Below are 101272 nucleotides of genomic sequence, written 5' to 3'. Positions count from 1 at the left end.
GCGCACCCCGGCCGCCGACGCGGTGTCCCCGCGCAGCCAGTCGCAGAACCCGGCCGCGTTGTCCGGCGGCATCCCGTTGTAGGAGGCGGTCACCACCACCACCGCCCCCTCGGTCGGCAGATCCGCCCGCGACGGCGACGCCTCGCCCATCCGCACCGCGCCCACCCGGTCATCGAGCGGGGCCAGCGTCGTCGCCCACCCCCGATCCGTCCCATCCCGAGCGATCCGGGTCGCCAGATCCTCCGCCGCCCCCAGATTCGACCCGAACAACACCAGCAACGGCGTCCCGTGACGATCCGCCGGCGGAACCGGTGCGGGTCGGGTCTGTGGAGTGGTCACCGGGGTCGCCGCGGCGCGCGGGGTCTGCCCGGTCGTGCGGCCGCCGCGGGGACGAAGCGTGATCGTCAGCCCGTCGGGCTTGATGGTGATGCTCTCCTTGATCTTCAGCTGGTAGCCGGCGTGGTCCACCAGGTCGAAGCGCTGGAGCACCATCGCGAGCACGAGGATCGCTTCCTGCAGCGCGAACTGGCGCCCGATGCACGCGCGGGCTCCGGTGCCGAACGGCTTGTAGGCGTTGGGCGGGATGTCGGAGCGGCGGGCGGGATCGAAGTGGTCCGGGTCGAACTGCGCCGCGTCGGGACCCCAGATCTCCGGTCGGCGGTGCAGCGCCGTCGACAACGCCATGATCGGGGTCCCCGCGCGGAACTCGTACCCGCCGACGCTGGTGTCCTCGAGTGGTCGGCGGAAGAACGCCGGCGCCGTCGGCCACAGCCGCAGCGTCTCCTCGAGGATCTGCGGGACATAGGTCAGCTTCCCGACCTGGGCGGCCGTCGGGGCCACCGACAGGTCGGTGCCGAGCACCTCGTCGACCTCGGCCTGCGCCCGCGCCGCGACGGCGGGGTTCTTGGTCAGGTAGTGCACGGCGAAGGAGAGCAGCCCGCTCGTCGTCTCGTGGCCCGCGACCAGGAAGGTGATGCACTGGGAGACGATGTCGCGGTCGGGCAGGGAGAGTCCTGCCTTGTCGACGCCGTCGAGCATCCGGCCGAGCAGGTCCTGACCCGCCTCGCCCGAGGTCCGGCGCTCGTCGATGATCGCCTGCACGGTGTCGGTCATGAGCTCGATGGCGGCCGCAAAGCGCCGGTGGGCCCGGGTGCGGAGACGGTCGACCGGGCCGGGGATGCGCAATTGGGCCTGGCTCTCGTCGAGCATGGTCCTCATGGCCTGCACGAAGGGGTGCGCGGTGTCGCGGTAGAACGAGTTGAACCGGTACCCGAAGCCGCACAGCGCGATCGTGTCCAGCGTCAGCCGGGTCATGTCCGCGGTCACGTCGACCGCCTCGCCCGGGTTGAGCCGCTCCCACTTGAGCAGCAGCTGCTCGGCGATGTCGACCATCATCGGGTGGTAGCCCTGGATGGAGCGCTGCGAGAACGCGGGCAGCAGGATCTCGTGCGCGCTCTTCCACAACGGGTCGTCGGAGTCCGCCGTGAACAGTCCCCGCGTGGGGAGCGCTGTGCCCATCACCTTCTGTGGCCGAGCGACGAACTTCGCGAAGCGGGTCTCGTCGCACAGGTCGTCGAACATCTCCAGCCCGGAGGCGACGAACAGGTCCTGCCCGAGCATGGTCAGGTGCATCATCGGGCCGTAGCGGGCGGCGAGGTCGACGATCGTCTGGATCGTGCGTCCGCTCGGGAGGTCGAGCAGGTTCCCGACGACGGGTTTCGCCGGCGGACCGGGGATCGGACGAGCGCCCGGCGGGCGGGTGTCGGACTGGGCGGCCACGGCATCTCCTCGCTCGAATCCAGCGCACACTCGACTGCCGTGTGCTTCGGCCCAGCGTGACCGCTGGCGACGAGAACGGACCCCGTCCGTGCTTCCAGTCGACGTTCCAGCCCACCATGCGTCGCGACCCGGGCACGCCGCGCGCACGCCCGGCGTGTGGGGGAGGAGGCGACGCCAGGGGTCAGAGCGCGGTGCCCATCACGGTCAGGGCCGTCGTCAGCGGTGGCGCGGGCTCGGGATGGCACGCCTCGGTGAGGGACTCGTAGAGCGCGAGCAGGTGACCGAGGCCCACGAGGTGGGACAGGCCGACGGCCGGCCGCGCGGGGTCCACGACCAGGCGCATCGGGGCACCGCTGTGGTCCACCACGTCGTAGGCGCACGCCACGATCCCGCCGTACGCCGCCGCGGTCAGCGGTTCGCTCGCGCTCACGTCGACCACGACGCCCCCGGCCCCCCGGGTGAGGTGGCTGCGCACCCGACGCCGCAGTTCCCGGACGGTGTCGGGGTCGACCCGCCCCGACACGGCGAACACGCTCGCCCGGCGACCCACGCCGATGTGCAGGGTCGCGTACCGGGACGGGCCCGTCGGGACCTGGCGTGCGCTGCTCGAGGACTTCGTGGTGACCATGTCCCGAGCGTCGTCCGGCTCCTGGGCTGCGAGTCGTGAGGTCGTTAGCAGTTCCCTGTGCACACCCGCCTCGGGAGCAACGTCGTGCCCCTGATCGGACGGAGTCGACCACAGCAGGCCGTCGTCGCCGTCACAGGCCCGCCACATCCCGACGCGTGACGGTCGACCGCATGAGTCGAACGCCACCACCCTCCCGTGAACCGCACCCGTGGACGGCGCGACCCGCACGCCACCGGGACCGGCGGCTGCGCTGGACGCACGGACGCGAGGTGGCCCGGCCGGTGCCCACGGAGCTGCCCGACGACCTGTCCGCGGTCGGGCTGCCGGCCGGGGTCGCCGTCCCCCCGGTGCGGCGACCCCTCGACGAGGCGCTTCCCGGGACCGAGGGCGTCGAGGTCCAGGTCGTCGGGTACGGCACGTTGGCGACGCAGCTGTCGGCGTCCCTGCCGGCCGGGTGGTCGGTCCGCGCGGTCGAGTCGGCCACGTGGTCCTCGACGCCGGGCTTCACGCTGTTGTGGCGCCCGAGCCGGAGCGCGGTCGCCGGCGCCCTGCAGCGGCGGCCGCTCGGGGAGGTGGTCGTCCTCCTCGATCGGCGGGATCCCGGAGAGGCCGTGGTGGCCGCGTTCGACGCGGGCGCCGCCGCGTGCATCCACCAGCCCGCCGCGGCCCTCGTCGTGGGGTATCTCCTGCGGCTCGACGCGAACCGCACGCGCTCCTGAACCGTGTCGGGGATCCGCCGGTCGGCGAGGGTCACCGGAGGCAGGCCGGATCGTCATCCGGCCTGCCTCGCGTGCTCGTGATCATCAGGTCAGTGGCCAGTGCTCCTACAGCGAGCCGTCGGCGTGCTGCGTCGCGGCGTGCTCGGCCGCCCGGGCGGTGAGCGCCATGATCGTCAGCGTGGGCCCGACCCCGCCGTTGGAGACGTACGAGGCGGCGTCGGTGACGAACAGGTTCGGGATGTCCCAGGACTGGTTGAACTCGTTGAGCACCGAGCTGCCCGGGTCGTTGCCCATGCGCGCCCCACCGCACTCGTGGATCGCGGCCCCCATCGCGAGACTGCGCTTGACCCCGAGCCGGAAGATCGCCCGGCTGAACGGGTCCGCGTCGGGCCAGACCTTGCGCGAGTCCAGCCCGAGCGACGACGCGGCGAAGTTGACGCGGTAGCCGCTCGCCTCGGCCATCTCGCGCAGACCCCGGACCTGGGCGCGCATCAGGGCGCGCTCGTTGTCGGTGATGCGCAGGTGCACCCGGGGGATCGGCACGCCCCACGCGTCCTTGCGCCGCGGGTGCAGCGTGATCCGGTTGTCGTAGTACGGGAGCATCTCGCCGAAGCCCATGAGCCCGACGACGCCGCCCGAGCCCTCCGGCACCGGCATGCGACCGACCGTGCCCTGGACCGCCCAGCCGCGGGCGAACTCGCTGGTCGTGGGCGCGTCGACGTTCTCGAACCGCGGGATGTACACGCCGCCGATCGGCGGGTAGTAGGGGTCGGGCGGCGCCTGGTCGGTGGACTCGAACCCGGGGTGGTGGGGGTCGTCGCCGAAGAGCAGGCTCGGCGTCTGGTCCATGAAGTATCGGCCCAGCAGCCCCGACGAGTTGCCGAGACCGTCCGGGTGGCCGTCGGTGGCCGAGTTCAGCAGCAGCCGCACGGACTCGATGCCCGACGCGCAGCACATGACGATGTCGGCGTGGACCCGGTGCTCGCGCTTGGTGTGGCGGTCGACGTAGACCGCGCCGTCGGCCCGGCCGGTGGTCGGGTTGACGACGATGCGGCTGACGACGGCGTCGGTCCGGGTCGTGAGCCGGCCGGTCTCGCGGGCGGCGAGGATGCCCAGCGGCACCCGGTGCAGGTTCGGCGCCGCGTAGCGCCACGGCACGACGTGGCGCGACGGCCAGCGGCCCTCGACGGTGGCCTTGAAGTCCTTCTCGGCCGACGTGAGCAACGAGGGACCGCGGTAGACGCCGTCGGGGAGGTTGTCGAGGCCGTCGGCGGAGCCGTAGACCCCCATGAACTCCTCGACCCGGTCGTAGTACGGCGCGAGGTCGGCGTAGGAGATCGGCCAGTCCTGGCCGTGGCCGTCGTGGGACGCGGCCTGGAACTCGTGGTCGGAGGACCGCAGCAGCACCCGCCCGTAGGCGTGCAGCCGGCCGCCGAGCTGGCGGCCGCGGATCCAGAGGAACTCGCTGTCCGAGGCGTACGGGTGCTTCCGGTCGTTGACCAGGAAGTCGCTGGTCTGCTCCTTGAACATGGCGCGCCGCGACTGGATGTACTGCCCCTTGAGGCTCTGCCGGAGCCGTCCGCCGAGGCCGATCGACATCGCCGCGGGCTGGGTCTCGGGCGGGGGCACGAAGTCGGCCTCGCTGATGTCCCGGCCGGCCTCGAGCAGCAGCACGTCGAGGCCGCGCTCGGTGAGCTCCTTGACCGCGATGCTGCCGGCCGCGCCGGAGCCGATGACCAGGGCGTCGTACCGCCCCTGGGATGAAGTCATGATCGTTCCGTCTCCGTGCGAAGTGAAGGGGATCAGGCGACGAGGAGCGGGCGCAGGGTCCGGTGGGCGACCTCGAGGCCCACGTGGACCTTGTCCTCGGTCCCGCCCCAGAGCGGGTCCTCGTGCTCGACCGAGAGCACGCCGTCGAAGCCGCCCTCGTAGAGGGTGTCGACGACGCGGCGCCAGTCGACGTCGCCGAGCCCGGGCACCCGGTAGCGCCACCACCCCGTCGTGAAGGGGTCGGCCTCGCGGTCGACGGCGATGCCGGGCCAGCCGTACCGGTTCCGCCGCTCGGGGAAGAGCTGGATGTCCTTCGCCTGGGCGTGCGGGATGCGGTCGACGTAGGGCTTCAGCGCCTCGACGGGGTCGATGCCCATCCACACCAGGTGCGAGGGGTCGTAGTTGAGGTAGAGGCCGATCGAGAACATCCACTCCCACAGCTCGGGGGAGTAGGCGAGGTTGCCGGGATAGCCGTCCGGGTGCCAGCCCTCCATCACGCAGTTCTCGACGATGAGCTTGACGCCCTGCTCGCCGGCCCGGTCCACCAGCGGCTTGAACACCTCCTCGGCGTCGCGCAGGTTCTCGCTGACCGACTTGCCGGGGTGGCGGCCGACGAAGGTCCCGACGGTCTCGGTGCCGAGCAGCGCGGCGGCGTCGATGCACGCCAGCACGTGCTCGTTGACCCGCTTCCGCTCGTCGGCGTCGGGGTGGAGGTTGTTGTCGTAGTAGGCCAGCGACGACGGCGCCGGGCCGAGCCCGTGCTGCTCGAACAGCGCCCGCGTGTCGTCGGCGGTGGCCTGGTCGAAGTGCGCGACGTCGAGGTGGGAGGCGGTGAAGTCCCGGTCCCCGAGCGCGGGCCAGGCGGCGACCTCGAGGGCCTCGTAGCCGGCCTGCGCGGCCCACGCGGCGATCTGGGAGAGGGTCTGGCCGGGCAGGCAGGCGGTCAGCATGCCGAGCTTCACGGGGTGCTCCTTCCGGGTGGGGCGATCCCGACCCAGGTCGAGGTGGTCGCGGAGGTGACGACGGCGTCGGTCAGCGCGGCCGCGCGCAGGCCGTCGGCGAAGCCGGGCAGCCCGTCGGGGCGCTCGCCGGTGACGGCGGCGTAGGTGTCGACGACGAACGCGTCGAAGCAGTCCTGGTAGCCCTGCGGGTGTCCGGCCGGGATACGCGAGTACGCCCCGGCGTCCTTGCTCATCGCGGCTGACCCGCGTGGCAGGGCGAGCGTGCCCTCGAGGCTGCGCACGGTCAGCGTCTCGGGCTGCTCCTGGTCGAAGCCGTACGAGGCGCGCTCGCCGTCGATCGAGATCGCGAGCTGGTTCTTGCGCCCGATCGCGGCCTGGCTGATCGTGGCCGAGCCGGTCGCGCCCCGGTCGGTGGCGAACACGATCGTCACCGAGGCACCGTCGGAGGCCAGCGTCGCCAGGAGCCGGACGATGCGGTGCCCGGTGACGAACTCGGCGAGGTCGCACCAGTGGATGCCCACGTCGGCGAACGTGCGGCCGGCGCCGCCCTGGCCGCGCCACCCGGCGCCGCTCTCGAGCTGCCAGTCCTGCAGGTAGCCGCCGTAGAGCAGGTGCAGCGCCCCGGCGTCGCCGGCCGCGATGCGGGCACGGGCCTCGCGGACGGTGGGGTAGAAGCGGTACACGAACGGCACCGCGGTCACCGCGTGCCGCTCCGTGGCGAAGTCGGTGAGCGCCCGGGCGTCGTCGAGGTCGGTGGCCAGCGGCTTCTCGCAGATCACCGCCTTCCCGGCGGCGACGGCGGCCCGGGCCAGCGGTACGTGGGTGTCGTCGGGGCTCGCGACGTGCACGACGTCGACGTCGGCGGCGGACACGAGCTCCTCGGCGGTGGTGCCGCGGCCGGCCCCGAGCCGGCGCGCGGCGTCGGCGGAGCGGTCCGCGGTGGACGCGGCGACCGCGACCAGCTCGGCGCCCGCGGCACGGACGGCGTGGGCGTGCACGGTGCCGATGAACCCGGTGCCGACGACGCCGACGCGCAGACGCTCGCTCATCGGGGGGTGCTCCCGTCCGGCTCGGGCTCGGCGAACGCCACGAACGCCGGCTGGGGGACCTCGGTGTCAGCGAGGTGGTGCAGGGACCCGTCGGCGGCGTCGACGGCGTAGGCCCGGACGACGTCGCCGGGACGGTCGGCGACCAGCAGGACCGTGCCGGTCGGGTCGAAGGCGAAGCTGCGGGCCGCGAGCCCGGGGTGGATCGAGGGGCTCAGCCGCACCGCGCCGCGCCTCGACAACCGGCCCTCGGCGTCGAGCGCGAACCAGGCCACGGTGTCCTCGCCGCGGTTGTTGACGTAGACGACGTCGAGCCGGGGGTGCACGCGGACCTCGGCGGGCTCGTTCAGCCCGACGTGGTCGGGCCCGACGGTCGACACGTGGTCGAGCAGCGTCACCGCGCCGGTCTCCGGATCGAGGGTGAAGCACGCGAGTTCCGAGGAGAACTCCCAGGTCATCAGCAGTCGGCCGGTCGACGGGTGGAATGCGGCGTGGCGGGGCCCGGTCTGCGGGCCGGTGTGCAGGGACGCGGCCGGCCGCAACGAGGTGCCGTCGCCGAGGGCGTAGACGAGGACCCGGTCGGTGCCCTTGTCGCCGACGACGACGAACCGGCCGGTGGGGTCGAGGACCGCGCAGTGGGCGTGGGGGCCCGACTGGCCGTGACCGCCGGCCTGGGGTGAGGCGTTCGGGTCGGTGCCGTGCCCCTCGAGGACCGCGAGGTCCCGGAGGTCGCCGATCGACCCGTCGGGCTCGAGCCCGAACAGGAGCACCGTGGAGTCGTCGTAGACGTACTCGACGTTCCACCCGTCCTCGGTGCGCACCACGCGCTCGACGTGGTCGAAGGACCCGTGGTCGGCGCAGAGCAGCACCCGACGATCGGCCGCGACCGAGAGGTACGTCGGGAACGGGCCGGGGGCCGGCTGCGAGTTCACCCAGGTCAGCGCCGCCGTCGTGGGGTCGACGGCGAAGGCGTGCACGGCGGCACGCGGGCCGACCGGACCGCGACCGTCGTTCTTGCGCTCGTCGACCGCGTACAGGACCCGGGTGGTGGCGTCGTAGACCAGGTGGCCGGCCTGGGCCGGGGACCCGCTGCGCGAGCAGACCTCGAGCTTGCCGGACGGGTCGAGCTCGAGGCCGATGATCCCGCCGGACCCGGGGTGGGCCGGGTCGGCGTAGGAACCCACGTAGCAGACGGTGTTCATGCCGCGGTCAGGCGGCGAAGCATCTCCTGGTGGCGGCGGACCTGCTCGACCTCGTCGGCGAGCTCGGCGCGACCGCGGTCCTGGAAGTAGCGCTGGCCCTCGTACTCGGAGTTGACGTACCCGTCGTAGCCGCCGGCGACGAGGGCGGAGATCGCGGTGTCGTAGTCGATGGCGATGTCCTGGTACTGCCCGGGCCGGCCCGGGATCTCGGACATGTTGTTGAACTTGCCGTGCACGCTGACCACGTGGGGCACCAGCTCGCGCAGGGTGTCCCCGGAGGTGTTCGACAGCATCAGGGCCTCGAAGACCACGGTGTGGTCGATCTCGGCCGGGTCGTCCACCCGGGACTCGGTGAAGGCCTTCACCCCGCGGAAGGTGTCGGCGAACGCGGGGTCGACCTCGCCCGTCGTCAGGAACCGCTTGACGTCCACGCGCAGGTTGCCGGCGGTGGAGAAGGACATGTCGACGGCGCCGACGGGCGCCTTCCCGGCACGCAGCAGCTCGGCGAGCTCGACGGCGGCGGCGGTGGCCGCCGGGGAGGCGCCGCGGCGCTCGAACCAGGCCAGCTGCACCTCCGAGGGGCGCCACCCGAAGATGCCGAAGTCGGGGACGATGCCCAGGTGGCGGGTGCCGGTGCGCTCGACGTGCTCGACGATCTCGGTGACCTGCCGGCCCTCGAGCGGCATCGGCTGGTGGATCTCCTTGCCGAGCCGGACGTCGAGCTCCTCGGCCAGCGGCAGGGCGGAGAGCATGACCTCGAGGGGGACCACCGAGAGCACCCGCACGTTGCGGAACCCGAGGCGCTCGGCCAGCCGGATGTCGCGACGGAGTCGGTCGGCGCACTCCTCGTAGGTCATGACGTGGTCGCGGAACTGCAGGACGTCCATGCAGACGTCCATGGTCACCGGGGTGGTGCCGTAGCGGTCCATCCAGTCGAACCAGCGCGCGACGAACTCGTCACCCGGGTCGGGGTAGCGCAGCGACATCTCGTCCACGATCTCGACGCCGTCGGCGTCGGGCAGGGCCTCGCCGACCTCGCGGATCTGGGACTCGAGGTCGAGCTCGCGGAAGAACTGCGACTGCTGGTAGCTGTAGAACGACACGCCGCGCTTGATGGCCATCAGACGGTCTCCTTCTCCGCGGTGAGCTCGAGGGTGTGGACGACGATCTCGGGGGCCTTCTCCGACCCGGCGCCGGTGCCGGGCACCGGGGGGTTCGCCACCCACTCCTCGTCGGTGGGCTGGTAGCCGTAGGCGGCGAGCACCGACTGCTGGAAGCGCACGGTGTGGACCCCGGGGGCGAGGCCGCCGGGCGCGGCGACGTGCAGCACGCCCTCGTCGTCGTAGTCCCAGTGCTCCCAGACCTGCCCGCGGAGCTCGGAGAACGTCCGCGGCTCCCGGCCGTTGATCTCGAAGGTCTGCACGTCGCGCGGGTAGGAGACGCCGTCGACCTCGAGGAAGTAGCCGTTGTGCAGCGAGAGGAACACCCCGCGGTAGTTGGCGTTGCGCACCGCCAGGCGGAACCCGACGACGTCGCCGTCGACCTCGTCGTTGCGCAGGCTGTCCTCGCGGATCAGGAAGTTCTCGAACACTGCTCTCTTCCTCGCTCTGGTCGATGGGGGAGCGGGAGGGCGGGCCCCGGGGCCCGCCCTCCCGGGGTGGGTCAGGCCGCCGCGGGGGACACCGCGGCCGGGGCGTCCTCACCCTTCACGGTGAGGGGCTCGAAGGCTGCGCCGTGACGGTGGCGGAAGATCCCGAGCCACAGGATGGTGGTGACCACGGCGATGGCCACCGGGACGATCCAGAGGGTGGTCCAGGCGCCGGTGTCGGTGGCCGGGGCGGTGGCGACGGTCGCGTTGTAGATCTCGCCGGAGGCCAGCGACCCGATGAGGGCGCCGAGCCCGGAGATGACCAGGATGAGCATGTTCTGGGCCTGGGCGTGCAGCTTGGCCGGGACGACCTGGTTGAGCCACATCGCGGTGAGGACCAGGAAGAAGTCGTTGCAGATGCCGTGCAGCGCGACGCCGACGACCAGCGGCGTCAGGTGCCCGCCCGCCGCGACGGCGAAGAGGACGAACCGCACCGCCCACATCCCCATCCCGACCGCGAGGCCGGCCTTGAGGCCGATCGTGCGCAGCACCAGCGGGATCGAGACGATGAAGACGATCTCCGAGAGCTGACCGATGGCCAGCACCCCGGCGACGTTGGAGACGCCGAGGGCACCGATGTAGGCGGAGGCGAAGGTGTTGTAGAAGCCCAGCGAGACCGCGGTGAGCAGGGTGCAGAGCATGATGATCGCGAAGTTGCGGTGCCGGAAGAGCGGCATGGCCTTCGCGCCGATGACGTCGCCGAACGAGAAGCGGACGCCCTTGGCGGGCGGGGGCGTCGTCGGCAGCGTGAACGAGTAGAGGCCGAGGACGAAGCTGGCGACGGCGGTGACGATGAACAGGTTCGCGGAGCCCGAGAGGCCCATCCACCCCACGCCCAGACCGGCGATCGCCCAGCCCAGGGTGCCGAACACCCGGATGTAGGGGAACCGGCCGTCGTCGGACCCGAGCTGCCGGAAGACGATGGAGTTCGCGAGCCCGATGGTGGGCTGGAAGAAGAGCGTGTAGAGGAAGATCAGCCCCAGGACGAGGCCCCCGTTCTGGGCGCTCACCGCCCCGGGCAGGAAGACCAGCACGATGCCGCCGAGGATGTGGGCGACGCCGAGCACCTTCTGTGAGGCGAAGAACCGGTCGCCCAGGGCTCCGAGGAACATCGGCGAGGCGATCGCCGAGACCGCGGCGAGGGCGTAGACCAGGCCGATGATCGTGGACAGCCCGTTGGTCGACAGGACCAGGCCGATCGTGGCGAACCACGACCCGAACACGATGAACTCGAGGAGCATCATCGCGATCAGGCGCGTGTAGAGGGTCGCGTGGCCGGCCGGTCGGCCGGGTGCGGCCGCCGCGCCGTGCGCTGCGGAGGCCGTGCTGGGGCTCTCGCTCATCGTTGAGATCCTTCGGGTGATGGTGAGGGTGGGGCGGGGCGCCGCGCGTACCGCGGTCGCGGGCCGGTGTCCCCGCGAGGTGCGCGGGCCGGTGGCCGCCTGGTCCCGAGGGACGGACGGCGTCTGAGCGAGCTCAGAAAGCGGATGGGCCCGGGAGCGCGGATTCCTCCCGGACCGTGCCGGTGCGATCTGGGCCACACGACGTGGTAGCGACGTACGCTAGCTCACACCATAATCAACAACAAGAACGACAGCAGGATTATTGACAATCTAGGCAGTGATCTTCGGTTGTGCCCTGTGGAGCTCGTGTGAGCAGGGCGGAGCTCGTCCGGCAGACGGGTCAGTCGCCGCCGCGGAGAGCGTCGATGACGGCGCGGAAGTGCCGGCGGGCCGCCGCGTCCGCCCGGTCCGGATCGCGCGCGGTGACCGCCTCGACCACCTCGCCGAGCTCGGCGAAGGAGCGCGGCGCGCGACCCGGACGCAGGGAGAGCTGGAACTGGTGGCGCACGATCTGCGCGGCCAGCCGGTCCACGAGCTCGGTCGCGGTCGGCTGCCGGGCCGCCGCCCGGATCGTGGCGTGCAATGTGGCGATCAGCGTGGAGTAGCCGGCCAGGTCGCCCTCGGCGAGCGCCCGCGCCATCTGTCCCACCTGCGTGCGCAGAACGGTGATCTCCTCGTCGGTGATGCGCTCGGCGGCCCGCCGCGCGAGCAGGCTCTCGAGCACCATGCGGCACTCGGCGATCGCCACGGCCTCCTGCCGGGAGACGACGCGGACCCGGGCGCTGCGGTTCGGGACGCGCTCCACCAGGCCCTCGGTGATGAGGGTCTCGATGGCCAGGCGGATGCTGCTGCGGGTCGTGCCGTACGACTCCACCAGGGCCGACTCGATCAGTCGGTAGCCCGGTGGCAGGTCACCGCGGGCGATCCCGGCGCGCAGTCGGCTCTCGGCGGCGTCCCGGTGTGGTGCGGCGATGACGATCCCTCCCTCCCGGACTTCCCCGATCGGTGTGGCGCTGTGGGAGGAGCGTACGAAGCTGTTGGCAAGATTGTCAACGATCCTGCCAGCAATGCGTCGAGCGGTCGTCGCGAGGTCGGGGCGGGTGCCCGGGCGGCGCGCCTCGACGGCACGGGCCACCGCGGCGGCGGCGCGCGCCCGGCGCGATGGTCGCCGGGGACGGAGACCGGCGCCGGGTCAGACGAGCGCTTCCTCGCGCACCGCGGCGATGACCCCGCCGAGGTGCTCGCGGGCGGCGGCGTCGGCCGCGGCGGGATCGCGCGCGACGATGGCGTCCACGACACGCTCGAGCTCGGCGAGCGACTGCTCGGCCCGGCCCGGGCGCAGCGAGAGCTGGAACTGGTGGCGCACGATCTGCGCGGCGAGCCGCTGGACCAGTTCGGAGGCGATGGGGTGCCGCGCGGCCTCGCGCACCAGTGCGTGGTGGTTCTGGATGAGCTCGGAGTAGCGCAGGAGCTCGCGCTCGGCCACGGCCCGCCGCATCAGCTCCCGGTTGCCCAGCAGGCGCGCGACCTGGTCGTCGTCGGCGAGCTCGGCGGCCTTGGCGGAGAGCAGGCCGTCGAGGACCATGCGGCATTCCATGATCTCCACGGCCTCGGCCGTCGACACCGTGCGGACGCGGGCGCCGCGGTTGGGGATCCGCTCGACCAGACCCTCGGCGGCGAGCGCGTCGAGCGCCAGCCGCGCGCTGTTGCGCGTGACGCCGTACTGCTCGCTCAGCTCGGCCTCGACGAGCCGGTGCCCGGGAGCGATGGTGCCGCGGGTGATCGCCTCGCGCAGTCCCTTCTCGGCGACGTCGCGCCCGGGGCTGCCGCTGAGCAGGCCATCGCTCGTCGCTTCGGTCCTCGGCACGACGGCGACTGTACGCGAATCGTCCACAGGATCGTTAACGATCGGCCGGAGCGATGGATCGGCGGATTGTTTGTCAACAATCATGGCGCCGTGCTTGTTGTGGATATTGGTGTGAGCTAGCGTACGGCGCTGTCGGTGACGCAGGTCGCACCCGCGTCGCGGCTCCCTCCCCCCTGCCTCCGAGAGGAACGCCGATGTCCTCTGCCCTGGACCCGACGCGCTCGACGTCCCGGCTGTCGATCCGGGTCACCGCGCTGTGCTGGTTCGTCGTGCTGCTCGACGGGCTCGACCTGTTCGTGTTCGGCGCCGTGCTGCCGCGCCTGCTCTCCGAGCACGCGGTGGGCCTCACCCCCGTCGTCGCCGGCGAGGTCGCGAGCCTGACCACCTTCGGGATGCTGCTCGGGGCCCTCGCTTCCGGCTTCGTCACCGACCGCCTCGGGCGCCGCATGGGTCTGGTGCTGGGGGTGACGGTGTTCTCGCTCGCCTCGTTGGCCACCGGGCTCGCGCCGACCCTCGCGGTGTTCGGGGTGGCCCGGTTCGTGGCCGGACTCGGGCTCGGCGGGCTCCTGCCGACCGCGATCACGATGGCCATGGAGTACGCCGCGCCGCGGCGGAAGGCGCTGTCGGTGGCGGTCGTCATGACCGCCCACCAGGCGGGCGGCGCGCTCGCCGGAACCCTCGGTCTCGCGCTGGCGGCCTCCCTGGGCTGGCGCGGGGTGTTCATGCTCGGCGCGGTCCCGCTGCTGGTCGCCGTGCCCGCCCTCCTGGCCTGGTTGCCCGAGTCCCCGAGCTTCCTCCTCGCCCGCGGCCGACGGAGCGAGCTCGCGGCGCTCGCCGAGCGCCACGGCGTCGACGTCGCGTCCCTGACGCCCGCCGACGAGGACCGGCGCTCGGCCGACGTCGGCCTGCGCGCGCTGTTCGCGCACGGCTCGCGGCGGGCGACCGTGCTCTTCTGGATCGCCTCGTTCTTCGGTCTCCTGCTCGTCTACGGCATGAGCACCTGGCTGCCGACGATGATGCGGTCCAACGGCTACGAGCTGGGCTCCGCGGTCGCGTTCCTGGTCGTGGTGAACCTCGGCGGCATCGTCGGGCTGCTCATCGCCGGCCCGCTGGCCGATCGGTTCGGGGCCCGTCCGGTCGCGGTGATCTGGTTCGTGCTGACCGCGGTCGGCCTGTGCCTGCTCGCGGTGAAGATGCCGCTGATCGCCACCTACGCCGTCGTCTTCTTCACCGGGACCTGGCTCTTCAGTGCCCAGACGATGATCTATGCGTTCGTCGGTGCCTCCTTCGGGCCCTCGGCGCGCGGCACCGCGCTGGGCTGGGCCTCGGGGGTCGGTCGGGTCGGCGCCATCGTGGGGCCCTCATTGGGTGGTCTGCTGGTCGCCTCCGGCGCGTCCACGTGGGGCTTCGGGGTCTTCGCGGCGGCGGCGGTGCTCGGGGCGGTCTCGACGGCGCTGGTCCCGCGCCGGCGGCCCGTGCAGGCCGAGTCGCGCGAGGCGGTGCTCGCGTAGTGTCCGAGGGCATCGTCGGGTCCGTCGTGCGGGAGATGAGGTCACCGATGAGCGCCGGGACCGATCCCTCCGGGGAGCGTGGCGACGTCCTCGAGCGGGTCCGCCACGCCATCCTCGACGGGCAGTTCATGCCCAACCAGCGCCTCGTCGAGGCCGACCTGTCCCTGCAGTTCGGGGTCAGCCGCTCCGCGATCCGGGCGGTGCTGACCCAGCTGACCGGCGAAGGTCTCGTCGAGCGCGTCGCCAACCGCGGCGCGCGGGTCCGCGCGGTCTCGCTGGAGGAGGCCATCGAGATCTCCGAGGTCCGGATGGCCGTCGAGGCGCTCTGCGCGGCCAAGGCCGCGGAACGGGCCACCGACGAGGACCTCGCGGTCCTGCGCGAGATCGCCGACGCCATGAGGCGGGCGGTCGCCGACGGCGACGTGCTCGGGTACTCCGAGCTCAACCGCCGGCTCCACGCCACGGTGCGGACGGCGAGCGGTCAGCACGTCGCCGAATCCGTGCTCGAGCGGCTGCGCGGCCAGAACGTCCGCCACCAGTTCCGCCTGGCCCTGCTGCCCGGCCGCGCCGCGGTGTCGCTCCCGCAGCACCTGGAGATCATCGAGGCCATCCGTGCCCGCGATCCCCGGCGCGCCGAGACCGCGATGCGCGACCACCTCGCCAGCGTGATCGAGACCCTCCCGCAGGTGGGCTCCAGCTAGGTGCGCTCCGCGCTCGTGAGCACTAAGTGTCGGTATAGCGACACTTAGTGCTCACGAGGCCGCAGGCCACCTTTGGCCAAAACTGTTGACAATAATGACGACAGAATCGACGCTGGAGCCAGCGCACCCGGCGCCCCGGACCGACGAAGGAGACAGCCATGGAGACGGTCGTGGTGACCGATCCGCCGCGGGCGGACGTCGAGGACGCGGCGGCGCTGGGGGAGTACGGGGTCGCGACGGTGCACGAGGCGCTGGGCCGCGTCGGGTACCTGGGCCCGGAGTTCCGCCCCGCCTGGGCCGGCGCGCGGATCGGCGGCACCGCGGTGACCGTGCTGTGCTGGCCCGGGGACAACCTGATGATCCACGTGGCCGTCGAGCAGTGCCGGCCCGGGGACGTGCTGGTGGTCGCGACGAACTCACCCACCACCGACGGCCTCTTCGGTGAGCTGTTCGCGACCGCGCTGGCCCACCGCGGGGTCCGCGGTGTCGTCCTCGCCTCGGGGGTGCGCGACGTCGCCGAGCTGCGCGAGATGGGCTTTCCCGCCTGGTCCCGCGCGGTCTCGGCGCAGGGCACCGTCAAGGCCACCGCCGGCGCGGTCAACGTCCCGGTCACCCTCGGCGGGCAGCTGGTGCGGCCCGGCGACGTCGTGGTGGCCGACGACGACGGCGTCATGGTCGTCCCCCGCGGCGACGTCTCCCGCGCACTGTCGGCCTCCCAGGCGCGCGTCGAGAAGGAGGCCGCCTCCCGGGCGGCCTTCCAGGCCGGCGAGCTCGGCCTCGACCGCTACGGCCTGCGCGACCGGCTCAAGGAGTTCGGCCTGGAGTACCTCTCGTACGAGGACCACCAGGCCCGGGACGGACGATGAGCGGCGACGACGAGACCGGTGTCCGCACCACCATGCTGCGCGGCGGCACCTCGCGGGGCCTGTACTTCACCGCGGCCGACCTACCGACCGATCCGGCCGTCCGCGACGATCTGCTGCTGCGGCTGATGGGGACCCCCGACCCGCGCCAGATCGACGGGCTGGGCGGGGCTACGTCGCTGACGAGCAAGGTCGCGGTGGTCTCGCCCTCGCCGCGCGACGACGCCGACGTCGACTACCTGTTCCTGCAGCTCGGGGTGGCCGAGGCGACCGTCTCGCACGCCCAGAACTGCGGCAACATCCTCGCCGGCGTCGGCCCCTTCGCGATCGAACGTGGCCTGGTGCCGGCGACCGACGCCGAGACGACGGTGCGCATCCGCATGGTCAACTCCGACAGCGTCGCGGTCGCCACCGTCCCCACCCCGGGCGGCCGGGTGACCTACCGCGGTGACGTGGCGATCGCCGGGGTCCCGGGCACCGCCGCCGGGATCACGCTGGCCTTCACCGACACCGAGGGCTCGACGACGGGTGCCCTCCTGCCGACCGGCCACGTCCGGGACACCGTCGACGGCGTCGAGGTCACCTGCGTCGACAACGGCATGCCCGTGGTCCTCGCCCTGGCGTCGGCGTTCGGGCTGACCGGCCACGAGACCCACGAGGAGCTCGCCGCCGACACCGCCCTGGCGCAGCGGGTCGACGCCTTCCGCGCCAAGGCCGGCGCGCTCATGGGCCTCGGCGACGTGAGCGCCTCCTCGGTGCCCAAGACCGTGCTGCTCGCCCCGCCGACCGACGGCGGGCAGGTGGCGACCCGCTCGTTCATCCCGGTCGCCCCGCACACCGCGATCGGTGTGCTCGCCGCGGTCAGCGTGGTCACCGGGATGCTGCTGCCCGACGCCGTCGGCCACGAGCTGACCGCGGGCTGGCCCGCCGACTCCAGCCGGGTCGACGTCGAGCACCCCACCGGTCACTTCCTGGTCGACGTCGTCGTCGACACCACCGCCACCCCGCCCCGCGTCGAGCGCTCCGGCGTGGTCCGCACCGCCCGCAAGCTCTTCGACGGCACCGCCTTCCCCCGCGCCTGAGCCACCCCGCATCCCTCCGGAGAACGACATGCCTCCCATGCACGAGGTCGCCCACCTCGCCCACCTCGAGCTGCGCACGCCCGTCCTCGACGAGTCGGTCGCGTTCTTCACCGACTACCTCGGCCTGACCGTCACCGGGACGGCCGGCGACTCGGTGTTCCTGCACGCCTTCGACGACTACGAGCAGACCACCATCAAGCTCACCGCCCACGAGACCTCCGGCATCGGGCGCACCAACGTCCGCGCGGCCAGCCCCGAGGCGCTCGAGCGGCGGGTCAAGGAGATCGAGGCCGGCGGCCACGGCGTCGGCTGGGTCGACGGCGACCCCGGCGTCGGCCCCACCTACCTCTTCCGCGACCCGGACGGCCACGAGTTCGGCATCTACTACGAGTCGGAGTGGTACTCCGCGCCGGCCGGGCTCGCGCCGTCGCTGAAGAACCAGGCCCAGGCCTACCCGGGCCGCGGGGTGTGTGTGCGGCGCCTGGACCACGTGAACTTCCTCGGCGTGGAGGTCGTGCCGAACCGGGACTACCTGCGGGACACCCTCGGCGCGCTGGTCACCGAGCAGATCGTGCTCGACGACGGCACCATCGCCGGGAGCTGGACCACCTTCACCAACAAGGGCTACGACGCCGTCTACACCCGCGACTGGACCGCGACCCCGGGGCGGCTGCACCACATCGCCTTCGCGACCGACACCCGCGCGGACATCCTGCGGGCCGCCGACATCGCGCTCGACCAGGGCGTGTTCATCGAGACCGGCCCGCACAAGCACGCCATCCAGCAGACGTTCTTCCTCTACGTCTACGAGCCCGGCGGCAACCGCATCGAGCTGTGCAACGCCGGGGCGCGGCTGGTGCTCGCCCCGGACTGGCAGCCGGTGGACTGGACCGAGGCCGAGCGGGCGAAGGGCCAGGCCTGGGGGCTGAAGACCATCGCGTCCTTCCACACCCACGGCACCCCGCCGGTCGGTGAGAGCGCATGAGCGCCCCGCTGCGGGTGGCGCTGCTCGGGCTGGGCGAGGCCGGCTCGGACATCGCCGCCGACCTCGTCGCCGCCGGCGCGGACGTCCGCGGGTACGACCCGAAGGTCACGCCGGCCGGCGGCATCACCGCCCGGGCCGACGAGGCCGACGCCGTCCGCGACGCCGAGCTCGTGCTGTCGGTCAACAGCTCCCACGACGCCCTGACCGCCCTGACGAACGCCCTCCCCGGTCTGGCCCCGGGCACGATCTGGGCGGACCTCAACACCGCCTCGCCCGGGGTCAAGGCGGAGTTGGTGACGACGGCGGCCGGTGCGGCCGACGTCGTCGACGTCGCCCTGATGTCGCCCGTGCCGGGCAAGGGCCTGCGGACCCCGATGCTCGTCTCCGGCGAGGCCGCCGAGGGCTACGCGGCGATGCTGCGGCCCCTCGGCGCCGAGGTCACCGTGCAGCCCGGCCCGGCCGGAACCGCGATCTCCCGCAAGCTGCTGCGCAGCGTGTTCTACAAGGGCCTCGCCGCGGCGGTGGTCGAGGCCCTCGAGGGCGCGAAGGCGGCCGGCTGCGAGAGCTGGCTCGCCGAGGACATCGCGAGCGAGCTCGCCGGGTTCACCGAGGACTCGCTGGACCGGCTGGTCGACGGCACGCACCGCCACGCCCGTCGTCGGACCGACGAGATGGCGGCCGCCGCCGAGCAGCTGCGCGAGCTGGAGGTCGAGCCCCGCGTCGCCACCGCCGCCCACGACCTGCTCGCCGCGATCCGTGACCAGGGAGGGTCCGCGTGATCATCGACTGCCACGGCCACTACACCACCGCCCCGGCCGCGCACACCTCCTGGCGCGAGGCCCAGACCGCGGCGTTCGACGCCGGGGAGCCGGCGCCGCTCTACCCCGACATCTCCGACGAGGAGATCCGGGAGAGCATCGAGGGCAGCCAGCTGCCGCTGATGAGCGAGCGCGGGATCGACCTGACGATCTTCTCCCCGCGCGCGTCCGCGATGGGCCACCACCGCGGCGACGAGGCGGTCAGCACCGCCTGGACCCGCGCCTGCAACGACCTCGTCGCCCGCGTCGTCGACCTGTTCCCCCAGCACTACGCCGGGGTCTGCCAGCTGCCGCAGTCGCCGGGCGTGCCGATCGAGCACTCGATCACCGAGCTCCGCCGCTGTGTCGAGGAGCTGGGGTTCGTCGGGGCCAACCTCAACCCCGACCCCTCCGGCGGGCACTGGACCTCCGCGCCGCTGACCGACCGGTCCTGGTACCCGTTCTACGAGGCCCTGGTCGAGCTCGACGTCCCGGCGATGGTGCACGTCTCGGCGGTCACCAACCCGAACTTCCACGCCACCGGCTCGCACTACCTCAACGCCGACACCACCGCGTTCATGCAGCTCGTGCAGGGCGACCTGTTCCGCGACCTGCCCGAGCTGCGGCTGGTCATCCCGCACGGCGGCGGCGCCGTGCCCTACCACTGGGGCCGCTTCCGCGGGCTGGCCGACATGCTCGGCCGCCCGCCCGTGGAGGACGCGGTGATGGGCAACGTCTTCTTCGACACCTGCGTCTACCACCAGCCCGGCATCGACCTGCTCTTCGAGGTCATCGAGACCGACAACGTCCTGTTCGGCTCGGAGATGGTCGGCGCGGTCCGCGGGATCGATCCGCGGTCCGGGCACCACTTCGACGACACCCGCCGCTACGTCGACGCGCTCAAGCTCGAGCCCGAGGACCGGGAGAAGGTCTACGAGCGCAACGCCCGGCGCGTCTACCCGCGCCTCGACGCCCTCCTGCGCCGCCAGGGACGCTGACCCCCGACTTATTGTCAACAATTACGTCACGCATCTTGTGACGAGAGTTGTCAGGGACGTAGCGTGTCTCCCATCACCGGGTCGCCCTCGCGGGGCCGGTTCCCGAGCAACCACCCTCGCGCGCCACGGATGCCGCAGACGGAGTGAGCATGAACGACAGGTACCTCGACGCCGTGGTGCTGGGACGGCGGTCGCTGACCGAGCGCATCGCCGAGCTCACCCTCGGCGCGGCGGACGGCCGCCCCCTGCCGATGGCCGAGGCGGGGAGCCACCTCGAGCTGCGGTTCGGCGGCAGCCGGGGCCGGTTCCTGCGCCACTACTCCGTCGTCGGGCCGCTGTCGCTGGACGAGGCGCACGAGCCGTTCTGGCGGATCGCCGTCCAGCGGGAGGACCGCTCCCGCGGCTCGTCGTACATCCACCAGCACTTCCGCCCCGGGACCCGCGTGACGGTCTCCCGGCCGATCGGCTCGTTCCGGCTGGCCCGCAACCTGCCGCACGTCCTGCTCGTCGCCGGCGGCATCGGGATCACCCCGATCCTGGCGATGATGCGCTCGCTGCTGGTGCGCCGGCAGAGCTTCACCGTGTTCTACGGGGGGCTCGACCGGGCCGCGATGGCCTACGTCGACGAGGTCGAGGCCATGGGCGGCGACGCCGTGACGATCCACGAGGGTCGTCGCGACGGCCATCCGGACCTCGACGCACTGCTGGCGTGGCAGCCACCGGGGACCACGGTGTACGTCTGCGGCCCCGGCCCGATGATCGACGGACTGCGCGACGCCGCCGTCGCGCGCGGCTGGGACCCGGACCGGGTGCGCTACGAGGTGTTCAACGCCGCCCACCGCCCCGAGGACACCGACTTCGCCGTCCGCCTGGCGACCGGCCGGGTCGTCGAGGTCGGCGCCGGCACCACGATCCTCGACGCCCTCGAGCGCGCCGGCGTCGACACCCTGTCCGACTGTCGCCGCGGCGAGTGCGGCCTGTGCCTCACCGACGTGCTCGACCCCCACGAGGGCATCGACCACCGCGACAGCTACCTGACGATCGACGAACGCTGCGCATCCACCCAGCTCACGATCTGCTGCTCACGGGCCAAGGGCGGCCTCGTCGACCTCGACCTCAGCTGAAGGAGGCCCGGAGATGACCCTCACCACCGACGAGACCGTCCTCGGCGCGATGGAGCCCCACGAGCCGGGCAACTTCGCCACCCACGCCACCCCGTTGGTGCGCAACTGCTGGTACGTCGCGGCCCGCGCCGACGAGATCGGCCGCACCCCGCTGGCCCGCAAGCTCGTCGGCGCCGACGTGGTGCTCTACCGCACCGAGGCCGGCGAGCCCGTCGCCATGCGCAACCGCTGCCCGCACCGCTCCTTCCCGCTGGCCAGGGGCACGCTCGAGGGTGACCGCCTGATCTGCGGGTACCACGGCATGGAGTTCGAGGCCGACGGCGTGTGCGTCAACATGCCGGCGCTGTCCAGCACGCCGTCGACGGTGACGGTGCGGACCTACCCCGTCGTCGACCGCGGGCCGGTCACCTGGATCTGGGTCGGCGCCCCCGACCTCGCCGACGAGTCCCTGATCCCCGACCTCCCGTGGCTCTCCGACGACGTCGAGTGGGGCACGGTCACCGGGCACTTCCACATCGAGGCCGACTACGTCTCGATGCACGAGAACCTCATCGACCAGACCCACTTCCCGTTCCTGCACCCCGGCACCGTCGGGACCCCGGAGTACGCCCGCTCGAAGCTCACCGCCACCACCGAGCACGACCAGGTCGTCATCCGCCGCGAGCTCTCCGACTGCGCGCCGCCCGGGGTCTACGGGCGCCCGGCCGAGATCATGCACAAGCGGATCGACCGCAGCTCCGAGGCCCGCTTCGTCTCGCCCGCGGTGCACACCGCCTTCGCCCGGATCACCGACCACGACCCCGATCCCGGCAAGCCCGGTCTCTACCGCTACAACATCACCCACTGCTTCACCCCGGAGTCGAACACCGCCATCCACTACTGGTGGTTCGTCTCCCGGGACTACCGGCCCCGTGACCCGGCGATCGACCGGTTCATGGTCGAGGCGCACGAGCAGGCCTACTCCGAGGACCTCGAGGCCCTCGAATGGATCATGGACGTCGTCCGGAACGACGCCGACCCGCACATCGAGCTCAGCTTCGCCACCGACAAGCCCGGGCTCATGGCCCGCCGGATCCTGTTCCGGCTGGCCAGGAAGGAGAACTGAGGACGTGCTCGCCGCTCACCGGGTGACGTCGGGGTAGTACTGGGGAGCCTCGTACCGGTCGGCGAGGCCGTAGTCGCGCACGACGCGCACCCGCCGCCGTCGCGTCCCGCGCCGCCCCTCGACGGCGGCCTCGTGGGCCCGGGCCGACGCGTGGTCCTTCCAGGACGTCATCAGGACGACGTCGCCGGGCTCGAGCACGGCGTCGAAGACGTCCCACGCGACCAGACCCGCCGCGTCGGGGACGAGTCCCAGCCACGAGGCGACCTCGGGCGCGGTCGCCGCCGTGACCTCCTCGGCGCGGTGGCGTGCCGTCGCGACCTCGACGGTCGTGGCCGTGCCCGCCGTCTCGTCGAGCCGCTGCTCGAGCAACTCGTGGCCCGCGGGCAGGTGGGTGTCGCCGGTGAGCTGACCCACCCGCAGGCGGTAGCCGGCGAGGATCTCGTCGCGGCCCTGCTGCTGGACGTCGTGGTGGCGTGCCCGCGTCCGCCAGCGGACCAGGGACTTCTCGTCGCGCCAGGTCGACAGCGACAGGATCCACCCGTCCCGGGTCAGACTGCGGTACCGGATGTTCTCGACGAAGCCGTCGATCCGTTCGAGCTCGGGGCGCAACAACGCGGCGCGCCCCAGGTAGTCGTCCCAGCGATCGGGGTCCGGGTTCACCTCGAACAGCACCGCGAACATGACGCTCTCCCGTGGTCCGCCTCGATGCCCCTGCCGACGCCCCGAGCCGGCGGCTCCACCGGGCACGGTCACGGGAGCATCGCAGCCCCTGCCCGGCGCCGGGAGTCGTCGGACCGCCGACCGTGCGCGCTTTCCCGCCGACGGCCCGACGCCCCACGGGTCACGACGACGACCGCGCCGTCGCCGAGGCGGCGAGGTGACGGCGGAGCCAGCCGACGCGGTCGGTCCTGGCCTCCGGGATCGCGAGGCCGTGGCCGGCCGTCGGGTAGACCGCGATCTCCGCGTCGGGGAGTCGCCGGCGGTAGGCCTCGACCGTCTCGTCGGTCGGCAGCCAGTCGTCCCGGCCGCCGAGCTGCAGGAACCACCGGGTGCCCGGGGCCGCACCGGCGGTCGCCACCAGTTCCAGCGCCGCTGTGCCCTCCCGGACGACGAGGACGGTCGCGAGGCCGTGTCGTGTCCGCCGGTCCTCGGCGACCGGGTGCGGTGAGGAGGCGAAGAACTCGCCCATGTCCGGGAGCGCGGCGGCCGTGACGGCCGCGACGAGCCCGCCGTCGACGGCGGCGACCGCGCCGGCGAGCGTCCCCCCGAGGTTCTGGCCGACGTACCCGACCGGCACCCCGTCCGGGGAGCAGGCCCGCAGGGCGGCGAGGCCGAGGCAGAGCGTCTCGATCCACCCGACGCGGGAGGCGACGCCCGCCTCGGCGTCGTGCACGCGTTCCGGAGCCAGCTGGGGCAGGAGGCAGCGGACGCCGTGGGCGGCGAGGTCGAGGGCGTCGGGGAGGAGGCTGGTCCGGTCCCCGGAGGCGGGGTGCACGAGCAGCGCCGCGGCGGTGGCCTCCCCGTTCGGCTCGACGAGGAGCGCGTCGGCGCGGGAACCGCCGGGTCCGCGGAACCGCGCCTCCCGGACGAGGTCGGCGCGGTGCTGCCCGACCTCGAGGTCGACGGGACGATCCCGGAGCCGCTCGCGGACGTCGGCGACCGTGACCATGGCCGCCTAGGACCAGATCCCGTAGCCCATGCCCTGGCCGGTCCCGGCCTCCGAGCGCACGACCTGCGTGTAGTCCAGCTCGCGGAACTCGAGGGCGCTGTCGGCGAGCACCCCGGCGGTGGTGATCCACTCCTTGAGCTCGGAGTTGCCGCCCTGCAGCCACGGTTCCGGGAGCGCCGTGAGGTCGCCGTGCTTGCGGTGGGCCAGGGAGTCCAGGACGAGCCGGTCGAGCTCCTCGTCGATCACCACGTGCGACATCCCGCCGGCGGCCACCACCGCGATCCGGTCCGGCCGGTCCCACGACCGGATCGCCCGGCCCAGCGCCTGCCCGAACTCGAAGCACCGCCGCGCCGTCGGCTGGATGGGCGGGAAGTACGCGTTGACCATGACCGGCACCATCGGCAGCAGCCGGTCGGAGAGGATGCGGCGCTGCACGAAGGTGAAGGCGTAGGGGAGGTTGAGGACCGCGCCGTCCGGCCCGACCGGCTGGTTCCGGCACTCGGCGATGTCGATGTGGTCGGCGACGACCGAGCGCACGAGGTGCTCGGCCAGCTCGGGGTGCAGGGGGTAGTCGGTGTCCTCCGGGGGTCGGTTGACGAGCTGACCGGCGTGCCGGATGGGGTTGTTGTGGACGCCGACGCCGTGCTCACGCTGCGCGGGCGTGAGGGCGAAGTTGGTGACGCGTTCACCGTTGTAGATCATGAAGCTCGGCGTCACCCCGTGGCCGAACCACTCGAGGTGGTCGTCCCCGATGATCACCATGGCGTCGAGGTCCGCCCCGAGGAGGGCTTCGGCCTGGCGCTCCTGCGCGGCCAGGCACCGGTCGTAGGCGTCCTGGCGTGCGTCCGGGGTGCAGCGCTCCTCCCAGCCCTCGCCGGCGCGGGCCGCCGCGAGCCCGGCGTGGTCGAGGACCTCGCCGCGCAGGAGGAACCGCCCGTGGTGGCGGCTCGGGGGAGGGAACGTCGACGACGTGGTCCCGCCGCCCACGGCCGCCTCACCGTCGGGCAGCTCCCACTGGTCGGGCCGGACGGCGAGCAGCGGGGAGTGGGGGGCGGCGACGCCGAGGACGATCTGCGCCATGGGTGGGCTCCTGTCTCGACTCCGGTGCCGGGGGAACCGACTTTAGCCGATGGCTAAGACTTGTGTCATCGTATCCGCGTGGGTCCGATCCGGCGTCTCTGCGACGCCCACCTCCACGTCGTCCGCGGACGACCCGGGCCCGACGCCGCGGTCGACGACGCCCGGCGGCACCTCGGCGCGGTGGGTGCCGACCGGGCGGTCGTCGTGCAGGCCGCCGCCGACGGCGCCGACCCCACCGTCCTGCTCCGGGCCCTCCCGCGGCTCGGCGTCGCCGCCCGCGGGGTCGTCTCGGTCGCGGCCGTCGAGCCGGCCACGGTGCCCGCGCTGCACGAGGCCGGGGTGCGCGGCGTCCGGCTCTCCGGACTCGGCGGCACCCCGGCGACGGGCGCCCGCCTCCGGGACGCCGCGGCGCTCGCCGCCGACGCCGGCTGGCACCTCGCGTACTACCCGATGTCCGCCGACGAGTGGGCCGAGCTCGGGCCGGAGCTCGGTCGGCTGGACGTCCCGGTCGTCGTCGACCACATGGCGCTGCGCGCCTGGGACGCGGCCCGCGGTCCCGAGCAGGCGGGCTTCCGGCTCCTGCTCGACCTGGTCGACGACGGCGTGTGGGTCAAGATCTCCGGCGCGTTCCGCCGCGGTTGGGCCGACGCGCTGCCCTACGCCCGGCTGCTCGTCCAGCACTCCCCGAGCCGCGCGGTCTGGGGTTCGGACTGGCCCTACCTGGCCCTCGACGGCCCACCGCCCACCACCGAGCAGCTCCTGGACTGGCTCGGCGAGGCACTGCCCGACGAGGCCGGCCGGCGCCGGGTCCTCGTCGGGAACCCTGAGGCGCTCTACGAGTTCGACGATCCGGAGGAGGGCCGACCGTGCCCGACCTGACCCTGGCCCAGGCCGACGCCGTCATCGACGCCACCCTCGCCGAGGCCGTCGCCCGGGGGCTGCGGCCGATGGCGGTCGCCGTCGTCGACGCCGCCGGCCTGCTCAAGGCCTTCAAGAAGGCCGACGGTGCCAGCGCGCTGCGGTTCGAGATGGCGATGGGCAAGGCCTACGCGGCGGTCGCCCTGTCCTTCGGGCGCTCCGGGGCGGTGCGCACCTTCCTGGAGCCGCGCCCGCGGTTCGCCGAGTTCCTCGACGGCGCGTCGGGCGGCCGGCTCTGGGCCGAGCCCGGCGGGGTGCGGATCCTCGACGCCGACGGCGGTGTGCTCGGGGCCGTCGGCGTCACCGGCGACGTCTCCGACCTCGACGAGGAGTGCGGCGCGGCAGGCATCGTCGCCGCCGGCCTGATCGCCGCCGGCTGACCCTCACGCGATGTCGGGTCGCGTCATGACGATCCGGCCGCCGTGCCGGGTGATCCGCCAGCCGGCCTCGCGGCGCACGAGCGTCGTCGTGTTCGCCCAGATCGACTTGGGTGCGGCGAGCCGGCCGGGTCCCTCGCCGGCGTCGCGGTCGAGGAACACCGTGACGTAGGACGTGACCGTCACGTGGTCGGCGTCCTCGACGTCGGCGACCAGGTTCGAGACGACGTGGCGGATCGCCAGCTGCGGGTCGCGGGCCGCCAGCGCGGCGTCGATGGCCGCGCGGCCGTGGTGCGGCGTGCCCATCCGCTCCCAGGTGCCGTGCTCGTCGAAGTACGCGGCCGACGATCCCGGGGTCCGCTCGTCCAGCGCCCGATAGAAGCGCAGGACGTGCCGGGTGGCGTCCCACTCGATGCCGCGCCGGGCGTCGTCGTCCACCGTCAGACGATCCGGTGCTCGTCGATCGACCGCTGGGCCCGGTCGAGCAGCGCCATGACGGGGACGCAGGCCCGCACGCCGGTGAGCGGCTCGCGGCCCTCGTCGACGGCATCGCGCAGCTCGGTGAGCTGGTTCGCGAACGCCGAGCGGTCGTCGCGCAGGATCTCGGTGCCCTCGCTGTCGCGCAGCACGCCCGAGGACTGGGAGAGCACGAGGGTCTCCTCCTCGCCGATGAAGCGGACCTCGACGTCGATCGGGCCGTGGTTGTTGAACGACAGCCCGCCGGTGACCAGCGCCCCGTCGCCGGCCTGCAGGACCATCGCGATGTCCATGGTCGTGGCCAGCTCGGAGTGGTCGGGTCCCGCGGCGGCCCACACCGTGCGCAGGTCGGGGTGGAGCCAGTGGAAGAAGTCCAGCGTGTGGCAGCCCTGGTGCCAGAGCAGGTCGTCGACCCAGGTGCGGGGCACGCCGAACCGGTTCACGTTGCGCCGGCGGAAGAAAAGCGTGTGGAAGATCGCCTGGTGGAGGTGGAGCTCCCCGGCGGTGACCCGGCGGTGGACCTCGCGGAAGAGCGGCGAGTAGCGGCGGGTGTGGGCCACCATGCCGACGACGCCGGCCGCGTCGACGGCGTCGGCGAGCTCCTCGGCCCCGGCCAGGTCGAGCGCCATGGGGATCTCCACCAGCACGTGCTTGCCGCGCTTGACGGCGGCGAGCGCGTGCTCGACGTGCAGCGCGGAGGGGGACCCGACGATCACGGTGTCGACACCCGGGTGCTCGATCGCGGCCTCGACGGAGAGCCCGTGGTCGGCGATCCCGTAGCGCTCCGCGAACTCGGTGACGTCGGTCGCGGAGCCGCCGGCGACGCTGACGATCTCCAGGTCCCCCACGGCGGCGGCCGCCTCCGCGTAGGTGTGGCCCTGGGCGCCCTCGCCGATCAGCGCGATCTTCACAGCGGCTCCTGGGGGTCGGTGTGCTGGCCGGGGGACCGGGACGTCGCTACTCTAGCCGTTGGCTAAGACGGGCACCACGGGCAGGAGACGGGGCCGATGGGCGAGCGGGCGCACTGGAGCGTGTGGTCGGAGCTGCTGGGCGTGCCGTTCGAGCAGGACTACGTCCAGGCGGGCCCGATCCGGACCCGCTACCTGCGGACCGGCCCCCGCGACGGCCCCGCCGTGATCTTCCTGCACGGCTTCATGAGCCACGCCGACGTCTTCGTGCGCAACCTCGCCGCGCACGGTGAGCGCTACCGGACCTACGCGATCGACCTGGTCGGCATGGGCTTCTCCGACAAGCCCGACGTGCCCTACCACGCTCCGATGGTGGCCCGGCAGGTCGCGGACTTCATGGACGCCGTCGGGCTGACGAGCGCCGCGGTGCTCGGCACCAGCTTCGGCTCCCGGGTGGCGGCGCGCTTCGCCGTGGACCACCCCGACCGGCTCGACGCCCTCACCCTGGTCTCGCCCGCCGGCCTGCGCTTCGACCCGGTCCGGTCGGCCCGCATCCTCAAGAACCACATCGCCGACCACGACGAGAGCACCTGGGAGGGGGCGCGGGCGGCCGTCGGGCTGATCGTGGCCCCGGACGCCGTCGAGGACGACCTCGTCGCCGTCCGGCGCGCCGTGTACTCCCAGCCCGGGATCGCCGCCGCGGCGCCGAACCTCGCCGTGCAGCACGAGGAGGCGACCGCCCACCTCAGCCTGTGCACCGCCGACGAGTACCGCTCGATCGACGCCCCGACGCTGCTGGTGAAGGGCGTGCAGGACGACCGGACCGACCTGGGCCTCGCCCGGGAACTGACGTCGCTGATCCCGGGCGCCCGTCTCGAGCTGATCGAGCACAGCATCCACGCGCCCTACTTCGAGCGCCCGGAGATCTTCAACCGGATCCACCTGGCGTTCCTGGACGAGCACCTGGGGAAGTCATGACGGACGCGATCACGACGGCACCGGCCCGCTCCTTCGCCACGCTCGCCGACGGCGCCGTGGCCCGGGGCGCGCACTTCGCGGTCGCGCTGCACGAGGGCGGCCGCGGACCGGTGACCGTCGCGTCCGACGGCGAGACGATGGTCCTGCTCCCGGACGTCGGAGCCACCGTCAGCGGGTCGGCGTCGACCTGCGAGGCCCCGCGGCGGTCGATCTGCATCCTGCCGCCGGGCCGGCACGTCGTGCAGCGGGCCGCGGCCGGGACCTGCGTCGTGCTCCGCGGCGACCCCGACGCCGTCGCCGGGCCTCCGGGGGAGGGCCGGGACCCGCGGCTGGTGGTGCCCGTGCCCCACCGGCGTCGTCGTCCCGAGAACCGCATCGTCGTGCACGCGGTGGACGAGCTCCCGAGGACCGGTGCGGGCGGTCGCCTGCGGATGGTGCAGAGCAGCACCCTGAGCATCAACTGGGTGGAGTACGACGGGCCGCGCGACCGGTCGACGCTCAGCCCGCACGCCCACCGGGACTTCGAGCAGGGAACCCTCGCGCTGCAGGGCGACTACCTCCACCACCTGCGCGTCCCCTGGGGTCCCGACGCCGACCGGTGGCGGCCGGACGAGCACCTCGAGGCCGGTTCGCCGAGCCTGCTCGTCATCCCGGCGGGCACCGAGCACACCACCGAGGGCGTCGGCGCCGGGCCGCACCTGATGATCGACCTGTTCAGCCCGCCGCGGGCGGACTTCATCGCCCGGGGCATGGTCGCCAACGCCGACGACTACGTGGCCGACTGACCTCCGCCCCGGACGGCGGCGGCCGCGCCGACGATCGCCTCGGCGCCGGAGCGCAGCAGTTGCTGGTCGGACCCCACCAGGGCCAGTCCGACGCCGCGGGCCCGGGCGGCCTCCAGTCCCTCGACGGGCACCACCTCGGCCAGCGCCACGGGGGAGGCGCCGACCGCCCGGCGGACCCGCTCGGCGGCCTCGACGACCTCCGGGGCCCGCCGGTCGTCGGCCCCCAGGCTCACCGTGAGGTCGGCCAGCCCGAGCAGGACGGCGTCGACGCCCTCGACCCGCACGATGGCGTTTACCTGCGCCACGCCGTCGGGATCCTCGACCTGGACCACCACGACGGTGCGGCGCCGGGCGGCGTCGAGGTGCTCGGCCATGGTCCCGGTGCCGTAGCCGGTGGCGCGCGTCGAGCCCGAGTAGCCACGGCCCCCGGGGCCGTAGTGCGCCCGGCGGACGACGTCGGCCGCCCCGTCGGCCGACGAGACCTGGGGGACGACGACCCCGGTGGCCCCCGCGTCCAGGGCCGCCCCGATCTCGCCGGCCGACGACACCCGCACCAGGCACGCGACGTCCCGACCGTGGGCGGCGGCCGCGAGGAGAGCGACCTCGGCGCGCCCGAGCGGGGCGTGCTCGGCGTCGAGGCACAGGACGTCGAGACCCGCCCGGTCGAGCAGCTCGACCGTCTCGACCGCCGCGGTCTTCACGAACGTCCCGACGAGCAGGTCGCCGGCGGCGAGCCGCTCCCTGCACCCGGTGCGACGGTCCATGCGGCGCCTCGCTTCCCGCCGTGGTTCTTAGCCATCGGCTAGAGTAAGCCGGTCGGGACCGGCGGGCGAGAGGAACGAGCCATGGCAACCGAGGTCGGGCGGTCGGCGGCACCTCCCGGGATTCCGCTCGACCGCTTCCCGGCGGCTCCGACCGGTCCCAGCGTGGAGCAGATCGAGGGGCCCTACTACATCGGCGGCGAAGGGGACCGGCTGACGCGCTCCGACGTGCGCGAGGGGAAGGACGGCGTGCCCCTGGACCTCGGCGTCCGGGTCGTCTCCGGCGCCGACGGCCGGCCCGTGCCCGACGTGGCGGTCGACCTCTGGCACTGCGACGCGCTCGGTGTCTACTCCGGCTACGACAACGACCCCGACGAGCTGCTGCCCAACGGTGCCCGCCAGGACCCGCGCACCGACGACCGCTTCCTGCGCGGCACCCAGCTGACCGACGCCGACGGCGTCGTCCGGTTCCGCAGCATCTTCCCCGGGTGGTACAGCCCGCGGACCCCGCACCTGCACCTGCGGCTGCGGGCCGGCGACCGGCCCGTGCACACCACCCAGCTGTACTTCCCGGAGCGGGTGATCGCCTGGGTGGCGACACAGGAGCCCTACCGGCAGCGGGCCGACCGGCGGGCGGCCACCAACGACGACGACTTCGTCATCGGCGTCGCGGGTGGCCCGTCCGACGCCTGGGCGCGGACCGAGCGGGTGCGCGACGGCCTCGTCGCGACCGCGACGCTCGCCGTCGACGTCACGACGGACGCCGTCGAGTTCGCCCTCGACGACCCGCCGCCGGAGGTCGTCGGGCCGCCCCCCGGTTTCGGGGTGCGGCACGGCTTCGCGCACCCGGCAGACCGGGCGTGAATCACGGACGCAGGGTGAGGAGCCGGGACAGCTCGCGGGCGCGGCGACGGACCGCCGCCACCTGCGAGTCCGGGATCCCCAGCCCGCCGACGACGAAGCGCTCGAAGACGCCCCAGCCGTACTGCAGGCCCGCGTAGGCGGCGGCCGCCTCGACGACGGCGGGCTCCTCCGGGTCCGCCCGCCACTGCTCGGCCACCAGGTGGCGACGGCGGACCAGGGTGGCGACCGGGGCATCGTCGTGCCAGGCCGGATCCAGCGCCCGGTGGGCGGCGGTCTCCCAGACGCCCGGGACCGGGTCGGTGACGATGGCCGCCGGCCGGTCGGGATCGACGTCGGTCATGTGGTCGTGGACGTACTGCTCCCAGCTGTCCGCCAGAGCGGCGCGGAAGACACCGTCGACGCTGCCGAAGTAGTGGTGGATCTGCCCGTAGTTCACGCCGGCCCGAGCGGCGAGCTCGCGGCCCGCGATCGCCCGGGGCGACTTCTCGGTGAGCAGGCGCCGGGCCGCGTCCACGAGCCGGGCCCGCACCGCGTCGGGGCCCCGGCCCGCGGGCGGAGCGGGGCACGGATGGGGTTCGGGGCGGGGCCCGGGGCGTCGGCGCGGCTCGCGGATCAGCTCGGCGTTCCGGTCCGCGAGGTCGGTGTTCACGAGCCGGGTCGAGCGCTCGGCCACGCCCTTGCCCAGCGCGTCCGCGTCGACCGCCACGCCCAGCCCCGACGTGATCGACCGGTCGAAGAGTCCCCAGCCGAACTGGAGCGCCACGACGGTGGCCACCTGGCTGCGGACCTCGAGGTGCGTCCGGCGCAGGCCGAGGGCCTCGGCCCGCAACCGCAGGAACCGCTGCATGACGGCGTCCTCCGGCGACCGCTCGTTGGCGTGGTCCAGCGCGAGGTGCGCCAGCGTGCGCCAGAGCCCGTCGGCGCGGTCGACCACGATGGGCACCGGCTCCCGGGTGCCGCCGGCCATCTCCTCGGCCAGGAACTCCTCGGCGTTGCGGCGCAGGGCCTCGGCGAACAGCTGGTCCTTGGTGCCGAAGTGGTGGTGGATCTGGCCGTAGTTGACCCCGGCCCGGTCCGCGAGCTCGCGACCGGAGATCGCGCGGGGAGACCGCTCGGCCAGCAGGGAGCGGGCGGCGTCCACCAGGGCTTCGGACACCGCCTCGCTGCCACGGGGCCGGGACCCTGTCATCGGACAAGGTTAGCCATCCCGGACGGGCCGCACAGCGTCGTGGGCTGGTGGCCCGGGCCACGACGAACGGAGGTCACACGGGCACGAACCGCATCGGGAGCCGGGCGAGGCCGTGGTTGGCCAGGTTGTCGCACCAGCTCGGCGCGTCGAGCAGTTCCAGCCCGGCGACGCGGGGCACGAGCACCTCGAGCAGGGTCTGCAGCTCGCGCAAGGCCAGGCTCGCTCCGGCGCATCGGTGCAGGCCGTGACCGAACGCGAGGTGGGCGTTCGGCCGTCGGGTGATGTCGAAGCGCTCCGGGTCCGGGAACTGCCGCTCGTCGTGGTTCGCGCTGCCGTACATGATCAGCACCCGGGTGCCGCGGGAGAGCGGGACATCGCCGATGGAGGTCGCCGTCGTCGTGAACCGCGTGAAGTAGCGGACCGGTCCGCGGATCCGCAGTACCTCGGCCGCCGCGGACGCGACGAGCGCCGGGTCCTCGCGCAGCAGCGCCCACTGGTCCGGGTGGTCGGCGAAGAGGTGCAGGGCGGCGCTGACGGCGTTGACGGTGGTGTCGATGCCGGGCCAGACGTAGCTGACGAGGCTCTCGGGCTCGCCGTGCGCGACCAGCTCGGCCCCGCGGCCGCCGGGCTGCAGGCGGCCCGCGAGATCCATCGTGGCCTCGAAGACCTCCTGGACGGCGGCGAGCCCGGCCCGCTGGCGCGGGCAGCCGGGGCCGAACACCTGGAAGGCCAGTTCGGACCGCTCGGCGAGGTGTTCGCGGTCGGGTTCGGCGATGCCGACGAAGTCGCCGACCACGGCGCTGCTGAAGGGCCGGGCGAGCTCGGTCACCACCTCGGCCTGCCCGCGGTCCAGGAGTGGATCGACCACGGCCCGCGCGGCCCGTTCCACCTCGTCGCGCTCGGTCTCGACACGACGGGGCGCGAGCTGTCGCGCCGTCCGGCGTCGGAAATCGTCGTGCTCCGGCGGGTCGCTCCAGAGCAGGCCCGGTGGCAGCGCAGCGTTGGTCCCGGCGTCGGCGCACACCCCCGAGCCGGACGAGAATGTCCGCCAGTCCGAGAGAGCAGCCTTCACCTCGGCGTAGCGCGGCAGCGCCACCATGTCGTGCTGCTCGAGCCACACGGCGGGCCCGAGCCGTCGCATCAGCTCGTAGGCCGGGAACGGGTCGGCGAGGACCTCGTCGGACCAGAGGTCGAGCGTCGTGCTCGGTCCCTCGAAGGCGGTCTGCTCGGGAACGGTCACGGGTCTCCTCCGGCTCCTCCGACGGCGGCGGCTGCCCTAGCCGATGGCTAGGTTAGCGGCGGGTCGACCCTCGGGCCAGTGGTCGAGCCGCAGCGCTGCGCCCGTGGACATCGTCTTTAGCCAGTGGCTAGAGTTGCCCGCATCACAGCGGGAGGAGACCCGATGAGTGCGACCACCACCGAGCGGCTCAGCATCTTCACCGACCCGTCGGCCTACGCGGACGAGGAGAGCTGGCACCGGGAGGCCGCCCGGTTGCGGCGCGAGGAGGGCGTGGTCCGCGTCGACGACCCCGGGTTCGTGCCCTTCTGGGCGGTGCTGCGTCACCGGGACGTCTCGGCGGTGGAGCGCGACGGCGCGACCTTCCGCAACGCGCCGTACCCGATCCTCGTCGACGGCAAGGACCGGGACGGCGGCGGCCCGCCCGTGCGGAACCTCGTCGGCATGGACGGGGCCGAGCACCGCGAGTACCGCAAGCTCGTCGCCCGGTGGTTCCGGACCGGGGCGGTGCGGGCGCAGGCGCCCGCCATCGAGCAGGCGGTCGACCGCGTCCTCGCGGACGTCGCGGCCCGCAACGGCGAGACGATCGAGTTCGCGAGCGAGGTCGCGGCGGGGATCCCGCTGCGCGTGATCCTCGCGGCCATGGGCATCGGACCCGAGGACGACGCCCGCATCCACCGCCTCTCCCAGGAGCTCTTCGGGTCGAAGGACACCGACGTCGCCCGGGCCGACAACGACGCCACCATCGCCGTCGTCGTGCAGGAGTTCGGCGAGTACTTCATGGGCCTCGCCATGCGGCGGCGGGCCGAGCCGACGGACGACCTCGGCTCCGCGCTCGCCAACGCGACCGTCGACGGCCGCCTCCTCGAGCCGCCCGAGCTCGTGCCCTACTACGTCCTGCTCGCCACGGCCGGCCACGACACGGTCAGCACCGTGCTCGCGGGCGGGATCGAGGCACTCGCGTCCCACCCCGACCAGCTCGCGCGGCTGCAGGCCGACCCCGCGCTGATCCCGGCCGCGATCGAGGAGATCGCCCGGTGGGTCACGCCCACCAAGCACTTCATGCGCACCGCGGCCCGGGACGTCGAGCTGGGCGGCCGGCGGATCGCGGCGGGGGACTGGCTGCTGCTGTCCTACCCCTCGGCGAACCGGGACGAGGAGGTCTTCGCCTCCCCCTACGAGTTCGACGTGACCCGTCGCGACGCCGCGAACCACCTCGCCTACGGCGCGGGCCCGCACTTCTGTCTCGGCGCCTACCTCGCCCGGCTCGAGCTCCGCACCTTCTTCGAGCGCCTGATCCCGCGCATCCGCTCGCTGGAGATCGACGGCGAGGTCGTCCGGGCGAAGACCACCTTCGTCGCCACCTTCCGCCGGCTCCCGGTGCGCCTGGAGCTCGACGCCTGATCGAGCACGGTCCTCCGGGGCGCATCCCCAGCCCCGTCACAGCGACGGCACACGGCGTGACAGCACCCTCGAGAACGGGACCAACCCGTTGTTCGAGGAGAGAACGCCATGACCACGATGACCGACCACGAGACCGAACCGACCCCTGGCGCGACGGAGAGCTTCGAGGAGCTCGGCACCTACGGGAGCCTCCAGGAGGCCAGGGACGTCGTCGCCCGGCTGTCGAGCGCCGGGGTCCCCGCCGAGGACCTCCGCATCGTCGGCACGGACCTGACCACGGTCGAGCGCGCGGAGACGCGGCGATCGACGAAGCCGCGTGCCGCCGGCCTGGGCGCGCTGGGCGGCCTGTGGTCCGGGCTGCTGGTGGGGCTGTTGTTCGCGATGTTCACGCCGGTGTTCCCCTCCGTGGCCCTCCTGTGGTCGATGGTGCTCTTCGCCGTCGGCGGAGCGGTCTTCGGGCTGGTCGGCTCCTCGTTCCTCGACGGCCACCGGGACGGCCCAGCGCCGCGGCGGGTCCTGGCCGACCGGTTCGCGGTCCTCGTCCGCGTGTCTCGCGCCGCGCACGCCCGCGAGGCCGTCGTCGGGGCCTGACCGACGCGTCGACAGCCGCTCTCTCGAAGGGCCGACCTCATTCCGAGGACCCCAGGCAGGAGGGAACGAGTGCCTGGCCGCGGCGGGGGAACGGTGTCGGTGCCGCGGCGCATCGGGCGGCACCGCACGCTCTACCCGGCGCTGTCCGCGACCGGGCTCGACGTCGCCACGGCGCTCGAGTGGTGGCTCGTGGACTCGGTGACCGACTGATCGACGAACCCGGACCGAGCCAGTGCCGGGGCGGGCCGCGTCTTCCCGCCGCAGGCAGGCGTCCCACGCGGTCGAGGCCCGACGTCGAAGCGTGCGCGTCCCGGTGGCTGCGGCAGGGCGACGTGCGGGGGAAGGCGGACGGGCGACGACCGGGCTTGACGAACGAGCGCGCTCAGGAGGCGGGAGACCACGAGCCCGATGATCACCCGGACCACCGCGGGCAGGCCGTAGTTCAGGATGACGCGAGGGAGGGGCTCGAGGGCGCGAACAGGTCGCCGAGCCGCAGCGTGAGGTGGTCGGCGCAGCCAGGAATTCTCGGCAGGCGGGGGGCTGCGGACGACGCTAGGCCGACCGCGCCCGGCCGGTCGAGGGCCACGGACCCTCGAGCGCGCGATGTCGACGCCGGCCCTCTGGGGAGGACCGGCGTCGTCACGGAGCTAGACGTGGAAGCCGCTGAGGACGCCGCTCGTGCCCTGCGCGCCCTTGGCGTCGTCCTTGAGGGCGTGGCCGTCCTTCTGGGCGTCGGCCTTGGCCGAGTCGGCCTTCTTCTCGCCCGACTTCTTGACGTCCGAGGCCTTCGAGTCGGCCTTCGAGGTCGCCGTGGGTGCCGGGGTGGTCGTCGAGGGCGACGCCGACGACGGGGTGGCGCCGAGCATTCGGGCGATGAGGCCCTGCTCCGGGGCGGTCTGAGCCGGCTGCGCGGTGGCCGGCTGGGCGTAGGCCGGCTGCGCATAGGTGGGCTGCGCGGTGGCCGGCTGCGCGTAGGTGGGCTGCGCGGCGGCCGGCTGGGCATACGTGGGCTGGGCATATGTGGGCTGGGCGGCGGCAGGCTGGGCGGCGGCAGGCTGAGCGGCGGCAGGCTGAGCGGCAGCAGGCTGAGCGGCAGCGGGCTGAGCGGCGGCAGGCTGAGCGGCAGCGGGCTGGGCGGCGGCAGGCTGAGCGGCGGCCGGCGCGGCGGGCGCCGGTGCGGCCAACGCGGTGGCCGGAGATGCGGCAGCGGCGGCGAGGACGCCGATCGTCAGGGCACGGGAGCGTGCTGAGAGGGACACCGTCGGACCTCCACTGGGGGAGCGCGCGGACGGGGGCCCGCGCACGCGTTGGGGATGCAGCACCAGCAACGACTCAGAGTCCGAGCGGGTACGCGTGTCGGAACGATCGTTCACGCAGGCCGGCGCGCGTGAGGCGCGGTTCGGGGGTCCTCGAAGCGGTTGTGGGCGCCGCCTCGTGGTCACCGAGCCCCTCGAACAGGCCCTTCACGCCCGGTCGGTCTCGGGTCGGGGCTGAGTTCGCGCGTTGTCTCCGGTGGCGGGTGAGCGATCGTACTCCGTCCGACTGAAGCGACGAATGACCCTCGATAGTTTTGGGTACTGGAATCCCAGAAAGGGAACTCGCGGACGCCGCCACCGCTCGTCGGCGAGGCGACACGACTCTCGATCCGAACGACAGCGGGGGTGCGGGGTGCTGGCCTTCCTTCTCATCGTGGCCGGAGCCGTGGTCGCCGCGGCGGCCGCCCGCGGCATCGTCCTGACCGCGCGGTTGGTCATCGCGTCCGACCCGGACGGAGCCCCCGAGGAGCCGTCCGCGGCGCGTCTCGCAGCCACCGGCGTGGTCCTCCTCGTCGCAGGCGTCACCCTGGTGCTCGCCGCTCTCGGCCTGCTGACGGTCATCGACCTGGTGTGTCGCATCGGGGTGGTGGCTCTGGTGGGTGGGGCGTCCTTCGGTGGCGCGTCGGCGTGGGCCTGCCGGCACGGGAGATGCTTCGAGCCCCCGGCCCAGGACGAGATCGGCCGCGAACTCGGCTCCGAAAGTCGGGTCGGCCACTGAGCGTCGTGCCTCGTCCGCTGCCAGGGTCGCCCCCGGTGTGTCATCGAGCATTCGGGGGTTGCCCTCCCGGGGGTCCACTCGTTGTTCCTCCGACCGAGAGGCAGAAGGGCGAGGGAGAACACGTGCGCGACGAGGTCAGCGAATACGTGGCGGCGTCGCCCGCCACGGTGTGGGATCTGGTCGCGGATGTGCGCAACACGGGACGGCTGAGTCCTGAGACGTTCGAGGCCGAGTGGCTCGACGGTGCCACCGGACCCGCCGTGGGCAATCGGTTCCGGGGGCATGTCCGCCGGGGCGGAACCGACCGGAACGGCCCGGTCTACTGGACGGAGTGTCGGGTCACCGACTGCGTGGAGGGCCGGGAGTTCGGCTTCGACGTCGTCCTCGGGAAGCGTCGGATCAACCATTGGCACTACCGGTTCGAGCCCAGCGGGAACGGCACACGGGTGACCGAGTCCTTCGCGCTGTACCCGACGCCGTTCCTGCGGGTGTACTGGCTCCTCGCCGGTCCGTGGCGCGGGCGCTACAACCGCCGGAACATGCAGGACACCCTGCGTCGCCTCAAGGAGCTCGCCGAGGCCGGGTGACGGGGTCCCCGCGCGCGGCCGGTGGATGGTCTCCTCCGCAGCCGACGTCTATAGTCTTTAGGTTATAGACGGAGGAGGCAGTCATGACCTATGTGGTGACCGAACCGTGCGTCGACGTCCTCGACAAGTCGTGCATCGAGGAATGTCCGGTCGACTGTCTCTACGAGGGCGAGCGGATGATGTACATCCAACCCGACGAGTGCGTCGACTGCGGTGCCTGCGAGCCGGTGTGCCCGCAGGAGGCGATCTTCTACGAAGAGGACGTCCCCGAGCAGTGGTCGGCCTTCGTCAGCGCCAACGCGGACTTCTTCAGCGATCTCGGGTCGCCCGGCGGGGCCTCGAACGCCGATACGCCGCGGCCCGACGTCGAACTCGTCCGCGACCTCGCCGCGAAGACCGACGACTGAACACCGACGACCGAAAGATCGACGACCGAAAGATCGACGACCGACTGACCGATCGCGACCGGCGGGTCCCGACAGGGACCCGCCGCACCGATCTCAGGCGCTCGCGAGGCGGACGAACTCCTCGCGCTCGATAACCTTCACCCGGGGTCGGCCGTCCGTGTCCCCGCGGCCGCACTCGTGGGCGTCGATGGACTCCCAGCCGGCCTGGTCGACCAGTTCCGGGCACCGCTCGCGCAGCCACTTCTCGGTGTCCTCGAGCGAGGGCCGGTCGCTCGGCTCCTGCTCGGCGAGATCGGCGAGGACGTGGCGGACGGTCTCGTGGGCGTCCTTCTTGTTCGTGCCGATGATGCCGCTGGGTCCGCGCTTGATCCACCCGGCGACGTACTCGCGGGCACAGCCCTCCACGCACCCTTCGGCGTGCGGCACGGTGCCGGTGGCCTCGTCGAACGGGAGCCCGGACAGGGGCAGCCCCCGGTAGCCCACCGCGCGGACGACGAGTCCGGTCGGGACGGTCTCGCGCTCCCCGGTGTCGACCGCCCGGACCCGGCCGTCGTCGCCGGTCTCGAGCCGGTTGACCGCGAGGACGATCTCCTCGACCCGGTCCTCGCCACGGATCTCGACGGGTGAGCGCAGAAATCGGAAGGCGATCTCCCGGTCGGCCTGCGGATCGGGCTCCGTGGTGGCCCACCGGCGCAGCGCCTCGAGGTTGCGGCGGGTGCCCTTGGCCAGGGACTCGTCGTCGGCCATCCCCTCGGGGACCTGCTCCGGGTCCGCCCGCACGGCGAGCCCGGTGATCTTGTCGAGCTCGCGCAGCTCGGTGGTGGTGAACGCGGCCTGCGCCGCGCCGCGACGTCCGCAGACCAGGGCCTTCCGGACCGACGAGCGCGCGAGCGCCTCGAGGGCGTGGTCGGCGGTGTCGGTGGCGCGGAGATCGTCGACGGGCAGGACCAGCATCCGGGCGACGTCGAGCGCGACGTTCCCGGCCCCGACGACGACGGCCCGCTCGCTGTCCAGCGCGGGCTCGAGCCCGGCGTGGTCGGGGTGGCCGTTGTACCACCCGACGAAGTCCACCGAGGCGATGCTGCCGGGCAGGTCCTCGCCGGGGATGTCGAGCCGGCGCTCGGTCTGCGACCCCACGGCGTAGATCACCGCGTCGTAGCGCTCGAGCAGCTCCGCGCGGTCGACCCGGCCGCACCCGGGCTCGTGGGCCTCCCCGTCGCAGGCGCCGACCTCGACGTGGCCGAAGAAGCGGAAGCCGTCCCGCGCGGCCGTCTTCGCGTACTGGGCGCTCACGGACTTGATCTTCGGGTGGTCGGGGGCCACGCCACCGCGCACCAGGCCCCACGGGGTCGCGAGCCGGTCGAGCACGTCCACGCGGACGTCGAGGTCGGCATCGAGCAGGGCGGCCGCGGCATAGAAGCCGGAAGGCCCCGAGCCGACGACGGCGACGTGGTGCGGACGGGTGCTCGACATCGGGCACTCCTCGGTTCGGTTTTACCTACAATATTAAGATATTGCGCGATCAGACGGCCGTCCAGCCCCCGTCGACCGGCAGGGTGGTGCCGGTGACGTAGCTGGACGCCCCGCTGGCGAGGTAGACGAGGGCGCCGTGCAGCTCGTCGAGCTCACCGGCCCGACCCATCGGCGTCTTGCGGCGCATCCAGCGCTCGGCGGCCTCGTCCGCGAACAGCCCGGTGGTCATCTCGGTCGCGAAGAAGGCGGGGGCGATCGCGTTGACGCGCACCCCGCGGCGGGCCCACTGGGCGCCGAGCTCGCGGGTCAGGTTCACCACGGCCCCCTTGCTCGCCGCGTAGGAGGCCTGGGGGATCTGGCCGGCGCCCACGAGCCCGAAGATCGACGCGATCGTGATGATCGAGCCCTGGCCGGCCGCGAGCATCGGACGGGCTGCCGCGGTGCTGAGGGCGAACACCGAGCCCAGGTTGACGTCGAGGACCGAGGAGAAGTCCTCCGGGGTCTCGTGCTCGGCCGGGGTCACGTTCTGGGTGCCGGCGTTGTTGACCAGCACGTCGATCCGGCCGCAGGTCGCGAGGGTGTGGTCGACGAGGTTCGCGCACTCGGCCGGGTAGCCGACGTCGCACGCGACGGGAACCGAGCCGGGCAGCTCGGCGGCGAGCTCGTCGAGGCGCTCCTTGCGGCGGGCCGCGAGCACGACGCGGGCGCCGCGGTCGGCGAAGCAGCGCGCGGCGCTGGCGCCGATGCCGCTGGAGGCGCCGGTGACCACGACGACGCGGTCGGTGAGGTCGAAGAGGGGGTCGGGGCTCACGGGACAGTGCCTCCCGGGTCGTCGGCGTGTTACGTTGCCCAAAACCTAACGGTTATAGGCACGCATGACGAGGGAGGACCCGTTGACCGAGGCGGACACCGGCGAGGCAGCGGCCCTGTTCGAGCGCCGGGACCACGTCGGGATCGTGACCCTCAACCGCCCCGACGCCCTCAACGCGGTCAACGCCGAGCTCGCGGCCGCCGCGGGGGCCGCGCTCGAGGCGGCGCAGGCCGACCCCGAGGTGCGGGCGGTCGTCATCACCGGCGCGGGCCGCGCGTTCTGCGCCGGTGCCGACCTCAAGGAGCTGGCGCGCGGACGGTCCATCGAGGACCGCGACCACCGCGAGTGGGGCTTCGGCGGGATCGTCCAGCACTGGATCGACAAGCCCACGGTGGCCGCGGTCAACGGCTACGCCATGGGCGGCGGCACCGAGATCGCGCTGGCGTGCGACCTCGCCGTCATCGACGAGACCGCCTCGCTGGGGCTTCCCGAGGTCAGGCGCGGCATCTTCGCGGCCGCCGGCGGGGTGATCCGCCTGCAGCGCCAGATCCCGATGAAGGTCGCCCTCGAGACGATCCTGACCGGAGCGCCGATGGGTGCGGCGCGGGCCTACGAGCTCGGACTGGTGAACCGCGTCGCCCCCGCGGGGACGGCCCTCGAGGTCGCCCTCGAGCTCGCCGGGGTCATCGCCGAGAATGCGCCGCTGTCGGTCCAGCAGAGCAAGCGGGTCGTACACGGCACCTACGCGGCCGGCTCCGACTGGGAGTCGGAGGTCTGGCGGATCAACCGCGAGGCCGCCAAGGTGATCTTCGCCAGCAACGACTCACGCGAGGGGCCGACGGCCTTCGCCGAGAAGCGTGCTCCGCGGTGGACGGGCAGCTGACCTGCTCCGGTGAACGATCGTTGACCGCGGGGCTCCGAGTCGCCACGATGGGCAGCCATGTACACGGTCGGGGAAATCCTGCCGCGGATCTCGGCCCATCCCGTCGTCGTCGTGGCGCTCGGGACGGTCGCCCTGCTCTGCAACTACACCTTCTTCTTCGAAGGGGCACGGTGCGGTCGGCGTGACCGTTGCCAGTCCTTCTACCTGCTGGCCTCGACCCTGTGGTTCGCGCACGACCTGAACTACCTGGCGGACTTCCCGACATGGTTCCTCGGCCTCGACCACTGGTTCCCGAAGCTCTTCTGGGTCGGGCTGCTCGTCACGTTCTCGTTCGAGGTCGTCTTCCTCTACCAGTCCTTCCGCCACGGACGGCGCGAGGCCGGCCTGGCCATGAGTCGCGGATCGTGGAATCTCTACGTCGTGGGCGCGATCGTTCTGGGTCTGGTCCTCTGGGCCGTCGCGAAGGAAACGCTCGCTGACCCGCTCTACCTCATGACGTTCATGCTCACCGCCGTGTGGGCCCTTGGCTCCGGCTTCGCGATGGCGGTCCGGCGCGGTGACCGGAGCGGGCAGTCCGTGGTCCAGTGGATCGCCTTCACCGGGATGATCCTCACCTACGGCGCGGTATCGATCTCGGTGTTCGGAGGAGCCTTCCAGGGGCCACGATGGATCGCGTTGTGCGGCGCGGGCGTCCTCGGGGGACTCGGGATGGCGTGGTTCGTGTCGCGCCTGCCACGGTCGCGGGAGACGTCGGCCGCGGTCCAGCCTTCCGTCGCCTCGATCGTCTGACGACTCCGGCATCCGACCGGGAAGGCCCACGAGAAGGGGTGGCATGAGCATTGCGGGAACCGACGTCGACGAGTTGGTCGTCGGCCTCGAGGACGGAGTCCTGACGCTCGAGATCAACCGCCCGGACAGCCGCAACAGTCTCACGGCGGACGTCGTCGACGGCCTGCACTCCCAGATCGAGCGGGCCGGGCAGGACGACTCGGTGCGCTGCGTCGTGCTGACGGGGCGAGGGAAGGCGTTCAGCTCGGGGCAGGCCGTCGGACAGGGCCCGCGGGTGATGACGACGGAAGAGCTCCTCCGCGACCACTACAACCCGCTCGTGCGCGCGATGCTCGAGCTCGACAAGCCGATCGTCGCCGCGGTGAACGGCGTCGCCGCGGGAGCTGCGGCCTCGTTGACCCTCGCCTGCGACTTCCGCGTGATGGCCGAGGAGGCGCGGTTCGCGTTCCTGTTCGTGCGCATCGGCCTCGTGCCGGACGCCGGTGGTTCATGGCTGCTCCCGCGACTCGTGGGGCACGCGGCCGCGACGGAGCTGATGATGCTGGGCGGGGATGTGTCGTCGACCGACGCGCTCCGGCTCGGCCTGGTCAACCGCGTCGTCCCGGCGGCGGAGCTGGCGACCGGTGTCGCCGAGTTCACGAGCCGTCTGGCGCAGGGGCCGCTGGCGCAGGCGCTGGTGAAGCGCCAGCTCCGCTCCTCGCGCTCCGCGTCCCTCGACGAGCAGATGGAGGTCGAGATCGCGGCCCAGGTGGAGGCGGCCGACAGCGCCGACTACGCCGAGGGGGTCGCCGCGTTCAAGGAGAAGCGGCCCGCGCGGTTCCGGGGGCGGTGAGCGTGGTGCCGGCGCCCGCCCTGACGGAGCCGGAGCCAGGGGAACGGTCCTCCACGAACGCGTACGGGAACCTGACCCTCCTCGCCGCCGCACTGGCCGGTCGGCGTGTCGTGGTGTCCGGAGGCCCCGTCGACCTCGCGTACACCGACGGGCTGCGCATCGTCGTGCCGGAGCACGACCCGGAGGCGGCGGTCGACCCCGTCGTCGTCCAGGCCTGCCTGCTCCGCCTGGGGAGCCTCACCCCGGGCATCGTCGTCCGCCTCGGCACCCGCCCCGACCTCCGCGCCCGGTACCTCACGCTCGAGGCCGCCAGGGCCGCGGAAGTCCTCGGAGACCGGCTGCCGCGTCGTCTCACGCAACGCCTCCGGGCCCTCCACGACGGCCCGACGACCGGGAGTCCACGGGAATCGGTCGACCGGGCACGGAAACACCGGCGAGCGGTCGCGCGGGCACCGGAATGGCTCGGCACGATCCGGCCGGGCACCCTCCTGGCCCACGCCCGGGGCACGTGGGAGACCTCGCCGGGCGACGTCCGGGACGACGGACGGCCGGCGGAGGACGTCGACGCATCCGACGAGGACGGGGAGGAGAGCAGCGTCTTCGCCGGCCTCGGCGGAGAGGGAGGTGACACGGCGCTGTCCCGTCTCCTGCGGTCGCTCCTCGGCACCTCGACGGGGCGTGACGACACTGCTGCCCGCGGTGGGGAGGAGCTGCCGGTCGGGCGACGGGCCCCACGCCGGGCCCGCGAGCTCGGCAGGAGCGGAGGCCGGCCGGTGGGTGCGACGACCGAGTCGAGCCCGCCGAGCACGCACCGGTATCCCGAATGGGACGGCGACGTCGGTCGGTACCGTCGCGACTGGTGCACGGTCACGGAGCACGACCCGGCGCCCGTCGAGCACGACACGGCCCTCGAGTACCCCCGCGACGAGCGCCTCCTGCGGGAGATCGCACGCCTGGGCGTCGTACCGGAGCGCCACCGTCGACTTCCCGACGGCGACACCCTGGACGTGACCGCCCTGATCGACCTCGCGATCGACCGACGGACCGGGACCTCGACGGAGAACCGGGTGTACGAGACGCGGCGGCCGACCGGCCATGACCTCGGGGTGCTGGTCCTCCTCGACGCCAGCGGCTCCACGGGAGAGTCCGACCACGGCGGTGGCCCGTCGGTGTTCGAGGCGCAGCGCGAGGTCGCCGCCCGGCTGACGTCCGCTTTCACCGAGGTGGGAGACCGCGCGGCCTGCTACGGCTTCCGCTCGTGGGGCCGAGGGGCCAGCCAGTTCCTCCGGGTGAAGGACTTCCATGCGCCGTTCGACCGTGCCGCCCGACGCCGGTTGGCGCGGCTGGAGCCCGGTGGGTTCACGCGCCTCGGCGCCGGCGTCCGGCACGGTTCCCGGCTGCTCGCCACTGCCGCCGGAACCGTGAACACGCTGCTCGTCGTGGTCGGCGACGGGCTGCCCTACGACGACGGGTACGAGGACCGCTACGCCCGGGACGATTGTCGGCGGGCTTTCCGGGAAGCGGTCGCCGTCGGCGTGGGCTGCGCCTGTGTCAGCGTGCGCAGCTCGACGCGCCCCGACGTCATCGACCACGTGTGGGGACATGTGGCGCACCGGGAGCTGGAGCGGCCGGATCAGCTCGTGGGACACGTCACCGCGATGTTCCGGCAGGCGCTGCGAGAGGCCGCCGCGAGCCGTCACGGGACGGGAGGTCCCTCTCGTCCGTAGGCTCGCCGGCATGGTCACCCCGGCGGGCGGCGTCCCGTACTACCAGCCCGTCGGCCGAGAGGTGGAGATCTTCCGCGCGGCCCACGAGTCCCGTCTCCCGGTGATGCTGAAGGGACCCACGGGCAGCGGCAAGACCCGCCTCGTCGAGCACATGGCCCACCGACTCGGGGTCGCGGTGTTCACCGTGTCGTGTCACGAGGACATGACTGCCAGCGATCTCCTCGGGCGCTACGTTCTCCAGGGCGGCGACACGGTCTGGGTGGACGGCCCGCTGACCAGGGCCGTGCGGGAGGGCGGGATCTGTTATCTCGACGAGGTCGTCGAGGCCCGGCAGGACGCGGTGGTCGCGATCCACTCGCTGGCCGACCACCGGCGTGAGCTGAGCATCGAACGGCTCGGCGGCACGACGCTGCGCGCCGCCGAGGGCTTCGGCCTCGTCGTCTCCTTCAACCCCGGATACCAGAGCGTGCTCAAGGACCTCAAGCCCTCGACGCGGCAGCGCCTCGTCTCCATCGAGCTGGGCTTCCCGGCACCGGAGATCGAGCGGGCGATCGTCCGTGAGGAGGCCGGGGTCGGTGACGACGTCGCGGACGACCTGGTGCGCCTCGCCGGAGCGATCCGGGGGATCGCGGAGGGCGGGCTGCGCGAGGTCGCCTCGACCCGGACGCTGGTGGCCGCGGCCACCCTGGTCCGGGCCGGTCTGGGCTTCGAGGAGGCCGCTCTCTCAGCGATCGCCGGACCGCTGACCGACGACGCCGTCATCCGCGACGGGCTGCTGCGGATGATCCGTACCTACGACGGCACGGACGTGGCTGCCCGCCGATGATCGTGATGCCCGGAGCCGGGACCGGCCCGCGTACCATCGGGCCGTGGCAGCGCCCGGGAGCCGGCCGTCGAAGCCGAACCACGAGCGTGTCGAGGAGTCGACGCTCGCGCTGATCACCGCGGCGATCCAGCTCTTCGGCGAGAAGGGCTACCACCAGACCACGGCGGCCGAGATCGGCTCGCGGGCGGGCTTCAGTCGGAACATGGTCCGTGACCGCTACGGCACGAAGGAGGAACTGCTCCGGTCGCTCTTCGAGGCCGAGTTCGGGCGGCGCCTGCTCCCGGCAGCGCGGCGGGAGCGACGAGGCCGGGGGCTCGACCGGGTCCTCGGGGTCCTCGACGATCTCACCACCTCGGTCGAGGCAGAGCCGGAGCTCATCCGCGCGATGATCGCCCTCACGTTCGAGACACCGGTCGCGCTGCGCGGCTTCGCTCCCTGGTTCGAGGAACTCATCGAGGTCTACCAGTCCGAACTGCGGGACCATCTGCGCGCCGGCCAGTACGACGGGTCGGTCCGTGAGGACATGGACGCGGACCGGGAAGCGGAGCAGTTCGTCTCCTACGCCATCGGTCTGTGCTTCCGGTCGGTCCTCTACCGGGAGAAGTACGACTTCGCGGGGGCGTTGCGCGCGTGGCGCGACCGCGCGATCAAGGACTACAGCGCCTCCACGGGGACCTCGCCGGCCACCGGCGGCGGCTGACCTCACCGGCCAGGTCGGATCAGTTTCGGAACGACCGTTCGCATCGCCGGGCGGTGACGGCACGCTGGACCGATCGAGTAGTGCTCGTGGTGGCCCCGCCCCGGTCGGCACGGTCGTGAGCTCGGAACCCCGTCCTGAGCTGCGACGATGCCGAACGACGCCCGCCGTGGGCGACGCCGGTTGCTCGAGTACTCGACGGACGTGAGGTTCGTGAACTATCTGTCTGTGAACAGATCGATGCTGTACGTTCCCGGGACATGGGCACGACGGAGAGACTCGGGTCACTGCCGGAGGTGGGCTCGGGTCCCTCGCCCGAGGAGGCCGAGAAGACGCGGGCGAGGCTGTGGATCCTCCACGGTGTCGCCTGGCTCGCGCTCATCGCCTACTGCTGGACGGCATGGGTCGTCAGTGGCAATTTCACCCCGAACACCCTCGGTCGGGGGGAAGAGCCGGCCTGGTACGTCATCACCGTCCGCTGTGTCGAGGTCGTCTTCGGCATCGGCGTGACCGGGTGGATCCTGTGGCACTTCGTCGCCCGGCCGAAGATTCGCACGGGGAAGATGTCCTTCGACGGACTCTTCTTCCTCGGCGGCTGGCTGATGTTCTTCCAAGAACCGTGGATCAACTGGGTCACCTACCAGTTCCAGTACGCGACGACGTTCGTCAACTTCGGTAGCTGGCTGAACTTCATCCCGGGGTGGAGCTCGCCGAACGCGCAGCTCATCCCGGTGCCGATGGTGTACTTCACGGCCTACCTGTGGATGTGCGCGATGTCGGGCTACCTGGGCTCGCGGTACATGGGATACCAGCGGCGCAAGGACCCGACCCGGAGCCGGTTCCGGCTCATCGCCCAGACGTATCTCGTGATGATCGTCGGCGACGTCATCGTCGAACTGATCATGACGCGGACCGGGCTGATCAGCTATTCGGCGACCATTCCGGAGCTGACTCTCTTCGCGGGCACCGACCACCAGTTCCCGCTCTACGAGCCGCTGAGCTGGCCGGGCACCTTCATCCTGTTGTCCTGCCTGCACTTCTTCCGTGACGACCAGGGGCGGTCCTGGCCGGAGCGGGGGATCGACAAGCTGAAGATCAAGAGTGAGGGTGTCCGCACCCTCGCCCGCTTCGCGGCGATCGCCGGCGCCTGCCAGCTGTGCATCCTGCTGGCCTTCAACATCCCGTACGGGTTCTACTCCCTGCACTCCGGGCCGATGCCCCAGCCGCTCATCGACCGGGACTACCGCAACGGCGGGGTCTGCGGTCCCAAGACCGCGTACGACTGCCCGGACCCGAGGCTCCCCATCGCCCGGGAGTCCTCGCCCACCAATCGCATCGTCAGCCCGCACTAGAGGAGGTCGTCGTCATGTCGCAGACACGCACCGCAGCCGTCATCGGCGCAGGCATCGCCGGCACGAGCGCGGCCTACCGGCTCCAGCAGGAAGGGTTCGAGACCACGCTGTTCGAGGTCAACGACCGCGTCGGGGGCCGTATCTGGAGCATCTGGAAGGGCGACTTCCTGATGGACCTCGGGACCTCGGCCTACCTCGGGACCTATCGCGAGGCCATCGAGCTGGTCAAGGAGGTCGGGCTCGAGCACGAGCTCGCGGAGTGGACCGCGACGGGTGCGGCGATCCGGAACGGGAAGCCGTACTACTTCGACTACACGAGGCCCCTGCGGACGGTCCTGACGACGCCCTACCTCTCGCCGAAGGCCAAGCTCCTCGCCATCAAGATCGGGCTGCAGGTGGTCAAGCACCGCAAGAGCCTGGGTTACGACAGCTACGACGATCTCCAGGACATCGACAACGAGACGGTGCGCGAGTGGTGCCGCCGCGAACTGAACGAGGAGCTGCTGCAGTACGTCGGCAGGCCCCTGGTCAGCGGGACCTGGGTCGCCGACGACGCCGACACCTCCGTGTCGCTCATGGTGTGGAGCGTCCGGAACATGCTGGTGCAGAACATCTACAACCTGACCTCGGGAGTCGTCGGCCTTCCGAACCACCTCGCGACCTACGTGAAGACCCGCCTGGAGCACGAGGTCACCAACGTCACGGACAACGGGTCCGACGTCGAGGTCACCTTCACCGCGGGCGGTCAGCAGCAGACCGAGCACTTCGACACCTGCGTGATCGCCACCCCGGTCGAGCCCGCGATGGACATCTACCCGCAGATGGACACCAACACCCGCGAGTTCTACCAGTCGGTGAGCTACCGCAAGCTCGGCAGCATCTGCCTGGGCCTGTCGGAGCGCCCGAAGGACCCCGCGACCTACTACCTCGTCCCCCCGGTCGAGGACCCGGACGTCATCGCGGTCATCGCCGACCACAACAAGGCGCCCAACCGCGCTCCCGACCACAAGGGCCTGCTCACGGTGCTCCTCTCCCACGAGTACCTCGAGCGCAGCGAGCACCTCTCCGACGACGACGTGCTCGACTACGCCGTCGACCGCGCGTCGCGGTACCACCCGAAGGTGCCCTCGACGCTCGAGGAGAGCGTCGTCGTCCGCTGGCAGCGCTCGGTCCCGACGATCGACCGGGGCAAGTTCGGTCGCATCTCCGACTACAACAAGCGGCTCGACCGCTTCGCCCGGGTGCAGTTCGCGAGCGACAGCGACCGCATCCCCGGCCTCAACGGCGGCCTGGTGAGCGGTCTGGGCGCGGCCAAGCGGCTCAGCGATGCCGCGCAGAGTCGTCGTCTCACGTCCCGGACCCGGCCCGCCTAGCCCGCCGATCCGCTCGCCGAGGAGCCGAGATGTCGACCTTCACCCCGACCCTGCCCACCCCGCCGTGGGACATGACCACCCCGCCGACCGTGCAGCTGGTGATGACGATCATCGTCGGCGCGCTCGTCGTGGTCTCCCTCGTGGGGGCCCTCGTGTACTGGCGGCGCACCGGTAGCCCCGTCGGCGTCCTGGTGATCGCCGGCGGCTTCGTGTGCTGCCTCAACGAATCGCCGGTCGACATCCTGGGGTTCTGCTTCTTCCCGGTGGACGGGTGGACGGTCTACACGATGTTCGACCGGCCCATCCCGCTGTGGGTGTGCCTGGCCTATGCGTTGTTCTTCGGCGCGCTGACCTTCGTCGACGTCCTCCTGCTCCGTGCCGGGGTCACGCGGCGCACCATGTGGCTCAGCCTGCTCGGGGTGATGGTCGTCGACGTCCTCATCGAGATGCCCACGCTGGCGTCGCACCTGTACACCTACTACGGCGATCAGCCGTTCGAGGTCGGCGGGTTCCCGCTGAACTGGCTGGTGATCAACAGCCTCGGTTCGCTGCTGGCGAGCGTGGTCATCGTCCGCGGGTGGTCGTTCTTCTCCGGCCCCCGCATGCTGCTGCTGCTTATGGTGCCCTGGGCGGCCTACATGGCCTCCTGGGTCGCGGCCATGCCGTACTTCGGCACGCAGAACGCCGACGTCCCGACCCCGGTCCGCTGGATCGGAGGTGCCGTCAGCATCGTCGTCGGCCTGTACCTCATCGACCTGCTGTTCCGCATCGGTCTCCGCGGTGCTCGGCCGACCGATGACCCCGCCGTGGAGGAGCCCGTGTCGCCGACGCCGGCGCGCGAGGTCCAGGGCGTCTGAGCGGCAACGTCACCACGAGAGGAGGGACGCCGTGAGCGAGTCCTGGGACTACGTCATCGTCGGCGCCGGCCACAACGGCCTGTCCGCCGGGTGCACCCTCGGAGAACAGGGTCGTTCGGTCCTGCTGGTCGACCAGCTCCCGCACGTCGGAGGGCTGTCCGCCAGCCTGCCCTGGGTGCCCGAGGCCCCCGGGCACCTGCTGTCGGTCGGGGCCATGGACGACATGCTCATGGCGCAGACCCCGCTGACGGAGGAGTTGGGCCTGCGCTCCCACGGGTACGACCCCGTCCCGCTCGAAGCGCCCTACGGCTGGATGGACGAGGACGGCGAGACCCTCCTGCTCTTCCACCGCTTCGACCGGGCCCTCGAGGAGATCCGCCGCTTCTCCCCGCGCGACGCCCGGACCTACGAGGACATCCGTCCGGTCCTCGACCTGATCATGGACGTCGTCGACCGGCTCGTGCCGCAGCATCCCTCGGCGACGAGCAGGCTGGACTGGGCGAAGATCCTGATGAAGATGGCCCCGGACCGGAAGACCCGGGCCCTGCTGACGAAGATGCTCACCCTGAACGTCTTCGAGATGATCTCCGAGACGTTCGAGTCCGACGCCGTGCGCGGGCTGTGGGGCTACTGGACCTCGATGATCGGCCCGGCCGACGCCGAGGGCACCGGGGTCTACCTGATGGCCTACCACGCGGTCCACCGCAAGCGCGGTGTCCTCCGTCCGCGGGGCGGCATGTCCGGACTGATGCGGGCCTTCGCCTCGAAGATCGCGAGCCACGGCGGGGAGATCCGACTGAACTCCCGCGTCCGGCGCATCACCGTCGAGGGCGCGCGGGCCACCGGGGTGGAGCTGGAGGACGGGACGCGGATCCGGGCGCGTGAGGGTGTCCTCGCCAACTGCGCGCCGCAGATCGCGCTGGGGCGCCTCCTGGAACCCGGCGTCCTGGACCGCAACACGCGCAACCTCGTCGACATGATCCCTGCCAACTCGGTGAACACCGCGGCGTTCAAGATCGACGTCGCGGTGGGCGGACCGGTCACCTACCCCAAGGCGGAGGCACGGCGGCACGACGACGTGGACATCCGGAAGACCACGTTCATGACCGGCACGCTCGAGGACCACATGGCCCAGCTCAAGGCCCTCAAGCGTGGCGAACCGGTCGAGCCGCCGCCGGTCTACATGGCCGTCCTGTCCGCGGCGGACCCGACCATCGCGCCGGAGGGGCAGGACGTCCTCTACCTGCACTCGAACGTGCCGGTCGACCTGCCCGGGGGGTGGGAGAGCCAGAAGGACACCTACACGCAGTCCATCGTGAAGTCGGCGGAACGGTTCCTCGACGGCCTCGACGCCGAGATCGGCCGGGTCGTCCACAGCCCCCAGGACTTCGAGGACTACTTCGGGACTCCTCGTGGGTGCTACTTCCACGTCGACATGACCCCGATGCGCCTGGGCGCCAATCGGCCGGCGCGAGGGTTGGGGCGGTACACGACGCCGGTCGAGGGGCTCTACCTCGCCGGCGCCGGCTCCCACCCGGGCGGGACGGTCAACGGATGGTGCGGCCGCAATGCGGCCCGCGAGGCGATGAAGCACGAGGTGGCGCGGTGACGAACCCGGTCGATGCGACCGTGAAGAACCGGTTGAACACCCGTGCGCAACGGCTGTGCGTCTGGGCCGGACCCGTGATGATCTTCACCTGGCTGCTCGCGTTCGTGTTCCTCTGTCGGTTCGTCCCACCGCCGAGCCCGGCGATGTCGGCCCAGCAACTCGTCGCGAAGTTCGGCGAGGACACCAACGCGATCCGGCTCGGCCTCGTCATCAGCCTGTTCTCCTGTTCCCTCCTCGTGCCGTTCAGCTCGGTGATCGCCACCCAGATGCGCCGCATCGAGGGGCCTCGGTCGGTGCTGGCCAACGCGTCGCTCGTTTCGGGCGGGCTGTTGTGCGTCGAGTTCCTCCTGCCCTTCGCGATCTGGCAGACGGCGCTCTACCGGCTGGACGAGTGGGACCCGAAGCTGGTCCAGATGCTCAACGACATGTCGTGGCTGATGTTCCTGGGAATCATCAGTTCGGCGTGCGTGCAGGTGGCCTGCCTCGGTGTCTGCGTGCTCCGGGACCACCGCGAGGAGACCATTTTCCCGCGGTGGTACGGATACCTGAACATCTGGATATCGATCATGTGGTTCCCCGCCGGATGGATACCGTTCTTCAAGATCGGGGCATTCGCCTGGAACGGTCTGATGGCGTGGTACCTCCCCCTCACCATCTATCTCTGCTGGTTCATCGTGACGATCGTCCTGCTGTTGCGGGCGATCTCGCACGAGGAGCGTGAGGTGACCGCGCTGGACCTCGGCCACACCGGGGAGACGCTGCAGCACGACGAGCCGGAGGACGCGGTGCTGACGCCGCTGGCGCAGTCATGAGCACGGTCGAGACGTCACGGGGGGTCGAGTCCGCACGGCCCGCGATGCCGGACCCGGCACGGCCCCGGATACCGGGCGAAGCCGGGATCTGGGTGTTCATCGGCGGGGAGACGGTCGCCTTCACCTTCCTGTTCGTGATCTGGCTGTACTCCCACAGCCAACACCCCGACCTCTATTCGGTCGGCCAGCAGCAGCTGGCGGTCGGTTTCGGGGCGGTCGACACCCTCCTGCTGCTGGCCAGTTCCCTCTTCGTGGTCATCGGCGTCCGGGCGGTCCGGGCGGGACTCAGACCACTGGGCCCGATCGCGTTCGCGGGAGGCCTCGCGTGCGGCCTCGGTTTCGCGATCAGCAAGGTGATCGAGTGGGGCGGACACATCGCCGCCGGTCAGGTCGTCCAGACGAACGAGTTCTGGGTGTACTACTACGCACTGACCGGGATGCACTTCTTCCACCTCCTGATCGGCATGGGCGTCCTCGGTTGGTGCTTCCTCCAGGCGCGCAAGCCGGCGCTCAGCGCGCAGCGGTTCGCCTACCTCGAGGGCGGAGCCTGCTTCTGGCACATGGTCGATTTCCTCTGGATCGTGCTGTTCCCCCTGATCTACCTGGTGAGGTGAGCTGACATGACCCGAGCGGTCGCCCTCGTCCGCGGGCCGGTCTCCTACGTCTGGATCGCACTCGTCGCGTTCACCCTGCTGTCATGGTGGGTCGGCGGCGACCACGGCATCGCCAGCGTGCGGATCGCCGGCGCGGTCGTGCTCGTCGTGGCGTTCGTGAAACTGCGTTTCGTGGGGCTCTACTTCATGGAGCTCCGCGACGCGCCGCGCCCCCTGCGGACCGCCTTCGAGAGCTGGTGCGTGGGCGTCTGCGCCCTGCTGGTCGTCATGTCGCTGGTGATGCTCTGATGAGGTGGCGGCCGTCGGGGGAGCCGGCGACGCCGGGTGGTCCGGGGCGGGTCGGTGTCGCGGACCTGCTGGAAGGGGCCGGCCCGCCTCCCGCGGGGGTCCGACTCGACACCCTGCAGGTGTCGCAGGGACGAAGTCGACTGCGACAGCTCGGGTATCGGCTCGAGAACCACCTCCTCATCGCCGCGACGAGCCGTCAGATCCGGGAGACGGCCGTCCGTGGTGCGGCCACGTACGAGGCGCTGCACCCGCACTTCGCCCTCCCCGTCAGTGCCGCTGCCCTGTACGTGGCGCTCGCGGACACCGTCTACGCCCGCTGGGTCACGCTCGGGGTCCCCGTCGACGAGCACGCCGATCGACCGCGGACCTGGCCTTCCGCCGAGGAGATCGTGGCCGGCATCGACTCCGTCGAGGACGCCCGCCGCGTCGCGGAGTACCTCGAGATCTCCCTGACGATCACGTCCTGACACGCCGGGCGCCGTTGACCGTGGGGAACGCCCGACCATATATTGAGACACCAAGGCTCATAATTGATGACGCAGGAACGTCCGTTCCGGGCAGCGTCGCCGGCGACGAGGGGGCGCATCCGTGGTCGACACGTCAACCGCGACCGTCACGGAGTCCGACACCGACCGCGGGCGACGCCCACGGTCCCGCGGCCGGGTCCCGGGTGAGGCTGGCATCTGGATCCTGGTCCTCTCCGACATGGCCGTGTTCGCCGCGTTCTTCGGCGTCTTCCTCGTCGTGCGCATCGGGCAACCCCAGGTGTTCGCGGCCTCCAGGACGCAGCTCGAGGTCCCCCTCGGACTCGTCGACACGATCGTTCTCCTGACGAGCTCGCTGCTCGTCGCCCTGGCGGTCCGCAGGGTCCGTGCGGGTCGTCGGGCGTTCGCCGGCCGTCTGCTGGTCGCCGCCGCCGCGGGCGGTGTCGTGTTCCTCGCGCTCAAGGTCACCGAGTACAGCATCGTCATCGGCGAAGGTCACGCGCCGTCGAGCAACGACTTCTTCCTGTACTACTTCGTCCTGACCGGCATCCACCTGACCCACGTCCTCATCGGACTCGGCGGTCTCGCGATCGCCCGGTCAGCCGTGCGACGTCCCGTTCCGAGCCCCGATCTCGGGCGCACCGTCGAGAACGCGGCGAGCTTCTGGCACATGGTGGACCTGCTCTGGATCGTTCTGTTCGCCCTCTTCTACCTGGTGGCCTGACATGACTGCGGCACTCCTCAAGGACCGCCTCGCCCTGGTGTGGGCCGGCCTCGTCATCGCGACGATCGTGTCGGTCCTCGTCGGACACGACCACGCGGCCCTCGGTCAGGCGGGCGCGGTGATCGTCCTCGTGATCGCCCTGGTCAAGGCCCGCTACGTCGGGCTGGAGTTCATGGAGCTCAGGACGGCGCCGCGGGTGTTGCGCGGGCTCTTCGAGGCCTGGTGCCTGGTCGTGGCCGCCATGGTCGTCGTGCTCTTCCTCGTGGGCAGCTGAGGGCCCGTCGCGGAGTGATCGTCCACCGCCGGCCACGGGAGTGCCGAGGGTGTCGTCGGAGCCGGCGACGATCGGATCGACGTCCCTCGGGTCGTCGTCGGGGATACACCCCGCTCCCGGGCTCAGGTCGCGTCGACCCGGTACTCGTCCGGATCGGCCGCCAGGGTCCGCTGCCAGTAGTCGACGTACTTCCACGGGCTCGACACGACGATGCGCCCCGCGTCGTTGCGGAAGTAGTTCGTCATGCCGCGGTGTGACCAGATCGTCCGGTCGAGCGCGGCGTCGAGCTCGCGGTTGTAGTCCCAGAAGACGTCCTCGCGCACCTCCACCGCGGCCGTGTCCGGCTGCATCAGGCGGCCGATGAGCTGCATCGCGTACCGGGTCTGGAACTCGGTGGCGATGATGGCGCTCCCGCCGTGCCCGGCGAACGTGTTCGGACCGTTGAGCATGAACAGGTTGGGGAAGTCGGGAACGGTCACGCCGAGGTAGGCGCGGGCGTCGTCGGTGCCCCAGGTCTCGCGCAGTGTGCGGCCGGAGCGGCCGTGGATCTCCATCGGCGCCAGGAACTGCAGGATCCGGAAGCCGGTGGCGAAGACGACGACGTCGACCGGGTACTCGGCCCCGGAGGCCGTCACCACCCGGTCCGCCTCGAGGCGGGCCACGCTCTCGGTGACGAGTTCGACGTCGTCGCGGGTCATCGTGCGGTACCACCCGTTGTCGATCAGCGGGCGCTTCCCGTACGGCGGGTAGTCGGGCAGGCAGGCGTCGAGGAGGTCCTGGCGGTCGCCGAGCTCGGACGAGATGTACTTGGTCAGGAACTTGCGGTGCTTGTCGTTCGCGGCGTTGACCGACCGCTCGGGATGCTCCCACTCCGGATCGATCTGCAAGGAGGGGTGCAGGCGGTCCCCGAAGTTCCAGAACGGCCGCAGCCGGTACCAGTGGGCGTAGAACGGCACCTCGGCCATGAGGAGCTTGACGCCGGCGGGGACCTCGGACGTGTACTTGGGGTGCGGCAGGGCCCACTGCTTCGAGCGCTGGAAGACCACGACCTGTTCGGCCTCATCGACGATCCGGGGGACGAGCTGCATCGAGCTCGCGCCGGTGCCGATCACCGCCACACGTTTGCCCGCCAGCTCGACGGAGGGGTCCCACGCGGCAGTGTGCATGGCCGGTCCGGCGAACACGGTCTCGCCCGTGGCCTCGACGCCGTCGATCGGCGGGAACGACGGCCGGTTGACCTGACCGACGGCGCTGATGACCGCGTTCGCGGTGATCGTCTCCCGGCGCCCGCCCTCGACGACACCCACGACCCATCGCGAGGCCTCGTCGTCCCAGTCCGCCCGTTCGACCTCGGTGGAGAACCGGATGTGCTTGCGGACGTCATGGTCGTCGGCGAGGCGCTCGAGATACTCCGAGACCTGCCCCCGCTTGGCGAAGTAGCGGTCCCAACCGACGTTCATGTCGAAGGAGAAGCTGTAGAGGTGGCTCGGGGTGTCCACACCACAACCCGGGTAGACGTTCTCGTGCCAGGTGCCGCCGACGGTGGGGTTCTTCTCGATCACCTGATAGGCGATGCCGGCCTGCTGGAGCTTGATCGCGGCACAGAGACCGGACAGACCGGAGCCGATCACGAGGACCGAGAAGTCTTCCGCCGCCGGCGCGGGGGGGAGCTCGACGTCCCTGCTCCGGACACCGAGTTCCTCGGCGAGAAGAGGCCCGTACTCCGGGGGGACCTCCTCGCCCAGCGTGATCTCGAGGATCTCGGCGACCTGGTCGGGCGTGAGCGCCGACGGAACGAGCGCTCCTGCCCGGTACCGTCGGACCGCGTCGAGCGCGGCGTCGCGGATCTCGGTCTGGCGCTCGGGTGGCAGGCCCGAGGAGTCGTTGTCGTCGAGGGGCGGCCCCGGCCGCGGGCGGTACTCGCCCTCGATCCAGCTCCGGTCGCCCGTCAGGTGCACGAGCGTCGCCTGCAGGCTCGGGAGGTTGGCGTCCTCCATGGCGCTGCGCAGGGTGGCGTCGTCGACCTCGCCGTCGGCGGAACCGATGCTGTCGGACTGCGGCATGAGTGAGACGTCCTTTCGACCACGCGGAGGCCGGAGCCCCAGACGCTTTTTGAGCCCAGCCGTCTCAAATACTAGGTCGAGGTGGGTGGGGCGTCAACGCGTCCGGGACGCTCGTTCAGCCGCTGTCGGTCGTCAGGGCGGTGAGCGCCGCGAGCGCCATGCCGCGCAGGATCGTCGGCGCGGAGGGGGCCGACCGGCGGACCGGTGTGACCGCCGACGACATCAACAACCAGTGCAGACCCTCCCGCACCGTGACCAGCTCCTCCCGCTTCCACTCCGGGTAGCACGCGGCGAGGGCCGAGTCCCATCGTTCGAGGTAGAGGCGTTGCCGGCGCTGGTACGTGCGCCGGAACACGTCGGAGAGCGACCGTTCCTCGCGGGACCAGATCACCGCGAGGCGGGGGTGTTCGAGGGCGAACGTGAGGTGGACGTCGATCAGGTGCTCGAGCTCCTCGTCGGGGTCGGTGCGCGGGGACCCGATCCGCAGCAGGAGGTCATCGATGGCGCGGTCGAACAACGCCGAGAGGATCTCCTCCTTGCCGGAGAAGTGCCGGTAGATCGCCGAACCGCTGACCCCGGCCTCCAGGCCGATCGCGTCGACCCCGATGCCCGAGTAGCCGTGCGCGTCGAACAGGCGTTCCGCCGCGTCCAGGATGGCAGCGTCTCGACCCATACCGCGATGTTAACGCGCTGCCCCGGCGAGGCGTCCGACCCACGAACGGGATCGGTGCATCGACGAGGGGACGTTCGCGGCGTCTTCCGGTCGCTCCACGCGCCTGCTAGGCAGTGAACGTTCACTCCGTACTGATGCCGACGGTCGAAGGGGGCGTCATCCATGACGACCAGCCAGGAACGGTCACTGCCCTCGATCGAGGACGTGGAGCCGCGCCGTACCCGGCCGGTCAACGTCTGGGCCGTGGTGGGCGCGGTGATCATCGCGTTCGAGGTCTGGGTGCTGATCCGCTGGGTGTCCGGTCCGTACTTCGTGCGCGTGGACCCGGGGCCGACCGAGCCGCCGATGCTGATGAGGGTCATCCTCGTCGGCTGGCAGGTCGTCAGTATCCCGATCGCGTTGGGGCTCCTGGCCTGGTTCGTGATCCGACCCTGGATGCGGGATCGTCGGGTGGGCGTCGACGGCATCCTCGTCGTCGCGTTCCTGACGATGTGGTGGCAGGACCCGATCTCGTCCTACGGTGGCCACTGGTTCGACTACAACTCCTGGATGATCAACTTCGGGTCGTGGGTGAACAGCATCCCCGGATGGCTGTCCTACGGCGCCCCGGGGCACATGCTCGTCGAGCCCATCCTGTTCACGCCCGGCGCCTACTCCTACATCTTCGTGATCGTCATGTTCCTGGGCTCCTGGTTCATGCGGAAGGTGCAGGCACGGTTCCCGCGTCTCGGCAAGCTCGGCATGATCGGCGCGCTGTACGTCTTCATGATGCTGTTCGACTTCGTGCTGGAGGGGATCCTCTGGCTGCCGATGGGGATCTTCCACTACGCCGGTGGCTACCTGCAGACCTTCCCGGACAGCTACTTCGCGTTCCCCCTGCACGAGGCCCTGTCGATCGGCGCGACGTTCACCGCGGTCGCGGCGCTGAGGTACTACACCGACGACAAGGGCCAGACCCTGATGGAGCGCGGGTCGGAGGACCTCGAGGGCGGCGAGGGCCGCAAGGTGATCGTGCGCTGCTTCGCCGCGATCGCGGCGGTCCAGGTCGCTTTCCTGCTGACCTACAACGTGCCCAACTTCTTCGTCGGCATCCACTCCGACACGTGGAACGAGGACACGCAGAAGCGCTCGTACTTCATGAACGGGCTCTGCGGCACCGGGACCGACCGCGCGTGCCCCGGCCCGACGGTGCCGCTCTCGCGCGGCAACTCGTCCTACGCCCAGCCCGGCGGGGGTGTCGACGCGAACGGGAACCAGGTCCCGGCGAACGTCCCCTTCTCCCCGGGTGGCTGAGGGTCCCGAGGGGCCGGGAGCGAACGACCGACCCGATCTCCGCCTGCGGCGCCTCACCCTGCTGGCGGGCGCGATCGCGGGGCGCCGCATGCACGTCAGGGCGGACGACGTCGCCCGGGCGTGGAACGATCGCGAGACGGTCGTGCTGCCCACCGCACAGCTCCCGACCGCCCGACGGACGGTGGTGCTCCAGGCGGCGCTGGTCGCGGTGGGGAGCCTCGACTCCCGACCGATGCGTGCCCTGACCCGGTGCCGGCCCGGGATGTCCGACCGTTTCCTCGTCCTCGAGGCAGCCCGGGCCGCCAGCGTGCTGGCGGACCTGTTGCCGAGGTCCGTGCTCAGCGACCTCGCCGCGACAGTCGGCGACCTGTCGGTGCCGGTCTCGGTGTCCGATTCCCTGGAGCGGGCGCGGTCCGACGAGGCGCTGCCCGGCGTCCCGGAGTGGTACGGGCGTATCCGCGCGCGGGCGCTCGCGCGCAGCGATGCCGAGGACGCGGGGGAGACCGGCGGGGTCGCGCCCTCGGACCGCGACCACGGCGGCACCGCCGGTGAGCAGGCGGTCGACGAGCTCGACGACGAGGAGGCCGAGGACGCCGAGACCGGCGCGATCATGCAGAAGCTGCAGGTGCGGGGGATGAAGAACCCGTTCACCGCGGCGCTGCAGAAGCTGCTGGGCATGGGCGCCGCCCCGTCGTCGGACGAGAACCCCGGCGCCGCCGTCGAGGATCTGCCGGTCGGGAACCGTCGCCAGCGGCGTATCGGGCACGCCGCCGGGCGCCTCCGCACACCGCCCGCCCTCGCTTCCCTGCTGGCGCCGCGGCGGCCGACCGGCACCGTCTACCCCGAGTGGGACCGCGCCCGCGGCCGCTACCGCCCGGACTGGTGCACCGTCACCGAGTTCGACCCGCCCTCGCCCTCCGGCGGCCCCGAGGACCGGCCGCCCGCCTCCGAGCCGGACCCGGCCCTGCGCCGCGAGCTCGCCCGGTTGAGCCTGCACCATGAGCGCCGGCGGCGGTGCGCGGACGGCGACTCGCTCGACCTCACCGCGCTCGTCGACCACCGGATCGCCGTCGCGGCGGGCGATGCCGGGGACCCGGACGTCTGTTCGGGCGTCCGGCGCACCGGACGCGACCTCGCGGTCCTCGTCCTGCTCGACGCCACCGGGTCGGTGGGCGAAGGGGACGTGTTCGCCGAGCAGGTCGAGGTGGCCGCCCGGCTCTCGGCGGGTCTCGAGCAGGTCGGTGACCGCGTCGCGACCTACGGCTTCTCCTCTCGCGGGCGCCGCCAGGTCCGGATGCTGCGGGTCAAGGCCTTCGACGACCGCTGGGACGCCGCCGCCCGACGTCGGATGTCCGCGCTCTCGCCCTCGGGCCACACCCGCCTCGGCGCCGCGGTACGTCACGGTACCCACGTCCTCGCGACACGGGGAGGGACGAGCAACCTCCTGCTCGTCGTCGTCGGGGACGGCCTGCCCCACGACGACGAGTACACCGGCGTCCATGCCCAGGAGGACAGTCGGATGGCCCTCGACGAGGCTGCGCTCGGGGGCATCGGGTGCGTGGGGATCAGCGTGCGCGGCTCGGGCGAGCCGGAGGCGCTCGCGCGCGTGTGGGGCGAGCACCAGCACCGGCCGCTAGGGCGCTACCCGGAACTGGTGGCGCACCTGCGGCCCATGGTCACCGCGGCCCTGCGCAACGCCGCTGCCGGGGGCCGGCGGTCGGTCCGCGCCCGCGCCGGAGCAGGGCCATGACGCCGGTCGTCGCACGGAACGGAGGCTGCATGAGCACGGGGACGACGGGGTCCGGGCCCTACTACCTCGGGATCTCCACGGAGGTCGAGGTGTTCGAGGCCGCCTGGCGACGCGGGCTACCGGTCATGCTCAAGGGCCCGACCGGCTGCGGGAAGACCCGGCTGGTGGAGTCGATGGCCCACCGGTTCGGGGTACCGCTCTACACGGTGTCCTGCCACGAGGACATGACCGCCGCCGACCTCGTCGGACGCTTCGTCCTGACCGGCGGCGACACCGAATGGGTCGACGGCCCACTGACCCGGGGGGTGCGCGAGGGTGGGATCTGCTATCTCGACGAGGTCGTCGAGGCTCGGCAGGACGCGATCGTCGTGGTCCACTCGCTCGCCGACCACCGTCGCGAGCTGACCCTCGAGCGCCTCGGCGGGCAGACGCTCACCGCGGCGGACGGGTTCCAGTTGGTGGTCTCCTACAACCCCGGCTACCAGAGCGTGCTCAAGGACCTCAAGACCTCGACGCGACAGCGGATGGTCGGTATCGAGCTGGGCTTTCCGCCGCTCGACGCGGAGCGCACGATCGTGGCGCGGGAGGCGCGGGTCGGCGATCCCGCGGCCGACGAGCTCGTCCGCTTCGGCACCGCAGTGCGTCGGGCACGGGACGCCGGCCTGCGCGAGGTCGCCTCCACCCGCACGCTCATCGCCGCGGCAGCTCTCATGGGGGAGGGCCTGGCGTTCCGGGACGCCGTGATCGCCGCCGTCGCGACCCCGCTCACCGACGACCCGGAGGTCCGGGAGGGGCTCCTCGAGCTCATCGACACCTACGGTGTCGGCGGCTGACCACCGGGCCCGCCACCGTCCGGTGCCCGCGACGCCACGGAGGTTCCCGCCCCGTCCCGTGTCGCCCCGGTCGGGGACCGGCTCCGACGCGAGGCCGCCGGCCCTTCCCGTCGAGCGGACGTCCTGCTAGGAAGTGAACGATCATTCCGCTCGATCGACACCCGTGACGGGTCCGTCCACGGCGAGTCCGCCCCCGCCCGGCGTCGGGGAACCCGATATAGCGCCGCGAGGCCGGCGACGGCGACCGACGAGCTCCGCTCAGGAGGGTCAACGACGATGAAGCGTTCCTACCTCCGCGCCTGCGCCTGGTCGGGCCCGGTGTGCGCGTTCCTCTGGATCATCGGGCTGCTGTTCTTCGCCCGGTTCATCCCGCCGCCGTCACCTCAGGAGAGCGCGCCGGAGATCGCGACGTTCTTCGCCGGCAACGCTGTCGGAATTCGTTGGGGCATGGTGCTGCTGCTCATCGGCGGGGTGCTCTACCTACCCTGGGTCGCCGTCATCGCCGTGCAGATGAAGCGGATCGAGGGACGGCAGTCGCCGTTGACCTACGTGCAGTTCGGTCTGGGCACCCTGTTCGTGCTCCTGTTCGTGCTCGCGGCGATCTTCTGGCAGACGGCCGCGTACCGCCCGCTCGAGGACGTCGTCTTCACCCAGCGGTTCAACGACATGGGCTGGTTCATGTTCCTCAGCCCGGTACCGATCGTGACGGTGCAGGGGCTGGCGTTGAGCCTGGTGGTCCTCGGCGACCGCTCGGAGAGGCTGTTCCCGCGCTGGTTCGGGTGGTTCAACCTGTGGGCGCAACTCGTGTTCCTGCCCGGCACCGTGATCCCACTGTTCAAGGCGGGACCGGTGACCTGGAACGGCGCCATCGGACTGTGGATCCCGGCGGTGGCGTTCACGGTCTGGATGTGTCTCGTGACCTGGGCCCTGCTGAGGGCTGTCGCTGTCCCGGACGCGGACGCGGACGCGGACGCGGACGTCGAGGTCGGGGCGGGGGAGGATGCGTCGTCCGCGTTCGGTGCGATGGCGTGAGTCCCGCCTAGAAACCGAGGTGGACCAGCACGATCAGCAGCCCGGCGGTCACCACGAGCCAGCCGAGGAAGAGACCGCGCAGGATCGCCGCGGACCGGTGGACCTCCATGAAGGAGGCGCCGACGAGCCCGACCTTGGCGAAGGTGAGCGCGAGGACGACGGACGCGAGGCCCCGCCCGGTCACCGCCTCGCCCCCGATCCCGAAGGCCACGAGGGTGATGACGACGAGGATCGCCCAGACCGCGAGGACGTCCCGCGGGACACGGATGTGCACCGGCGTCATCCCATCAGGTAGTAGAGGCAGAACAGCACGAGCCAGAGCAGATCGACCATGTGCCAGTACACGGCCCCGCTGGCGATCATCCGGGCGTCGGTCGGCCGCGCCGGGGTCCGCCCGGCCGCGCGGGCCATCACCGCCAGCACCACCAGCGCGATGAGCACGTGCAGGAGGTGGATGCCGGTGAACACGAAGAAGGTCGCGAAGAACGTCTCCGAGTAGGGCGTGTGGCCGCTCGTGATCAGGTCGGTGTACTCGACGACCTTGTCGACGACGAAGGCCGCCCCGCACAGAGCCGCCAGCCCGAAGGCCGACGGGGCACCGGAGCCTCCCCGTCGGTGGGCGCCGAGACCGGCCGCCACGAACAGCGAGCCGGTCAGGAGCAGGAGAGTGTTCGCGAGCCCGAGACCGGGGTCCAGCGCGGTGTGCGCCGCGGAGAACGCTGCGTGCCGGTCGCGACGCTCGACCAGGAAGGTCGTGAAGAAGACCGTGAACGCACACATGTCGCCCAGCACGAAGACCCACAGCCCGGCCTCGCCCGGGAACCGGGACACCGGCTCCGTCGGCCTCGCGCGTTCGGGGGCTGCGGTCACGGGAGCTCCTCATCGCCGGTGGGTTTCTTGTACCACCCCCCGAGCCTCCTGAGCAAACGATCGTTCACGGCGAGGGCGTCGGTGCCTTGTGGTGGCGTGACCCGGACGATAAGTTTCGGGACGCTTCGTCCCAGAGCTCTCGCCCGGCCTCGCCGAGGAGGCGCCACGTGTACGACCCCGCGGAGTTGCTGGCCACCATCGACGCCCACCGCTGGCCGCTGCTCATCACCTGCGGTCTCGCGATGATCGCCAACTACGTGTGGTTCATCGCGGCCTTCCGGCGTGCACGTCGTGAGCGCGTGTACTCGATCCCGCTCTTCTGCACCTTCTACTGGCTCGCGCACGACTCGTCGCTGGTGTACCGCTTCGAGAAGTGGTTCGTGCAGTACGACAGCTGGTTCATGGAGCTCTTCTGGGTGGCGTTCCTCGCGACGGTGGCCTTCGAGATCGCGTTCGTGGTCCAGGACATCGTCCTCGCCAGGGCCGAGTTGCTTCCCACGTGGAGCCGGCGGGCGTTCACCGTCGCCATGATCGGCACCGCGCTCGTGTCCGCCGTCATCTGGGAGAACGTCAAGTTCATCTTCGACGACGACCTCTACCTCCTCGGCTTCGGGCTCACCATCGCCTCCTACCCGGTGTGCGCGGTGTCGCTGCTGCTGCGTCGGCGATCCGTGGCCGGCCAGGACGTGGTGATGTGGTCCGGGTTCACGGCGATGTCGGCGTGCTACTTCGTCGGGACGAGCGTCTGGCTCACCGACGCCTTCCGCTCCGTGCAGTGGATCCTGCTCGGTGTCGTCTGCACCGTGGCGGGCGTGGCGATGACGATCCTCGTGGCCCGACTGCGCTCCGGGGTGTCGGTCTGGGGGATCGCCCCCGCTCCGACCGCCACCGCGTCGACGTCCGACCCCGGACGTGTGATGGCCCCGGCGGGCGGCGCTCCGTGACCGCCACCGCCCCGCGGCTGGGGCGGGGGACGGTGACCGGCTCGACCGTCCTGCGGCAGCTCACCGTCGAGCGGCTCTGCGCCTGGTGCGGGCCGCTCCTGATGGTCGTGTTCGCGGTCGGTTACGTCGGCCTCATCGGATGGCTCCCCCCGCCCTCGCCCTCGACGAGCCCGGTGCAGATCACGGCCATGTACGAGCAGCACCGTCCGATGATCCTCATGGGTTGCTTCCTGCTGCAGGTCAGCATGGGGATGATCCTGCCGTTCGGGGTCTCGATCGCGGTCCAGTGCCGGCGCATCGAGCGCGACCGCATACCGACGGCGACCTACGTCCAGCTCAGCTCGATCGCGGTCGCGGTGGTCGTCGTCGTGCTCACGGCCGTGTTCTGGGCCGCGGCCGCGTTCCGCGCGGGCACGGTGTCGCCGGAGATCACTTCGTCCGACCACGACCTGGGGTGGTTCCTCTTCCTCTACCCCTGGGTCCCCTTCACGATCTGGATGATCGCGATCGCAGTCCCGATCCTGCAGCAGGACGACAGCGACGAGCCCGTCTACCCGCGTTGGGTGGGGTTCCTGAGTCTCTGGTCCGCGTTCCTCTTCGCCCCGGCCGGCATGATCAGTCTCTTCACCTCCGGCCCCTTCTCGTGGAACGGCGTGATCGCCTTCTACCTGCCGGTCGGGGTCTTCTTCACGTGGCTGGTCGCCATGAGCGTCACCACGCTGCGCGCGATCGGTCTAGCGGAGCGCGTCGCCTCGGACTGCCCGGCGCCCGGCTAGGCGTCGGGGACGACCCCGAGGCGCAGCATCCCGATGGCGGCGTCGGCGATGTCGTCGGCGGTCTGCGTACCGCGGGCGCGGTACCACCGCGAGACCCAGATGCACATGCCGAGCAGGAGTCGGGCCGTGACCACCGGGTCGTCCTTCTCCACGGCCCCGGCCTCCATGGCGCGCGCGACGACGTCGCGCCAGAGGATCTCGTACTCCCGCGCCCAGACCTGCCACCGCCCGTAGACGTCGGGCGGGATGTTCCCCTCGCCGAAGAACACCGGGAGGTAGTTCCGCATGGAGACCGCCGCTCGGATCTGGATCCGGAGCAGCTCCCGCATCTGGTCGCCGGGCGCGTCGGGATGGGCGGCGATGACCGCCTGGGCGTCCTCGGTGAGCTGTCGGGTCCCGCGCTCGAAGAGGATGCCGAGGAGGTCGTCCTTGGTCGGGACCGTGCGGTAGAGCGTCGACCGTGACACCGACAGCTTCGCGGCGGTGTCGGCGATCGACACCGCCTCGTACCCACCCTCCGCGAAGAGTTCGGCCACCGCGTCGGCGACCGCGTCACGGTCGATGTCGAGCCGTGGCCGGCCGCGGGGTCGCGGTGACTCGGCCGCATCGACGGCGTGGGCCGTCGAGCCGTTCATCCGTGGATCGGCCACGGGACCTCCTCCTCTCGGGTGGTCGTCTCGAAGTACCTCGGTCCAGGGTAGGCGACCTCGGGCTGCACCTTCCGCTTCCGGTGATCACGATCGCCTCGTCCGCGTGCCGGGACGAGCCGGGTCGCGTGGTGAACGACCGTTGTGCTCGCCCGCGTGACCGTGGACCTCGAGGCGCTACGCGGGCATCTCAGGCGCTCGCCCCGACCGGTCGCGAGGCGAGCTGGCGGCGGTACTGCAGGAAGCGCTTGTTCTGGTTGACCGTGACGACCCCGACGAGCTCGTCCCCGCGGCGGGCCTCGGCGACCAGCGCCGGCCCCGGTCCCTCGTCGACGATCTCGATACGGTCCGCGGAGGCGAGGAACCCGGCCGACTTGATCTTCAAGTCGTACTGGTCGGACCAGAACGTGGGGACGGGGGCGAACGCCGCCCGCTCGTCGACCTCCGCGAGGAGGTTCCCGACGACGGCCCGGGCCATCTCGGCGGCATTGTTCCAGTGCTCGACGGAGACGGCGTCGTCGAGCGCCGGGTGCGGCCAGGCGGCACAGTCGCCCGCCGCCGCGACCGCGGGGTCGTCCACGCTGATGCCGTGGACGTCGGTGAGGACCGCGCCGCGGTGCAGGGTCAGACCCGAGGACGACAGCCACTCCGTGTTCGGCATCGAACCGAGCGAGAGCAGTACCGCGTCCGCCGGGATGGTGGTGCCGTCGTCGAGACGGACCGAGCTCACCGCGCCGTCGTGTCCCTCGAACGCCGCGACCGTCCGGCCCAGGTGCAGGCGGACGCCGTGGTCGGCGTGGACCCTCGCCGTCCGGGCCCCGATCTCGGCGCCGAGCGCCGGCATCGGCTGCGGGCCCATCTCGACGAGGTCGACCTCGAGCCCTCCTGACCGGAGGGCGGCGGCCGCTTCGCACCCGATGAACCCGGCACCGACGACGACCACCCGCGGCCGGCGCGCCAGGTGCGCCCGCAGCCCGACGGCGTCGTCGAGGGTGCGCAGCAGGTGGAAGCCGGAGAGCGCCGGCGGGTCCGGCCACGTCCTCGCCCGGCGCCCGGTCGCGACGACGAGCCGGTCGTACCCGACGGAGGTGCCGTCATCGAGGCCGACCTGGCGTCCGCCCCGGTCGAGGCCGGTCGCCGCGCGCCCGAAGAGGGTCCTGACGGAGTCGAGGGCCGCGGCGGGGAAGGCGCACTCGTCCGGTTCCATCGCGCCGGTGAGGAGCTGCTTGGACACGGGAGGGCGGTTGTAGGGCGCGTGCGGCTCGTCGCCGATCAGCGTGACGTCGTGCCCCTCGTCCCGGTCGAGTACCGCCTCGACCGTCCGCAGCCCGGCCAGTCCGGCCCCGACCACCACGATGCGCGTCGCTGCTGCCATGTCGAACCTCCGCGAGTTGGTCGTGGCGAGACCTGGACTCGTTGCCCGCGATCGCCGATCACCATATATTGCGACAGCCTGGTTCAAAAAGCCATCGTCAGGCCCGGGAGGGGTGCGGAGCGTGCGCAGGGTGCAGGTCGGCGAGGACGTGGCTCTCGCCGTCCAGGATCTCGGGAGCGGGCCGCCGGTGGTGTTCGTGTCCGGTTTCGGGCTCGACCAGTCGCTCTGGGACCGCCAGGTGCGAGCGCTCTCCGGAGGGCACCGCACCGTGTGCGTCGTCCAGCGGGGTCACGGCGACTCGGACGCACCGCTGGAGGGATACGAGCTCGACGGCCTGGTCGACGACCTCGCCGCCGTCCTCGACCATCTCGTGGTGGGCGCCGCGACCGTCGTCGGCCACTCGCTGGGGGGCCTCGTGGCGTTCGGGCTCGCCGCGCGTCGCCCGGACCTGGTCCACGCGCTCGTGCTGGTCTCGTCGAACGGCGTCCGGGCATCACGCAGCGACGACTTCCCGTTCGGCCCCCCGCCCGAGCCCACGCTCGACGCGGTGATCGCCGACGAGGAGGCCGACCGGGCCGGCGCGCGGCGGCGCGGTCTGGCCTGTTTCGGCCGTGAGCCGGGGACGGCCACGGTCGACTGGCTCTTCGGGGTGTCCCTACGGATGCCGTCGTGGGCGGCGGTCGGTTGCTACCGCACCCTGCTGACGACTGATCAGCTCGCCTCGATCGCGGGAGTCGGGATCCCCGTCCTGCAGATCGCCGGGACCGCCGACCCCGTCATGTCCCTCAAGGGCGCGCGATGGCTCGCCGGGCGGCTCGCGAGCGCCCGGCTCGTCGAGCTGGACGGCTGCGGTCACTTCCCGATGCTCGAGGCGCCCGCGGAGTTCGACGCGGCGCTCACGGCGTTCCTCGCCGACCACCCCCCTATTGTGGAACGGGCCGTTCCAGAATAGTCTGCGTCACATCCTCGCGCGCGGAGACGCCGGCCGGTGCAGGGCGGCGCGGGTGTGCGTGCGGGAGAACCACACGTCGATTCCACGAGGACGGGACCCATGGGTGCAGTGGACGGGAAGGTTGCCTTCATCTCGGGTGTGGCCCGGGGGCAGGGTCGTTCGCACGCGGTGCGGCTGGCCGAGGAGGGCGCCGACATCATCGGCTTCGACGTCTGTGAGAACGACCCGGACGTCGAGTACCCGCTGGCGACCCAGGAGGACCTCGATGAGACGGTGCGCCAGGTCGAGAAGACCGGCCAGCGGATCCACGCGGTCAAGGCCGACGTCCGGGACGCGGCCGCGGTGAAGAAGGTCCTCGACGACGGGGTGGCCGAGTTCGGCCGCCTCGACATCGTCCTCGCCAACGCGGGCATCATGCCGATCACCGGCGAGCAGCGGAACCGCCAGAGCGCCTTCGCGACCGCGGTCGAGGTCATGCTCATCGGCACCGCCAACACGATCTTCCCCGCCATCCCGCACCTCCAGGCCCACGGTGAGGGCGGCGTCATCCTCATCACCAGTTCCACGAACGGTGTCGTCGGGGGCATCTCCGAGGGCAACCCCGGGGTCACCGGCTACTCGGCGGCCAAGCACGGGGTGGTCGGCGTCATGCGGACGCTGGCGAACACGCTGGCGCCGCAGAACATCCGGGTGAACACCCTCCATCCGACGGGCGTCAACTCGCCGATGATCGCGAACGAGGCGTTCGGCCGCTACGTCACCGAGCACCCGGACATGGCCGAGAACCTGCAGAACCCGCTGCCGGTGCCGAACGGACTGCTCGACCCGTCGTACGTCACCGACCAGGTGATGCACCTCGTGGGTGAGTCGGGCCGGTACATCACCGGGCAGCGGATCATCTTCGACGGCGGGTTCACCAACTACCGCTGAGCACCGAGCGCGAGCACCGGGAGGCCGAGCCGCCATGACCACGTCGTCCGACACGCCCACGACCGGACGGTCCGCCGAGATCGAGATCCGTTGTCCGGCCGACGGCCGGACGGTGGGATCGGTCCCGGACATGGGTGAGGCCGAGGTCGCCGCCATGGCGTCCCGGCTGCGGGCCGCCCAGCCCGAGTGGCAGGCGCTCGGTCCCCGGAAGCGCGCGGAGTGGCTCCTCCGCTGGAACGACTGGGTACTGGACAACAAGCGGCACCTCCAGGAGATCGTCCAGCTCGAGGGTGGGAAGTCCTGGGGCGACGCCTCGATCGAGCCCCTGGCCGTCACCCAGACCCTGAGGTACGCGGCGGCGAACGGGCCGGCGGCGCTCGGCGACGACCACCCGCGCGCGGTCGGTCTGCCGAACGTCGCCAAGAAGCTGCGGGTCCGGCACCACCCGTATCCGCTCGTCGGCGTGATCTCGCCGTGGAACTACCCGCTCGCGATGCCGATGTTCGACACCCCGTTCGCCCTCGTGGCGGGCTGCGCCGTGCTCTCGAAGCCCTCGGAGGTCACTCCGCTCGCCTGGGTGGAGGCGGTCAAGGGGTGGTCCGAGATCGGGGCGCCGCCGGTGCTCGACGTCGCCACCGGGGGCGGGGCGGCGGGAGCGGCGGTGGTCGACGTCGTGGACATGGTGCAGTTCACGGGCTCCACGGCGACAGGACGGCGGATCGGGGCCCGCGCGGGCGAGCGGCTCATCCCGTGCAGCCTCGAGCTCGGCGGCAAGGACCCGATGATCGTGCTCGCCGACGCGGACCTGGAGCGGGCGGCGAACGGCGCGGTGTGGGGTGGCCTGTTCAACGCCGGCCAGTCGTGCACCGCCATCGAGCGGGTCTACGTCGAGGCGCCCGTGTACGACCGCTTCGTGGAGGTCGTGACCGAGAAGGTCGCCGCCATGCGGCAGGGCATGGACGAGCCCGGATCGTTCCGCACCGACATCGGCGCCCTCGCCACGCAGAGCCAGCTGGACCTGGTCTCGCGGCACGTCGACGAGGCCCTGGCCGGCGGCGCGCGGGCGACCACCGGGGGCCGGGCGGCGGGGGAGGGCTTCCTGTACGAGCCGACGGTGCTCGTCGACGTGGACCAGTCCATGGCATGTGTGCAGGAGGAGACCTTCGGCCCGGTGCTCCCGATCATCAGGGTGGCGGACGCGGACGAGGCGGTCCGTCTCGCGAACGACACGGTCTACGGGCTCTCCGCGAGCATCTGGACCAAGGACGCAGACCGCGCGGACGCGCTGGCCGACCGGCTCCGCGTGGGCGCGGTGAACGTCAACAACTGCATGATCAACGTCTTCCAGTTCCCGCTGCCGCACTCGGGCTGGCAGGAGTCCGGCGTCGGGTCGCGCTTCGGCGGGGCGAAGGGCTTCCTCAAGTTCTGCCGCGACCAGGCCTACGTCACCGAGCGGGTCGAGCCGAGCTCGGAGCTGCTCTGGTACCCGTACACCGCCCGCGTCGGCGGGCTGATGGGGAAGATGGTCAATCTGCTGGCCGCTCGCGACTGGCGCCGCCGCCTGCGGGGCTGACGGCGGCGCCGTCCGGCCTCAGCGCAGCCCGTAGGTCGACGAGATGATCTCCCGCTGGATCTCGTTCGTGCCGGCGTAGATCGTGGGCGAGATGGCCAGCCGGAGCTGGTGCTCCATCCCGTACTCGGTGGCGTAGCCGTAGCCACCCATGAGCTGGACGGCCTCCAGGGCGGTTCGCTTGGCGGTCTCGGTGACCTTCACCTTCGCCATCGAGGTCAGGCGGACCAGGACCTGGGGGTCCGTCGAGCCGGCGACGATGCGCGTGACGACGTCGTAGGTGAGGGCGCGTGCGGACTCGATCTCGATCGCGAGGTCGGCGATCCGGTGCCGGACGGCCTGGAAGCGCCCGATTGCCGTGCCGAACTGCTCGCGCTCGGTCACGTAGGCGAGCAGGTCGTCGAAGGTGCGGCGGGCCATCCCCAGGCCTTGGGCGGCGGCGACGATGCGCTCGCCGTTGAGACCCGCCATGACCTGACCCCAGGCCCGGCCGGGCTCGCCGACCACCGCGCCCTCGTCGAGCTCGACGTCGGTGAAGAAGAGGTCGTTCACCTCCCGACCGCCCATCGTCTCGATCGGGTGGATGGCGAGGCCGGCCACGTCGGCGGGCACGTCGAACATCGTCAGTCCGGCATGCGGCTTGCCCTCGACGCGCTCGGTGCGGGCGACGAGGAGGATGCGCTCGGCGAACTGGGCGTCCGAGCACCAGGTCTTCTGGCCGTTGACGCGCCAGCCGGTCCCGGTCCGCTCCGCTCTGCACGAGATGTTCGCGGCGTCGGAGCCGGCCTGCGGCTCGGAGATGCTGATCGACATGACCGAGCCACCCGAGATCGCGGAGAGGACGTCCTTCTTCTGGTCCTCGGACCCGAACCTCTTGTAGACCCCGGCGACGGTGTGGCTGGTCCCCGCCCCGTGGACCGGGGCGAGTCCGGCGAAGAGCTCCTCGAAGAAGAGGCACTGGTCGACGACGTCGCCTCCGGCGCCGCCGTACTCCTCCGGGATGGCGATCCCGACGTAGCCGGCCTCGGCGAGCTTCGCGTAGAGCTCCGGGCTGTGGGACTCCCGTCCGCCGTCGGTGAGGGCGAGGCGCTGCTCGCGCGTGCCGACCTCACGGCGGCAGAAGTCCCGGAGTGCGGCGATGAGCTCGCGCCGCTCGGTGGTGAGTTCCACGTCCCGCACCTCCATTTGTGAGATATGCTGTCTCAATAAGTATCGACTCCGGATCCGTACGCGTCAACGCGGGTGCGGACAGGCCCGATCCGAGGAGATGACGACGGTGTTCGAACTGACCGAGGAGCAGCGGGACCTGCGCGATCTCGCCGCCCAGGTGGCCCGGGAGGTCTACGCCCCGAAGGCCCTCGAGTGGGATCGCGACCGCACGCCCTTCCCCGAGCTGGAGCGCAAGCGGCTGGCCGACCTCGGTCTCCTGGCCCTCCCGCTGCCCGAGGAGTACGGCGGTGGGGGGCGTCCGCTCTACGACGCCCTCATCGTCATCGAGGAGCTGGCGAAGGCCAATCCGCTCGCGGCGTTCTCGGTGTTCGAGGCCTCGACCGGACCCGCCCGCGTCGTGCACCTGTTCGGCACCGATGCCCAGCGCAAGCAGTTCCTGCCCCCGGTCGCCCGGGGCGAGGTCACGATCGCCATCGCGATCTCCGAGCCCGACGCCGGGTCGGCGGCCACCGACGTCTCGACCACCGGCCGGATCGAGGGCGACGAGATCGTGATCAACGGCTCGAAGCGCTGGAGCTCGGGCGCCGGCCACGCCGAGCAGTACCTCGTGTACGTCAGGCTCGGCTCCGCTCCCGGCGGCAAGGGGATGGGTGCGGTCCTCGTCGACAAGGGCACCCCGGGGTTCACCTTCGGCCCGCAGGAGCGCCTGATGGGCCACCGCGGCGTCGGGTCGGCCGACATGTTCTTCGACGACGTCCGGGTGCCGGTCGAGAACCTCGTCGTCCCCGAGGGCGGCTTCAACAAGCTCTTCACCGCCTTCTCCATCGAGCGGCTCGGGAACAGCACGATGTCCCTCGCGCTCGGGCAGGCGGCGCTCGACCGCACCGCGGCCTACGTGCAGGAGCGCAAGCAGTTCGGCAAGGACATCATCGAGTTCCAGACCGTGCAGGCCAACCTCGCCGACATGGTCGTGCAGGTCGAGGCGGCGCGCCTGCTGATCCGGCGGGCCGCGGAGAACGCCGGTGACGGGGCGCCCGACCCGCTCGAGGCCTCCACGGCCAAGTGCTACGCCAACGAGATGGCCAAGCGCGTCACGGACATGGCCATGCAGCTGCACGGCGGTTACGGGTACTCCGACGAGTACGAGGTCGAGCGGATGCACCGCGACGCTCACGGCTGGGCGATCGCGGGCGGCACGCCGAGCATGCAGCGCACCCGGATCGCCTCGGAGTACCTCAAGCGACGCTTCGACCAGCGCCGCTGACCCGGCGGGGAGCCCCCGTCGCCGCCCGGCGGCGACGGGGGCTGCCCCGGGCGTGGCGGTGTCAGGCCGGCTTCGGCTCCTTGAGCCCGTACGCGCGGGCGATGATGTCGCGCTGGATCTCGTTGGTGCCGGCGAAGATCGGCAGGATGAGCGCGGCGCGCAGGTGGCGCTCCATGTCGAACTCGGTCGAGTAGCCGTAGCCGCCCATCATCTGCATCCCCTCGAGCGCCGCGTGCCGCGCGACCTCGCTCGTCTTGACCTTGGCCATCGACGCGAGCCGGCTGCGCTCGGTGGTCGAGAGATCCCCGGCCGTGAGGCGCTCGGCCACCTCGTAGGTCATGAACCGGGAGGCCTCGATCTCCGTCGCGACGTCGGCGAGCCGGTGACGCAGCGCCTGGAACGACCCGATCGGCCGCCCGAACTGCTTCCGCTCGGTGACGTAGGCGAGCGTGTCCTCGAAGGCGCGCTGCGCGATCCCGAGACCCTGGGCCGCGCAGAGGAGGCGTTCCTCGTCCAGGCCGGCCATGATCTGTGCCCACGCGTCGTCCACGGTGCCCACGACGTTCTCCTCACCGACGACGACGTCGGTGAAGTAGAGGTCGTTGACCTCGCGCCCGGCGAGCGTGGGGATACCCCGAATCTCGAGCCCCTCGGCGTCGGCGGGGACCTCGATCAGGGTCAGACCCCGGTGCCCCCGGCCGCGCTCGCCGGTGCGGGTGACCACGAGGATGCGGTCGGCGTGGTGGGCGGCCGTGCACCAGGTCTTCTGCCCGTTGATCCGGAAACCGCCGTCGACGTGCTCGGCGCGGCACGACACGTTGGCGACGTCCGAGCCGGCCTCGGGCTCCGAGATGCTGATTGAGACGACCCGGCCCGAGGAGATCGCCCCGAGCACCGTCTTCTTCTGTTCCTCGGTGCCGAACTTCCCGTAGATACCGGCGATGATGTGCGAGGGCCCGAGAGCCGACACGGGCGCCATGCCCCGGTTGACCTCCTCGAAGAGGACCATCTTGTCGACGAGCGTGCCGCCGCTGCCGCCGTACTCCTCGGGGATGCCGACGCCGACCCAGCCGGCGTCCGCCATCTCGGCGTAGACGTCCGGGTTGTGCGGCTCGATGCCGCCCCGGGTCAGGTCGGCGCGCTGTTCCGCCGTGCCGACGCGGTCACCGCAGAAGGCACGGACGGCCTTGCGGAAGTCCTCCTGCTCCTCGGTCGCTGCCACGGAGTCTCACCCCTTCGTCTGCGGGAACCGGCGGTCGGGGAAGAGCATCGCGGCGATGCTGTTCTTGAGGACCGCGGGAGCGCCTCCGGCGACGACGCTGGTGATCGCGTCCCGGTGGATGCGCTGGATCGGGTAGTCGGTGGTGACGCCGTAGCCGCCGTGGAGCTCGAGGCTCGCCATGGTCACCTCGGTCATGATCTTGCTGCCGTGCAGCTTGGCCACGGTGACGTCGTGCGCTTGCGGGAACCGGCCGCCCTCGGCAGAGGCACCGGCCCGGTAGGCGAGCAGGCGCTGCGCCTCGATCTTGACCCACATCTCGGCGAGCGAGTGGTAGACCGACTGGAACTCGATGATGTCCCGACCGAAGCTCTGGCGGTTCTGGACGAACGTCGCGGCCTCGTCGTAGGCCGCCTCGGCGAGCCCGAGACACAGCGAGGCGTTGTGGAGCCGTTCCATGTTGAACGCCGACATCAGGCGGGCGAACTGGCCGGCGCCCACGATGAGGTTCTCCGCCGGGACGCGCACATCGTCGAAGTGCAGGTCGCCGTGCGGGATGCCCCGGTCGCCGATGAACTCGGGCCCCTTCGTCGTCGTGAAGCCGGGGGTGTCGGCCTCGACGACGAGGGCGCCGACACCGCGGCCGCCGGGGATGTCGTCGAAGCGCACGAAGGTGGCGTAGAGCTCGTTGACCCCGGACCCGGTGATGTAGGACTTGGAGCCGTTGATCACGTAGTGGTCGCCGTCGCGGTGCGCCGTCGTCTCGAGGTAGGTCAGGTCGGACCCGTGGTTCGGCTCCGTGAGCGCGATCGCGCATCCGAGGTGACCGGCGACGATCTCGGGAAGGTACTTGCGCCGGACCGGCTCGTCACCGAGCAGGATCATCGACACCCCGGGGCCGGTGGTGCAGAACAACGGCTCGGGCGCGATCCAGGTCTGGGCCGTGCGGATGAGCGACGAGACCGCGACGACGTAGTCCAGCGCGGTCTCGCCGCGCCCGCCGTACTCGGTGGGCATCGTGATGCCCAGCAGGCCGGCCTCGCGCATGCGCTCGCAGACCTGGCGGTAGGGAGCGAGGTCCACGCGGTCCCATTCGGCGCCGTCCTCGCGCAGCTCCCGTCCCACGGCCAGGGCTCGCTGCTGGAGATCGAGCTGGTCGGGAGTCAGCGAGAACCCCGCCGCCAGCTGATCAGGACCGACAACACTCACGGCGACTCCGTCCGACGAGGGTGGCGAACGACGACCGGCCGATCTCACGCCCGGCGTGCTCCCCGACAGTAGAATTTTGGGATAGCCAATGTCAATATACGGCGACAGCTGTGGCCGGACCGGCGGGTGGGTGTGCTCCCTGGCCGAGCCGGTCGACGCGCGGGGTGGTCAACGCCCGTGGAAGGTGGGAGGCCGCTTCTCGCGGAACGCGCTGATGCCCTCGAGCAGGTCGTCCGAGGCGAGGGTCCGCTCCTCGTGGGCCAGCGACAGGTCGAGGACCTCGCCGGCACGCTGCGCGGTGACGCGGTTGAGGACGCGCTTCGTCCCCTGGACGGCCAGGGGTGACAGCGCGGCGATCCGCGCCGCGAGACCGCGCGCGGCGGGCGCCGCCTCGTCGGCGGTGTCCACCAGGTCGGTGACCAGGCCCAGCGTCAGGGCCGTCTCGGCGTCGAGCGGATCGCCGGTGAGCAGGTGCCGCCGTGCCCGCAGCATCCCGGCGGCTGCCGGCCACACCAGGCACCCGCCGTCCCCGGCGACGAGCCCGACGGTCACGTGCGTGTCGGACAGACTGGCGCTCCGTGCGGCGACGACGGCGTCACAGAGGAGCGCCACCGTGGCTCCGAGGCCGACCGCGGGTCCCTGGACGCCGGCTACCACCGGCTGCGGCAGGTCGAGGAAGGCGTCGACCAGGTGCCGGGCGTCGTCGACCAGGGCCCGCCGGACCGCGGGGTCGCCGTGGGCCTCCGTCATTAACGCGAAGTCGCCCCCGGCCGAGAACGCCCGGCCCGTGGACGAGAGCACGACGGCCCGGACCTCGGGATCGCCCGCCAGGTCCCGCAGCACCGGGATGATCGCCGCGTGCAACTCGGCGTCGAACCGGTTGAGCAGCTCGGGTCGGGTCAGGGCGATCTCGGCGACGCCCGGCGAGGGGCGGGAGAGCGCCAGGGCGTGGGCGCCGTCGGTGTTCAGCGGAAGTCCTTCCAGTGGCCGTGGGGGGTCCAGCCCATGCGGAAGGGGAGTTCGATGCGGGCGACGGGGCCGGCGGTGATGTCGTAGGTGTCGAAGATTTGGTATTCGCTGGTTTTGTCGGCCCACCAGGACACCGGGACGATGATGTAGCCGTCGCCTTCGGGGGAGTCGGGGCTGCGGGGGGCGAAGGTGGATTCGAGGACGGCGGCGGGTTGGTCGGTGCGGATGACGTATTCCTGGTCGGCCAGGGTGTGCATGTCGGTGACGACGAGGCTGTTCATCGACATGCCCTTGCGCTTGATGACCCCGCCGACCTGGTAGCCCCAGCGGTAGCCCTTGCCGTAGAAGCGTTCGTCGACCTTGGGCAGCTCGGAGGGGCGGTCGGAGAGCTGTTCGCTGGTGGCCTTGCCGGTCTCGAGGTCGATCGTCCAGCGGCCGAGCTCGCTCTTGGCGATGGAGAAGAACAGGGCGACGTCGTCGCCGGCGGTGAAGTCCTGGTCGAACGGGAACGGCGGCCGGTTGAAGATCGGCGCGTCGAGGGTGAGCTTCCCGTCGGTCACGTTGGCCGACATCGTGTGCATGACGTACTGCGCGGGCAGGTCGGTGGTGATCCAGCGGATGTCGCCGTGGATGTCGTCGCGGGGGATGAGCGCGAGGACGATCGGCAGGTCCTCGTTCCACTCCCACACGCCGTGGCCCTTGAGCGGGCGGCCCTTGTCGATGAGGAAGGGCTGGAAGGGCATGACCATCCACTGGGGGGTCAGCCAGATGTCGTGGGCGACGGTGTTGTAGGGGGCGTCCCAGAGTTCGCGGGAGTCGACCGAGCCGTCGGTCTCGACCTTGTGCAGGGTCACGTAGGGGGCGGTGTCGCGGTAGGTCCAGCCGTAGAGGGTGCCGGTGTCGTGGTCCCACTTGGGGTGGGCGGTGAAGGCGCAGTCGCCGAAGGACGCCGGTTCGTGGATGCCCGGCGAGAGCTTGGTCGACCACGGCACGACGCCGGTGGTCTCCAGGGTGATCGGGTCGATCCCGATCGGCGGGCCACCGATCTCGCTGGAGACGACCATCTGGTCGCCGAAGGGGAAGATGTTGATGTTGGCGGTGCCCTGCGGGACGCCGGTGGTGAGCTTGTCGCGGGTGACGTCGCCGTAGGCGAAGTCGCGCCAGTCCCCGAAGCCGCCGTCGGTCCACTCGAAGAGCCCGGTGCCGCCGTGGCGGGCCTCGAGCTGGTACTTCGGGGTACGGACCCAGCGGTTGCGGAAGTCGGCGCGGCCGTTGTCGAGCACCAGCCCCTGGATCATCCCGTCCATGCTCGGGACGGCCGTCGTGCCCTGCTTGGTGGGGCGCTTCCAGGTCGGGCCGGTCCGGTAGAAGCCACCGCAGAGCTCGCGGGGGATCTCACCCTCGCTGACGATGCACTCCTCGACCGTGGCCTCGAACCGCATCGGCTGGAACGGACCGGACAGCGCAGCTCCCGTGGGAAGGGGGAACCCCATCATCGACTCCTCGTGCACAGGGACGGCAGGAAGGACGGCGTCGTCCTCACTCGGCGTAGAGCTCCTCGATCTGGCTCGCGTACTTGGCGGCGATGGGACGGCGCTTGAGCTTCGCGGTGGGGGTGAGCTCGTCGCTGTCGGGCTGCCAGACGTCGGGGAGGATGCGGTACTTCTTGATCTGCTCGTTGCTGTTGAGCCGGGCGTTGCCGCGCTGGACGGCCCGGTCGATCTCCTCGTGCATGCGAGGGTGGGCGGCGAGCTCGGAGAACTCGGCGACGGTGAGACCGAGGCGCTCCGCGTACTGCGGAGCAGCTTCGGGGTCGAGGGTGATGAGAGCGGTGTTGTAGCGACGGCCGTCGCCGATGGTGACGATCTGGCCGATCAGCGAGCTCTCTCCCTTGATCGCCGATTCGATGTTGGCCGGCGACATGTTCTTGCCGGCCGCGTTGATGATGAGCTCCTTCTTCCGGTCGACGATGGAGACGTATCCCTCGTCGTCGATCACGGCGATGTCGCCGGTGTGCAGCCAGCCCTCGTCGTCGAGGGTCTCGGCGGTCTTCTCGGGATCCTTGCGGTACCCGACCATGTTGAGCGGAGCCCGGCACAGCAGCTCGCCGTCGTCGAGCAGGCGCACCTCCACGCCGGGGAGGGGGCGGCCCGCCGTGCCGGACTTGAAGTCCTCGACGCGGTTGAAGACGTTCAGCGACGTCTCGGTCGAGCCGTAGGCCTCCAGCAGCGGGACCCCGACCGCGCGGAAGAACTGGATGACCTCACCGGCGCACGGGGCACCGCCGACGAAAGCCGCCTTGATGCGGTCCAGACCGAGACGGGCGACCAGGGGCCGGAAGGCGTCGAGGTTCGCTGCGAACACCTCGCCCAGCGCGTCCGCCTCGCCGGCCGGGACGTCGGAACCACCGTCGTCGGCACGGACCTTGTGGAGGTTGGTCTCGAGCGCCGACCGCAGGTCGGCCTTGTCGATCATGCCCTCGAGCGCGACCTGGAGCTTCTCCCACAGCCGCGGTACCGAGAAGAAGGCGTCGGGGTGGACCTGGCCGAGGTACGTGGGGACCTCCCGCATGTCCGGGCAGGTCGTGATGGTGGCGCCATAGGGCAGCGCCATGTAGTGCGAGGTGATCCGGCCGCCGGCGTGGGCCATCGGCAGGAACGACAGGATCCCCTGGGAGGGCAGGGGAAGGGCCGCGTCGAGTGCGCGCTGCTGGGCCATCACGGTCCGGTGGGACCACTGCGCGGCCTTCGGCGGACCGGTCGTGCCCGAGGTGAAGATCATCGTGACGAGGTCCTCGGCGCCGACCAGCCGCGAGCGGGCGTCGAGGTCGAAGTCGGGGTCGGCACGGGACTCGACATCGGCGAGGGTCAGCTCGTCCGCCCCGCCGTCGATGGTGACGAGGTGGTCGACGGAGTGGTCGAGACGCATCACCGCGTCCCGCACGGTCGGGAGGAACGACCGGCCGGTCACCACGACGCGGCAATCGGCGATGGTCAGCTGCTCGGCGATCTGCTCGGCCGACGAACTGTTGAAGATCGCGAAGGGCACCGCGCCGAGGTGGACGGCCGCGAAGTCCACGAGGTGGACCTCGGGGAGGTTGGGCAGGAGCATGCCCAGGGTGTCCCCGTGACCGAGACCGAGCGCAGCCAGGCCCGCGGCCACCGAGCGCATGCGGAGGTCGAACTCGGCCCACGTGTAGCGCACCGAGTCGTCCCCGGTGCGCAGCGCGATCCCGTCGGGACAGCGCACCACCACGCGCCGGAACGCCTCGCAGACGGTGTCCGCGTCCACCGGCTCGTCGCCGGCGTCGGGGGACGACCCTCGGGGGGTCACCGAGTCCGTCACCGGTGTCGTCATCGGGGGGCCTCGTCTCGGGTCGGGAACCCCGCGGGCACCGGGACGCTGCGGGGAGGGAAGGCGGGTGGCCGCTTGTCCGCGAAGGCGGACATGGCCTCGTCGAAGTCGGGCAGGCGCTGCAGGCGGCCCTGCTCGGTGGCCTCGTGGGCGAGCTGGTCGGTCAGTGTGCACTCGAGGGCACGCTGGTGCGCGTGCTTGATCGCGTCAGTGCTCGACGAGACGGCCGCGAGCTCCTCGGCGAGCTCGATCGCCGCATCGAGGGCTCCGTGTTCGTCGCCGATCCGGTTCACCAGGCCCCAGGCCAGGGCCTCCGAGGCTCCGAGGTCCCGGCCGAGCATGGCGAGCTCGTTCGCCCGTCCGAGCCCGACCAGTCGGGGCAGCAACCACGTCGCCCCGGTGTCGGGGAGCAGCCCGACCTTGACGAACGACAACTGCAGCCGCGCGGACGGCGAGGCCACCCGCAGGTCGCTCGCCAGCGCGAGGGAGGCACCGGCGCCGGCCGCGACGCCGTTCAGGGCGGCGATGATCGGGATCCGCAACGACACCATCGTCTCGATGAGCGGGTTCCAGGTGTCGCGCAGCACTCGCTCGGGCGCCTCGATGCCGCTCTTGACGTCGGCCCCGGAGCAGAAGGCACGTCCCTCCCCGGTCAGGACGACGGCGCGGACCGACGGGTCGGCCTCCAGCGCGCGGAACGCGTCGGCGAGGAGATCGCCCATCGGGGGGGTCACCGCGTTCATGCGGTCGGGTCGGTTGATCCGGACGATGCCGACCGCGCCGCGCTGCTCCCGGACGACGTCGGTGCCCGTCCCGTCGGTCCCCATCACGCGGCCTTCGCGATGCGCCGCGCGGTGCGCTCGCCCCCGAGGACGGCGCGCTCGACGCCACCGGATCCGAAGAGGGCGCTCGTCGTGTGCACGTGGCCCGCGGGGAGGCCGGCGCGCACTTCCTTGATCCCCTGCCAGTAGCCGGGGAAGGGGAGGTAGCCCGTGCGCGGCCAGCGGTGCACCGAACTCATGTCCCGCCGCCCCCGCAGGCCCGGGTAGTAGGACTCGACGAACTCGGCCGCCCAGTCCATCAGCTCGTCGTCGGACCGGTTCATCAACCGGGTCGTGGCTCTGGCCTCGGTGAAGAGCGAGACGAGGGTGTGCCCCGCCGGCGCCCGGTCCGGGGCCTTGTTCTGCTGCATCATCACCAGCAGGGCGTCGGACGACTCCCGGGTGGGGACGAGGACCGCGTACGACCTGGTCGGCGACGGGACGTCGTAGCCCAGCGAGATGCTCATCAGCGGGACGTCGCGCAGCTTCCGGCCGAACTCCCCGGCCGTGTCCTCGAGGACCGGCCACATCGACCTCGCGTCGTGGTAGGAGACCGCGAGCACACACAGGTCGGCGTCGATCTCGCCCGGTCCGGAGGGACCCCGGTAGGTCACGTGCACGCCCTCGTCGGTGTCGTCGATGCTGGTCACCTCGATCCCGCACCGGACGTCCACGGTCCTGGCGAGCGCGTTCGGGAGCGCCGACATGCCGCCGGTGATGCCGAACGCCGGCTTCGTCCCGACGGCGAGGGCGGAGAGGACGAGCAGGCCGCTCGTGCCGTCGATCCCGGTGCCGGCGAACGCCCGCACGATGGGGTCGATGACCCACTCGGTCACCTCGTCGTCGAAGTAGCGGTCGCAGAACTCCCGGGCGGTGCCGTAGTCGTCGGCCGTGCCGGTGAGCGCGTAGGGGTCGATCTTCCGCATCGTCGGGTAGAGCCGGGCCAGGCCGGCGGCGGCCGAGGCCTTGCCCCGGGCGGAGAGGATCGGGCTGCGGGCGAGGGACAGCGGCCGCGTGCGGTCGACCGTGATCGCCCGGCCGCCCCGCAGGATGTCGGCCGCCGGGCTCGCGGACACGATGCACTCCTCGAGCCCGACCTCCCGGGCGAGACCCAGGTAGTGGGTGAACGAGCCGTTGATCAGGTCTGCCCCGATGTCGACGAGGTAGTGCCCCTTCTGCTCGGTCCGGGCGAGCCCGCCGACGCCGCCGGCCCGTTCGAGGACGACCACCTCGTAGCCCGCCTCCGCCAGCCGGTGTGCCGAGGCCAGGCCGGACAGGCCTCCTCCGACGACGACGACCGTGCGGCCCCGGGCTCCCGCGCCCGTCACCGTGCCCCCACGGTCACGGCGGCCGCCGCAGTGGACCGGGCGGCGCCGGTGGGGTTGCCGAAGGCCGCGACGATCTGGTCGAAGGCGTCCTCGCTCTCCTCGGGGGTGAACGGCGGGACGTACGGGGTGTGCAGCGCGAGGTGGTCGACGACGCCGCGGAAGCGGTCGGCCTTCTGGCGGACCTCCTCGGGGGTGCCGGTGATGCTGAGGGTCTCGACGAGCTCGTCGGCGGTGTGCTCGAAGGCGGCGAGCCCCTCGGTGCGCATCCGGGAGCGCAGCTCGTCTACCTGCGCGGTCAGCCCGTGGAGCGCGACCACGGGGTCGCTCACCGGGTGGACCACGTAGAAGCCGACCTGGCGGCGGGCCCGGGCCATGGCGACGTCACGATCGGGGTGCACGCAGCAGATGTTGAAGACCGTCACCTCCACGTCGGATCGGTCGCGGCCCGCCTTCTCCGCGCCCGCGGCGATCTTCGGCGTCACCGATTCCGTCATGAACTCCGGCGTCGCGAAGTAGCCGAGCCACCCGTCCGCCTTGCGACCGCAGAGCTCGAGGAGCTTCGGGCCCATCGCGGCGAGGTAGATCGGGATCTGCGGGCGGGGGAGCTCGCGCACCCCCCACGGGTTCATCCGCAGCGGGTCGAAGGTGTAGTGCTTGCCCTCGAACTTCTCGGCGTCGCCGGTGTTGAGGTAGTCGAACGAGCGCCGGAGCACCTCGATGTACTCCGACATCCGCCCGAGCGGGTGGCTCGTGTCGGTGGAGTGGAAGCGGCGGAGGAACTCGGGGACCCCGGTGCCGATGCCGAGGATCATCCGGCCGCCGGACATCTCGTCGATGTCGGCGGCGGCGTTGGCGGTCTCGAACGGGCTCCGGGGGAGGGCCGCTGCGAGCCCGGTGCCGAGCGCGGCCTGCTCGGTCTGCAGGGCGATGGTCCCGAGCATCGTGAACGGGCTGCGGTAGACCTCGTACACCCACGTGGCGTCGAAGCCGGCGGCGTCGGCGCGTGCCGCCATGGTGGCGACGTTGGCCATCGGGCCGGTCCGGCTGGGGATGGTCACTCCGAGACGCATGCTCACTCCTGTGTGCTGCCGGGGATGCGGCTGACGGGACCGAAATGACAGTGACTCTCAAACCCGCAGCGAGTGTCATCGTGATGGCCGGTGCCGCCGATGTCCAGACGACGGGCGGATCGGGTCGGTCACGCCGGGGGGTGGTGGCTCAGCGGAAGTCCTTCCAGTGGCCGTGGGGGGTCCAGCCCATGCGGAAGGGGAGTTCGATGCGGGCGACGGGGCCGGCGGTGATGTCGTAGGTGTCGAAGATTTGGTATTCGCTGGTTTTGTCGGCCCACCAGGACACCGGGACGATGATGTAGCCGTCGCCTTCGGGGGAGTCGGGGCTGCGGGGGGCGAAGGTGGATTCGAGGACGGCGGCGGGTTGGTCGGTGCGGATGACGTATTCCTGGTCGGCCAGGGTGTGCATGTCGGTGACGACGAGGCTGTTCATCGACATGCCCTTGCGCTTGATGACCCCGCCGACCTGGTAGCCCCAGCGGTAGCCCTTGCCGTAGAAGCGTTCGTCGACCTTGGGCAGCTCGGAGGGGCGGTCGGAGAGCTGTTCGCTGGTGGCCTTGCCGGTCTCGAGGTCGATCGTCCAGCGGCCGAGCTCGCTCTTGGCGATGGAGAAGAACAGGGCGACGTCGTCGCCGGCGGTGAAGTCCTGGTCGAACGGGAACGGCGGCCGGTTGAAGATCGGCGCGTCGAGGGTGAGCTTCCCGTCGGTCACGTTGGCCGACATCGTGTGCATGACGTACTGCGCGGGCAGGTCGGTGGTGATCCAGCGGATGTCGCCGTGGATGTCGTCGCGGGGGATGAGCGCGAGGACGATCGGCAGGTCCTCGTTCCACTCCCACACGCCGTGGCCCTTGAGCGGGCGGCCCTTGTCGATGAGGAAGGGCTGGAAGGGCATGACCATCCACTGGGGGGTCAGCCAGATGTCGTGGGCGACGGTGTTGTAGGGGGCGTCCCAGAGTTCGCGGGAGTCGACCGAGCCGTCGGTCTCGACCTTGTGCAGGGTCACGTAGGGGGCGGTGTCGCGGTAGGTCCAGCCGTAGAGGGTGCCGGTGTCGTGGTCCCACTTGGGGTGGGCGGTGAAGGCGCAGTCGCCGAAGGACGCCGGTTCGTGGATGCCCGGCGAGAGCTTGGTCGACCACGGCACGACGCCGGTGGTCTCCAGGGTGATCGGGTCGATCCCGATCGGCGGGCCACCGATCTCGCTGGAGACGACCATCTGGTCGCCGAAGGGGAAGATGTTGATGTTGGCGGTGCCCTGCGGGACGCCGGTGGTGAGCTTGTCGCGGGTGACGTCGCCGTAGGCGAAGTCGCGCCAGTCCCCGAAGCCGCCGTCGGTCCACTCGAAGAGCCCGGTGCCGCCGTGGCGGGCCTCGAGCTGGTACTTCGGGGTACGGACCCAGCGGTTGCGGAAGTCGGCGCGGCCGTTGTCGAGCACCAGCCCCTGGATCATCCCGTCCATGGAGAGCAACGGGTTGGGCCCCTGCCTGGTCGGGCGCTTCCAGGTCGGGCCGGTCCGGTAGAAGCCACCGCAGAGCTCGCGGGGGATCTCACCCTCGCTGACGATGCACTCCTCGACCGTGGCCTCGAACCGCATCGGCTGGAACGGACCGGACAACGCGGTGTCCCGCGGCAGCGGATACCCCATGGTCGACTCCTCGGGGTCGTGGCGATGGACGGGGCCGTCTCGGGTCCCACTCGCAATGTAAACGATCGTTCCTGAGGCCCGCCAGGAGCGCCGGCGGCGCGGACGGTCGTGCACACCCTCCGGCTCCACCGGATCGTTGACGCGTCGTCGGGTCGTTCGTATATTGAGACAGCTAGGTTCAGAAGTTGGCTCGAACCTCGGCCGGCGGCGCCGAGGCCCGGACGAAGGAGTCGGCGCGTGACGGTCTTCAGCTCGACCGAAGAGCAGTACGCGGTCATGGAGCCCTACCTCAAGGGGATCATCACCGACCCGGAGCTGGGGCCCAAGTTCGCCAAGGCGAACACCTCCTTCAAGGTGAACTACACCGAGCCCGAGGCGAACTTCCTCCTGGACTGCACCGTGGACCCGCCTGTCCTGCACGTCGGGGAGGAGGCGACCTCGCGGGCGGCGGACGTCGACCTCACGATGTCGGCCGACGACGGGCACAAGTTCTGGCTCGGCAAGCTCAACCTCCCGGTCGCGCTCGCCCGCAAGAAGGTCGTGGTCGCGGGGCCGGTGACCAAGCTGATGGGCCTGCTGCCCGCGCTGTCACCCGCCTTCGCCAAGTACCGGCAGCACCTGTCCGACACGGGTCGTGAAGATCTCCTGCCCTGACCTCCGTCCCGAGCCGCCCCACCACCGCCCGGAACCAGGGAGAACGCGATGACCATCGATGCCGGAACCCGTCCCGAGCTCGGACTGCTCGATGTGGAGACCTATGCGAACGGCAACCCGGACACCTACGGGCTGCCGCTGGACACGTACCAGTGGTACCGCGACAACGAGCCGTGCTCCTGGCAGGAGTTCGACGACCCGGCGCTGATCGACGCGCTCTGGATCGTCAGTCGCAACGAGGACATCTGGACCATCGACCGCGACACGGAGACGTTCGCGACCGACCGCGGGTACGTGAACTTCTGGAAGGTGACCCCCGTCGACCCCACGATGGGCGGGAGTCCGGCCATGCTCTCCATGTCGGGGCAGGACCACAAGCGCAACCGCGGGGTGATCAGCCGTGGGTTCACGCCGAAGGTGGTCAGGCGCCTGGAGCAGAAGTTCCGCGACTACGCCATCATGGTGGTGGACCGGGCGATCGAGAAGGGCACCTTCAACTTCGTCGACGAGATCGCCCACGCGATGCCGATGGAGGCGCTCGGCGACGTGCTCGGCGTGCCGCCGGAGGATCGAGCCAAGTTCTTCCACTGGGTCGACCAGTTCGCCGCCCCGTTCGACACCAGGATCACTCCGTCCTTCGACGACGTCATGATCGCGATCGGCGAGCTCATGGTCTATGCGACCGAGCTGGCGGAGAAGCGGAAGGTCGAGCCGGGCGAGGACGTGATGTCCCAGATCGTCAAGGCCTCCGCCGACGAGACGCTCTCCGAGGAAGAGATGATGGGGAACGTCGCGCTGCTGGCCAGCGGTGCCGCGGAGAGCACCAGAACCGCGCTCAGCCACGGCATGCACGAGCTGATGCGGAACCCCGAGCAGCTGGCGTGGCTGCGCGAGCGGGCCACCGACGTGCCCGACACGGTCGCCCAGGAATTCGTGCGGATCGCCTCGCCCTTCACCCACCTGGTGCGGACGGCGACCCGCGACGTCGAGATGCACGGGAAGACGATCCGTGAGGGTGACCGCGTGGCGATGCTCTTCGCCTCCGGGAACTTCGACGAGCGCGCCATCGAGAACCCGCGCGCGTTCGACCTCTCCCGCAGCCCGAACATGCACGTCAGCTTCGGGCGCGGTCCACACACCTGCCTGGGGAAGCACGTCGCCGCGCTGGAGATCAAGATCCTGCTCGAGGAGCTGATGCAGCGCACCCGCAGCATCGAGCCGGCGGGCGACATCGACTACGTGCGCGACGCGTACTCCCGGGGGGTCTATTCGTTGCCGGTCACGGTCAAGCCGGCCTGACCAGCCCGCGACAGGGAGGAACCACCGTGAAGGTGACATTGGACGAATCGCTGTGCGAGGCCCACGGGGAGTGCGTCCTCGCCGCGCCGGAGGTGTTCGATCTCGACGACGACTCCGACGTGGCGGTCCTCCTCGACGACAGCCCGCCGGAGGACCAGCGCGAGAACGTGGTGATGGCGGCCCGCCTCTGCCCGGTCGCGGCCATCACCGTCGAGGACTGACCAACGAGGAAGGGGGCCGCGTGCCCGAGTCGACGACGGCCAACAACGCCCGCAGTGGCGGGTCGGGGATCGTCCAGCAGTTCTACGAAGCCATCGGCAAGGGCGAGGCCGACACCCTCGTCACCCTCGTGAACGACCACTTCGACCCCGACGCGCGCCTGGTGTTCCCGGACGCGCTCCCCTACGGCGGCACCCACGAGGGGGCGAAGCGCCTGGGGAAGATGTTCGCCGGGATGGCCACCGCTCCCGGAGCCGGTGGCCCGGGGGAGGTCGCCCTGATCGACATGATCGACGACGGGGACAAGGTCGTGGCGCGCGTGCAGTTCACCTGGACCGCGCCCGGCGCGTCGGAGTCCATCCCGCACGAGGCACTGGAGATGTGGACCTTCGCCGACGGCAAGGTCACCGAGCTGCGGGCCTTCTACTGGGACACCCACGCCTGCGCCGAGCAGGTCGCGGCCTCCCGAGCCTGAGGAGAACCATGCGCAACGCCGTGATCGTCGATGCCGTCCGCTCCCCAATGGGCAAGGGGAAGGCGCCGAAGGACGGGAAGCCCGGCGGGTCGCTGTCCGGCATCCATCCCGTCGAGCTGCTGGGGCAGGTCTTCTCCCGCCTGTTCGAGCGGAACGACATCGACCCCGCGATCGTCGACGACGTCATCACCGGATGCGTCAGCCAGGTCGGGGAGCAGTCCGGCCCCGTCGGACGCTGGGGATGGCTCGCGGCAGGACTGCCCGAGAGCGTGCCCTCGACGGCCGTGCACCGGGCCTGCGGCTCGAGCCAGCAGGCGGCCGACTTCGCGGCCCAGGGCGTCATCGCCGGCGCCTACGACGTCGTGGTCGCCTCCGGGGTCGAGTCGATGAGTCGTATCCCCATGTTCACCTCAAGGCTCGGGCAGGACCCGTACGGGCCCTCGGTGAACGATCGTTACGCTCCGGGCCTCGTCCCCCAGGGCATCTCTGCCGAGCTGATCGCGGCCAAGTTCGGGTTCGATCGCGACGCCCTCGACGCGTTCTCGGCGCAGTCGCACCAGCGTGCGGCGGCGGCCGACCTCAGCGGCGAGATCGTGGCCGTCACCACCCCCGACGGCACCGTGGTCGACGCCGACGAGACGATCCGTCCGCAGACGACCGCCGAGTCGCTGGCCGGTCTCAAGCCGGCCTTCCGCACCGAGGAGATGGAGGCACGGTTCCCGGAGGTGGGCTGGCACGTCACGCCCGGGAACTCATCTCAGCTCACCGACGGTGCGGCCGCGATCCTCATCATGAGCGAGGAGCGGGCGAACGAGCTCGGGCTTCGGCCCCGGGCCCGGTTCCACGCGTTCGCGGTGGCGTCGGACGACCCCATCACCATGCTCACCGGGCCGATCCCGGCCACGGAGAAGGTGTTCAAGCGCAGCGGGCTGTCCGTGAACGACCTCGACCACTACGAGGTGAACGAGGCGTTCGCGCCGGTGCCCCTGGCGTGGGCCGGCCACTTCGGGGCCGACCCCGCCAAGCTCAACCCGCGGGGCGGGGCGATCGCCCTCGGTCACCCGCTCGGTGCCTCCGGTGCCCGCCTCATGACGACGATGCTGCACGGGCTCGAGGAGACCGGCGGTCGCTACGGGCTGCAGACCATGTGCGAGGCGGGCGGGATGGCGAACGCGACCATCCTCGAGCGGCTCTAGCCCGCCCGCTCCTCCACCCCCCAGAGAGGACTCCCCACTCCATCATGGACATCTCCGGTATCTCCGCCCTCGTGACCGGCGGGGCGTCGGGCCTCGGCCTCGCGACGGCCAAGCGGCTCCTCGAGCGTGGCGCCCACGTCACGCTGGTCGACCTCCCGTCGTCGGACGGCGAGGCGGTCGCGAAGGAGCTCGGTGACTCCGCGCAGTTCGCCGCGGCCGACGTCCGCAGCGAGGAGGAGATCACCGCGGCACTGGATCTCGCCGCCGAGCGAGGGCCGGTCCGGGCCGTCGTGCACTGTGCCGGCCGTGGCGGGGCGGTCCGCCTGGTGGCCAGGGACGGCTCGCCCGGGTCTCAGGAGACCTACGAGGAGGTCGTCGGGGTCAACCTGTTCGGGACGTTCAACGTGCTGCGTCTCGCCGCGGCCCGGATGGCGACCAACGAACCGCTCGACGGCGACCGCGGGGTCATCACCCTGACCGCGTCGGTCGCGGCCTTCGAGGGCCAGATCGGGCAGATTCCCTACGCGTCGGCCAAGGCCGGGATCGTCGGGATGACGATCGTGGCGGCCCGGGATCTCGCCAGCAAGGCCATCCGGGTCAACACGATCGCGCCGGGCACGTTCGACACGCCGCTGCTCGGGCGGCTGTCCGAGGAGGTCCGGGGCTCGCTGGCCAAGACGGTGCCGCACCCCAGCCGGCTCGGGGAGCCCGACGAGTACGGGAAGCTCGCCGTCTCGATCATCGACAACGGCATGCTGAACGGCGAGACCATCCGGCTCGACGGCGCCATCCGGATGGCCCCGCGGTGACCGCGGCGACCGACGCCCGCGTCCACCTCGAGGTCGACGGTCCGGTCGCGGTCGTCACGATCAACCGGCCGAAGGTCCGCAACGCCGTCGACCGTCCCACCGCGGAAGCGATCTCGGCGGCCTGGGACGAGATCGACGGCCGCAGCGACATCCGGGCCGCGGTCCTCACCGGCGCCGGCGGGTTCTTCTGCGCGGGCATGGACCTCAAGGCGTTCAGCGCCACGAAGGAGCGCCCGATCTCGGAGGCCCGCGGCGGCTTCGGGATCGTCGAGAAGCCTCCCCGGACACCGGTCGTGGCCGCGGTCGAGGGCAAGGCGCTCGGCGGTGGCTTCGAGATCGCCCTGGCGTGCGACCTCATCGTGGCGGCCGAGGACGCGTGGTTCGGGCTGCCGGAGGTCAAGCGGGGCCTGATCGCCGCCGCCGGGGGGGTGCTGCGGCTCCCGCAACGCGTACCCCGCAGCGTGGCCAAGCACCTGGTGCTCACCGGCGAGCCGGTGGGGGCGTACGAGGCGGAGCGCCTCGGGCTGGTGACCGAGGTGGCGAGGACCGGCCGCGCCCTGGAGGCCGCCGTCGAGCTCGCGGGCCGTATCGCGAGCAACGCCCCGATGGCCGTCCGGGGCGCCAAGCAGATCCTGGACGAGTCGATCGACTGGCCCGTGGCGGAGGCCTTCGCACGCCAGCAGGCGGTCACCGACCCCGTGCGCGCCTCCCGGGACGCGGCCGAGGGTGCCCGGGCGTTCGTGGAGAAGCGCGACCCGGTCTGGGTGGACGGCTGATGGGGGAGCCCTCGGAGCCCTTCGAGTCCGACCACGAGGCGTTCCGGGACAGCGTCGCGGCGTTCCTCGGGGGCGAGATCGCGCCGGGCTGGGACGAGTGGATCGCCCGCGGGGCGGTCCCGGACAGTGCCTACGCCCGGGCGGCTGCGCAAGGGATCGGCAGTATCGCGGTCCCCGAGGAGCACGGCGGCGCGGGCGTCGACGACCCCCGGTTCGACGCCGTCGTGGCCCAGGAGTGCGAGCGCCTCGGGCTGACGGGCTACGGACTGGTGCTCGCCGAGCACGCCGAGGCCGCCCGATGGCTGGCCCGGCACGGCACCGACGAGCTGCGGGCCCGGTGGCTGCCGGGGCTCGCGAGCGGCGAGCTCCGTGCCGCGGTGGCGGTGGCATCGGGCGGCCCGCGGGAGGGAGCCCTCGAGCTGGTCGACGTCGTCGGGGGCGCGACGGCGTCCGTGGCGGTGGTGGACGGTGCCCGGGACGGGTCGGTCCTCGTGCTGGACCTCGCCGCCGCGGGGGTGACACGCCATGCGCGGAGCACTCTCGGAGCGTCGGGAGTCGACGTCGCGGACGTGTCGGTCGGGGACCTCTCCGCCGCCACGGTCCTCGTCGGGAGTGGCGCCCCCGAGCTGCGCACCCAGTGTCGTCGTGCCTGGTCGGTGCTCGGGGCGGCCGGGGCGCGCACCGCGCTCGGCATGACGGTCGACTACGTGAACGAGCGCCGGGTGTTCTCCACCCCGGTCGCCGCGTTCGGGAACACCCGCACCGCGCTGGCCGGGCTCGCGGCCGAGGTCGCGGGCGCGGACGCCCTCGTCGGGCAGGTCCTGCAGGCGGGCGACGACACCGACACCGTGCGCGCCGCGCAGGCCCTGTTGCGGGCCACCGCCGCGCACGACGCCGCCGTGGACCTCGGGCTGCAGCTCCACGGCGGTTACGGGTACATGCTCGAGTACCCCATCTCCCGGGCGTTCGCCGACGCGCGGTACCTGCGGTCGCACATCGGGCTCGACCGCGTGGTGGACGACCTCGCCCCGGCGCTGGGTCTCGTCGGGGCAGGTGCCGGCGTGCCGGCGTGAGGTGCCCGACGGCGATCAGACGTCCGGGTCCCACACGCTGACGGTGGCGGTCGCCGCGAGCCGGCCGCCCCCGTCGAGCACGTCCGCGCGGGCGACCCCGAAGCGGCGGCCCCGGTGCACGATCTGCACGACCAGCGGGAGCCGGGAGCCGTCGGCGGCGACGCCCCGGAGATAGGAGACGTCGAGGTCGAGCGAGGCCGAGGCGGACCTCAGGCCGAGCTCGGCCTCGGCCGCGTGGGCGAGGGCGGCCGCGACCACCCCGCCCTGGACCACTCCCGAGAGGTTGCCCAGACAGGGGAGGGCGGGCAGGACGTGGTCGACGTGGGCGGCGCACAACCCGAGACCGGACCACGCGTCCTCGACGAACTCCGCCGCCGGCGGCGGGGCTGCGTCCTCTCCGGTGCCACCGCCCCGGGACGCCGGGCGGACGGCGCAGCGGCAGGACACGGTGGCCACGACCCGGCCACGGTCGGTACGGATCTCGCCGGCGCTGGTGGCCGACGCCGGGGCGGCGGTGCGTTGCGAGCACTCGCCGTGCAGCATCTCGCCCTCGACCGACCGCGGACCGGCGGTGGAGGCCTGCAATCGGAGCGTCTGGACCCCGGAGTCCGGCGACGCCGACGAGATCGCGGCGCCCAGGGCCACGTCGGCCAGGACCAGGGCCGAGCCCAGCCCGGACCCACAGGTCGGGTGCGGGGGCATGTGGGCACCGACGCGGCCCGCCGCGATCCCGTCGAGCTGCTGACCGAACGTCGTTGCGACCGGAGACGTCCGGGCACTGCCGTCGGCGATCGCCCGGAGCATGTCGAGCGAGGTCCGTGCCGGTCCGCGCGAGGCTCCGGCGCTCACCGGTCGTCCTCGGCGTACATCTCCTCGATGAGGTCGGCGTACTTCGCCGCGATCGGCTTGCGGCGCAGCTTCATCGTGGGGCTGAGCTCGTCCCCGGACGGCTGCCACACGACGTCGAGCACGCGGTAGCGCTTGATCGTCTCCACCCGTGCCATCGCCGCGTTGGCGTCGGTGACCGCGCGGTCCACCGCCGCCACCACCTCCGGGTCGGCCGCGAGCTCCTCGGGCGCTGCGGCACGACCGGCGACACCCGCCGCCACCTCGGGGTCGATCACGATGAGGGCCGTGTTGAACTTCCGTCCGTCCCCGATCACGCAGGCCTGACCGATGACGGGTCCCGCCGCCTTGAGCTTGAACTCGATGTTCGCCGGCGACATGTTCTTGCCGTACGCGCTGATGATCAGTTCCTTCTTGCGGTCGACGACGCTCAGCCGCCCCTCGTCGTCGTACTCACCGATGTCCCCGGAGTGCAGCCAGCCGTCGACCAGCGTCTGGGCGGTGAGCTCGGGCCGGTTGAGGTAGCGCTCCATCACCCACGGTGAGCGGATCAGGATCTCGCCGTCCTCCGCGAGCCGGATCTCGTTGCCGGGGAAGGGGAAACCGACGGTCCCCACGCGGACGTCGTCGGGCCGGTTGATCGAGCCGAACGCGACGACCTCGGTCATCCCCCAGGCCTCGAGCACCGGCAGGCCCAGGGCGAGGTAGAAGCGCACCAGGTGCGGGGGCACCGCGGCCGAGCCGAACAGGGACGCCTCGACCTGGTCCAGGCCGACGGTGGCGAGCAGCGGGGTGAGGACCTCGTCGCGCTCGCGCTCCCACCGGGCGAGCAGGTCGGGGTCCTGTGGCGCGCCCGCCTCCCGCTGGTCGATCAGGCGGTACCCCACGTCGAGCGCGGCCGAGGCACGCTCGCCCCAGCCGCCCTCGTTGCGGGCGATGCGGGCCTCGATCGCCCCCCGCATCTTCTCGAACAGCCGGGGCGGGGAGCACAGGTAGTTCGGCCGGGTGTCGAGCAGGTAGCGCGGTACGTCCGTGATGTCCGCGCAGCACGAGACGGTGAAGCCGTAGGCGACGACGGGGTAGTACGCGAAGATCCGCCCGCCCATGTGGGCGAACGGGAGGAACGCGACCACGCGCGCTCCCTCGAGCGTGCCGGTGACCTGGTCGAGGGCATCGAGGCAGGACAGGATCGCGCGGTGGGTCAGCACGACGCCCTTCGGGTCACCCGTGGTGCCCGAGGTGTAGCTGATCGTCGCGACGTGCTCGGGCCCGATGGCGCGACGGATGTCGTCGATCTCCTCGGGTGAGGGGCCCGGCGCCGTCTCGACGTCGGCCAGGGTGGTGTCCGCCGCCCCCGCTGCGTCATCGATCACGACGACGGTCTCCACGCCGGGTGCCTGCGCGCGCGCGGCGAGGACGACGTCGAGGAACGCGGGTTCCGCCACGACCACGCGCACCTCGGCGTCCCGCAGGATGAACGCCACGTCCTCCGGGGGCAGGCTGTTGTAGATCGAGGTCGGCACGACGCCGAGGTGCAGCGCGGCCATGTCGACCAGGAAGAACTCCGGGGAGTTCGTCGTCATGAGGGCCAGCCGGTCCCCGTCGCGCAGCCCGAGGGACGCGAGCCCGGCCGCCACCCGGTCGACCCGGGACCCGAACTGCTCCCAGGTGATCTCCGGCGCGCCGGTGAGGGTCCGCAGCGCCACGCGGTCCGGGATCCGGGTGACCTGGTGCCGGAAGGTGGCGCAGAGCGTTCCCCGCCCGACGACGTCGTCGGTCACCAGTGACGGCTGGGAGGTGGTGGCGGTCATGCGACCTCCGTCGGCTCGGGGAGGGATGGAGCGACCGTAGTTCGAATTGCAAGTCACTGTCAATTTGGTTGCCACTCTCATCTCTCGTCGATTAGCCTGAGGCGATCGGGAGGGATGGAGGAGTGGTCGGTGAGCTCTCGTGATCGCCGGCGGGCCCGGACCCGCCAGGAGCTGGCGCGGGCCGCCGCGGTGCTCTTCGAGCAGCAAGGCTTCGCGGCGACGACCGTGGAGGAGATCGCCGCGGCGGCGGACTACTCGGCGAGCACCTTCTTCCGTCTCTTCGACCGCAAGGAGGACGCTCTCTTCGTCGACCTGGACGACAGCGTCGGTGTGGTGGCGCGGCACATGGCCAAGGTGACCTCCGCCGGGCGGTGGCCGGCGATCCGGGAGGCGCTCCTCCGGCACGCCGCGGCGTGGGAGGAGGGCGACCCGGAGTTCGCGGCCGCCCGCACCAGGCTGTTCCACCGCGAACCGGCCCTCGCGCGGGTCTACGGCGAGCACCTCGAACGGTGGCAGGCCGAGCTGGCGGTCGACCTGACGCGGCTGCGCGGTGGCGACCCCGACGACGACGTGATGCCGTTGGTCGCCGCCGGCGCGATCGTGTCCACCTACCGGGCTGCGTTCCGTCGTCAGGCACGGGTCGGTGGCCGGATGGTCGACCATCTCGAGCGAGCCCTCGACCTGCTCGAGACGAGTGGCTCGTTGTCCTCGTTGCTCGAGGCGGCACCCCGCACCGTCCGGGCCTGACCGACGAGGCCTCCCACGTGGCGCCGACCGCGCCGGCCGGAACGATCGTTGACCTCGAACCGGCCGGCGCGCCGTCCGGCGCCCCGCACCCGCCGCGCCCGCGCGGCCCGAAGGAGACGTGACCGCTGTGACGCACGCACCGAATCCCGGGGACGCCGGCGAGGACGACGGCCCGTTGCACGGCCTGCGGGTCGTGGAGCTCGCCGGCATCGGCCCGGGGCCCTACGCCGCGATGCTCCTCGCGGACATGGGGGCCGAGGTCGTCCGGATCGAGCGCCCCGGTCCCGCGGCGTCCTCGTTGCCCGTGGCGGTGGACGTCCTGCGCCGCGGCCGGGAGTCCGTCGTCGTCGACACCCGCCAGGACGACGGCGTGCGCGCGGTGCTGGGGCTCGTGACGGGCGCCGATGTCCTCCTCGAGGGGTACCGCCCGGGTGTCACGGAGCGGATGGGGCTCGGCCCGGAGGACTGTTGGGCGGTCAATCCCCGGCTCGTGTACGGCCGGATGACCGGGTGGGGCCAGGAGGGGCCGCTCTCCCACAGCGCCGGCCACGACATCGGCTACATCGCGCTGACCGGGGCGCTGCACGCGATCGGCCCCGCGGACGGGGGCCCCGTGCCGCCCCTGAACCTGGTGGGCGACTTCGGCGGCGGGTCGCTCTTCCTCGTCGCGGGCGTCCTCGCCGCCGTCTGGGAGGCGGGCCGCTCCGGGCGGGGCCAGGTCGTGGACGCCGCGATCGTGGACGGCGCAGCGTCGCTGACCGGGATGATGCACAGCATGCTCGCCGCCGGGCTCTGGCGGGACGAGCGCGGCGCGAACATGCTCGACGGCGGCCAGCCGTGGTACGCGACGTACGCGACGTCCGACAACCGCTGGATGGCCGTCGGCGCGCTCGAGCCCAAGTTCTACGCGGAGCTGATGGGCCGCCTCGGGCTGGAGGCGGACGAGGCCGAGCGGGCGGACCGCTCGCGGTGGCCCGCGTTGCGGGCGCGGATCGCCGGGGCCTTCGCCTCGCGGACCCAGGAGGAGTGGCGGGCCGAGTTCGACGGCACCGACTCCTGCGTCGCCCCCGTCCTCCCGTTCGCCGAGGCTCCGCAGGACCCGCACCTCGTGGCACGGGGAACGTTCGTCGACGTCGCAGGCGTGGCCCAGCCGGCCCCGGCGCCGCGCTTCACCCGCAGCGGGAGCCGCACGCCGCGCGCGCCGGAACCCGCCATGTCGGCCGAGCGGGCCGTCCACCTGCTGACGCGGTGGGGGGTCGAGTCCGCGGCCGACCTCGTCGCGGGCGGTGCCGTGCAGGGTGCGGCGTCGTCGGCGGTCCCGTGACCGCGCTCAGGTGAGGCGGTACGGACCCGGACGGTTGCCGCGGCCCCGGCGGCGTGCCCGCGCCGCCGCCGCGCCTACCGAGCCGTCCGACCGCTGAGCCACGCGCTCACCGATCGGCCAGGTCCAGGATCTCGTCCAGGGAGCGCTGCACGCTCTCCCGCAGCAACGCGCGATCGGTGTACACCGAGGCGTCGGCGTTCACCGCGATGCACGCGGTGTCGACGTGGGTGCAGAGCGAGGCGCACATCGTCGTCCCCGGGAGCGGACCGAAGACCCACATCCGCTCGAAGCGGGCCCCGGCGACGAACACGTGCTGCGGGACGCCGAACCACGAGCTCGTGGTGAGCGCGGCGCTCGTCGTCATGGCGCCGAGGGTCGCGGTGACGATGCCGCCCGGGACGAGGTTCATGGCCGGGGTGAGCGTGTTGATGAAGTCCAGGGCCTGCTCGCCGCGGACCTTCTCGACCCGCTCGCGCATGACGCGGATGCGTTCGGCCGGGTCCTCGATGCTCGACGGTGCCGACCAGAACGCCGCGGCGAAGCGGCTGCCGCCCATGGGATCGCGTGGGTCGCGCACGGAGACCGGCATCGAGATCGGCACGTCGTCGATCTCGGTGGCCTTCCCGATGTGGTAGTGGCGCAGTCCGCCGAGGACGGCGCACACGAAGGCGTCGTTGACGGTTCCGCCGACCGACTTGGCGGCCTTCTTGAGGTCGTCGATCGGGCACTCGAACGCCTCGAACCGCCAGTTCATCCGGTCGCCGCCGCCGGCGAGGATGGCGCTCTTCGACGCGGGCGGGGGTGAGGAGACCCGGACCAGCGAGCGGAGGTAGTCGACGAGCTCGCTGGGGTGCCCCAGGGCGTCGACGGTCTTGGTCACCGCGGTGCGCACGAACCCGGGCGCACCCTCGATCTGGCCCCTGACCCCGTGCACCGCCGCGGTCAGCGGCGTGAACGCGGTGCGGTCCGGGATGTCGGGCATGGGCTTGTCGGGCTGGTGCTCGCGCGTGCGGGAGAGCAGCCGTCCCAGCAGCTGGGTGGCCCCGGCTCCGTCCATGAGGACGTGGTGGCAGTGCAGCAGATACGCGGCCCGACCGCCCTCCAGGCCCTCCACCAGGACCCCCCGCCACGGTGGGCGCTGGCGGTCGAGGGGCTCGACGGCCAGGGTCTGGGCCAGCTCCAGGAGCTGGTCGGTCGAACCGGGCCCCGGCAGCGCGAGTCGGCGTAGATGATGCTTCAGGTCGAAGGCCGGGTCGGGCGACCACAGCGGGGGACCGGTCGGGACGACCGGCTCGACCACGTGGTCGGTGAAGCGTGGCACCATCCGCATGGCCCACTCGTGGGCGTTCCAGAGTCGTTCCCACTCGGGTGCCGAGTCGAGGACCATGACGACGACCCCGGCCCAGGAGTCCGCCGGCGGCCGCTCGGTCCGCCACATCAGCGAGTCGAGGGCGTTGAGCTCGGTCTCCGAACCCCACTGCGCCAGCTCGGCCCAGGCGCGGCGGACGTCGTCGTCACGGTCATCGGTCGCGGTCATGCGATCTCCTGGTGGGGTTCGTGCGACAGTCGTCGCCCCTCGGCCGTGGCGCCGGGGAGGGACGGGCGGGTGACGAGCTCGACGAGGTGCCGGCGGCCGCGGCGGCCGAGCCGGACGACGGCCCGGACGAGGCCGGTCTGGCGGGGCCGGGTGTACCACGCCACGGGATCCACGCCATCGGGAGCGCGGTGGGGAGCACGAGCGGTGCCGTCGTCGAGCTCGGACATGAAGTCGAGCACGATCTGGTTGAACACCTCGGGCCACTCGAACATCGAGCAGTGGCCGACGTCCTCGAGCACCGAGAGATGGGCGCCGGGGAGCGCCCGCCGGAGCAGGTGGGCGCTGGACAGGGGGACGAGGTGGTCGTCGCGCCCCCAGATGAGCGTGGTGGGGCAGCGCACCCGGACCGGTTCGGCCTGCCGGACCACCTCGACGCCCGAGGTCACCGCGTCCGCGAACCCCGGCGCCTGCATCGCCGGGATGACCTCGCGGGCCAGAGCCGGAGCCAACGTGGCCGGTCGCTGGACCGCTCCGCGCAGGAACGCCCACCGCAGCCGCGTGTGGTTGGCGACGAGATCGAGCAGGGGGGTCCGGCGGACGACGGCGTCGAACAGCCCGAACCCGACCCCGATCATCGCCAGCCGCGCGCGGCTGAGGGTCACGCTGCCCGCGGAGACGAGGATGAGCCCGCGGGTCCGTGCGGGTCGACGCTCGGCGACGAGGGTGGCGACGAGTCCGCCCAGCGAGTGCCCCGCGACCACCGCCTCGGTGATCCCGAGCTCGCGGAGCAGGTTGTCGATCACGTCCACGAAGCCGTCGGTGGTGGCCGGCGGGGCCAGGGGCTCGGACCGGCCGAAGCCGGGGAGGTCGAGCGCGATCACGCGGTACCGGCGGGCCAGTGTCGGGATGTTCTCCATCCAGGTCTGCCAGGAGCCACCGAGCCCGTGGACCAGGAGCAGGGCAGGCCCGCTGCCCACGTCCACGTAGCGCACGGACCGGTCCGCGATCACCAGATCCGACGCGTGCCCGCCCGGGTTCTCCGCGAACTCCGCTGCCGTCGCCACCCGGTCGTCTCCTCCCGGCTCAGCCCTCATCACCGCGGGGGCGACTTCTGAACCTCGGCGTCTCTGAACGCCGCGCAGTATCTTCCCCGCGCCCCACCCCGTCAATCGACCTCGGCGCTGATGTGAACGATCGTTCTGAAACCGCGACGGGGCCTGTTAGGGTCGGGTCGCTCATCGTCGCGGAGTCGGAGGTTCCCGTGCGACGTCACCTGTTCGCTCCCGAGCTCGACGAGTTCCGGGCGGTGGTCCGGGCGTTCGTGGAGACCGAGGTGGAGCCCGACTACTCGTCATGGGTGGACGCGGGCCGGCCTCCGGGGTGGTTCTGGCGTCGCGCCGGTGAGATCGGGATCCTCGGGATCGGCGTGCCCAAGGAGTACGGCGGCCTCGACGCATCGACGTTCGTCCACAGTGTCGTGGTCACCGAGGAGATCCAACGTCGCTTCCTGGCGCTGGGCGGGGTCCGGGTGCACACCGACATCTGCATGCCGTACCTGCTCGAGTACGCGACCGACGAGCAGAAGGACCGGTGGCTCCCGCGCCTCGCGAGCGGCGGGGCGGTCGTGGCACTGGGCCTGTCGGAGCCCGGCGCCGGGTCCGACCTCAAGGCCATGTCGACCCGGGCGGTGCGCGACGGTGACCACTACGTGGTCGACGGCGCCAAGACCTTCATCTCCAACGGTGCGGCGGCCGACCTCGTGATCCTGGCGGTGAAGACCGATCCCTCGGCGGGCCGCCGAGGGATCAGCCTGCTCGTCGTCGAGTCCGACACCCCCGGCTTCGAACGCGGGCGCAAGCTCGCGAAGCTCGGGCTGCAGGCCCAGGACCTCGCCGAACTGTCGTTCACCGGCATGCGGGTCCCGGCCGAGAACCTGCTCGGGGCGGAGAATCGGGGCTTCGAGTACCTGACCGCGAACCTCGCCCAGGAACGGCTGTCGATCGCGGTGAACTCCCAGGCCGCCGCACGGGCGGCCCTCGGTGCCGCGGTGGAGCGGACGGCCGGCGGCGAGGTCGGCCAGTCGGCGAAGTTCGCCCTCGCCACAGCGGCGGTCGACGTCGACGCGGGCCAGGCGCTCATCGACCAGGCGGTGCGGGATCTCGTCGACGGAGAGCTCGGGCCGAGCGACGCCGCCGCGGTGAAGCTCTACGCCACCGAGCTGCAGAGCCGGACGGTGGGCATCTGCCTCGACGTCGTCGGTCCCACGGCCTTCCGCGCCGCGGACCCGCTCGGACAGGCGTACCTCGACGGCCGGGTCAGCAGGGTCTACGGCGGCTCGAGCGAGATCATGAAGGTGATCGTCGCGAAGTCGCTGGGCCTCTGAGCGGCGCCCGGGCCCGGACGGGACCACACGTGGGGACGCCGGCCGAGCAGGGGACGTACGTCGGGGAGGGCCTCGCCCTGGGGGTGCTCCGGGCGGGATTCTCGGCGGTCGCGCTGGACCGCGAGGCCGTGGAGTCCGCGTTCGGGGAAGCGTGGGACGCGTGGCCGTGGCGCCGGTCCTTCCCCCGGGTGCAGGCCGACCTGGACCGGGAGCGGATCTGGGCGATCATGCACCGCAGCGAGGGACGGCTGCGCTCGTGCTTCGCCTACTGGGTCCAGGCCGGTCCGTACTTCCACGCGAGAAGCCGGGTCGGGCGCACCCCCGCCGAGCATCTCGGGCTCCTCGCCGGCCGGTCCGGTGTGCCCGTCGACGCCTGGGACGGGCTGAGCCGCGACGTGTTGCGCGTCCTCGGTGAGGAGCGCCTGGTCCGCGCGTCCTCGACGAGCCCGTCACCGTGGGGCGCCGTCCTTGACTTATGAGACGTACCGTTTCAGAATGAGGTCCTCTGATGTCGTGCACCGTGTCCGGCGCCGAGTGCGCACGCAGCGGGACGGATGGCACGTTCCTGAAGGCGGTGACCGTGAGCAGTCCTCTCCGGGAGTACCTGACGCCCTTCCTCGACCTCGTCGACTTCCCCGCCGCGCGTTGGGAGATCGTGACCGCGGCCGAGCAGTACGGGGCGGACCTCCGAACCCGCACGGCCCTGCGCATGCTCTCGTGCGTGTCCTACGCGAGCCGGCAGCAGGTGGTGCGCGAGCTCGTCGAGAACCTCGGTGCGTTGCGCGGGACGGCCGTCGAGCAGAACGCGAGGCCGCCGCGGGCGCGTCCCCGTCCACACCGCGTTCTGGCAGCGTGAGCGATTCCGCAGGTCGCGACGCGGTGGCGACGCCCGGATGACGACCTACGACCCGCAGCAGGTGCTCGCCGCGATCTCCCGGAACGCGGTCGCCGTCCTGGGCATCGGCGGCCTGTCGATCCTGGCGATGTTCGTCTTCTTCGTCGAGGCCGCGCGGATGGGCCACCGCGACCGGGCCTACCCGATGGCTCTCTGGATGACCGCGCTGTGGTGGCCGCACGACGGGTCCTACCTCCTGCACCTCGGGGACTGGTTCGGCGGCCCGTACGACCACTGGTTCACCCGGATGTTCTGGTTCGCGATCGTGGTGACGTTCGCTGCGGAGTCGGTCTTCGCGTGGCAGACGGTCCGGTACGGACGCGACGAGCTCTCGCCCGGGCGCTCGCAGGGCACCCACGCCTTCCGGGTGCTCGCGGCGCTCGCCGCCGGTGCCGTCAGCTGGGCGCTGGTGAAGGGCGCGCTGGACGATCCCCTCTACCTGCTCTCGTTCATGGCGACGCTCCTCTGGGGCGGACCGTCCGCCAGCGCGATGCTCGGGCGGCGGCCGGACGGGCGCGGCCAGTCGCTGCTCGAGTGGATCGCCTACGGCGTGATGGCGGCGCTGTACTCGATCACGTCGATCTTCTTCTTCGGAGGCGGCTTCTTCCACTCCTGGGCCTACGTCGGGATCTGCGTCGCGGCGTGCGTG

The 101272-nt window shown here is 71.8% G+C and carries 103 protein-coding genes (1 of these 103 only partly in view); 61 read left to right on the top strand and 42 right to left on the bottom strand.

The features are described from left to right. Together HH311_RS18330 and HH311_RS18325 are read right to left on the bottom strand one after the other, a co-directional pair. Positions 1-1779: cytochrome P450 (locus tag HH311_RS18330; RefSeq protein ID WP_169185119.1), on the bottom strand; the 1779-nt coding region annotated here is incomplete at its 3' end. Positions 1780-1960: 181 nt separating this feature from the next. Continuing rightward, complete coding sequence (locus HH311_RS18325; protein ID WP_169185118.1) at positions 1961-2407, bottom strand: hypothetical protein; 447 nt, start codon at positions 2405-2407, stop codon at positions 1961-1963. Positions 2408-2688: 281 nt separating this feature from the next. Between HH311_RS18325 and HH311_RS18320 the strand changes: the two genes are divergently transcribed. Next, complete coding sequence (locus HH311_RS18320; RefSeq protein ID WP_169185117.1) at positions 2689-3126, top strand: hypothetical protein; 438 nt, start codon at positions 2689-2691, stop codon at positions 3124-3126. Positions 3127-3231: 105 nt separating this feature from the next. On the opposite strand, the gene HH311_RS18315 is transcribed toward HH311_RS18320, so the two are convergent. The 9 genes from HH311_RS18315 to HH311_RS18275 all read right to left on the bottom strand — a co-directional run bounded on the left by HH311_RS18315 (position 3232) and on the right by HH311_RS18275 (position 12964). Then, a complete protein-coding gene (locus HH311_RS18315; protein WP_169185116.1) occupies positions 3232-4896 on the bottom strand; it encodes a GMC oxidoreductase in 1665 nt (554 codons plus the stop codon). A 32-nt stretch (positions 4897-4928) separates the two neighbouring features. Next, a complete protein-coding gene (locus tag HH311_RS18310) occupies positions 4929-5858 on the bottom strand; it encodes a sugar phosphate isomerase/epimerase (protein WP_169185115.1) in 930 nt (309 codons plus the stop codon). Next, the gene (locus HH311_RS18305; RefSeq protein ID WP_169185114.1) at positions 5855-6907 is read right to left on the bottom strand and encodes a Gfo/Idh/MocA family protein; all 1053 of its coding nucleotides are present in this window, start codon (positions 6905-6907) and stop codon (positions 5855-5857) included. The genes HH311_RS18310 and HH311_RS18305 overlap by 4 nt, the downstream gene beginning before the upstream one ends. Further along, positions 6904-8088, bottom strand: a complete 1185-nt coding sequence (locus tag HH311_RS18300) for a beta-propeller fold lactonase family protein (RefSeq protein WP_211190433.1) — start codon at positions 8086-8088, stop codon at positions 6904-6906. Before HH311_RS18300 ends, HH311_RS18305 begins: the two co-directional genes overlap by 4 nt. A 14-nt stretch (positions 8089-8102) precedes the next feature. Then, positions 8103-9227, bottom strand: a complete 1125-nt coding sequence (locus tag HH311_RS18295; protein WP_211190432.1) for a sugar phosphate isomerase/epimerase — start codon at positions 9225-9227, stop codon at positions 8103-8105. Next, the gene (locus HH311_RS18290; RefSeq protein WP_169185112.1) at positions 9227-9697 is read right to left on the bottom strand and encodes a DUF6379 domain-containing protein; all 471 of its coding nucleotides are present in this window, start codon (positions 9695-9697) and stop codon (positions 9227-9229) included. Before HH311_RS18290 ends, HH311_RS18295 begins: the two co-directional genes overlap by 1 nt. A 71-nt stretch (positions 9698-9768) precedes the next feature. Continuing rightward, a complete protein-coding gene (locus HH311_RS18285; protein ID WP_169185111.1) occupies positions 9769-11097 on the bottom strand; it encodes an MFS transporter in 1329 nt (442 codons plus the stop codon). A gap of 340 nt (positions 11098-11437) precedes the next feature. Next, positions 11438-12232, bottom strand: a complete 795-nt coding sequence (locus HH311_RS33395; protein ID WP_211190431.1) for a GntR family transcriptional regulator — start codon at positions 12230-12232, stop codon at positions 11438-11440. Positions 12233-12289: 57 nt separating this feature from the next. Next, positions 12290-12964, bottom strand: coding sequence for a GntR family transcriptional regulator (locus HH311_RS18275; protein WP_312030226.1), 675 nt, complete (start codon positions 12962-12964; stop codon positions 12290-12292). A gap of 194 nt (positions 12965-13158) precedes the next feature. Between HH311_RS18275 and HH311_RS18270 the strand changes: the two genes are divergently transcribed. The 9 genes from HH311_RS18270 (at position 13159) to HH311_RS18230 (ending at position 22130) form a co-directional block, all read left to right on the top strand. Then, a complete protein-coding gene (locus tag HH311_RS18270) occupies positions 13159-14475 on the top strand; it encodes an aromatic acid/H+ symport family MFS transporter (protein WP_169185109.1) in 1317 nt (438 codons plus the stop codon). A gap of 47 nt (positions 14476-14522) precedes the next feature. Beyond that, positions 14523-15176: a GntR family transcriptional regulator gene (locus tag HH311_RS18265; RefSeq protein WP_169185108.1), complete on the top strand. Its 654-nt coding sequence runs from the start codon at positions 14523-14525 to the stop codon at positions 15174-15176. Between the two features lie 158 nt (positions 15177-15334). After that, positions 15335-16042, top strand: coding sequence for a 4-carboxy-4-hydroxy-2-oxoadipate aldolase/oxaloacetate decarboxylase (locus HH311_RS18260; protein WP_169185107.1), 708 nt, complete (start codon positions 15335-15337; stop codon positions 16040-16042). Next, complete coding sequence (locus tag HH311_RS18255; RefSeq protein WP_169185106.1) at positions 16039-17121, top strand: 4-oxalomesaconate tautomerase; 1083 nt, start codon at positions 16039-16041, stop codon at positions 17119-17121. The genes HH311_RS18260 and HH311_RS18255 overlap by 4 nt, the downstream gene beginning before the upstream one ends. Before the next feature lie 28 nt (positions 17122-17149). Then, on the top strand, positions 17150-18106 hold the full coding sequence (locus tag HH311_RS18250) for a VOC family protein (RefSeq protein WP_169185105.1): 957 nt from the start codon (positions 17150-17152) through the stop codon (positions 18104-18106). Then, the gene (locus HH311_RS18245; RefSeq protein WP_169185104.1) at positions 18103-18885 is read left to right on the top strand and encodes a DUF1932 domain-containing protein; all 783 of its coding nucleotides are present in this window, start codon (positions 18103-18105) and stop codon (positions 18883-18885) included. Before HH311_RS18250 ends, HH311_RS18245 begins: the two co-directional genes overlap by 4 nt. After that, complete coding sequence (locus tag HH311_RS18240) at positions 18882-19901, top strand: amidohydrolase family protein (RefSeq protein ID WP_169185103.1); 1020 nt, start codon at positions 18882-18884, stop codon at positions 19899-19901. The genes HH311_RS18245 and HH311_RS18240 overlap by 4 nt, the downstream gene beginning before the upstream one ends. Before the next feature lie 149 nt (positions 19902-20050). Next, positions 20051-21025, top strand: coding sequence for a PDR/VanB family oxidoreductase (locus HH311_RS18235; protein ID WP_169185102.1), 975 nt, complete (start codon positions 20051-20053; stop codon positions 21023-21025). Positions 21026-21038: 13 nt separating this feature from the next. Next, positions 21039-22130 carry an aromatic ring-hydroxylating dioxygenase subunit alpha gene (locus HH311_RS18230; RefSeq protein ID WP_169185101.1) on the top strand — a complete coding sequence of 364 codons (1092 nt, stop codon included), beginning with the start codon at positions 21039-21041 and terminating at the stop codon, positions 22128-22130. A 15-nt stretch (positions 22131-22145) separates the two neighbouring features. Here the strand turns inward: HH311_RS18230 and HH311_RS18225 are convergent, their stop codons facing one another. From HH311_RS18225 to HH311_RS18215, 3 genes are all read right to left on the bottom strand, one after another. Beyond that, entirely contained in the window at positions 22146-22811 is a 666-nt protein-coding gene (locus HH311_RS18225; RefSeq protein WP_169185100.1) for an antibiotic biosynthesis monooxygenase, read from the bottom strand. 160 nt (positions 22812-22971) lie between these two features. After that, a complete protein-coding gene (locus HH311_RS18220; RefSeq protein ID WP_169185099.1) occupies positions 22972-23799 on the bottom strand; it encodes a hypothetical protein in 828 nt (275 codons plus the stop codon). A gap of 6 nt (positions 23800-23805) precedes the next feature. Further along, positions 23806-24879: a hypothetical protein gene (locus HH311_RS18215; protein ID WP_169185098.1), complete on the bottom strand. Its 1074-nt coding sequence runs from the start codon at positions 24877-24879 to the stop codon at positions 23806-23808. 78 nt (positions 24880-24957) lie between these two features. Here HH311_RS18215 and HH311_RS18210 point away from each other — a divergent pair, with 78 nt between their 5' ends. Together HH311_RS18210 and HH311_RS18205 are read left to right on the top strand one after the other, a co-directional pair. Further along, positions 24958-25758: an amidohydrolase family protein gene (locus HH311_RS18210; RefSeq protein ID WP_169185097.1), complete on the top strand. Its 801-nt coding sequence runs from the start codon at positions 24958-24960 to the stop codon at positions 25756-25758. After that, positions 25746-26177, top strand: coding sequence for a heme-binding protein (locus tag HH311_RS18205; RefSeq protein WP_169185096.1), 432 nt, complete (start codon positions 25746-25748; stop codon positions 26175-26177). The genes HH311_RS18210 and HH311_RS18205 overlap by 13 nt, the downstream gene beginning before the upstream one ends. A 3-nt stretch (positions 26178-26180) precedes the next feature. Here HH311_RS18205 and HH311_RS18200 read toward each other — a convergent pair whose 3' ends face one another. Beyond that, the gene (locus tag HH311_RS18200) at positions 26181-26612 is read right to left on the bottom strand and encodes a nuclear transport factor 2 family protein (RefSeq protein WP_169185095.1); all 432 of its coding nucleotides are present in this window, start codon (positions 26610-26612) and stop codon (positions 26181-26183) included. A gap of 2 nt (positions 26613-26614) precedes the next feature. Then, positions 26615-27562, bottom strand: a complete 948-nt coding sequence (locus HH311_RS18195) for a Gfo/Idh/MocA family protein (protein ID WP_169185094.1) — start codon at positions 27560-27562, stop codon at positions 26615-26617. 96 nt (positions 27563-27658) lie between these two features. Between HH311_RS18195 and HH311_RS18190 the strand changes: the two genes are divergently transcribed. Together HH311_RS18190 and HH311_RS18185 are read left to right on the top strand one after the other, a co-directional pair. Beyond that, positions 27659-28537, top strand: coding sequence for an alpha/beta fold hydrolase (locus HH311_RS18190; protein ID WP_169185093.1), 879 nt, complete (start codon positions 27659-27661; stop codon positions 28535-28537). Continuing rightward, complete coding sequence (locus HH311_RS18185; protein ID WP_169185092.1) at positions 28534-29322, top strand: hypothetical protein; 789 nt, start codon at positions 28534-28536, stop codon at positions 29320-29322. Before HH311_RS18190 ends, HH311_RS18185 begins: the two co-directional genes overlap by 4 nt. On the opposite strand, the gene HH311_RS18180 is transcribed toward HH311_RS18185, so the two are convergent. After that, the gene (locus HH311_RS18180; protein WP_169185091.1) at positions 29307-30086 is read right to left on the bottom strand and encodes an HpcH/HpaI aldolase/citrate lyase family protein; all 780 of its coding nucleotides are present in this window, start codon (positions 30084-30086) and stop codon (positions 29307-29309) included. The two genes, HH311_RS18185 and HH311_RS18180, sit on opposite strands and share 16 nt — an antisense overlap. An 81-nt stretch (positions 30087-30167) precedes the next feature. On the opposite strand from HH311_RS18180, the gene HH311_RS18175 reads away from it, so the two are divergent. Next, positions 30168-30947, top strand: coding sequence for an intradiol ring-cleavage dioxygenase (locus tag HH311_RS18175; protein ID WP_169185090.1), 780 nt, complete (start codon positions 30168-30170; stop codon positions 30945-30947). 1 nt (position 30948) lies between these two features. Here HH311_RS18175 and HH311_RS18170 read toward each other — a convergent pair whose 3' ends face one another. After that, positions 30949-32136 (bottom strand): TetR/AcrR family transcriptional regulator, encoded by a 1188-nt coding sequence (locus tag HH311_RS18170; protein WP_169185089.1) that lies wholly within the window; start codon positions 32134-32136, stop codon positions 30949-30951. Positions 32137-32209: 73 nt separating this feature from the next. Then, entirely contained in the window at positions 32210-33376 is a 1167-nt protein-coding gene (locus HH311_RS33390) for a cytochrome P450 (protein WP_169185088.1), read from the bottom strand. Between the two features lie 162 nt (positions 33377-33538). Between HH311_RS33390 and HH311_RS18160 the strand changes: the two genes are divergently transcribed. The 3 genes from HH311_RS18160 (at position 33539) to HH311_RS18150 (ending at position 35578) form a co-directional block, all read left to right on the top strand. Further along, positions 33539-34777, top strand: coding sequence for a cytochrome P450 (locus HH311_RS18160; protein ID WP_169185087.1), 1239 nt, complete (start codon positions 33539-33541; stop codon positions 34775-34777). 108 nt (positions 34778-34885) lie between these two features. Continuing rightward, complete coding sequence (locus HH311_RS18155) at positions 34886-35368, top strand: general stress protein (RefSeq protein ID WP_169185086.1); 483 nt, start codon at positions 34886-34888, stop codon at positions 35366-35368. Between the two features lie 69 nt (positions 35369-35437). After that, positions 35438-35578 carry an enoyl-CoA hydratase/isomerase family protein gene (locus HH311_RS18150; protein WP_211190430.1) on the top strand — a complete coding sequence of 47 codons (141 nt, stop codon included), beginning with the start codon at positions 35438-35440 and terminating at the stop codon, positions 35576-35578. A 437-nt stretch (positions 35579-36015) separates the two neighbouring features. Here the strand turns inward: HH311_RS18150 and HH311_RS18145 are convergent, their stop codons facing one another. After that, positions 36016-36234 (bottom strand): hypothetical protein, encoded by a 219-nt coding sequence (locus HH311_RS18145; protein WP_169185085.1) that lies wholly within the window; start codon positions 36232-36234, stop codon positions 36016-36018. 802 nt (positions 36235-37036) lie between these two features. Between HH311_RS18145 and HH311_RS18140 the strand changes: the two genes are divergently transcribed. The 3 genes from HH311_RS18140 to fdxA all read left to right on the top strand — a co-directional run bounded on the left by HH311_RS18140 (position 37037) and on the right by fdxA (position 38396). Beyond that, positions 37037-37402 carry a hypothetical protein gene (locus HH311_RS18140; protein ID WP_169185084.1) on the top strand — a complete coding sequence of 122 codons (366 nt, stop codon included), beginning with the start codon at positions 37037-37039 and terminating at the stop codon, positions 37400-37402. A gap of 122 nt (positions 37403-37524) precedes the next feature. After that, complete coding sequence (locus HH311_RS32735; RefSeq protein ID WP_312030224.1) at positions 37525-37989, top strand: SRPBCC family protein; 465 nt, start codon at positions 37525-37527, stop codon at positions 37987-37989. Between the two features lie 83 nt (positions 37990-38072). Then, positions 38073-38396 (top strand): ferredoxin, encoded by a 324-nt coding sequence (gene fdxA, locus HH311_RS18130; protein ID WP_169185083.1) that lies wholly within the window; start codon positions 38073-38075, stop codon positions 38394-38396. Positions 38397-38489: 93 nt separating this feature from the next. On the opposite strand, the gene HH311_RS18125 is transcribed toward fdxA, so the two are convergent. Both HH311_RS18125 and HH311_RS18120 read right to left on the bottom strand, forming a co-directional pair. Beyond that, the gene (locus HH311_RS18125; protein ID WP_169185082.1) at positions 38490-39869 is read right to left on the bottom strand and encodes an FAD-dependent oxidoreductase; all 1380 of its coding nucleotides are present in this window, start codon (positions 39867-39869) and stop codon (positions 38490-38492) included. Positions 39870-39918: 49 nt separating this feature from the next. Continuing rightward, positions 39919-40680, bottom strand: coding sequence for an SDR family NAD(P)-dependent oxidoreductase (locus tag HH311_RS18120; protein ID WP_169185081.1), 762 nt, complete (start codon positions 40678-40680; stop codon positions 39919-39921). Positions 40681-40762: 82 nt separating this feature from the next. Here HH311_RS18120 and HH311_RS18115 point away from each other — a divergent pair, with 82 nt between their 5' ends. From HH311_RS18115 to HH311_RS18040, 16 genes are all read left to right on the top strand, one after another. After that, positions 40763-41563: a crotonase/enoyl-CoA hydratase family protein gene (locus HH311_RS18115; RefSeq protein ID WP_248292728.1), complete on the top strand. Its 801-nt coding sequence runs from the start codon at positions 40763-40765 to the stop codon at positions 41561-41563. 57 nt (positions 41564-41620) lie between these two features. Beyond that, positions 41621-42352, top strand: coding sequence for a hypothetical protein (locus HH311_RS18110; RefSeq protein ID WP_169185079.1), 732 nt, complete (start codon positions 41621-41623; stop codon positions 42350-42352). Positions 42353-42395: 43 nt separating this feature from the next. After that, a complete protein-coding gene (locus HH311_RS18105; protein WP_169185078.1) occupies positions 42396-43184 on the top strand; it encodes an enoyl-CoA hydratase-related protein in 789 nt (262 codons plus the stop codon). A 113-nt stretch (positions 43185-43297) separates the two neighbouring features. After that, complete coding sequence (locus HH311_RS18100) at positions 43298-44911, top strand: nitric oxide reductase activation protein NorD (RefSeq protein WP_169185077.1); 1614 nt, start codon at positions 43298-43300, stop codon at positions 44909-44911. A gap of 10 nt (positions 44912-44921) precedes the next feature. Continuing rightward, on the top strand, positions 44922-45737 hold the full coding sequence (locus HH311_RS18095; RefSeq protein ID WP_169185076.1) for a CbbQ/NirQ/NorQ/GpvN family protein: 816 nt from the start codon (positions 44922-44924) through the stop codon (positions 45735-45737). Between the two features lie 43 nt (positions 45738-45780). Continuing rightward, on the top strand, positions 45781-46437 hold the full coding sequence (locus HH311_RS18090; protein ID WP_169185075.1) for a TetR/AcrR family transcriptional regulator: 657 nt from the start codon (positions 45781-45783) through the stop codon (positions 46435-46437). A 257-nt stretch (positions 46438-46694) separates the two neighbouring features. Then, positions 46695-47786 carry a spirocyclase AveC family protein gene (locus HH311_RS18085; RefSeq protein ID WP_169185074.1) on the top strand — a complete coding sequence of 364 codons (1092 nt, stop codon included), beginning with the start codon at positions 46695-46697 and terminating at the stop codon, positions 47784-47786. 14 nt (positions 47787-47800) lie between these two features. Beyond that, positions 47801-49159 carry an NAD(P)/FAD-dependent oxidoreductase gene (locus tag HH311_RS18080; RefSeq protein WP_169185073.1) on the top strand — a complete coding sequence of 453 codons (1359 nt, stop codon included), beginning with the start codon at positions 47801-47803 and terminating at the stop codon, positions 49157-49159. Positions 49160-49188: 29 nt separating this feature from the next. Then, positions 49189-50016, top strand: a complete 828-nt coding sequence (locus HH311_RS18075) for a hypothetical protein (protein ID WP_169185072.1) — start codon at positions 49189-49191, stop codon at positions 50014-50016. Positions 50017-50047: 31 nt separating this feature from the next. Continuing rightward, the gene (locus HH311_RS18070) at positions 50048-51625 is read left to right on the top strand and encodes an NAD(P)/FAD-dependent oxidoreductase (RefSeq protein WP_211190428.1); all 1578 of its coding nucleotides are present in this window, start codon (positions 50048-50050) and stop codon (positions 51623-51625) included. After that, complete coding sequence (locus HH311_RS18065) at positions 51622-52437, top strand: hypothetical protein (RefSeq protein ID WP_169185070.1); 816 nt, start codon at positions 51622-51624, stop codon at positions 52435-52437. The genes HH311_RS18070 and HH311_RS18065 overlap by 4 nt, the downstream gene beginning before the upstream one ends. Continuing rightward, positions 52434-53051: a cytochrome c oxidase subunit 3 gene (locus HH311_RS18060; RefSeq protein WP_169185069.1), complete on the top strand. Its 618-nt coding sequence runs from the start codon at positions 52434-52436 to the stop codon at positions 53049-53051. The genes HH311_RS18065 and HH311_RS18060 overlap by 4 nt, the downstream gene beginning before the upstream one ends. Before the next feature lie 6 nt (positions 53052-53057). Then, on the top strand, positions 53058-53339 hold the full coding sequence (locus HH311_RS18055) for a cytochrome C oxidase subunit IV family protein (protein ID WP_169185068.1): 282 nt from the start codon (positions 53058-53060) through the stop codon (positions 53337-53339). 119 nt (positions 53340-53458) lie between these two features. Next, entirely contained in the window at positions 53459-53806 is a 348-nt protein-coding gene (locus HH311_RS18050; RefSeq protein ID WP_169185067.1) for a hypothetical protein, read from the top strand. Positions 53807-53927: 121 nt separating this feature from the next. After that, complete coding sequence (locus HH311_RS18045; protein WP_312030223.1) at positions 53928-54548, top strand: cytochrome c oxidase subunit 3; 621 nt, start codon at positions 53928-53930, stop codon at positions 54546-54548. Between the two features lies 1 nt (position 54549). After that, positions 54550-54822 (top strand): cytochrome C oxidase subunit IV family protein, encoded by a 273-nt coding sequence (locus tag HH311_RS18040; RefSeq protein ID WP_169185065.1) that lies wholly within the window; start codon positions 54550-54552, stop codon positions 54820-54822. Between the two features lie 122 nt (positions 54823-54944). Here HH311_RS18040 and HH311_RS18035 read toward each other — a convergent pair whose 3' ends face one another. Together HH311_RS18035 and HH311_RS18030 are read right to left on the bottom strand one after the other, a co-directional pair. Continuing rightward, positions 54945-56885: an NAD(P)/FAD-dependent oxidoreductase gene (locus HH311_RS18035; protein WP_169185064.1), complete on the bottom strand. Its 1941-nt coding sequence runs from the start codon at positions 56883-56885 to the stop codon at positions 54945-54947. 115 nt (positions 56886-57000) lie between these two features. Continuing rightward, complete coding sequence (locus HH311_RS18030) at positions 57001-57558, bottom strand: TetR/AcrR family transcriptional regulator (protein ID WP_169185063.1); 558 nt, start codon at positions 57556-57558, stop codon at positions 57001-57003. 162 nt (positions 57559-57720) lie between these two features. On the opposite strand from HH311_RS18030, the gene HH311_RS18025 reads away from it, so the two are divergent. The 4 genes from HH311_RS18025 (at position 57721) to HH311_RS18010 (ending at position 62466) form a co-directional block, all read left to right on the top strand. Continuing rightward, positions 57721-58851: a spirocyclase AveC family protein gene (locus HH311_RS18025; protein ID WP_169185062.1), complete on the top strand. Its 1131-nt coding sequence runs from the start codon at positions 57721-57723 to the stop codon at positions 58849-58851. Next, positions 58844-60601 (top strand): nitric oxide reductase activation protein NorD, encoded by a 1758-nt coding sequence (locus tag HH311_RS18020; protein WP_169185061.1) that lies wholly within the window; start codon positions 58844-58846, stop codon positions 60599-60601. The genes HH311_RS18025 and HH311_RS18020 overlap by 8 nt, the downstream gene beginning before the upstream one ends. Positions 60602-60630: 29 nt before the next feature. Then, positions 60631-61434 (top strand): CbbQ/NirQ/NorQ/GpvN family protein, encoded by an 804-nt coding sequence (locus tag HH311_RS18015; RefSeq protein WP_169185060.1) that lies wholly within the window; start codon positions 60631-60633, stop codon positions 61432-61434. Between the two features lie 276 nt (positions 61435-61710). Further along, on the top strand, positions 61711-62466 hold the full coding sequence (locus HH311_RS18010; RefSeq protein WP_169185059.1) for a hypothetical protein: 756 nt from the start codon (positions 61711-61713) through the stop codon (positions 62464-62466). A 7-nt stretch (positions 62467-62473) separates the two neighbouring features. On the opposite strand, the gene HH311_RS18005 is transcribed toward HH311_RS18010, so the two are convergent. Both HH311_RS18005 and HH311_RS18000 read right to left on the bottom strand, forming a co-directional pair. Next, positions 62474-62749 (bottom strand): cytochrome C oxidase subunit IV family protein, encoded by a 276-nt coding sequence (locus tag HH311_RS18005; RefSeq protein WP_169185058.1) that lies wholly within the window; start codon positions 62747-62749, stop codon positions 62474-62476. Next, the gene (locus HH311_RS18000; protein WP_211190427.1) at positions 62746-63336 is read right to left on the bottom strand and encodes a cytochrome c oxidase subunit 3; all 591 of its coding nucleotides are present in this window, start codon (positions 63334-63336) and stop codon (positions 62746-62748) included. The genes HH311_RS18005 and HH311_RS18000 overlap by 4 nt, the downstream gene beginning before the upstream one ends. Before the next feature lie 167 nt (positions 63337-63503). Here HH311_RS18000 and HH311_RS17995 point away from each other — a divergent pair, with 167 nt between their 5' ends. Both HH311_RS17995 and HH311_RS17990 read left to right on the top strand, forming a co-directional pair. Further along, positions 63504-64280: a hypothetical protein gene (locus tag HH311_RS17995; protein WP_169185057.1), complete on the top strand. Its 777-nt coding sequence runs from the start codon at positions 63504-63506 to the stop codon at positions 64278-64280. Next, on the top strand, positions 64277-65056 hold the full coding sequence (locus tag HH311_RS17990) for a hypothetical protein (RefSeq protein WP_169185056.1): 780 nt from the start codon (positions 64277-64279) through the stop codon (positions 65054-65056). The genes HH311_RS17995 and HH311_RS17990 overlap by 4 nt, the downstream gene beginning before the upstream one ends. Here HH311_RS17990 and HH311_RS17985 read toward each other — a convergent pair. Further along, complete coding sequence (locus HH311_RS17985) at positions 65053-65706, bottom strand: TetR/AcrR family transcriptional regulator (RefSeq protein ID WP_312030222.1); 654 nt, start codon at positions 65704-65706, stop codon at positions 65053-65055. The two genes, HH311_RS17990 and HH311_RS17985, sit on opposite strands and share 4 nt — an antisense overlap. 187 nt (positions 65707-65893) lie before the next feature. Beyond that, entirely contained in the window at positions 65894-67078 is a 1185-nt protein-coding gene (locus HH311_RS17980) for an NAD(P)/FAD-dependent oxidoreductase (protein ID WP_169185055.1), read from the bottom strand. A 121-nt stretch (positions 67079-67199) separates the two neighbouring features. On the opposite strand from HH311_RS17980, the gene HH311_RS17975 reads away from it, so the two are divergent. The 3 genes from HH311_RS17975 (at position 67200) to HH311_RS17965 (ending at position 70533) form a co-directional block, all read left to right on the top strand. Next, positions 67200-68030: an alpha/beta fold hydrolase gene (locus HH311_RS17975; protein ID WP_312030221.1), complete on the top strand. Its 831-nt coding sequence runs from the start codon at positions 67200-67202 to the stop codon at positions 68028-68030. A 99-nt stretch (positions 68031-68129) separates the two neighbouring features. Then, complete coding sequence (locus HH311_RS17970; protein ID WP_169185053.1) at positions 68130-68960, top strand: mycofactocin-coupled SDR family oxidoreductase; 831 nt, start codon at positions 68130-68132, stop codon at positions 68958-68960. Positions 68961-68994: 34 nt separating this feature from the next. Next, entirely contained in the window at positions 68995-70533 is a 1539-nt protein-coding gene (locus HH311_RS17965; RefSeq protein WP_169185052.1) for an aldehyde dehydrogenase family protein, read from the top strand. A gap of 18 nt (positions 70534-70551) precedes the next feature. Here the strand turns inward: HH311_RS17965 and HH311_RS17960 are convergent, their stop codons facing one another. Further along, positions 70552-71700 carry an acyl-CoA dehydrogenase family protein gene (locus HH311_RS17960; RefSeq protein WP_312030220.1) on the bottom strand — a complete coding sequence of 383 codons (1149 nt, stop codon included), beginning with the start codon at positions 71698-71700 and terminating at the stop codon, positions 70552-70554. 97 nt (positions 71701-71797) lie between these two features. On the opposite strand from HH311_RS17960, the gene HH311_RS17955 reads away from it, so the two are divergent. Beyond that, a complete protein-coding gene (locus tag HH311_RS17955) occupies positions 71798-72964 on the top strand; it encodes an acyl-CoA dehydrogenase family protein (protein ID WP_169185050.1) in 1167 nt (388 codons plus the stop codon). 61 nt (positions 72965-73025) lie between these two features. Here HH311_RS17955 and HH311_RS33385 read toward each other — a convergent pair whose 3' ends face one another. The 9 genes from HH311_RS33385 to HH311_RS17910 all read right to left on the bottom strand — a co-directional run bounded on the left by HH311_RS33385 (position 73026) and on the right by HH311_RS17910 (position 84579). After that, complete coding sequence (locus HH311_RS33385) at positions 73026-74186, bottom strand: acyl-CoA dehydrogenase family protein (protein ID WP_169185049.1); 1161 nt, start codon at positions 74184-74186, stop codon at positions 73026-73028. A gap of 6 nt (positions 74187-74192) precedes the next feature. Further along, positions 74193-75392 (bottom strand): acyl-CoA dehydrogenase family protein, encoded by a 1200-nt coding sequence (locus HH311_RS17945; protein ID WP_211190426.1) that lies wholly within the window; start codon positions 75390-75392, stop codon positions 74193-74195. A gap of 168 nt (positions 75393-75560) precedes the next feature. After that, the gene (locus HH311_RS17940; protein WP_169185132.1) at positions 75561-76337 is read right to left on the bottom strand and encodes an enoyl-CoA hydratase/isomerase family protein; all 777 of its coding nucleotides are present in this window, start codon (positions 76335-76337) and stop codon (positions 75561-75563) included. Positions 76338-76357: 20 nt separating this feature from the next. Beyond that, positions 76358-77854: a carotenoid oxygenase family protein gene (locus HH311_RS17935; RefSeq protein WP_169185048.1), complete on the bottom strand. Its 1497-nt coding sequence runs from the start codon at positions 77852-77854 to the stop codon at positions 76358-76360. Between the two features lie 46 nt (positions 77855-77900). After that, entirely contained in the window at positions 77901-79718 is a 1818-nt protein-coding gene (locus HH311_RS17930) for a long-chain fatty acid--CoA ligase (protein WP_169185047.1), read from the bottom strand. Next, positions 79715-80542 (bottom strand): enoyl-CoA hydratase/isomerase family protein, encoded by an 828-nt coding sequence (locus HH311_RS17925; protein ID WP_248292759.1) that lies wholly within the window; start codon positions 80540-80542, stop codon positions 79715-79717. Before HH311_RS17925 ends, HH311_RS17930 begins: the two co-directional genes overlap by 4 nt. Beyond that, positions 80542-81864 (bottom strand): FAD-dependent oxidoreductase, encoded by a 1323-nt coding sequence (locus HH311_RS17920; protein WP_169185045.1) that lies wholly within the window; start codon positions 81862-81864, stop codon positions 80542-80544. Before HH311_RS17920 ends, HH311_RS17925 begins: the two co-directional genes overlap by 1 nt. Then, on the bottom strand, positions 81861-82934 hold the full coding sequence (locus tag HH311_RS17915; RefSeq protein WP_169185044.1) for an LLM class flavin-dependent oxidoreductase: 1074 nt from the start codon (positions 82932-82934) through the stop codon (positions 81861-81863). The genes HH311_RS17920 and HH311_RS17915 overlap by 4 nt, the downstream gene beginning before the upstream one ends. A gap of 148 nt (positions 82935-83082) precedes the next feature. Beyond that, positions 83083-84579 carry a carotenoid oxygenase family protein gene (locus tag HH311_RS17910; protein WP_169185043.1) on the bottom strand — a complete coding sequence of 499 codons (1497 nt, stop codon included), beginning with the start codon at positions 84577-84579 and terminating at the stop codon, positions 83083-83085. A gap of 237 nt (positions 84580-84816) precedes the next feature. On the opposite strand from HH311_RS17910, the gene HH311_RS17905 reads away from it, so the two are divergent. From HH311_RS17905 to HH311_RS17870, 8 genes are read left to right on the top strand one after another with little or no spacing between them, the layout of a single operon-like run. Next, positions 84817-85233, top strand: coding sequence for an SCP2 sterol-binding domain-containing protein (locus tag HH311_RS17905; protein WP_211190425.1), 417 nt, complete (start codon positions 84817-84819; stop codon positions 85231-85233). Positions 85234-85281: 48 nt separating this feature from the next. Continuing rightward, positions 85282-86532, top strand: a complete 1251-nt coding sequence (locus tag HH311_RS17900) for a cytochrome P450 (RefSeq protein WP_169185042.1) — start codon at positions 85282-85284, stop codon at positions 86530-86532. A gap of 26 nt (positions 86533-86558) precedes the next feature. Then, positions 86559-86753: a ferredoxin gene (locus HH311_RS17895; protein ID WP_169185041.1), complete on the top strand. Its 195-nt coding sequence runs from the start codon at positions 86559-86561 to the stop codon at positions 86751-86753. A gap of 20 nt (positions 86754-86773) precedes the next feature. Then, complete coding sequence (locus tag HH311_RS17890; RefSeq protein ID WP_169185040.1) at positions 86774-87226, top strand: nuclear transport factor 2 family protein; 453 nt, start codon at positions 86774-86776, stop codon at positions 87224-87226. Positions 87227-87234: 8 nt separating this feature from the next. Beyond that, positions 87235-88422, top strand: a complete 1188-nt coding sequence (locus HH311_RS17885; protein WP_169185039.1) for a thiolase family protein — start codon at positions 87235-87237, stop codon at positions 88420-88422. Positions 88423-88466: 44 nt separating this feature from the next. Then, a complete protein-coding gene (locus HH311_RS17880; RefSeq protein WP_169185038.1) occupies positions 88467-89231 on the top strand; it encodes an SDR family NAD(P)-dependent oxidoreductase in 765 nt (254 codons plus the stop codon). Further along, positions 89228-90007, top strand: a complete 780-nt coding sequence (locus HH311_RS17875; protein ID WP_169185037.1) for a crotonase/enoyl-CoA hydratase family protein — start codon at positions 89228-89230, stop codon at positions 90005-90007. Before HH311_RS17880 ends, HH311_RS17875 begins: the two co-directional genes overlap by 4 nt. Beyond that, positions 90007-91080: an acyl-CoA dehydrogenase family protein gene (locus HH311_RS17870; RefSeq protein WP_169185036.1), complete on the top strand. Its 1074-nt coding sequence runs from the start codon at positions 90007-90009 to the stop codon at positions 91078-91080. The genes HH311_RS17875 and HH311_RS17870 overlap by 1 nt, the downstream gene beginning before the upstream one ends. Before the next feature lie 15 nt (positions 91081-91095). Here HH311_RS17870 and HH311_RS17865 read toward each other — a convergent pair whose 3' ends face one another. Both HH311_RS17865 and HH311_RS17860 read right to left on the bottom strand, forming a co-directional pair. After that, positions 91096-91929, bottom strand: a complete 834-nt coding sequence (locus tag HH311_RS17865; protein WP_169185035.1) for an acyl-CoA thioesterase domain-containing protein — start codon at positions 91927-91929, stop codon at positions 91096-91098. Beyond that, positions 91926-93737, bottom strand: coding sequence for a long-chain fatty acid--CoA ligase (locus tag HH311_RS17860; protein WP_169185034.1), 1812 nt, complete (start codon positions 93735-93737; stop codon positions 91926-91928). Before HH311_RS17860 ends, HH311_RS17865 begins: the two co-directional genes overlap by 4 nt. Positions 93738-93866: 129 nt before the next feature. Here HH311_RS17860 and HH311_RS17855 point away from each other — a divergent pair, with 129 nt between their 5' ends. Both HH311_RS17855 and HH311_RS17850 read left to right on the top strand, forming a co-directional pair. Then, a complete protein-coding gene (locus HH311_RS17855) occupies positions 93867-94484 on the top strand; it encodes a TetR family transcriptional regulator (protein WP_169185033.1) in 618 nt (205 codons plus the stop codon). 118 nt (positions 94485-94602) lie between these two features. Next, positions 94603-95808 carry a CaiB/BaiF CoA-transferase family protein gene (locus HH311_RS17850; protein WP_312030219.1) on the top strand — a complete coding sequence of 402 codons (1206 nt, stop codon included), beginning with the start codon at positions 94603-94605 and terminating at the stop codon, positions 95806-95808. Between the two features lie 106 nt (positions 95809-95914). Here HH311_RS17850 and HH311_RS17845 read toward each other — a convergent pair whose 3' ends face one another. Together HH311_RS17845 and HH311_RS17840 are read right to left on the bottom strand one after the other, a co-directional pair. Beyond that, positions 95915-97345: a wax ester/triacylglycerol synthase domain-containing protein gene (locus tag HH311_RS17845; RefSeq protein ID WP_169185032.1), complete on the bottom strand. Its 1431-nt coding sequence runs from the start codon at positions 97343-97345 to the stop codon at positions 95915-95917. Beyond that, on the bottom strand, positions 97342-98409 hold the full coding sequence (locus tag HH311_RS17840) for an alpha/beta fold hydrolase (RefSeq protein ID WP_169185031.1): 1068 nt from the start codon (positions 98407-98409) through the stop codon (positions 97342-97344). Before HH311_RS17840 ends, HH311_RS17845 begins: the two co-directional genes overlap by 4 nt. Before the next feature lie 197 nt (positions 98410-98606). Between HH311_RS17840 and HH311_RS17835 the strand changes: the two genes are divergently transcribed. The 4 genes from HH311_RS17835 to HH311_RS17820 form a co-directional block, all read left to right on the top strand. Then, complete coding sequence (locus HH311_RS17835) at positions 98607-99728, top strand: acyl-CoA dehydrogenase family protein (RefSeq protein WP_169185030.1); 1122 nt, start codon at positions 98607-98609, stop codon at positions 99726-99728. 29 nt (positions 99729-99757) lie between these two features. Further along, positions 99758-100207 (top strand): hypothetical protein, encoded by a 450-nt coding sequence (locus tag HH311_RS17830; RefSeq protein WP_169185029.1) that lies wholly within the window; start codon positions 99758-99760, stop codon positions 100205-100207. Positions 100208-100308: 101 nt separating this feature from the next. Beyond that, a complete protein-coding gene (locus tag HH311_RS17825; RefSeq protein WP_169185028.1) occupies positions 100309-100584 on the top strand; it encodes a DUF2795 domain-containing protein in 276 nt (91 codons plus the stop codon). Between the two features lie 37 nt (positions 100585-100621). Further along, positions 100622-101272 carry the 5' portion of a hypothetical protein gene (locus HH311_RS17820; RefSeq protein ID WP_169185027.1) on the top strand. Its footprint extends 123 nt past the window's final position, so 651 of the gene's 774 nt are visible here — the first part of the coding sequence; its start codon is at positions 100622-100624; the stop codon falls past the right edge of the window.

It is taken from the genome of Actinomycetospora sp. TBRC 11914 (genome assembly GCF_012933465.1).
GTDB lineage: Bacteria > Actinomycetota > Actinomycetes > Mycobacteriales > Pseudonocardiaceae > Actinomycetospora.
The sequence above is the reverse complement of the archived record's forward strand: the minus strand, read 5'-3'. Positions and strand labels throughout refer to the sequence as shown.

Coding starts and splice junctions, on each gene's coding strand:
- HH311_RS18230 (WP_169185101.1), top strand. CDS start 21,039: ATGACCCTCACCACCGACGAGACCGTCCTCGGCGCGATGGAGCCCCAC.
- HH311_RS18175 (WP_169185090.1), top strand. CDS start 30,168: ATGGCAACCGAGGTCGGGCGGTCGGCGGCACCTCCCGGGATTCCGCTC.
- HH311_RS18160 (WP_169185087.1), top strand. CDS start 33,539: ATGAGTGCGACCACCACCGAGCGGCTCAGCATCTTCACCGACCCGTCG.
- HH311_RS18255 (WP_169185106.1), top strand. CDS start 16,039: ATGAGCGGCGACGACGAGACCGGTGTCCGCACCACCATGCTGCGCGGC.
- HH311_RS18015 (WP_169185060.1), top strand. CDS start 60,631: ATGAGCACGGGGACGACGGGGTCCGGGCCCTACTACCTCGGGATCTCC.
- HH311_RS17925 (WP_248292759.1), bottom strand. CDS start 80,542: ATGGGGACCGACGGGACGGGCACCGACGTCGTCCGGGAGCAGCGCGGC.
- HH311_RS18285 (WP_169185111.1), bottom strand. CDS start 11,097: ATGAGCGAGAGCCCCAGCACGGCCTCCGCAGCGCACGGCGCGGCGGCC.
- HH311_RS18095 (WP_169185076.1), top strand. CDS start 44,922: ATGGTCACCCCGGCGGGCGGCGTCCCGTACTACCAGCCCGTCGGCCGA.
- HH311_RS17970 (WP_169185053.1), top strand. CDS start 68,130: ATGGGTGCAGTGGACGGGAAGGTTGCCTTCATCTCGGGTGTGGCCCGG.
- HH311_RS18245 (WP_169185104.1), top strand. CDS start 18,103: ATGAGCGCCCCGCTGCGGGTGGCGCTGCTCGGGCTGGGCGAGGCCGGC.
- HH311_RS18235 (WP_169185102.1), top strand. CDS start 20,051: ATGAACGACAGGTACCTCGACGCCGTGGTGCTGGGACGGCGGTCGCTG.
- HH311_RS18225 (WP_169185100.1), bottom strand. CDS start 22,811: ATGTTCGCGGTGCTGTTCGAGGTGAACCCGGACCCCGATCGCTGGGAC.
- HH311_RS18315 (WP_169185116.1), bottom strand. CDS start 4,896: ATGACTTCATCCCAGGGGCGGTACGACGCCCTGGTCATCGGCTCCGGC.
- HH311_RS17860 (WP_169185034.1), bottom strand. CDS start 93,737: ATGACCGCCACCACCTCCCAGCCGTCACTGGTGACCGACGACGTCGTC.
- HH311_RS18295 (WP_211190432.1), bottom strand. CDS start 9,227: ATGGCCATCAAGCGCGGCGTGTCGTTCTACAGCTACCAGCAGTCGCAG.
- HH311_RS17955 (WP_169185050.1), top strand. CDS start 71,798: ATGACGACGGTGTTCGAACTGACCGAGGAGCAGCGGGACCTGCGCGAT.
- HH311_RS18040 (WP_169185065.1), top strand. CDS start 54,550: ATGACTGCGGCACTCCTCAAGGACCGCCTCGCCCTGGTGTGGGCCGGC.
- HH311_RS18260 (WP_169185107.1), top strand. CDS start 15,335: ATGGAGACGGTCGTGGTGACCGATCCGCCGCGGGCGGACGTCGAGGAC.
- HH311_RS17915 (WP_169185044.1), bottom strand. CDS start 82,934: ATGCGTCTCGGAGTGACCATCCCCAGCCGGACCGGCCCGATGGCCAAC.
- HH311_RS17870 (WP_169185036.1), top strand. CDS start 90,007: ATGGGGGAGCCCTCGGAGCCCTTCGAGTCCGACCACGAGGCGTTCCGG.
- HH311_RS18145 (WP_169185085.1), bottom strand. CDS start 36,234: ATGCTCGGCGCCACCCCGTCGTCGGCGTCGCCCTCGACGACCACCCCG.
- HH311_RS18155 (WP_169185086.1), top strand. CDS start 34,886: ATGACCACGATGACCGACCACGAGACCGAACCGACCCCTGGCGCGACG.
- HH311_RS18250 (WP_169185105.1), top strand. CDS start 17,150: ATGCCTCCCATGCACGAGGTCGCCCACCTCGCCCACCTCGAGCTGCGC.
- HH311_RS18180 (WP_169185091.1), bottom strand. CDS start 30,086: ATGGACCGTCGCACCGGGTGCAGGGAGCGGCTCGCCGCCGGCGACCTG.
- HH311_RS18010 (WP_169185059.1), top strand. CDS start 61,711: ATGAAGCGTTCCTACCTCCGCGCCTGCGCCTGGTCGGGCCCGGTGTGC.
- HH311_RS18110 (WP_169185079.1), top strand. CDS start 41,621: ATGTACACGGTCGGGGAAATCCTGCCGCGGATCTCGGCCCATCCCGTC.
- HH311_RS18080 (WP_169185073.1), top strand. CDS start 47,801: ATGTCGCAGACACGCACCGCAGCCGTCATCGGCGCAGGCATCGCCGGC.
- HH311_RS17880 (WP_169185038.1), top strand. CDS start 88,467: ATGGACATCTCCGGTATCTCCGCCCTCGTGACCGGCGGGGCGTCGGGC.
- HH311_RS17910 (WP_169185043.1), bottom strand. CDS start 84,579: ATGGGGTATCCGCTGCCGCGGGACACCGCGTTGTCCGGTCCGTTCCAG.
- HH311_RS18305 (WP_169185114.1), bottom strand. CDS start 6,907: ATGAGCGAGCGTCTGCGCGTCGGCGTCGTCGGCACCGGGTTCATCGGC.
- HH311_RS18005 (WP_169185058.1), bottom strand. CDS start 62,749: ATGACGCCGGTGCACATCCGTGTCCCGCGGGACGTCCTCGCGGTCTGG.
- HH311_RS18190 (WP_169185093.1), top strand. CDS start 27,659: ATGGGCGAGCGGGCGCACTGGAGCGTGTGGTCGGAGCTGCTGGGCGTG.
- HH311_RS18270 (WP_169185109.1), top strand. CDS start 13,159: ATGTCCTCTGCCCTGGACCCGACGCGCTCGACGTCCCGGCTGTCGATC.
- HH311_RS17980 (WP_169185055.1), bottom strand. CDS start 67,078: ATGGCAGCAGCGACGCGCATCGTGGTGGTCGGGGCCGGACTGGCCGGG.
- HH311_RS18035 (WP_169185064.1), bottom strand. CDS start 56,885: ATGCCGCAGTCCGACAGCATCGGTTCCGCCGACGGCGAGGTCGACGAC.
- HH311_RS17965 (WP_169185052.1), top strand. CDS start 68,995: ATGACCACGTCGTCCGACACGCCCACGACCGGACGGTCCGCCGAGATC.
- HH311_RS18125 (WP_169185082.1), bottom strand. CDS start 39,869: ATGTCGAGCACCCGTCCGCACCACGTCGCCGTCGTCGGCTCGGGGCCT.
- HH311_RS18025 (WP_169185062.1), top strand. CDS start 57,721: ATGACGACCAGCCAGGAACGGTCACTGCCCTCGATCGAGGACGTGGAG.
- HH311_RS17900 (WP_169185042.1), top strand. CDS start 85,282: ATGACCATCGATGCCGGAACCCGTCCCGAGCTCGGACTGCTCGATGTG.
- HH311_RS18030 (WP_169185063.1), bottom strand. CDS start 57,558: ATGGGTCGAGACGCTGCCATCCTGGACGCGGCGGAACGCCTGTTCGAC.
- HH311_RS17930 (WP_169185047.1), bottom strand. CDS start 79,718: ATGACGACACCGGTGACGGACTCGGTGACCCCCCGAGGGTCGTCCCCC.
- HH311_RS17935 (WP_169185048.1), bottom strand. CDS start 77,854: ATGGGGTTCCCCCTTCCCACGGGAGCTGCGCTGTCCGGTCCGTTCCAG.
- HH311_RS18265 (WP_169185108.1), top strand. CDS start 14,523: ATGAGCGCCGGGACCGATCCCTCCGGGGAGCGTGGCGACGTCCTCGAG.
- fdxA (WP_169185083.1), top strand. CDS start 38,073: ATGACCTATGTGGTGACCGAACCGTGCGTCGACGTCCTCGACAAGTCG.
- HH311_RS17845 (WP_169185032.1), bottom strand. CDS start 97,345: ATGACCGCGACCGATGACCGTGACGACGACGTCCGCCGCGCCTGGGCC.
- HH311_RS17885 (WP_169185039.1), top strand. CDS start 87,235: ATGCGCAACGCCGTGATCGTCGATGCCGTCCGCTCCCCAATGGGCAAG.
- HH311_RS18075 (WP_169185072.1), top strand. CDS start 49,189: ATGTCGACCTTCACCCCGACCCTGCCCACCCCGCCGTGGGACATGACC.
- HH311_RS18325 (WP_169185118.1), bottom strand. CDS start 2,407: ATGGTCACCACGAAGTCCTCGAGCAGCGCACGCCAGGTCCCGACGGGC.
- HH311_RS18085 (WP_169185074.1), top strand. CDS start 46,695: ATGGGCACGACGGAGAGACTCGGGTCACTGCCGGAGGTGGGCTCGGGT.
- HH311_RS18060 (WP_169185069.1), top strand. CDS start 52,434: ATGAGCACGGTCGAGACGTCACGGGGGGTCGAGTCCGCACGGCCCGCG.
- HH311_RS18215 (WP_169185098.1), bottom strand. CDS start 24,879: ATGGCGCAGATCGTCCTCGGCGTCGCCGCCCCCCACTCCCCGCTGCTC.
- HH311_RS18105 (WP_169185078.1), top strand. CDS start 42,396: ATGAGCATTGCGGGAACCGACGTCGACGAGTTGGTCGTCGGCCTCGAG.
- HH311_RS18220 (WP_169185099.1), bottom strand. CDS start 23,799: ATGGTCACGGTCGCCGACGTCCGCGAGCGGCTCCGGGATCGTCCCGTC.
- HH311_RS18185 (WP_169185092.1), top strand. CDS start 28,534: ATGACGGACGCGATCACGACGGCACCGGCCCGCTCCTTCGCCACGCTC.
- HH311_RS18170 (WP_169185089.1), bottom strand. CDS start 32,136: ATGACAGGGTCCCGGCCCCGTGGCAGCGAGGCGGTGTCCGAAGCCCTG.
- HH311_RS18055 (WP_169185068.1), top strand. CDS start 53,058: ATGACCCGAGCGGTCGCCCTCGTCCGCGGGCCGGTCTCCTACGTCTGG.